This window comes from Streptomyces sp. NPDC050625, assembly GCF_040654755.1.
Classification (GTDB): Bacteria; Actinomycetota; Actinomycetes; order Streptomycetales; family Streptomycetaceae; genus Streptomyces.
In genome coordinates this window covers 1-101,241 of the sequence record NZ_JBFAIQ010000028.1, presented here as the reverse complement: position 1 = coordinate 101,241, position 101,241 = coordinate 1, and the positions used below count along the sequence as shown (strand labels likewise).

Sequence of the window (101,241 nt, the reverse complement as noted above, 5' to 3'; positions counted from 1 at the left end):
AAGCCGTCATCCGCCTCGAACACGGACAGCCCATCCGCTTCGGCCCCGACAACACCCGCGCAGTCGTACGCAACACCACCACAGGCGACCTGGAGGTCGTCACCGTCACCCCCGACAACGAGGACCGGATCCTCGTCCACGACGCCCACACGGCATCCCCCACGACGGCCTTCGCCCTCTCCCGCCTCGCCGACCCGGACACCCTCCGTCACACGCCGATCGGGGTCTTCCGGTCGGTGGAGCGGCCGGTCTACGACATCGAGATGGCCGACCAGCTCGAAGCGGCCGTCGACCGGCACGGCAAGGGAGACCTCACGGCGCTGCTGGCAGGCGGCGACACCTGGACGGTCCGCTGACCGGCCCGGCCTGTAACGTCTGCGACGACAGGCAGAGCGAGGGAAGCAGGGCGGCGCGATGGTCGGTATCGGGGACACGCTCGACGTGGCCGCCGCCGAGCACTTCACGCGCCCTGTCCCCAAGTCGGCGCAGGCCCAGATACGTTTCCTGGTACGGCAGCTGAAGGGCACCCGGCAGGTGGCCGAGCTGCTGGGCGTCACGCAGCGCACGGTGGAGCGTTACGTCAAGGGCCAGCTGAAGCGCCCCCGCCATGACCTGGCCGAGAAGCTCGCGGCCGAGACCCGTAAGCGCTGGCAGCCGCGCGTGCGGGAACGGGCCCGTCGGCAGGCGGCCGCCACGGGCGGGATCTTCGTGTCGACACGCGCCCGCTTCGGCTTCACGGCGGCCCCCGGCACCAGCGACGACCCCCGGGTCCGCTACATCAACCAGGCCCTGCCCCCCGAGTACGCCTCCCGCCTCTTCGCCGCCCAGGACGCCGGTGCCCCCGAACGGCAATTGCAGGCCATCCTGGCCGAGGGCCTGGGCGAGATGTACTTCCGCGACCGCAACCGCCGCGCGGAGGGACTGTCGGTGGAGTTCACCGACATCCAGGAACTCGAACTGGGCTACTAGCGCTTTCGGGTCGAGACGCCGTTGCGGCTTGTGCGCCCACCACCTGCCCTGATCCCGCCCGCCCTCGCGTATGCCTGGGAAGCGGAGAGGGCAGGCCGGTCGTAGATGCTGCTGTCAGGGCTTGGGCGGGATGATGAATCCCCGCACAGGCTTCGGCTCCGGGGCACGCGAGTTCGGCTGCTGCGCGTTCTTCCACGCCGCCACCAGGTCCGCGTAGCGCGGGTCGATCCACTCGGACATGAGTCACCTCCGTCGTCAGCCTACGACGGGGGGCTCCGGCTTTGGCATGGGACGGATGGTGCACTCCGGGGCGTGCTGGCACTTGGCCGCCACCGAGACGAGTGTTTCTTCGGACGGCGGTCCCCACAGCTCCGGGTCTGCCGTCCAGCCCAACTCCGTGATCTTTTTGCGGGTCCGGTCCAGGATCGGCGGGTCGTAGTTCGTCGGGTTGTACCCGGGGTAATGGTGAACGAACTCGCCGCCGAGGTGTTCGCACAGCTCCTTGTACATGGCGGTGTGCAGGAGCAGGGCATGCCAGCCCTCGTCGACGATCCGCGATGGCGCTAACCCGACGCCGGGGTTGCGCGAGCAGGCCGCGACGAACTTCAGGGCCTCGTCGACGATCCGACCGGCCAACTCCTCCGTCATGTCCGGGTTGGCGTCCAGAACCGTGCCGCGGCAGCTGGCGAACCGCTCGTCGCTGATGAGCATGCGCGGCAGCGCCGGCACGGTGCCGGGGATCGGGTCCGTGTCGGGGCCGGGGTTCGGAGGTACGCTCACGGGATCTCCTTCGCTGGTTGTGGATGGGGGATGCGCGCCCAGGCCGGGTTCTTCGCGGGATGCCGGTCTGGGCGTTCCTGCTACCGGTGCGCTTCGTGGCGCAGGCCGGCGGCAGGAGTCGGGGAGGGAGCCGCGTGGTCGCCGGCGTCCGGCTCGGCCGTCTGGGCGAGCAGCTGGTGGCCGGCAGCGATCAGGCGGGCGACGAGGAGAGGGGCGCACAGCATCGCGGGCGAGTCCATGGGGACGGACCAGTACGACTCAAGGTCCATGCGTTCTCGGTCGGCGTCCAGCCGCGGCACGCCGAGGTGGGTGGCTTTGCCGAACACGGCAACGTCTGCCGCTCGCCAGTCCTCGACGGCCTGCTGCCACCTCCTGGGCAGGCTCGCCGGGACAAGGATGTAGTACCGGGACCGGTACCTGTCGCAGATGACGGGGGCGCCCTGCAGGGCTTCGCCGAGGACGGCGTCGATGTCCGCCGGTGTTGTGCTCGCGGCAGCGGCCTGGACAAGCGGGCCGGGGAGGCGGACGGCGGCGAACAGGGTGCCGAGCGGCAGGAGGGTGACGCCGTGCTCTTGCCACTCCATGCGGGCGCGTTCGCGCCGGAAGGCGGGGAGAGTGGACAGCAGCCAATGCTGCGTAGCCAGGCGGCGGTCCGCACCGGTGTGGTTGAGCGCGCCCGCCTCCGGCGCAGCGGGGCGCATGCCCTGCTGGCCAGTGTTGCGGCTCACCGGACGGCCTCCAGGCCTGAAGTCGGTTCGTTCTCCGCGAGGGCGGTCATGGCGACATCACTCCTACTACGCTGAGTTGCCAGGTCATCACCCATGAAGGTATGTAGGGGTGCCCGCAGCTTGTAGTGACCGTGAGTACGGGTGGGAGCTCGGCAGACGCGGACAAGGGGGCGCCATGAACCAGCAGTCGAAAGGAACCCTGACTGGTGGTCAGGGATCACCCGGGAAGAGCCGCGCGGGCATCATCGCCGGGTATGTCTTCAGGGTCATACGCGAACAGTTGGGCCATACCCAAGACGGCCTCGCCGAGGCGTTCCACGTATCGGCCGACAACGTGGCCGGGTGGGAGTCGGGTCGTCGACCACTGACCGCCGTACCGGTCGGCCAGATGCTCGTGCACCGCCATCGCCTCATGCAGATGGGCACGGCTCCGGCTCTGCTGGCGGCCCTTGAGCGGGCGATGGAAGCAGACGTGCTGCTGGCGAGTGCCCTTGCGGACGAGGGACCCATCGAGGCCAGCCCCCTCGGCGCCTGGGTCATGCAGCGTGACCTCGTTGAGGTCCTGACATGGCCGCTGAACGGCGTGACCCCGGGACCGCTGCGCAAGTTGCCCGCGCCGCCTCGGCCGCGCCGTGGGCCCGTGCCCACTGCGCCCGAGTTACCCGCGGTCGACCGTGCCCGCTTCTTTGCCCGGATGCGGGAGACCGCCGAACAGGCGCGGGGCGACCGTGACTTCCTGTTGCGGCGCCAGGTCCTGTACCTGGCCGGATTCGACTCGGACGCGGACACGTCCGAGTGGCTGTCTCACCAGCAACGGACCGAGCGGCCCGACGACTGGCTGACGCGGTGGCTCAACTCCCGTTCCGTGGCCGCCGTTGCCGCCCGCCAAGGCGACCGTGACCGCATGGCGCACTTCATCACCCGGACCCTTGGCGACAACGACAAGGCCGAGGAGGCGAAGCTGAATTACTGGGCCTACTGGATCGGTGAGTCACCGCATATCCAGCTGTCCGACGACTTCATTGCCGACTCCACCCCCGCGCCCTGGCACGGCGATCGCCTGCTGGGCCACCTCATCCGAGGCCTGACTCCGCACCATGGCTTCTTCGACCTGAACGTCCACACCATGTGGGCGTTGCTCGCCGCACGCCCCAACCTGCTGCGCGCGCCGTCCGCTACAGGGCGGGCCCTACGCGAACGTCTGCCGGTGATGTTGGATGATGCCCAACTGTCGCCGCAGGCCCGGCGAGAGTTGGAAGGCATCCGGTACGGAATCCGCCTCGCCGAGGCGTGAGAGGTAGGGGACATCGTGGGTGACCAGGACCTGACGGACGTGGCCCACTTCCTGTGGGAGGCCGGCACGCTGAAAAACGCCCGCCGAACAGGGTGGTGGATGGCGGGCGTTCGGGACCCTGAGAGTGTCGCCGAGCATGCGTGGCGTACGTCGGTCATCGCCTCGGTCATCGCAACCCTTGAGGGCGCTGATGCCGCGCGCGCCGCTCACCTGGCGGTGTGGCACGACTCGCAGGAGACACGCACGGGCGACGTGAACCACCTGGGGAAGAAGTACGCGGCCGCGGCCGATCCCGAGGCCGTGACCGAGGACCAGACGGCGGGGATGCCCGAGGTACTGCGCAGCGCTGTGCGTGCCGTCGTCGCCGAGTACGAGGCGAAGGAGACACCCGAGGCAATCTGCGCGCGCGACGCGGACAAGCTGGAGTGCATGTTGCAGGGCCTTGAGTACAAGGCGCAGGGATACAGTTCGGCGCAGCGGTGGATCGACAACAGCCGGGCCCGGATCGTCACGGAGTCCGGACAGAGGCTGGCTGATGAGCTGCTCGCCCAAGAACCCTTGGGCTGGCTGCGCGCGGTCATGCATGAGAAGAGCTGACCCGGACACGGCGAAAGCGGCTTCGCTGTCCTGTGAGAACAGCGGGCCGCGACCGGGTCTCAAGCGCCGCGGTCGGTCCTGCCTCCGGAGCCGTATGGGGCACAAGGGATCCAGGAGGAGTCCATTGCTCTGCTAGGCCGGGTTGTCACGATCTCCGGCAGTCCGTCGCACATCCGCGGCGGGACCCCACTGCCTGCTGGAGGCTGACATGGGCATTCGTGACACGAAGAACGCCATCGAGGGCAACTCCGAGAACCCGGAGGAGCTGGCGCAGACCCAGATCGCCGGCGAGGAGGAGGACGCCTTCGACTCGCCGAAGACGATCATGAACCAGATCTCCAACGCCTGACAGTCCAGACGGCTCCGCCGGCCGGGGAGCACTCCCGGAGAACCTCACCGCGCCCTCCGGCCGGCGCCCGGACACGGAAGCCAACGGAGCCCTGGGGGTCGGGTTGAACACATCACTCGTAGAGACTCTGCGCGGCGAGGGCATCTTCGCCGACGCCTGGAACAAGGAATTCCGGATCCTCCGCGGCGCGGTCGATCCCGCCGGCTGCATCTCCTCCGCCTTCGTCGAGGACAGGCTGGAGGCCAGCCTGCTGCGCTGGCCGTACTTCTCCGTCCTGCGGCAGGGCGCCGTACCGCACGAGCGTGCCTACACCACGTCCCGCGATGTGATCGGGCACGAACGGCCCGGCTTCCCCGACCGCGCCGCGATCCACCGGCTCATGTCGGCGGGCGGCACCCTCAAGCTCAACCAGCTGTCCGACTGGCACCGGCCCACCCGCGCCCTCGTCGAGGAGTTCGAGGCGGCGGCCCCGGTCGCGGTGGCGTCGTACGTCTTCTGGACCCCGCCGGAGAGCCGGGGCATGCTGCCGCACCGCGATGCCTCGCACGTCGTGGCCGTCCAGCTGGAGGGCCGCAAGGAGTGGCAGCTGTACGCGCAGGAGGGCCAGGTGCGCGGCGATGCGGGCCTCGACGTGGACGCGCAGGAGCCGACCCACACGTTCGTGCTCGAACCGGGTGACGTGCTCTACCTGCCGCACGGCTGGCCGCACGACGCGATCGCCCGCGACGGTGACTCCTTCCACCTGACCTTCACCCTCACCGAGCCGACCCCCGACGATCTGCTCGAAGCACTCGCCACCCATCTCCTGTCCAACGACTGGGAGTTGGCCCACCGCTTCCACGCGACCACCCTGGAGGAGCGGACCGAGAACGTGCGCTCCGCGCTGCTCGGCTCCGCCCGCTCACTCGACGACGACACCTGGGCGGACGCCGCCCTCACGGCCATGCGGGAGGTGACGGGATGACCATCACGCTGGAGGACCTGGTCGGCGACACCGAGGTCTTCTTCCGGGACCACTGGGCGGCTCAGCCCGCGGTGTTCCGCTCCCGGGCCGACCTCACCGGGCTCATCACCGAGGAGGAGATGTGGGAGGAGGCGGACTGCGGGCTGCTGATCCGCCCTTACTTCACCTCGTTCGACGAGGGCGTGCGCACCGCGATCTCGGAGATGACCAAGCCGCGTACGATCGTCGGTCACAGCGTGCCCGGCTACATCAACCCCGAGCAGATCAAACGGGACTTCGCGGCCGGCGGCACCTTCAAGTTCAGCCAGCCCGAGCACTGGCACCCCCGGCTGCGGGCCCTGGTCCGCTCCCTGGAGCCTGAGTTCCGGGCCGAGTTGGAGTCGTTCGTCTTCCTCTCCCCGCCCGGCAAGACCGCGATCGCGGCCCACATGGACGGCTCCCACGTGCTCGTCCTACAGGTCGCGGGCGTCAAGGACTGGGTGGTGGGCCGGCTCGACGAGACGTCGACCAGCGACTCCGACCGTTACGCCGGCGGGGTGATCCCCTACGATCGCCGCATGGAGGTCACCCTGAGGCCCGGCGACGTGCTGTACATGCCGCACGGCACCCCGCACTCCGCCACCGCCCGGATCGGCAACTCCATCCACATCGCCGTCACCATCGAGGAGCCCAGCACCAAGGACCTCGCCAATGTGTTCCTCGCCGAACTGCTCGGGCACCCCGAGTACGAGGCGCTCACCGCGGAGCACCACAAGCTGTCCCTGGCCGAACGGCTGGCCCGGCTGCGCACGCTCGTGGCCGACACCCTGGCGGCGGCGGACGCGGACCAGGTGCTCAAGCAGGCCGTACGACTGAAGGCCGAGCACCGCGGATGAGTGTGGCGCTGCGCCCGGTGACCGCGGCCGACCTGGACCGGTTCGACGCGGAGTTCGCCGGACCGGAAGGGCCGGGTGCCTACCAGTGGTTCGGCCACACGCCGACCGTACGGCTGCGGCGGCTGCTCGACGAGCGGGGACTGCTCGGCGGCGACGAGAACATGCTGTCCGTCACCGTCGACGACGTCCTCGCGGGGCGCGTCGAGTGGTTCCGCAGGGCGTGGGGCCGGGCGGACACCTCGTCCTGCTGGGAGATCGCCATCGGCCTCTTCGCGGCCCACCGCGGTCAGGGCGTCGGTACCCGGGCGCAGCGCCTCCTCGTCGACTACCTCTTCGAGCACACCCGCGTCGAACGCGTCCAGGTGTGCACCGACGCCGACAACATCGCCGAGCAGCGCGCGGCGGAGAAGGCCGGCTTCGAGCTTGAGGGCCGTATCCGCCGTGCCCAGTGGCGCGCCGGGGCCTGGCACGACCAGCTCATCTACTCGGTCCTGCGCACCTCCTGAGAGGCCCGCGGCCTCGCCGAGGTGCCGCCACGTCTTTCCGACATCCTTCCGACCTCTCTCCGACGTCTCTCCGAGCGGAGACACATCATGCGATCGCCCCTGCGTTCCCCGTTGCGTTCCCCCTTGCGTTCCCTGAACGCTCCCGCACGGCGGCTGGCCGTCCTGCACGGCATCGACGGGATCGGAGTCGGCCTCTATGTGGCAGGCTCCGCCGTCTATCTCACCCGGGTCACCGGCCTGACCGCGGCCCAGATCGGTCTCGCGCTCTCCGCCGCGGGGCTGACCGGCCTGCTCGCGTCGGTGCTCTTCGGCGTCGTCGCCGACCGGATCGGCGCCCGCCCCCTGCTCAGCCGCCTACTGCTGCTGCTCGGCGTCGCGTACCTCCTCCTCCCCGCGGTCCACGCGGCCTGGGAGTTCGTCGCCCTTTCCGTGGTCATCGGCGCCCTGCAGTTCGGTACGGGCCCCTCCTTCATGTCCCTGGTCGCCGAACTGGTGCCGGAGAAGGACCGGGTGACGGCCCGCGCCGCGATCAGGTCGGTCGGCAACGCCAGCATGGGCCTGGGCACGCTGGCCGCCGCCGCGGTGATCGCGGTGGGCACGGACGGCGCCCTGCAGATCATCCCGCTCGCCAACGGAGTCACCTTCGCCGTGGCCGCCGTACTGGTGCACCGCCTGCCCGCCGTCGCCGCCCACCCCGCCCCACCGGCCGCGGGCCGCTTCACCGCCCTGCGTGACGTGCCGTTCCTGCGGGTCGTCGGGGTGAATGCCGTACTGGCCCTGCACGACTCGGTGCTGGCGGTCGGCATCCCCCTGTGGATCGTGGTGGGCACGGGCCTGCCCACGACCCTGACCCCGCTCCTCATCGGCCTCAACACCCTGCTGTGCGTACTGCTCCAGGTCCGCGCGGCCAAGGGCACCGACGACCTGCCCGGCGCCGCCCGCGTCGCCCGCCGCGCGGGCCTGGCCGGAGCCCTGGCCTGCCTCATCCTCGTGCCGAGCGGCGACCTGGCCCCCTGGGCCGCCGGAACCCTGGTGACCGCGGCCTTCCTGGTGATGACGGCCGCGGAACTGTGGCACGCCGGCGCGTCCTACGGCCTCGCCTTCGCCCTGGCCCCCGACGAACGCCGCGGTGAGTACCTCGGCGCGTTCCAACTGCACCACGGGGTCCAGTCGATCGTGGGCCCGGCGGTCCTGACGTCGTTCATCGGCAGCGGCTCGGGCGCGGGCTGGACGGCGGTGGCGGCCCTCTTCGCAACGGCAGCCGTCCTGGCACCTCCGGCGGCCCACAGGGCGATCCCGCACCCGCCGCTTCCCAGGCCCGCCGACCCCGAACCCGCCCAGCACCTGCCTCCCGCGGCCGCCGACGGCGAATCCGCCCCACAGGGGCCACCCGCACCCGACAACGAAAGCAGCACGGGCGGTGCGGGTGGAAACCCCAACCCGGCCGAAGGCCGGGTGCCCACCCACTGACCCGCACGGCACAACACCGCACCACGCCACACCGCACCCACCCGGAGGCCCCGCATGCTGCACCCCGCCGCCGGCCCACAAACCCCCGGCCCCTACAGCCGAGCCGACCTGACAGCAGGCCTCCGTTCCCTGGGAATCGCCGAAGGCGACACCGTACTGGTGCACACCGCGATCAGCGCCCTCGGCTGGACCGCCGGCGGCGGAGTCGCGCTCGTACGGTCGCTGCGCGACGCCGTGGGTACGGCCGGCACCCTGGCCGTACCCACCTTCACCACCTATCTGACCGACCCAGCCACCTGGGTCCAGCGCCCGGTGCCCCGCACCTGGTGGCCCCGGGTCCGCGCGTCCCTACCGGAGTTCGACCCGGCCGTGCACCCGGCCCAGCCCCGCCTCGGCCGCTTCCCCGAGGTCGTACGGTCCCTGCCCGGCGCCCGCCGCTCCGGCCACCCGCTCTACTCCTTCGCCGCGGAGGGCCCGGCCGCGCGGGAGATCCTGGGCGCCCATCCACTCCCGTACGGCCTGGGCGCGAACAGCCCCCTGGCGGGCCTGTGCCGGGCCGGCGCCAAGGTCCTCCTGCTCGGCGTCGGCTGGGACAAGGCGACGGTCCTCCATCTGGCCGAGCACCTCACGCCGTACCCCGGCCGCCGCAGCCACCGTATGGACGTACCACGCGAGACGGCGGACGGAGCCGTCCGCTGGGAGCCCAGCGACCAACTGGTCATGTTCGAGGGCGACTACGAGCACATCGGCGCGGCCGCGGCCCGCGCGGGCCTGGTCACCGAGGGCCAGGTCGGCGCGGCCCGCGCCCTGCTCTGCCCCGCCGCCCAACTCGTGGACCTGGCCTGCGCCTGGCTCGCCCGCCACCGCGACCTGAGCGGCTGGCGCGTGGCCCCGAACATGACGGGAGTGACGCAGGCCCCGCCCACGGCCCTGTGAGTCAGGGAGGAGCGACGAAGTCAGGACATGAATCGCCGGCAGGCTTATCGGAACGCCCCGGAGTTGCGCGCCGCCCACGCCCCGAACGGAGCCGCCGCCCGCCCCAGCACCCGCTCCACGTCCCCGCTGATCCGCTGCTCCTCGGCGGTGGGCTCCCCGAGGATCGCCAGCGTGCCCTCCACGACGGGTGCCGGCAGGAACCGCGCCATTTGGGCGTGCGCCTCCTCGCGGCTCTGCTCGACGAAGGTCACCGGCTCCCCGATCGCCTCCGCGACGGCCGCGGCCCGCTGCCGGGGCGTGGTCGCCTCGGGCCCGGTCAGCACATAGGTGGCCCCGTCGTGCCCGTCCTCCCGCAGTACGGCGGCGGCCACCGCGGCCACGTCGTCCGGGTCGACGAAGGGCAGCCCCACCCCGGCGAACGGAGCGGCGGCGGTACGGTGCAGCCGTACCGGCTCTGCCCAGGCGAGGGTGTTGGAGGCCAGCCCGCCGGAGCGGAGCACCGTGTGTGCCAGCCCCGACGCGGCCACCGCGGCCTCGAACCCGGCGGCGTGCGCATACACCCCCGGCCGTGTGCCGACGCCCTGCGAGGACAGCAGCACCACCTTGGTGACCCCGGCCGCGGCCGCCCGCTCCAGAATCCCGACCGGATCCTCCTCGGCGACGAGCAGGAACAGCGCCTTGGCCCCCTTCAACGTCGGCACCAGACTCTCCGGTTCACCGAGATCGGCGGCGACGGTCCGCACTCCGTCCGGCACATCGGTCTGAGCGATCCGCCGGGCCACGGCGGTCACGGCCTCCCCGGACCCGGCCAGTATTCGGACCAGCGCCCGTCCTACGTTCCCGGTGGCACCCGTTACAACGATCACGGCCCCTCCATGTACTGAATGGTATTGAGATGCGATGCGTGTGAGTTAGTTGACTAACTAAGTCCACACGCTAGCCGCCCCCGCCCCCGCTGTCTATCCTCAGTCAGGTGACTGACTCAAAGCCGACGAAGCGTGAGCGCCTGGTGGCCGCCGCCGTCCAGGTGTTCCATGAGCAGGGCGTGGAGAAGACCACCCTCGGGGACATCGCCGGAGCCGCCGACGTCCCCCTCGGCAACGTCTACTACTACTTCAAGACCAAGAACCAGCTGGTCGAGGCCGCGGTGGACGCCCACTGCGCCCAACTGCACGCGCTCACCGGACAGTTGGACGCCCTTCCCGACCCCGCCGCCCGTCTCAAGTCGCTCGTAGCCGGCTGGGTCGAACAGCGCGACGTCGCGGCCCGCTTCGGCTGTCCCTTCGGCACCCTGGCCACCGAGCTCGACAAGCGCGACGACGGCCTGGACCAGGCCGCCGCCAAGGTGATGCGGGCCCTGATCGACTGGGCCGAGTCCCAGTTCACCCTGCTCGGCCGCCCCGACGCGCACGACCTCGCGATCGAGCTCGTCGCCGCCTACCAGGGCATGTCGGTCCTCACCAACACCCTGCGGGACCCGGACCTGATGGCCACCCAGGGCCGCCGCCTGCAGACGTGGATCGACACCCTCACCTGATCCCGAACGCCGGTACGGGTGCCGTACGTGCGTGGCCGAATTGCTTGTCAGCACGCGCCTGTTGGTGCGCAAAGCAGCGCCACCGGGCAGCACCGAGTGGGAGTATCGAGAGGCACTTGCGGCAGTCCTGTCACACCCGGCTGCCGTGGGGCAGGGCTGGGCGCATGAACGCCGAGGGGGAGCCCGCCTCACCTCCGCTCACTGACGACGGTCCTTCCTGTCCGCGTACGCATGGGGCCGTCGATGAGCTGGTATCAAGAGACATGGTGCACTGACTACGTGTTACCTGCCGTGGCCTGCGCCGTCATCGGCTGGCTGGGCATGCTGCGTCACTTCCACGGCAAGGGCAGGCTCCTCGGCACGGCGAGATCCGCCGGCCTGTCCTTCGCCGTCCTGGCCCTGATGTGCGTGGCCGCCATCGGTACGGCCCACCTCCTGCCGCACCTCGCCTCGCTACCGCCGGTGACCGCGGGCGTGGCCACCGGAGCCGCCGCCGCGCCCCGCAAGAAGCAGGACGAGAACACCCAGCCCTACGTCAAGTTCCTGACGCTGGGCGTCGCCTGGCTGATGGAGCGGCTCGAATACCGGCTGCACAGTGATGGCCAGAGCTGGAGCGAGGCATTTTTGGCCGACTTCACGGAATCGGCGCCGCTGCGCATCTTCAACCACGACCTGATGCAGTACCTGCTGGACCGGCACCGCCAGCCGGCGCTCAGCAAGCAGATCACCGCCTGCTACGAGGACGCGAAGAAGGCGATCGACAGGGCCCTGGACGTCCAGACGAGCACCGACATGGCGTGCCACGGCGACGGAACCTGGCTGTCACAACGGGAACCGACCGAGCAGGAGCGTTACGACTGCCGTTCGTCCTTCGGCGAGGCCCGGGCCCAGAGCGGGCACCTCCTGCTCATGGCCTATCTGCACGGCCGCCGCTCCGAGGCTCCCCAGTTGGAGGAACTGCGCGAGAAGGCCCTGCCGCAGGACGCCTACCACAGCGCCGCGCTGCCCGTGCAACGCCGCCGCTTCGGCGGACTGCGCGGCGTCCTGCGCCGCAACCGCCGCTGAACCGTGAGGCACAGGCAGGGACTACGTGAGGCACAGGCAGGGACTGCGGGTGCGGTGCGCCCCCGGCCTACAGTCGCGACGTGATGCCGCTGTCGCGCACCGGCGAAGTGCTGAGGCTGCTGTCGGCGGCCTTCGGGCGCGGGGAGAATCTGATCTCGACGTCGGCGCCGAGCGCTTCCGCGGCGGCAGCGAGTGTACGGACCGTCAGATTGGCGTCTCCGGACATGATCTGACTCACGCGTCCCGGACTCACGCCCATGGCCTTGGCCAGATCGGAGCGTGATTTGCCCAGGCCCGCCAGCAGGCCCGCCAGAGAAGCGGTCGCCTGACGCGCGAGCTGCGCACCGGCCAAGTCCGTTCGGTTCTCGCCTCCGGCGAAGAAGCCCATGGTGTCACCCCCCAAGTCCCCGGACGGCAAGGTCTGTTGAGCCCGCCCGTGGTTCCAGGATGCCACCTTTAGCTCTAGCTAAAAACGCGGTTCAAGGAAAAAAGTCCCGCAACCACCCTCCTGGGCGCACTTTCAGACACCCTCTGACCTGCCCCGACCCCACCCACCGAACATTTCAGGCCGACCTCGGACATCACCCTGACGGCGGCTCGGGGCACGCGAAGAACCCCGGCCCTGAAGGATCAGGACCGGGGTTCTCGGTCGGAGCGCCGGGCAGGCCTTGCACCTGCATTTCCCCGCAGGAAGCGGGGCGTCTTTCCTTGGACCACCAACGCATCGCGCGCTTACCGGTTCGTCCGGGCGGCGAGCTCAAGATCGACTATACAGCACGTACGGCCATCCGATCTACAAGTCGTACTGGCCCATCGGTGGTAACAGCTGTTACCATCCGGGTATGGCGAAGCCACAGCTCGGCGTACGCGTCGACCCCGAGGTCAAGCAGCTCGCCCAGGTCCGCGCCAAGGACCTCGGGCTGGATCTGGGCGACTACATCGCCCGTCTCGTCCGCGAGGACACCGAGGGCATCCGTACCCGTGCCCTGGAGGCCGCCCGCCGCTTCCTGGACGAGCACCAGTCGGTCTTCGACGAGGCCGAGGATGCCGAGAAGGCCGGCGAGCCGGGCGCACCGGGGGCGCACGCCGCGTAATGGACCTGCACATCGACGTCCCCTGGGTCCTTCAGGTAGCCGAGCTTGCCGGCGCGGGCGACCCCGCCCCCGACGACTACGGCGTACCGGTCGCCGCCGTGGCCGCCCACAAGGCCGAACTCCTCCAACAGCCGGTCTACGACGGCCCGTACGCCAGGGCCGCCGCCCTGATCCACATCCTGGGCCGCTGCCGCTGGCTGGAGCGCTCCAACATGGCCGTGGCCGCGGCGACGGGAGTGATGTACCTGGAGGCGTCCGGCATCCCGGTCAAGCCCACGCGAGAGGACGCGACGGCCCTGCGCGACCTCCTCCGCGACCCCACCTGCACCACCCGCGGAATCGCCACCCTGCTCCGCTCCTGGCCCGTGGTGACCAGGTGACTGTTACTCACTTTCGGGTGAGGGCCCGGATGACGGAGGGTGGCCGGCGCCCGCGCGATACCGGTCGAGTCCGGCGCCGACAAGGGGCAACGGCTGGCCAAAGCCTTAAACCAGACTATCGGCCACATAAATGAACATTACAGACAAGCGTCACGAAACTGTGCGCGCTCTGTAACAGCCCTCGGGTCACCCGCCGACCGTGCCGCGCGGACCGGAAGGTGTGGATGTGCGGCCGCCCGGCCGCCACCCGCACCACGCACCCTGCAAAGGGGGACCCTGTGTCCGCTTCTGTTCTCGTGACCACGCGCCGTCTGACGGCGGCCGCTGCCGTGGCGGCCGCGGCCGTAGGCGCGGTGGCGCTGCCGGCGGCGGCAGCCGACCACTTGCCGAGGGGCTCGGCCGACCGAGTGGTCATCAGCCGTGTGCAGTACGACTCCGCGGGTCGTGGCGACCGCTCGAACCGTTCCCTGAACCGGGAATGGGTGGAGATCAGCAACAACAGCCGGTACGGCGTCGACCTCACCGGGTGGACGCTGTCGGACGAGGCCGGCCGCACCTACAAGTTCCGTGGCTTCCGTTTGAACGGCCAGGCGACGGTGCGCGTCCACACCGGGTTCGGGCAGGACACCCAGAGAGACCTGTACCAGGGCCGGCGCTACGAGGTGTGGGACGACGACACCGACACCGCGACCCTGCGCAACGACCGCGGCCGCTTCATCAGCGCCGCTGCCTGGGGCGACCACCGCCGCCACATTGTCGACCACCGGCGTTACGACGACGACAGCCGCGACCACCGCCACTTCGAGGACCGCCGTATCGAGGACCGACGTATCGACGACCGTCGCCACGAGGGAGGCCGCGGCTGACGGTTCTTCCTCCTCATCGCCGGCGGCGCGCCACTCCCCTTGAGTGGCGCGCCGCCGGCGTTACTGCCTGACGGGTGATCAGGCGGTGACCTCCGTGCGCGCTGTCCGCCGCGACCGGCTGAACCGGCGTACCAGCGGTGCCTCGACCAGCCGGTAGAGCAGCCAGGACAGCACCACCGTGCCGACGGCCGCGCCGACCAGCATCGCGATGCCCTGCGTGGTGGAGTACATCTCCGTGCCGAGCTGCTTGCGCAGCCAGGACAGCGCTATGTAGTGCAGCAGGTAGAAGGCGAAGGAGATCTCGCCCAGCCAGACCATCGTGCGGTTCCGGAACAGACTGAAGCGGCCCTCGATGTCCGCGGTCGCCGCGGCCGCGATCAGCAGCGCGATCGGGATGATCATCGCGGCGCGCTGTCCGTAGAGGTAGGGCACGTGGTAGGTGAGCCAGTACCCGCCGGCCAGCAGCACGAACGACGGGATCATGCCGATGTTGCGCCAGCGCCCGTGCTTGACCGCGAGCGCGACCAGGATGCCGAGGGCGAAGTCGACCATGCGGACCGGGGGCAGCACATAGCTGAACCAGTACGCGGAGACGGACAGGTCCTGGCCGCTGGGCACCAGCGGGGTCTTCGGGAACGCCGCGTACGCCACCGCCGGGGTGGCCCACACCGCGGCGATCGCCCCGATGATCCAGTACTTCAGGTGCCGGGGGTCGATGCGCTGGAAGACGGCCAGCAGCAGCGGGAAGCTCAGATAGAAGACCGCCTCCACACCCAGCGACCAACTCGGCGAGTCCACACTAAAGTTGGTGAAGTACTTGGGCACCCACACCTGAACCATGAACAGGTTGGCGACGGCGATCCGGGTGGAGGTGTAGTCACTGGCGAACAGCACCATGGCGAGCACCCAGGCGACCACGTAGTTCGGGTAGATCTTGACGAACCTGCGGCGCCAGAACCCCGTCGTGGTGTCGTTGTCGCGCGCCGACCAGGTCAGTACGAACCCGCTGAGCACGAAGAAGAACGACACACCGAGCCCGCCGGCCTGGTCGAACCAGCGGAACAGCCGGAACTCGGTACGGTCGTCGGCCAGCAGGCGCAGCGGCGGTATCGGCAGGAAGGCGTGGTGGGCGAACACGGCCAGCGCGGCGAGGAACCGCAGGCCGGTCAGGGACGGCAGCCGGGAGATCTGGGCACGCTTCGGTTCGGCGGCTTCGGCGGCCTGGGCACCCACACCGCTCTCTCCGGCCGGCGCGGAGCCGGTCAGTACTTGGTCTGTGGCCATGGGACTTCCGTTCTCGGGTGAGGTCCTGCAGCGATGTGGTCCTGCGTGGGGGGCGCGAACGGTATGACTCGGCGGGATTGCATCGCTGTTTGTACAGACGCGCGCTCGTGGCTCACTCAAGGGTTGTTGAAGAGGGGACCTCGTCCGGCCTGTGCTCGGCTCGACCGAATGGGGTTGACGGGAGGCGAAAAATGCGTACTCTACTGTCCCGCAAGCCTCCGAAGAAAAGCGTCGGAGACCCGTCCCAATCCTTGTCACGACGGCCTCGCCAAGAGGTTCGTCGCGTTGCTGTTTTGGCGCGGAAATGATATGATGGGACCACGAACAACGAAGAAACAAAGCGCCATGTGCGCATAGTCCTGGCAACCTGTGCCCGGGTGAGCGGAAGGCTCCGACCCGGGTTTATTTATGCCCAGAACAGGAATCTAATTGGAAGGTGATGAAGTGAAGAAGAAGCGCTGTGACCTGCAGAGACGAGCCGGTGGGGCCGCTGAGCGTGTGGCGCGGATGAACTCGGTGACGGCATGGGTGGGGTTGATTGGAACACTGCTTGCCATTCTTGTTGGGCTCTTTTCGTCCGCTGGTCCGGTCACTGTGAATGTGCGAGTCGACTCGCCTGTGGTAATCATTGATAATCAATTTACTCTGAAGGAGCAAAGTGTAATTCTGGATGTATCGCAGAAGAAGGGTAGATAGAGGATAGAGAATTTCCTCTGAAATATCCTCCCTCGTTATGTCGCCGAGTTCCGCTCGGCGTTTTATTTTTGCCATTTTTCAGGCTGGGGCGACCGCTGGGGCAGCGCGAGCCCCTTGCTTGTCAGATGCCGCCCGGCACACCCCGGTTGTTCGAAGTTACCGGTGAGTTGTTTCACAGGCGGGTGACAGCTCGTCAGCGCAACCGCAGGTGGGGTGCCCGACGTGGACTACTCACGTCGAAGACCACCGGCACTGCGCCGGACTGACCCAGAGGACAACCACTCATGCGTCTGCGTACCGCCACCCTCGCCACGGCCGCCGTATTCGTCGCGGGCCTCAGCCTCACGGCCTGCAACTCGGGCGATGACGACGCCAAGGCCAAGGACAGCTCCAGCCCGAGCGCCACGGCGTCGTCGACGTCGACGGCGGGCTCGACGGGTTCCGCCACCGGGGGCACGTCCACGGGCAAGGCGGGCGGCGCCAAGGCGTCGGCGACCGCGGCCGGCAAGGGGACCGGCTCCGGCGGCGGTGCCGTCGGCGCGTGCACGACCAAGACGACCACCGTCCAGTTCATCGCCTCGGCCTCGCACGCCAGCGAGTCGGAGCCGGCGGCCGCCACCGTCAAGGTCACCAACACCTCGGGCAGCACCTGCACCCTCGTGGGCGCGAGCACGCTGACCGCCAAGGACGACCAGGGCAAGGCCGCCCCCATCGAGACCGACAACTCGGCCGCCGGCACCGACGCCGTCGACATCGCGGCCGGTGCCTCCGCCTCCGCCGAAGTCCTCTACACGGACCTCAACTTCGAGGGCAGCCAGTCCGCCCGCGAGGTCTGCGCCGTACAGGCCTCCAAGGTGGAGATCGCCCTCCCGAAGGACGTCGCCCGCACCGTCAAGGTGACCAAGACGAACGGCTCGGCCGGCATCTTCAACGTCTGCACCAAGGACGTGAAGTTCGGGTCCTTCCACTCCTAGTACCCACCATGGAACGCCGACGACTCCTCGCCACGATGGCCGCTCTGCCCACCGTGTTCGCCCTGCCCGCATGCTCGTCCGGCAACAGTGACACGGCCCGTCCACCGGCTTCCGGCCGGTCCTCGTCCGACGGCGCACGCGAGGCCGTCGAGGCGTATGTCGACGCGCTCAACAAGCGCAGCGCCGACGCACTGATCGCGATCGGTGGCGTACCGGACAGACAGTGGTCGCGGCACGAAGCAGCGCAGATCCTCGCCGACAAGGGCGGCCGCCGGTGGACCGTCAAGAACGTCCGGATCGAGTACGACATCAGCCCGGACGTCGGCTCCGCCCGCATCGAGGCCACGGACAAGAGCGGGAAGACCATGCGGGACACGCTCACCGTGATGCGGGAGAAAGGCGACTGGCACCTGGTCGTCTTCGAGCAAGCCCGCACCGCAACGGACAAGCCGACCTCATCCACAAAGAAACCGGCCTGACGGACCCTCGCTGACCGCGCCGGCCGGGGCCCGGTACCGTACGACGCGTACATGATCATGAATGTGCCGGTGTCGGAGAGTGGGGAGCGGTGTCGTGGTCGGCGAGGTGCGGGGGACGTTCGCGGAGCGGATGGCGGAGGCCCGGCGGCTGAGGCCCGGCGCCTTCGCGCACCTCTTCGACGGCCGGCCGCAGGTGGTGATCAAGACGACGCAGCTGCTGCCGGACCAGGCGATCCAGCTGGCCACCGCCTATGGGTACCGCCATCTGGAGACGCGGGGCAGCAAGGCCGTACGGCGCCGGGTGTTCGTGCCGGATCCGGAGGCGGCGGCGCGCCAGGAAGCCCTGGCACCGGGCACGCCCTTCGAAGTGGCCGCGCGGCACCCCGCCTTCCACCGGGCCAGCGCCCGCGCCGCCCGCAACCACGCCGAGTTGGTCAGGAACGAGATGAACCTGCTCAAACTCGTTCCGGCCGCGGTGGTCATCTTCCTCGGGGCGATCGGCATGGCGGCACAGCTGATCAGCACCGGGAAGGGCGCCCTGATCGTGCCGCTGTGCTTCGCCGTGCTCCTGGACACGGGCGTCGTATGGCTCACGTGGTCGCGGATGCGCAAGAGGCGCGGGCTGCTGGCCCAGGCGGACCGGCTGACGCGGCAGTACCCGCCGTACGGCTTCAGGGCCTGGACGCCCTGAGCGGCTGGAAGTTGGACTGCCAAGGGCGTTGAGAGGGGGGAACGGGGCATGCACGCACCCGCACAAGCACGGGCGGTCGGGCTCACTGTCGTGGCCGCCGTACTCGGCCTGCTCACCGTGTCCTGCGGGAGCGGGAGCAGTGGCAGCAGCACCCGGCCGGAGTCGTCCGCGTCCCGTGCCACCGCCGAGCACGGCTACGAAGCGGCCTACGACGCCGGATGGCGTGAAGGCAGACGGATCTTCAAGGACGGCGGCAAGGGCTCCGCGGTCCGTGAGGCGGTGTGGGGAGGCTGCGTCCGCCGGTCGCTCACGGCCGAGCCGCAGATCGTCGTGGAGAAGGACCGCGGGGCCTGGGTGCTGGGCTGTAAGCAGGGCGTGGGAACGCGCAAGGACCGTCATCCGCCTGCCAGGCCGGTGACACGTCGTGAAGCCGATCCGGACCTCCTGGCCCGGTTCCGGTCCTGGGCCGATACGAACGGATTCAAGCAGCCCGCCCGGGACGTCGGGCAGGTGGTCCTCGTCCACCTCGGTGACGGGGACTACGACGTCGAAGTCTCCACCGCCTACACCGACAAGAACACCGAGGCCGAGGTGAGGCGACTGGCCAACGCGTTCGTGACCTGGTGGGACGGCGACGACGGTGACAAGGCCACCGCATGGAACCTCATCGTCGCTGCTCAGGACGGCAAGCGCCTCGTCACCGTCAAGCTCTGACAAGGAATGAAGCAACCTCGGGCCCGACGTCCTACGCCGGCGTCGCTCGCCCCGCTGCTCGCGGAGCCGACCCGCTCCGTCGCGCGCTACGGCGTCGGCTGTGCCGACTGGTCCTCGCGGACGTCCGGTGCGGGCAGCCACAGGGCACGGGAGACGCCACGGCGTTCGTAGCGGGCGCGTTCCTTCTTCAGCTCGTCCCGGAAGCGCCGCCCATGGAAGCCCGAGGCACGGGCGACCAGGTGCTCGGCGTACCGGGTCCGGCCGGTCGCCTCGAACGCGCTGGCCAGAGCCGCCTGGTCGGCGGGGGAGCGCACGTCCACTTGGCAGCGCCGCCACGGCCGGTGGCGTGCCGGTGCGGGCCGCGCGGCGGCCATGACACCGGGCTGCTATTACGCCGTAATAGTGGCGGCGTGGATGCACGGACCCTGCCCACGTGCCCACTTGACAGCCGGTCACCTGTCACCGCAGGCGCGAGAGTTCCTGGGCCAAGGCCTGCGCGGCCATTCGGTGGGCGTTCCGAGTGTCCGGGCCCATCCGTTCACCGTCATGCACTGACTTCTCCTAGGGTTGCAGCACTCTCCGCCACCGAGAATGTCAGGTGAGTTACCTCATGCAATCCGATGTCCATGCCGACAGGTACCTGTCAGGGCGTGAGCTATGGGGAGACGACTTTACCGCCGCCCAGATCAGCCAGTGGTTCGAGGACGAGCGCGAAGGATATTCAGAGCTCTGCGGACCGGATGCGAGCGCCGAGAACTACGGGTACCACGGCATCAACCGCTTCTACGGTTTCAGGAAGTTGCCACCTCGTCGTTTCTCGCACGCCCTGGGGATTGGGAGTTCGTTCGGAGGCGAGTTCCTGCCCCTGCTGGACTCCATCGACAGGATTACCATCCTTGAGCCATCGGCACGACTGCGTTCGACCGTGCTGCGTGACGTTCCAGTGGAGTACGTCGACCCCACCCCGTCCGGGGCTGCACCCTTCGACACGGGAACCTTCGATCTGGTGCTCTGCCTGGGTGTGCTCCATCACATCCCCAACGTGACGTACGTGCTGAGTGAGATCGGCAGGGTCATGGCTCCGGGCGGTTGGGCACTGATCCGGGAGCCGGTCGTTTCCATGGGCGACTGGCGCCGTCCCCGGAAGCCGGGAATCACCAAACGAGAACGGGGAATTCCCCGCCGGATCCTGGAGTCGGCTGTCACCGGGTCAGGAATGTCGATCCGATCAAGCCTGTTCTGCATCTCACCGTTGACGAGCAGGATCGGCAAGGCAATCCGTGTGAATCCGTGTGCAAGCCAACTCGGGGCAGCCCTCGACCGCACCCTCGCATTGGCGACGGCTTGGAACTATCGCTACCACGCGGAACACGCCTGGCAGAAGGTCTGTCCTTCGAGCGTGTACATCACCGCTCAGCGCAACGCGAAATGACTTCGGTGGCAGCACGGTGAGTGGAAGCAGACCAGGTCCAGGCCGTGGGGCCGCCCTTGATCGCCCTGGCGCCTGCGCCAGGGCGCAACCATCCCTCGCACCCGGACGATTCTGCTCAATGGAGTCACCAGGCCAGTGAGTCAGCCGCCGCTCGAGAACCAGTCCACATAGGCGCGGGCCACATCGTGGAGCTGGAAATGTGCCGAGACGCGATCCCGAGCCGCTTCCACAAGACGCGTCCGGCGCGCTGGGTCGCGAGCCAGGCGCGACATGGCCGCGGCCAGCTTCGCCGGATTGTCGACATCGGTGAGAACGCCGGTCAGGCCGCCGTCCAGTACCCACGGGACACCTCCGCTGCGCGCGCCGGCGACCAACGGAATACCCACAGCCATGGTCTCCACGAGGATCATGGGGAAGCACTCCACGCGTGACGGGTGGACCAGCACGTCCACCTCGTCACGGAAGCGCCGCAGCATCACCGAACGCTCGGTCGCTCCCACGAAGTCCACCCCTGCGCTGAGCCTCTCCCCGGCTGCCCAGCGGGCCGCGGGACCGCCCGGGCCGAAACCGTCACCGAACATCAGGAGCCTGGCCCCGGGAAGCTGTTCCCGCGTCAGCCGGAAGGCTCGGAGCAGGCCTTTCCCATTCTTCAGGGGGCCCCATCCGTTGAGGGCGGAAGCGAATACGGGGGTGTGTGCCTCACGCGGCTTGCCGGCGCAGGGCAAGTCGTCCAGCCGGACTCCGTTGGGGATCACCTCGATATGCCGACGGACGCCCAGGCATCGCTGCAGATGCTGGGCGGCATACGGGCTCACCGCGCTCAGGGCCGTGGCCCGGTGGACCGCCGGCAGCGCAAGAGAGTGCCGCAGCCACCGGTACACGCTGCGCATCTCCCATGCAGCGCGAAGCGGTGTGTCGTGGGCCGTGACGAACGCGGGCAGTCCGCTGGCCTCAGCCGCCAGAGCGAATTCGTAGGTCCAGTGCGCGCTGACGACCTCGGCCGGGTGGTCCAGCATTGCCGACGTCAGGCCGAGTCTTTCGGCGCGGAAGAAGTCCCGGAGGCGGTGCCGGGCCCGTGGCCGCTGAGGTACCACGACGATCCGCAGCGGGTCACCCGCACCGTGGACCTGCCGCTCCCGCACTGTGGAGCTCAATGCATAGAGGGTGACTCTGTGCCCCGCTTCCAGCCAACTGCGGGCCAGCAAGCCGATGAAGCCGAACGAGTACACCTCGGGCAGGGGCCCGGGCACGTAGTCGGCGAGCGGGGCAAGGTCCGCAGGGCCCGCCAGTCCGATGTGCATGGTCAGCGTCCTTCCGCGTGCTCGGGGATGGCGACGTGATCGAGTGGGTCCGTCCTGCGTCGGGCCCCCGGGAACAGACTCGGACCCATGGCGACGACAGTCGCGTACACGGGGATTCTCCTGCGCATGAGCACGCACACCAGCACCACCGGCGCCATGGACGCGAGGCCGCACGCCAGACCTGTCGCGGGTGGCCGACCTGCGGCTCCCCACGTGGCGGCCGCACCCAGTGCCACGCCGACGAGCCCATGCACGGCGTGGGTACGAACGACGAAGGCAGCGTGCACCAACCTGTCGCGGTGCCAGCCGAGCACTTGGACGATGTGACCCGCCGCCTGCCCCATCGCCGCGGCGGCGGCGAGCAGGAACAGGCTGTGCCTTGCGACGGCGGCGCAGACCGCGGCGGCAGTGGACGCTGTCACAGCAAATTGGGTACTCAGCAGCGCGCCTATGGCGTGGCGAACCTGGTCGACGATCATCCCCGAGCGGAACAGCAGTGTCGCCGCTGATCCCAAGGCCAGCACGGGAATCAGATCGGATGCCCGGCCCCAGCCCGTACCGAGCAACAGCCCGAGCGCGGACGGTCCGAGGCCGGCCAGCGCTCCGAATCCGATGAGCGCGGCGGCAGAGGCCGAACAGACGGTGCGCGACACGGCCGACGACCCTTCAAGCCCCTTCTTGCGCCGCTCGGCGAGTGCGGGAGTGACAGCCGAGTTCAGTCCCTGGAAGAGGAATTGGGACGTGAGCCCGGTGAGGACGCCCGCACGGGAATAGGCCCCAGTGATGCCTGCTCCGAACAGCCGGCCCACGGCCCACATCGGCGCGCTGCTGGTGAAGAACTCCAGAAGGCTGTAGCCGGCCAGGAATCCGGACGACATGACCAACTCACGGGCCCGCACGGGGGGGCCTTTGGGGATCGACGCGCGCAAGGCGATCACGAATGCGCCCAGGATCCGGGTGAGTGCCGCGGCCACGGGCTGCGTCGCAGCCAGGCCCAGCGGGTTCCAGCCGCAGGCCATCAGGGTCATACCAACCGCGATGCCCCCGGCCTGGGCCGTCAGTTCGCATGCCACGGTCGGGCGGACCAGCCCGATGCGGCGCAGGGCGGTGACGGTCACCGCGGACCCGGGCTGCACGAGCAACAGGCAGCCGAGCACCCTGAGCATGGGGTTCAGGACGGGCATGTGCCACATGTCGGCGCACCACGGAGCCACCAACTGCAGCACGATGAAGGCGGCGACACCCGAAGCCGTACCGGCGCGTAGGGCCGCTCGTACGACGGAGCCGGTCAGTTGGTCGATGCGCAGGACGTAGGTGGCCAGTCCCGCGTTGGAGAAGTAACCGAAGAGCTGGGTCACGGTGAGGGCGATCGCGTACGCGCCGAACGCCTCGGCGGAGATGACGCGCCCCGTCCAGGCCGCATACCCGAGCTGTAGGAGCATGGCGGCGATGGCACCCGCGTAGTTCCAGCAGAGACTGATCAGGACCGAGGAGGCCCCATGTCCCAGCCCTTGGCGGGACTTCATCACCCTGCTGGCAATACCGGCTGCCTGCGGACGCATTTCACGCTGTCGCTCTGCACACCAGGACCTGCCCGGCGGCGAAAGCCGGGCGCAGCCGGGCGGCGGCGTGGCAGATCGCCCTGAGGACACGAGCGCGCACGCTGGCCCCGGAGTTGACGTGGTAAAAGAACCAACTGTGTGGTGCAAGGCCGCAGTCCGACACCAGGCGGGCCAGGGACGCCGGGGTGAAGACGTACACATGATCCGGGTGGATCATCTCCACGCCCTTCAATGTGTTGAGCAGTGTCTTGGCGCCCAGACCGTTCGGCGTCGAGAGGATCAGGTCCACGCCCTCACCCAGCTCACGCATCAGAGCGGAGATGCCGCGGAGGAACGAAGCGGCGTCACGCACGTGTTCGATGACGTCGCCTGCCAGGATGACGTCCGGCTTGAACTGCGCGACTGCGGCTGAACCATTGCCGTCGGCGAAATCCTGCACCAGGTATTGTCCGCCCAGGTGGGTGCGCAACAGCTCGATTCCTTCGTGGTCGACGTCCACTCCGAGCACCTCGGCGGCATTCTTCATCAGTTGCGCGTGGAGAATCGACCCGTCGCGTAGCCGGTCCACTGTCAGCGGGTGGTCGGCGCAGCCGACGTGAAGAACCCTCCGGCCCTTGCAGAGGCGCAGGAGTACTTCGTCCCGCTCGTCCACGACGGGGCCGGTGACGAGGGGGTGAACGAAGAAATCAGGATTAGGCAACTCTGCCTCCGTTGCTCCTATTGTGACTGCTGAAACCATTACGCCGTGATCTTGCCTTCCGTAGCCGACACGCCGCTGATGCGACTAAACAGATCGCTCTCCCCACGCCTTCGCGGTGCGGTCGGTCGCGTGTACGTTGAAACCCGGACACCTATTTCCCGACCGTATGGACGGCCAGTAAGCGGAGTCCACCAGCCGGCTGCCTCGCGCGTCGGTCAAATCCCGCCAGTCAATACCGCAATTGGCGTCAAAGGCCGCCACAATTTACGGGTGACCCTTCTACACCAGGCCCGCAGGGCTGCGCAGCGACTCGGGATCGATGTGGACCGGTTCCCGGAGTGCTCCTTCGAATATCGGGTCGTCCAATTGCTGCTCCGCAGTGGCATCGACGTGGTTCTCGATGTGGGAGCGAACCGGGGCCAGTACGGTGCAATGCTGCGACGCTTTGGCTACCAGGGCCGGATCGTCTCCTTTGAACCGGTGCACGGCCCGCTGGCGGACCTCACGCGACGCGCTTCCCTGGATCCGCTGTGGACGGTGTTGCCGCACGCGTTGGGTGACGAGCGGGGCGCGGTCACCATCAACGTGGCCGGCAACGGCGCCGCGAGCAGCTCCGTCCTGGCCATGCTGCCCCGGCATGCCGATGCCTGCCCGGAGTCACGCTACGTGGAACGGCAGGAGGCCGAGCAGCACCGCCTCGACGCACTGTGGCGACAGGTGGCCTCGCCGGACGACAGGGTCTTCCTCAAACTTGATGTCCAGGGCTACGAAGAGGCGGTGCTGCGAGGGGCCGGCGATCGGCTGCATGATTGTGCCGGTCTGCGGATGGAAGTGTCCTGTGTTCCCCTGTACAAAGATGGTCTGTTGCTCGGAAGGGCCTTGGACCTCGTACAACGCCGATACGACTTGACCTTGATGGCCTTGATTCCGGGGTTCACCGATCCCCGGACCGGCCAGATGCTCCAGTGCGATGTGATCTTCCTCAGGGACGAACTGCTCCGCGCCGCGTAGTGCGTGATCAGCCTTGAACTCCGGTCAAGGTCCCCGAGCGGTAGTCAATGTCGGATTTTCTGCTGGTGGCCAGGCTTACACACGGGGTCTCGTCAGCCGCGCAGACCCGTGTCTGCCACAGGCAGAACCCCAGCAGCACTGCCTGCTCGGGAGAGGGCCAGTAGGACACGAAGAACACCAACTGGCCAAGCAGCACGATACGAATGCCCAGGGCCGCGGGGCCTACACGGGCAAGCCGTCTCCAGGCCTGGAAGTAGACGAATAGCAGCGCCAGCAACCCTACTAGTCCGAGACGCAGCATGATGTGCACGTAGTAGTCGTGCGGAGAGACCGTGACGAGCGTTCCTGAGATGAATCGCTCGTAGCCGGAGCCGAACGGCGTCCCGATCAGCCACTGGACATAGGAGCGAGGGACATCCAGCAGATCCTGCCAGCTCAGTACCCGCCAGGTGAAAGTACTTTGCGTCCTTTGCGTCTCCTCGAAGGAGGCGGTGAGACGATCACCGATGATGCCGAAAGTACCGACACAGTAGAGCAGCGCCGTCAGGGAGAGCGCGAGCGTTCCTGCTCCCGCGGACACGAAGCGCCGTCCGTCGCGAGCGGGACGCAGCACCCACCAGGCCAACGCCATCATCAGGGTGGCAACCCAGACGGTACGGTGCTGGAGCAAGATCACAGCGACGAGAAACACGACGGCCAAAAGGCGCCTGCCACTCACTCGCCAAGCGCTCGTCGCACCACCGAGGTCCGATGAGCCACCAGTCGGTGGGTCGACCGTCGAGGGAGCGGGTGGACGGGGGGACAGCAGCAGCATCGCGGCCTGGGCGAGCACGAGCGCCGCTCCGCAGGGAACCGGCCGGCCGTTCACCATCACCCCGTCGACCCACTTGTAGTCGTTGGCCGCGAGCAATCCGCGGTTCGCCCAACCCTCCACACTGAGAAGCGTGTACGCGACTGCGGCGGCCAGCCATGCCCGGGTGACAACCCGATTCAGTGAAGCGCTCAGTGGTGCGGTGGCCAGGTACACGGTGACGGCGAGGAAATGCCAGAAGGAGATCCGGGCGTCGTTTCCGGCGGCCTGAAGACCGAAGGTGGCTGTCCCTTGGAGGGTGGACCAGACGGTCAGGACGACCATGGCCAGAAGAGCTTGCAACCCCGCTGGGGCCGTCCGGCCCCACCACGGCACGCGCATGATGGCGACACAGAGCGCGCACACGGTGAGGATGTCGATCGGGTAGATGTGAATGCCGATGAAGCTGAGGCCGAAGTCGAGAGCGGTCGGTTGCGTGCCGAGGGTGACGCTCCAGAACTGTGCGCCCAGTAGCAGCGCGATCGCGATCCCGCAGTGTCGGGCGAAGATCCACAACAGCAGGCAGACGAGCGAGAGCGTCGTAAATGCCATCAGCAGGGTTTGCGGGTCGGCGGGAAGGTCTTGCACCATGGTCCGTTCTCGGGTGTTGGAATGTGCTTGGAGGGAGCGGATGTTCTCGCAACCGCCCCCGCAAACAGGCACCCATCCGGCTGCGCGCCAGCTCGCTCATGGATCCGTTCGGAGGGACGTGCACTGCAGGACGGTCTTCACGTACGGGGAGCAGAAGACCAGCGGCGCCCAGAGGCCGAGATGACGGCGGCAGTACCGCCACCACGGGGCCGGCGGCATCTCCCGTACGGAAACCAGACGCCGCAGCGCGGTACGCACGCCGATTCCAGGCTCGGCCGAAGTGCCCCGGACCGCAGCAGAGTTGTCGTCGCACGTACCCAGGTGGCCCGGTGCGAGCAGCAGCGGAATACCGGCCCGGAGGGCACGGAGCCCGTAGTCGTTGTCCCCCATACGATGCGGGAAAGCGGGGTCGAGGTCGCCCAGCACCCGCCTGGCAGGGGCCGTGACCAGGACCGCGTTGCCGTTACAACTGTCGCACCGCTTCGCGTGCTTGGAGTCTGGCTCGATCCGTTCCAGGGTCGGAGGGCGCAGGCGGTCCCGGACAAGGCGGTAGCCGCTGTAGGTGGTGCGGGTTCCGTCACTGGAGCGCATGGCGCCGACAACAACGGCCGGGCGCTCCAGAGGACCAGCGGTGCGAAGCAGTGCGGCGAGCGCTCCCGGCTCGAGAATCACGTCGTCGTTGAGCCAGAGCACATGGGCCTCGGGATCCGCCCGGGCCGCAGCGATCCTGGTTCCGGCGCCCCAGTAGACATCCGCACCGACCGTCACCACATCGGTGTCCGGAAAGGCGGCGCGCACCGCGTCGGCCGTGCCGTCGGCGCTGCCGGCGTCGACGAGGTGGACGGTGCAGCGAGTGCCGGCCGGCAAACCTGTCTGAGCGTGCATCGACGAGATGGCCGCAAGAGTTCTGCCACGACGGTTGTGACAGGTCATCAGGACCGCGATGTCACGCGCAACGCCACCGCGCGGGATGCGATCGGCGAGCACCGACTCACCACGCGGCCGGTGCGGGGACATGGCAGTCACGCGCACTCCTTGGCTGGATGGGTTTCACCTTGCGACGGATGCGGGTGGGCGTCCCGCGCCCCACCAGTTTAGGGGTTAATCGGCAATTTTCTGAGCAAAGTAGCGGTATGTTGCTTTAAGTCTCTTTTGCGAACTCGGCCAGCATCTTCAGGAGTCCGTCGCTGAAGCGCGCCGCCATGTTCTCGATCGAGTACATGGACGCGTCTTTGGCGCAGGCGTCGGTCAGCGCTGCGAGACGTCCGCGGTCACGCAGCAGCGCAACCGCCGCTGCCGCGTAGGCAGCAGGATCGTCGGGGGCCACGACGGCATTGCGTCCGTCGGTCAGATAATCGAATTCGGGGCCGTGCAAGGGCCAGACCGTGGTGACGATCGGTGTACGCAGTGCGAAGGAGTCGACGGCGCACAGTCCGACCGCGCCGGGCATGAGCATGATGTCGCTGACGGCACCCAGCAACGCCGCACGCCGCCCCACGGCACGACCGACTGCAATCACCGCGCTTCCCGGTCGTGCGGCCGCGTCCTCCACCAGGGACCGCGCCGGCCCCTCTCCGGCAACCAGCAAACGGAAGCCCGGCAGATCCTGAGCGATTCGTCGAGCGGCATCCAGGAGGAACGGAATCCGCTTGGGAACGTCCAGCCCACCCAGGAACAGCGCCGTACGACCAGCCATCAGATTGTGTTGGTACCGAAGGCGTGCCGCGTCGGCGTACTCGGTCGTCCCTGGCCTCCGGGCCCGGTCGCAGGTCTCCGACAACCCCACGGTGTCGACCGAGTTGTGAACGACGGTGATGCGCTCCCGGGGGAAACCTCGCGACGCTACGTGAGCGGCTCCTTTGTCGGTGTAGGAGAAGAACCACGCGCCCCGTCGGGTCAGGATGTCCTTGGCCCACGCCTCAACCCGGCTCTGAGGCTTGCTGAAGCTCCGGCCGTGTCCCCAGAACGCGACCGGTCGGACACGTCGTCCAAGGTGACCGACGTACTGCCGGAACAAGAGCGGGTACGCCTCCAGGTTGTGCAGGGCCTGCTCCAGGACGACCACGTGAGCGTCGTCCGCGAGGCGTGCCAGCCTGTGCCAGCTCAGGTGCCGCCCGCCCGGCGCGGTCCACCTCATGGTGGGAACCTGCGTCGTACAGCCACAGGTGGCGGCATCCCCCCTGGCCTTCTGTTCCTGTGCCGGCGATCCGTGAGCCACTTCGAGGGCCACCCCGGCCGGCGCGAGGAGGGCTTCCAATTGCTCGAAGAAGATCGTCCGGTAGGCAGGAACATACGGCTGCACGACGAGCACGCGTTTGCTCGGCAGTTCCTTCGCGCTCAGCATGCCGCTGCCTCACGGTGGTTCGCAGCCTGCCGGTACACCGTACTCATCGCGGCGTTCCAGGATCGGGCGGTGTAGCGCTCGGCATAGACGCTGCGGCAATGATTCCGAATGCGGGGAAAGACCGTTCGTGCGTCTAGAAGAGCGCGAGGCAGTTCGTTGTCCGTGTGGTACAGCGCGCCCGTTTCCTCCCGGAGCACGCTGTCCCCGGCCGCTGATCCTGCCCGTGCGAGAACGGGTACACCGGAGGCCAGGGCCTCCTGATAGACGAGCGGGTTGCCCTCGAACCAAAGGCTCGGAAAGATCAGTCCGGTGTATCCGGGCAGCGTGTCCAGGATCTGCTCTCGCGGGAGGCTGCCCAGCAACCGCACGTGCTCCGGCGCCAGTTGCCGGCATGTCGGTTCGAGCGGGCCGGAGCCGATGACATCGAGGTGCTCACCCCGCGGCCAGTTCTGAAGCAGTGGAACAATTCCCTTCTCCTCGGTGAGCCGGCCCACGAAGAGCCAACGCGGGGTTACGCCCGGTGGGGCGATCTCCGGGTCTTCGATGCGTGAGCGGTCCGGAACCTCGACGAAGTTGGGCACCAGGGCGAGCTTCTCCGCCGGCAGTCCGAAGCGCAGATAGAGGTCCCGGCTCCGCTCGGAGAGCAGCACGATCCTGTCGGCACGGCGCAGTACCGGATGTTCTGCCGCACCACCCCGAATCGCCCAGGCGAGGGGCGCCGTAGCGGCTCGCGACGCCCGGTAACAGCCGTTCCGCATGCCCGCCCAGCGGTCGCCGTCGGGACATCGCGTGCAGACCTCACCGTTGCGGAAGAGCGTGCCTGCGGCGCAGAGGGGACGGTAGTTGTGCACCGTGGCGACGAGCGGTCCCGTCCAGTGGTCGAGCCATTCGGTGCCGAAGTTCGGAAACAGGTTGTGCACGTGCACGACGTCAGGGGCAAGTTGCTCCAGGGCCGCCAGTGGGGAACGACCTCGGCCGGTGGCAACACGCACCGCAGCGCGCAACGTGTATCCGCGTCGCTGCTCCAGGGAGTCGGTGTCGGCAGCGACCACGGTGACATCGTGCCCTGCCGCCCGCAACGCATCCGCTTGATCCCGTACAGCGGCGTTTTCCCCGCTCGGCTGCCGTGACGAGTAGAAGCTGTGTACGAGGGCCACGCGATGGGGTGCCCTCATCATTTGGTTCGGTACGCCCCCGCCATGAGGCATGCTGCTCATCCCGTTCCTCGACCCGAGGCTGCGCGCTGCCGAATGTGCTGTGTGGTGACCCCACGGACGAACCTCGCGTTGCCGAACAGATAACGGCGCCAAAGCCGACGAGGTTCGAGACAGAGTCGGAACAGCCATTCCATTCCGCATTGCTGCATCCAGCGGGGTGCTCGCTGCTTGTGCCCTGCGACAAAGTCGAAGGCGGCTCCGACGGCCACGCACACCGAGGGAACGACCGCAGCCAGCTGCGCGGTGCGCAGGTCCTGCTGCGGCGTTCCCAGGCCGACCCACACGATGTCCGCTCCGCTCTCGCGGATGGCTTGTTCCTCCTCGTACAACTCACCGGCTGTCAGTGGACGGAAGGGCGGTGAGCACGTGCCCACGATCAATGCGTCGGGGAAGCGGCGATGCAGCTGCCGCTGCAGTGCCGCCAACACTTCCGGGGTGGATCCCAGTAAGTAGTGACGCAGTCCTGCCGGCTGGCCCAGTGCGAACACGTCCAGAAGGAGTTCGGTCCCGCATACACGTTCAGACGGCAGACCAGAGGTCCGGTGGAGCAGTCGATTCGCCCAGACAACGGCCTGCCCGTCAGGAAGGTTGAGGGAGGCCGACCGAAGCACGGCATGGAGCCCGGCATCCGCGTCCGCGGCGGCAAGCGAATACGCATTGCACAGATGTACCGCTCTGCCGCTCCGTCCTTCTGCGGCGGGCGGCGTGGGGTCGTCGTGCTTCTGCGCACGGTCGGCACTGCGGGTCAGCTCCGCGAGTCGCAAGACCTCGCGGGCCGCGCTTCGGCGGTCGTGCGCAGCAATGGGGATTCCGAGGCAAGTGATGATCGGCGCGGCTTCAGGCTGCCACTCGTTGGTCGTTGCACTTGAGGGAGCGGACGGCAGGGTCACAGAAGCCTCCCGGTCTTCAGCGTGCGGGGCATGGGATCCCTCGCATCAAGGGGGACGGACACGACTGCGCCAGCCCGATTCCACCTCCGGGGTACCAGTGACCCTGGGGTTGCTCCTGGAAGTACGAGAATCGTCGTCCCGTTGCCTCGGCCCAGTGCGGCAGAGCGTCGGTGGCGTGCGCATTGTCACTGAGAACGATCGCCCCGGCGGTGAGCAGCGGTGCCATGGCCTCGTACTCGGCCAGCTCATGCTCACGGGTGTGGAGGCTGTCATGGAGAAACAAGTCGACCGGGGTCGACAGTTGTGCGATGTTCTGCAGAGAGTCTCCGATGGTCAGCGTGGTGACCGAGGCGTACTCACCGTGGATGAGATATCCCGCGCGGGGATTCACATCCATCGTGGTGAGCCGGCCCGTGCCGTTGCGCAGCAGGGCGGCGGCGAGCACCACGGTGCCGAGCCCTTTGTCCGTGCCGGTCTCCACGACATGATTCGGCCGCAATGCACGGACGAGGGCGTACCAGCCGAACCGTTTGTGAAGGCGCACCTCCATGTCGGCGAGACCCCGACAGCTGCTCGCCAGAGTTGCCGCTTGGACGTGTTTCTTCAGACGCGTGTCGTTTGCGGCTTCCGCGATGTATTCGCGGATGTCATCGACACCGACTCCGGCGGCGTCAGCGACCCACCAGGCAAGATGCTCAAGGTTCAGCGGCGTCAGGTCAAAGGTGTAATTGGTGTGTTCGCGAGATTTGATGAGCCAGCGGGCCGACTGGGTCAGGACCCGAGCGTCATGTCGGGCAACTCTGGCGGCCCGCATCGGTAGTGCCGCGGCGCGAGCAAATGGCGAGTTCGACAAATATCGCGCAAGAAGGCTCATGTCCGCACCTTAGCCAATTCTCTTCCCTGAGTAGGTGATTCGCGAGCTGATGCGGTGAATTCTTTTGTCCGGGTCGCCCAATGAGCCAGACAGCCGTTCGGTTGGACTGACAATATGCCAGGCTGTTTTTTAGGGGCGCTCGTCAGTGCGGAGCCATGTGGCGTCTAGAGCCCCTGGATGTTGGACGCGCGCCCCCGAAGCGTTCCCCGCGTGTCCAGTACGAGAGGCACACGACGGATCAGTGCCTCAAGGTCCAGGCAGGAGTGGTCGGTGTGAACGACGGCCAGGTCCACATCGCCGAGGGTTTCCGCAGCCAACGTCTTGACCGCGGGAACGGGCGTACCGTCGACGACGAACTCGGGAACGAGAGGATCATGCCACGAAACGACTGCCCCGGACCGCATCAGTTGTCTGGCGAGCGGGAAAGCCGAAGACTCGCGGACGTCCGAGACATCGGGTTTGTACGATACGCCGATCAGCAGGACCGAGGAGCCGTTGAGTGACTTGCACACGGAGTTGAGCATCTCCGCGACACGCAGGGACACATAGTTGGGCATCCGATCGTTGATCTCTGTGGCCAACTCGACGAAGCGGAAAGAGGATCCGAGCTGGCGGACCCTCCACGAGATATACGCCGGGTCGATCGGAATACAGTGACCACCCACGCCGGGGCCGGGGTAGAAGGGCATGAACCCGAATGGCTTGGTGGCGGCAGCGCGAATCGCCTCGTACAGGTCGATGCCGAGTTCCCGGCAGAAGACGACCAGTTCGTTGACCAGCGCAATATTGACGTTCCGGAACGTGTTCTCCAGCAGCTTGGCCATCTCGGCCTCTTTCGGCGACGACACCGGAACGACGCGCTTTGTCAGCGCCCGGTAGAACGCCGCTCCGGCCGCCGTGCACTGGTCGGTGACACCGCCGACGATCTTGGGCGTGTTCTCCAACCGGTACTCATGATTCCCCGGGTCGATCCGCTCGGGGGAGAACACGAGACTGTAGTCGCGACCCGGCACCAGCGACGAGATGGCTTCAATGCGTTGGGCGACGAGATCCTCGGTGGTGCCGGGATAGGTCGTCGACTCCAGGCTCACCAGGTCGCCGGGGCGCAGCACTCGGGCGACGTTGTCGACGGCTTCGCTCACCATGGAAAGGTCCGGCAACTTGTCCCGTAGTGGTGTGGGTACGCAGATGACGTACGTCCTGGCAGCGGCCAGGCTGCCGGGATCACTGGTGAACGAGACACGTCCCGTTGCCAGTGCCTTGTCCAACGACGTGTCGCTCAGCGTGTCGACGGGGCTGTGACCGACCTCCAGCGCCGCCACCCTGCCGGTGTCGATGTCGAATCCGATGACCTCCAGCCCGCTTTCCACAGCCGCGAGTACCACGGGCAACCCGACGTAGCCGAGACCGAGTACGGCCACCGGGCCTCGAGCCGGCTTCACCCTCAAGCTCGGTGACGGCTGTCCGTCGGCGAGCGCGGTACCACCACTCCTGACGTTGCTTCCCATGAATCTCAGTACCCTCTCTGCACGAATCGGACCAGATGCTCGTGTGCATATCGCCGTTCCGACGCCACTCACGAACGGCGCGACTCGGATCCCGGGGCAACCCTACGGAGTGCTGGAGTTAATCACCTGTATTTGAGGGACGCATTCGAAGCCGTTTCACACATCGCCCCGACCAGCTCTTGCGGACCGAATTCCTTCTGCGGCAGGCCTGGAAGAGGACGGCTACCTGCCGCACCGGGCTCGTTCCGTGTCCGGCGTCGTCCGTGTGGCTCGGCCTATTGGCGAGGTAGTCGAGCGCCGCCCGGGCCGGTTGACTCGTACCAGGCGTACGTCTCTGCGATTCCGTCAGGGAGTTTGATCAGCGGAGTCCAGCCCAGAGCAGCGATCTTCGAGATGTCCAGGACCTTGCGAGGCGTGCCGTCCGGCTGGGTCGGATCCCATTCGATGGCGCCCTCGTAGCCCACTGCGGATGCCACCATGTCCGACAGCTCTCTGATGGTGAGGTCTTCGCCCGTGCCCACGTTGATGGGTGAGTCGGAGTCGTACCGTTCGAGCAGCACGAGGCACGCCCGGGCCAGGTCGTCGGTGTGCAGGAATTCCCGGCGGGGCGTTCCCGAGCCCCAATTGACCACCCTGGGTGCCTGTTCGATCCGGGCCTGGTGGAACCTCCTCATCAAAGATGGCAGTACGTGCGAGTGCTCGGGGTGGAAATTGTCCCCCGGCCCGTACAGATTGGTCGGCATGGCGCAGATCCACGGCAGTCCATGTTGCCGACGGACGGATCTGACCTGAGTGATTCCGGCGATTTTGGCGATCGCGTATGCCTCATTGGTTCGCTCCAACGGACCGGTCAGCAGCGCCTCCTCACGGATCGGTTGGTCGGCGTGCTTCGGGTAGATGCAGCTGGATCCGAGGAAGAGCAGCCGTTCTACGCCGTGTCGCAGGGCCGCATCCAGCACGTTCACCTGGATCAGAAGATTGTCGGAGATGAACTCGGTGGGGCGGGTGTCATTGGCCTTGATGCCGCCGACGCGGGCCGCCGCGAGGATCACGGCGTGCGGCTGGTGCTTCGCGAACCACTCGAAGACGGCGCTTCGATTCCGCAGGTCCAGGTCGGTCGAGCCGGGACCGAGCAGTGAGGTGAAGCCCTCGGCCTTGAGGAGCCTCCACAACGCCGAACCCACGAGCCCGCTTCGCCCCGCGACGAAGACGGGAGCGGATCTGTCCAGGGGACGATACGAGTCAGTGTGTACCGCATGCGAAATGCTCATCGGGGGCTCCTGTCGGATGGGTTGAAGTCGCGTGCGTCGGTTCGCCAGGCTGTTTTTCGTCGCTGGGAGGTTGTCCCGCCGCGCGGCCGTCGCGCGGAACCTCACTCTATTAGTGAGTCCGATAAAGTAGACACATAGCCATAATGCGCGGAAAGGGATGATGAGGTCTCTACTCTGACGTTGTACCAGGAACCATCGGGAGTGCCGGCCGAGGTGTTCCATATGACGACGTCCAGAAAATGGAGACAATGTGACCGCGAAGACCGCGCTCATCACCGGAATTACCGGACAGGACGGCTCCTACCTCGCCGAGCTTCTATTGGACAAGGGGTATTTCGTACACGGTGTCGTGCGCCGCGCCTCCACCTTCAACACCCAGCGGATCGAACACCTTTATGAAGATCCACACCATCCGCAAGCCCGGCTCTTCCTGCATTACGGCGACCTGACGGATGGAACCCGGTTGGCCGGTCTCCTGGAGAAAGTGCAGCCGGACGAGGTGTACCACCTCGCCGCACAATCCCACGTACGAGTCTCCTTCGACGAGCCCGAGTTCACCGGGAACAGCACAGGCCTCGGCACCACGCGTCTGCTGGAGGCGATCCGGTCCGTGGGCCTGTCGTGCCGCTTCTACCAAGCCTCCAGCTCGGAGATGTTCGGTGCCGCACCACCGCCTCAGTGCGAGACCACCCCATTCCACCCACGCTCCCCGTACGGGGTCGCAAAGGTCTACGCGTACTGGGCGACCCGTAACTACCGCGAGGCCTACGGGATGTATGCCGTCAACGGCATCCTGTTCAACCACGAATCTCCTCGCCGCGGCCCGACCTTCGTCACCCGCAAGGTGGCCGCGGCAGCCGCAAGCATCAAGGCCGGCTTGCAGGACGTGATCTACCTCGGAAACCTCGACGCCCGGCGCGACTGGGGCTATGCGCCCGAGTATGTCGAGGCCATGTGGCTCATGCTGCAACAGGACGATCCGAACGACTATGTGGTGGCCACCGGGACCAGCCACAGCGTGCGCGACTTCGTGGAGTACTGCTTCGCACACGTCGGTCTGGACTGGCACGACCACGTGCGCTTCGACGCGCGCTACCTGCGGCCCTCCGAGGTCGATCACCTGGTCGGCGATGCCTCCCTGGCCGAACGGGTCCTTGGATGGCGACCAACGGTACGCACCCCCGAACTGGCACGACTGATGGTCGATGCCGAACTCGGTGCGCTCATGAACACCGGCGACAAGCTGGCCCGACCTGCCCGGGCCGTCGATTCTGACCTGGGGCGCTTGGTGACCGCGCGATAGCGGTGTGAGTCCCGCGGCCTCCGCCTCCGTGGCAGTCCGCCATGACTTCCACCGCGCGGTATGCGGGAACGTCAAGAACCGGGCCGGACCTCGGGCCCGGTTGGCGTTGTTGTTCCCGTGCTACCGGCGCGGGTTGCGTCGGGCCAGGGCCTCGCCGATGACCAGCAGGACGAACGCGGTGTTGCCCACGAGATAGCGGGCGGACAACCGCCGGGGCTCCTGCCTGAGACGGAAGGCCCACTCCAGGCCCGCGCCGCGCATCCACCGGGGCGCACGCGCCCTGAGCCCGGCCACCACGTCGAAGGACCCGCCGACGTCCACCGCCAGTCCGCAGTTCAGGTCGGCCAGATGCCTGGCGAGGAAGTACTCCTTGCGCGGCGTCGGCACCGCGAGGAAGAGGAGGTCGGGGCGGGCTTCGCGGACGGCGGCGACCACCTCCGGCTCCTGGTCCCACGACCAGTGGCCGTCGCGGTGTCCGACCACGTCCACGCCCCGGCGCGTGGCGATGGCCGCCACCTGGCGCACCACCGCGGGCTCGGCGCCGAGCAGGAAGACCCGGTAGCGTTCACGTGCCGCGCGGTCCCACAGCGCCAGCATGAGATCCATGCCGGTGACCCGTTCGGGAAGTGGGTGCCCGAGCACCCGGCCCGCCCACACAACGGCCTGCCCATCGGCGTTGACGAGCGAGCAGGAACGGATGATGTGCGCCAATCGGCGATCCCACCGGGCCCTGACGACTTTCGCGGCATTCACCGAGACATGTTGGTGAGGTCGTGCATCGGCGATCATCCTCTCCGCCGCGGCAACACTTTCCGCCAGGGTGAGAGCGTGCACCGGCACCCCGCAGAGGGGAACCGGCGCTGTTTCGCTCAAACGGCTCGGCCGGTCCATCGGCGCAAGAACATTGTCTGGCCCCATAGCCTCCGCCTGACAGTGGACGTGTCCTCACGCTAAGTGCCGACAGAGCCCGGACGACCGCTATATGCACAACTCGCCGACATCGCAACTCGAATGGGCCACCCGCTGGTCCCTCAACTACCTCGTCTCCGTCGGGCTGTTGCGGCGGATGGTCCTCCTGGCGGCCCACCCCGCGGCTGCGACCCATGGGTGCGGCGCTGGACTCTCCCACCGTGGGACGGTCCAGCATGATGACGTGCAAGACGAACTCCTCACCATCGGGCGCTTCGCCCGCCTGTGCCGGCTCAGCGTCAAGCAGCTACGGCACTACGACGAGATGGGGCTGCTGGCTCCGGCCCGCGTGGACGCCGGCTCCGGCTACCGCTACTACGCGCCGGAACAGGCCCGCGACGCGCTGACCATCTCCCTGCTCCGCGAGATGGACCTTCCCCTGGCGGTGATCGCCCAGGCGCTTGCCGCCGAGCCCGCGCACCGGGCACAGATCCTGCGCGCCGAGCGGGACCGGCTGGCCGAGCGGATCAGCAGGGACCAGGCACGAATGGAGCTGCTGGAGCGGCTGGCCGAGGGCGGTCTGCCCGGCTACGAGGTGACCCTGAGCAGGGAGCCGGAGCGACGGCTGGCAGTGGTGCGGGCGGACTGCACCCCCGCGGAGATCGGGGCGAAGGTCGAGGAATGCGTGGGAAGGCTGCTGCCCGCGCTCGCCAAGGCGGGCATCGCGTGGGAGCCGCCGCTGTGGGGGCTGTACCCGCTGGACCTGGACGAGCGGATGCGGATCGCCGTCGGAACGCAGATGCCGCCGGGGGAGGGAACACCGGACCTGGAGTTGGAGACGCTGCCCGGCGGACTCGTCGCCGAGACCGTGCACATCGGGCCCTACAGCCAACTGCGCCTGGCCTACAACGCTCTCTTCGCCGCCGTACACGAGCGCGGACTGCGCCCGCAGGCGCCCGTACGCGAGGCCTATCTCGTCGGACCGGCAGAGGCACCGCAGGAAGAACTGATGACCCGGCTGATCATCCCCGTCCAGGAGAACCAGGCATGACCACGGTGACAGACATCGACACCCGCGGTACGCAGCACTGCGAGACGACGGCTCTGGGGGTGCTGCTGCGGCACCAAGGACTCGATCTGTCCGAGCCCATGCTCTTCGGCCTCGGCTCGGGTCTGTCCTTCATCTACTGGGACAGCAGGAACCTGGGCTTTCCCTTCCTCGGCGGACGGGTCAAGCCGTTCGACCTCACGAGGAACCTGGCCCGCGGGCTCGACCTGGAGCTCCTGGTCCGGGAGACCACTTCGCCCCGCAGAGCATGGGAGAACGTGGTGGCCCCCATCGACGCGGGCCACCCCGTCGGACTGCAGCTCGACAGCTACTACCTGGACTACTTCACGTCGAAGGTGCACTTCGGCGGTCATGTCGTCGCCATGTACGGCTACGACGACCGTGACGCCCACCTGGTGGACACCGAGCAGCAGGGCGGAGCGGTGTCCACCAGCCTGGCCGGCCTCGCCAGGGCCAGGGCCGCGCGCGGCCCGATGAGTGCCAGGAACCGGTCCTTCACCCTCACCGCTCCGGCGGAACTCCCCTCCCTGCACGACCGGATCATTCCCGCCGTCACCGCCTGCGCCGACGCCTTCCTGAATCCGCCGATCGCCAACCTGGGCCACCGCGGCATCGAGAAGGCGGGGAAGCGAATACGCACCTGGCTCCAGCGCACCGACAACCCGCAACGGGACCTGCCGCAGGCCGCCCTCATGATGGAGAAGGCCGGCACCGGCGGCGCCCTGTTCCGCAACCTCTACCGCGACTTCCTCGCCGAATGCGGCCGGCTGCTCGACAGCGGCCACCTGCGCACCGGGCACAGGCTGTATGCCGAGGCAGCGATCCTCTGGACGGAAGCCGCGGCACTGATCACACAGGCCGGCGAGGCAGGAGACGCGCAGTGCCTCGAACGGGCAGGTACCGTCCTGTGCGACCTCTCCCGCATCGAGCACGACGCCATGCAGGCGCTGAGCCGACTGAGCACTACGCGAAGTCGTACACGGCCCAGTCGGTGACAAGGACGTACCCGATGCGCTGGTAGAGGGCGTTGCTGGTGGCGTTGGCCGCGTTGGTGAACAGCACGACCTCCTGGGCACCCTCGGCCAGCGCGGCCCGGCTCACCTCGACCGTCACGGCGCCCGCGTAGCCGCGACCGCGCAGGCGGGCCGGGGTGTAGACCGGGTCCACCTGGATCATGCCGGCGACCATCGGGTTCAGGCCTGCCATGGAGACGGGCGTGCCGTCCGGGGTCTCCCAGAACGTGTAGCGCTTGTCGGCGAAGCGTGTGCTTGCCCAGGAGGCGGAGTCGATCGAGACGGCTTCCCCGACGTCCGCGGCGAACTCACCGCACCAGCACATGAGTTGCTCATGGTCCCGCTCGCCCACGAGCCGGCCACGGCCCGCCGGGAACGGATCCGGTGGGGTGAGCGTGCCGAGGCGGTACAGGCAGAGCCGAACGCGCGGTGTCGGTAGGGCGCCCGTGTGCCGCTGCCAGGCCTCGGCGAAAGCGGTAGCGGTGCTGTGGTCCGCGCTGACGTAGGGCAGAGCGTGCCCGAGGGCGGCCAGGCGGGCAGCGAGGGTGTCGGCCTGCTCGGGGGTGAGGGGGGTGAGGCCCAGGCCACGGGCCGGGAGGCGGTAGAGGGTGGCGTGGACCTCGCCCGCTCGCTCCAGCCGCCCGAAGAGCGGGGCTTGGGCGCCGTACGCATGCGCTCCGCGCGCTCGCAGTCTCGCGGTCACCGTCAGCGTCATGATGTGCACGGCGGGGCGCGAGCGCAGGAATTCCCCGGCTCGGCCGAGAAAGGCGTCGACGTCTTCGGTGAGGTGCCAGTCGTCCGGGCGCATGCGTCATGATCCCTGATGGACTCGGCCGCGGGGAAGACCGCATGACCGGCCGGCACACCTGCTGTCCTCCCTACACCTGCTGTTCTCCTTGCACACGAACGGGGCGGCGTACGCCGACGGGGTGTCGGGGTACGCCGCCCTCGGGTGTGTCATGACGGCTATTTCGGGTCGTCGTTGAACTTCGAGGTCGACCAGAAGTAGCCGAGCACCGCGAGGCCCAGGCACCAGGCGACCGCGAGCCAACCGTTGTTGCCGATCCCGGTGCCGAGCAGCAGACCGCGCAGGGTCTCGATGGCGGGCGTGAACGGCTGGTACTCGGCGATCGGCTGGAACCAGCCCGGCATCGAGTGCAGGGGGACGAAGGCGCTGGACAGGAGCGGCAACAGGATCAGGGGCATGGCGTTGTTGCTCGCGGCCTCGGCGTTCGGGCTGACCAGGCCCATGCCGACCGCGATCCAGGTGAGCGCCGTGGCGAACAGCACGAGCAGTCCGAAGGCCGCGAGCCACTCCAGGACGGTGGCATCGGTGGAGCGGAAGCCGATGGCCACGGCGACGGCGCCCACGAGGACCACGCTCATGACCGACTGCAGCACACTGCCGACGACGTGCCCGACGAGCACCGAACCGCGGTGGATCGCCATCGTGCGGAAGCGGGCGATGATCCCCTCGGTCATGTCGTTGGAGACGGAGACCGCGGTCCCGATCGTGGTACTGCCGATGGTCATCAGCAGGAGCCCCGGGACGATGTAGGCGATGTACTCGGAGCGGTCCGGACCACCGCCGCCGATGCCCGCGCTCATGGTGTCGCCGAAGATGTAGACGAAGAGCAGCAACAGCATGATCGGGGTGAGCAGCAGGTTCAGTGTGAGGGACGGATAGCGCCGGGCGTGCAGGAGGTTGCGGCGCAGCATCGTGGCCGAGTCGCGTACGGCGAGGGAGATCCGGGTCGGGCGGGCGGGAGCCAGGGGGGAGCTCATCGGACAGCCTCCTTGGGCTGGTTGGGGATGCCGCCGCCGGTCAGGGCGAAGAAGACGTCGTCGAGGTCGGGGGTGTGCACGGCCAGCTCGTCGGCCTCGACGCCGGCCGCGTCCAGCCGGTCGAGTACGGTGCGCAGCTCGCGCTGGCTGCCGTCGCTCGGGATCCGCAGCGTGAGGGACTCGTCGTCCCTCAAGGCCGCGCGCAGTGCTCCGGCGGCGCTCTGGTAGGCGGCCGGGTCGGTGAAGCGGAGCCGGACGTGTCCGCCGGGCACGATCCGCTTCAGCTCCTCGGCGGTGCCTTCGGCGGCGATCCTGCCGTCGTTGAGCACGGCGATGCGGTCGGCGAGTTCGTCGGCCTCCTCCAGGTACTGGGTGGTGAGGAAGACGGTGACGCCGCCCGTGACGAGCTCGCGGATGATCTGCCACATGTTGTGCCGGGAGCGCGGGTCGAGGCCGGTGGTCGGCTCGTCGAGGAAGATGATCCGCGGGGTGCCGACCAGGGTCATGGCGATGTCGAGACGGCGCTTCATACCGCCGGAGTAGGTGGCGGCGGGCTTCTTCGCGGCCTCGGTGAGGTCGAAGCGCTCCAGCAGCTCGGCGGTGACCCGCCGCCCCTCGCGCTTGGACAGATGGTGCAGGTCCGCCATGAGGAGCATGTTCTCCTCGCCGGTGATCAGCCCGTCGACGGCGGAGAACTGCCCGGTGACACCGATCGCGGCCCGCACGGCCTGCGGGTCGGCGGCGAGGTCGTGGCCGCCGACGCGGATCTGTCCGCCGGCGGGGTCGGGGGAGATGAGGGTGGAGAGGATCTTTACGGCGGTGGTCTTGCCGGCGCCGTTCGGACCGAGCAGCGAGAAGACCGTTCCTTCCGGGACGGCCAGGTCGACGCCGTCGAGCACGACCTTGTCGCCGTAGGACTTGCGCAACCCGTTCGCCGCGATGGCCAGGTCGGTCATGAGTGGTGCCCCCTCTTACTGACTAAGGATTCAGAGACTGCGGGCGGTGATGTCGCCGTGGGAGGTGGTGGCGCGGATGTCGAGTTCGGCGCTGCCGTCGTTCTTGAGGGCGTTGCTGATGCGGCCGTGGCCGGTGCCGGCGTCCAGGGCGGCCGAGACGCCGGCGGCGGCGCCGACCGAGATGCTGCCGGACTGGGTGCGGAGCACGACCGTGCCGCGCACGGCCTCGGCGATCCGGATGTCGCCCCGTGCGGTGCTGATCTCCGCGGGTCCGCCCAGCCGCCCGACCTCGACGTCGCCGTCGATCGCGGTGAGGCGGAGGCTCGCGGCCTCGTCGAACTTGACCTGGCGGTACGCGCCTTCGAAGACGACGTCGCCCAGGCGGCCGACGCCGCGCAGCTCGGCGCAGGCGGCCTTGCCCTCGATGCGGGAGCCGGCGGGCAGCTGAATGGTCACCTCGACGGATCCGGAGTTGCCGAGGACCCGGTTCTTCGCGGTCGGCGCCTCGACCCGCAGGACGCCGTCGCCGTATACGACCTCGATCTGCTCGGCCGCCTTCACGTCGCGGCTCTTGGAGGCGTCCACGGGCAGGACCTCGACCGTGGTGTCGGCCCGGTCGGCGGCGATGAACCGGATGCGTCCCGCGGGGATGCCGAGGACGGCGGAGACCGGGGCGGGGGTGTCGTACTTCTGCATCGTGCGCTCCTTCGGCTCTTCGTTTCTGATGATGGAAACGCTACGTTGCATTCAATAATCCGGCAACAGAGTCGTTGCACGTATCTGCAATATATGCAGGTGAGTGCCGAGAAAGTGTTGCAATGGCATTGAATCTAATGCAACAAGCCGCACCGCGATCATTGCAATGAATGAGAAGTGAACGCTATAGTTGGAGACACCACGGACGACCGAAGGAGGCCGCGATGCCGGGAGGCAGACTCACCCAGCAGGAGCGCCAGCAGATCGCGCTGGGACTGGCCGACGGCCTCGCCTACGCGGAGATCGCCAGACGCCTCGACCGCCCGACCTCGACCGTCACGCGCGAGGTCATGCGCAATGGAGGCCCCACCGCCTACCGCGCCGACCTCGCCCACCGCGCCACCGAACGCCGCGCCCACCGCCGCAGGCAGACCACGCCCCGGGACTCGAACACCCCCGCGCAGGCCCATGGACGCGACGCCGACGCCGTACGCGAGTATGAGGAGGCGTTCACCACCCTCCTCATACAGCAGGGCCTGCCCAAAATGATGTCCCGGGTGCTGACCTGCCTCTACACCACCGACGACGGCAGCCTCACCGCGTCCGAACTCGTCCAACGCCTCCAGGTCAGCCCGGCGTCCATCTCCAAAGCGATCACGTTCCTCGAAAGCCAGGGCCTCATCCGCCGGGAACGCGACGAACGCCGCCGCGAGCGCTACCTCGTCGACAACGACGTCTTCTACCAGTCGATGATCGCCGCCGCCCGCTCCAACGCCCAACTCGCCGAGACCGCACGGCAGGGCGTCGGCGTCCTCGGCCCCGGCACCCCGGCCGCCGTCCGCCTCGAAAACATCGCCCGCTTCGTCGACTTCGTCTCCGAGAGCCTCGCCCGCGCCGCGGAACAGGCCCGTGACGTCCTCTACACGAAACCCGAAACGACCTCGGACAGCACTGCCTGAGCCACATCCGGATCGCGCTGACCCTCGTTGCTGACAACGGCCGTCAACTCGACCAACCGCAGGCCGACTTGGGATGATGAGGGCATGACCCGCAGTTCGGCCCGCCGTCCGGGAAGGATGACACTGCAACCTGACGGCCAGGAACGTTCGATGGTCGTGGAGCGGGTCGATCGCGTCATGACCGCCGGCTGCCTGACCATGTTGATCCTGCTGGTCGTCGTCCTCGCAACCGGCCTTTCCTGGCTGTGGTACTTCGAGTGGCACACCGGGAAGGTCGACAGCGAACGCAGGCACAGGGCTGTGTCATCCATCCTCCAGCAGGCCCGCAACGCGGCGGACGACACGGCCCGCTCCCTCGACGCGAGCCGCACCGGCGACCTCGACGAGCTGACCGGTGTGATCTGGAAGCACACCGGATCCCCACTGATCACCTACGACGCATCCCGCCGTGCGTTCACGGCCCAGCTGTCCAAGCAAGTCATGTACGACACGTCGGGAGACCTTCTGGGGGGAGGGAGTGACGCCGTGAGCCGGTGCCTCGACTTCACCTACAGCCACCCGCACGGCCACCCGTGGACGTCGAAGGTGGCCGTGCGGAAGGACGACGTGTGCAGACCCGCCACGGACATCGGCCTTCTGGTGCGGTTGGCGGGGACACGGATCGAGGGGATGGACCCGAAGGACGTCACCCGTACCGGAGTACAGAAGGCCCTCGACCCCACCGGAACGCTCCGTACCTTCACCGTCAGGGGCGTGACGCGAGGAGACGGCAGCGTGACGGTCACCGTCCTGCTCTCCAGCGACGACGGAACGGTCCGCCAGTGCTACCGCATCACCCGGCCCGCCACCGTCTCCGGCACAGGCCAGCCGCCTGTCACCTCAACTCCCTCACCCTCCTGCTGAGTTACCGACGGCACGTCAGTGATCGTGGGGCTCCTCGAAGGCTTGGAAGTCCGCACGCCTGAAGTGGCCGGTGTCCGGCCCGGATCCCTAGCGTGACGCAGAGCGCCATACACGTCGCTGCCCGGAGTCGGAGCCAGAGGAGTATCCCCATGGACCACGCGCACGCAGGCCACAGCATGGGAGGGATGGGCGGCATGGGTAGCACCGTTTCCTCCCTGGACACCTTGGGCGCTGTCCTCTTCATCGGATGGGCCGTCGCGATGTGGGCAGCCGTCGTCGTGCTCGCCCTCGGCAACCGGGGACAGGTCCGGCCGTGGCTGTACAAGACCGCGGTCGCACTCATCGGGCTCGGTGTCATCGGGCAGGTCGGTCACTTCCAGGAGCACGTGGCCCAGGTCGGCTACTGGGTGGCGCACCCGTACTCGCCGGCCTGGATGACTCCCTGGGCGAACGGACTGTCACGTGGCATGGGGCAGGTCGACGAGAGCAAGCCCATGCTCGGCATGGAGATCCTCCATCTCACGGGCAACTTCATCTTCCTGGCGGGACTCGTAGGCATCGCACAGATCACCCGCCGGGCCGCCGGAGAGCTCAAGTCCCGCAAGTGGGCCAAGATGGGCGTGTGGATGCAGACCATCCACGGCCTGGAGCACGTGGTGCTCACCCTGTCCGTCGCCCTTGGCGCCAGCCGGGCCATCGGGCTGTCCACCTGGTTCGGACTGATCGAACCGGGCCCTGCGCTCGTGACGTACCGGGTGTGGTGGCACTTCGTCGCCAATCTCATCGGCACGGTCATCCTCGCCATCGCGGTCTACCACCTGTGGAAGGAACGGCGCGCCGTCAGGGCCGGATACGAGGCTCCTGCGGCCGAGGCGGCCGACGTGTCCGACGTCGTCGAGGTGGGTGACGTGGCTGTGGTGGCCGCGGTCGCCGACACGGGCAAGCCCGCGGCCGCTGTCGGGGCACGTCCCCTGTGGTGGTGCATCTGATCGTTCGCCGGTGCCGGTGTTCGTCGCGGCAGTCGGTGCGCCACCGGGTCTCGCGTCCGACGCGATGCGGCACCGCCAGCACAGACCGTGCGGGGAGGGACGGCCGCAGGTGCCGTTACTCCCCGAGCAGCGGCCGTCGCCGACTCGGGCGGCGGGAACGGGAACTGGGCCGGGGCGGCAGCCACGGCAGAGACCGGAGTGCCCCGGGCGGTGAGGGCGCTCACAGCTCGGGCAACAGGTGACGGTGCGGGGCGCGGGGGGCGAGGCAGGGGCCTCGGCGCGGGGGACGCTCGGTCTGTCGGTTCCCTCGGCCGCTTCCCCGCCGGGCAGCGGTGCACCACCGCGACGGGCTGCCGCACGTCGCGCGACCACCTCCCGGCAGACGGGGCAGCGTGCGCCGGTGGAGCAGAGCACGCCCGTTTCGCAGTCCGGATTCGCACAGCCCCAACGGGGCAGTGCCACCCCCAGCAGCCAACGGCCCACGTCCCGGATGTCGGCGAGGACGGTTTGCGCGAGGCGTTGTCCGAGCCTGTCCCGCAGACGCGCGACGGTCATGCCGTCGCCGAGCTGCCGGGCGATCTCCTGGCCGATTCTGCGCTGCACGTAGGTGTTCACGTCGTCGAGCAGGAACCGGACCGGTTCCAGCACGGCATGGAGCCTGCCGCTGAACGTCAGTTGGGGACCGCGGTAGGGCGGCTCCCTGCGGACGGGAGCGGCGGGGGGCGGGGCGGGGGCCTGGGCGGGTTTCTTCTCATCCGCGCGCAGCGCGAGCACATCCGGTGTCCCGGCCGGGCCCGGCTCTTCACGCGGCGCTTCAACGCGCTTGTCCACCGGTACCTCGCCTACGGCGGATGAGACAGGCGCAGCGTCGTTCTCAGGTCGGTCAATCCTCAGGTCTTCCTTATACGCGAGCGAACACGCATCAACGTCGGAACCCGATGAGTCATCAAGTACGGGACTCACACAGGATGGTTGGGCGTTGACGACGAACTCGTGGCGCCCCTGGAAACCGGCTCGTCGCAGCACGCCGATCCAGCCCGAGGCGGCGAGTTCATCGATGATGCGGCTTGCCGCCTCGGTGCTGATCGCCTCACCGGCCCGAGGGCCGGAATGGTGACGCAGGAAGTCGGCGAGGTCGCTCTCGCTCAAGGGAATCTTCTGCACGACGGAGTAGGCGATGGCCGCGTACGCGCGCAGCAGACGGGGCCGCAGATGTTCACTCGCGGCGACGGGCAGCCAGATGAACGGCTCGGCCGGCGGCATCGGGCGGACCCGGCGGCATACGGTGTCCCCCGAGCCGCCCGGCTTGGACCTGCGCGTGTTGCAGGCGAGTTCGACGACACCGTCGGGGTCCGGATCACGGAGCTGCGCCAGGCCTCGTTGCACGGTCGATGGCGAGAAGCCGAGGTATCGGGCGAGAGTTGCGACGGCGGCGGTGCAGCCCTCCGGCCGCCGAGCGAGAGCCTTCACCTTGATGTAGACGCTGAGTGCCGCATCCGAGTAGTAGGGCGACTCGACGAGTCGCATCGGCACCTTCACCCGGTCACGCGGCACACGAACGGTGTCGCAGAACTCGGTCCCAGTCGAAGATTGGCTGGATTCCGTAGGTGAGGAGTGGGTACTTAAGGGGCTTCCCGCCTCATAAATCTGGTGGGGGGACTGGAGAATCGCGGAGTTCTGGTTCATTATGGAGACGTCTCTTTGTAGGAGCACCACTGCACGGTCCTGTCAGGCCGTGCAATGCACGTTTCTTGGGCTGGAGCCTGGAACGGGCGCGCGCGCCCGTCGAGTTGTTACCTCGGCGGGTGAGAAGACCGTGTGCCCCAGTGTTGGCGCACTGGGGCCGGTCGATGGCTGACCCGTGGCACGGCACGGAGCCGCTCAGGCAGCAGGTTCTACATTTTCCTTCCCCCGTATGAGGTCACCGTATCCCGCGGGGGAGTGATGGCCCTCCGTAGCCAAGAACGTCATTCCTCAGAGTGAAGCGGCGTCAGCCAACTCCGCAGTCGCGTTGAATGCGAAGGAACCTTTCTGTCGGGCGTTGACCCGAATGGTGCGCCGTGCGCCGGACGATGGGGACATCGTGGGTATGGACTCCGCCTCGATCCAGCACGGTTCGTCGAACTCGACGTAGCGGTTGAACGAGACGTCCAGCGACACGGGCAGTGCCGCCCCGGCCTGCGCGGGATCCATGGCGTGGCCCGCCTGGCGGACGGCTTCGAGCAGGAGCATGCCCGGCACATGGTCGACGGGGTGGTCGAACAGCACGGGATGGCTTGTGTCGACGCGCAGTTGCCAGCGTCCGCTCTCCTCCGTCGGCGACAGGACGATGTCCTGCCGGCGCAGACGGCCGACGGCTGCCCGCGACACCGGCTCGATCGGCTCCGGAACGGCCGCGAAGATCTCCTCGACGTTGCGGCCCATCCGCAGACGCCGGTAGACCGCGGGGGAGTGGTTGCTGAACCGGATGCTGGCCATGGCCAGCAGGGAGCCGGCGCGAATGGCCTCCAGGTGCATGACCATGGTGCGCGGTACGGTGCCGTGGTACTTGATGTCCGAGCAGGTCACGTGGAGTTCGATGTCGGCGGGCCTGGTCTCGATGCGCAACGCCTGCGGGTTGATCGCGTACTGAAGCCGCGACCAGCTGATCTGGTGCCCGAACGGCATGTCGTAGCCGACGTGGGTGAGCAGCAGACCGCACTGCCGGACCGTCTCGCTCAGCAGGAGCGGGTCGTACAGGCCGTGCTCGGAGATGTAGAAGCTGTGGCTGCGCGGCCACTGAGCGGTGATGGTGAACCTGTCGGCGCACTCCTTGCGCCAGCCGGTCAGGAACACCTCCGACAGGGCCGCGCGATGCACGTACTCCCTCGCAACGGTCGTGGTCAGAGCAGGCTGGCTTGCCGCGTTGGGCCGTTCCGTGGTTGTGAGCATGCCTATCCCCCTGGCGTGCGTATGTGGAGGCCCCTTCTCTGGTCGACTGAGGGGGCCGACCTGTAAAATAAGGGTGTTCGTTTTTTTTGTCGAGGGAGTCGCGAGCAATGGCCGAGCCAAAGCAAGAGAGGGCAGTACGGACGCGGGACACGATCCTGACTGCGGCCGCCGAGATCTTCGACGAGTACGGCTACAGCGGGGCGAGCATCAACAAGATCATGACCCGGGCCAACGTCACGCAGGGTGGGATGTACTTCCACTTCAAGTCCAAGCGTGAGCTGGCCCAGGCCGTTCTGACGCACCAGCAGGAGTTCGTGGACCCTCCGGCCGAAGGGTTCGGCCTGCAGGGACTCGTCGATCTCACGTTCTTCACCGCGCACCAGTTGACCAGCAACGTGCTGTTCCGGGCGAGCGTTCGACTCGCCGTCGAACAGGGCGAGTTCGGGCAGCGAGACGACACGGCATACCAGGAGTGGGTCGAGCAGTTGTACGTCCACCTGTGCGCCGCGCGGGAGCAGGGCGAGCTGCTTCCCGAGGTCGATGAACGAGAGCTCGCCAACGTGCTGGTGGGCGCCTACACCGGGACGCAGATCTTCTCCAACGTCGCCAGCGGTCACGCGGACCTTCCGGAACGCCTGGTCTCGATGTGGCGGTACTTCCTGCCGGCCATCGCCACCCCGCACGGCCTGGCCCGGGTGGAGCTGCCCGCCCATGTCGCGAGACTCGCCGCATGAGACGGACGCGCGTCGTGCTGACCGGGGCCACGGGGTTCATCGGAGCAGCGGTGCTGCGACGACTGGCCCGGTTACGGGACGAGGCCGGCACGGCCGCGCCTCTTTCCGTCCATGCGGTGGGCAGACGACTGCCCACGAGCACCGCGGCGCTGGTGGACGAGTGGACGCCCGCCGATCTCGGCGAGCCCGGCAGCCTGCGGGGCGTCTGCGAGGGGGCGGACGTGCTGCTGCACCTCGCGGCCTCGCAGAGCTCCGACGAACAGCACGGCACGGCGGTCAACGTCCAGGGGACCGCCGCGCTGATGCGTGAGGCCTTACGGTCCGGGGTCGGGCGGATCATGCATCTGTCGACGGCGGCGGTCTACGGGCAGGGTCCGCACCGCGGGATAGGCGTGGACGAAGTTGTCCCCGCCCCCCTGTCCGTCCCCAGCCGCACCCGGCTGGCCGGTGAGAAGCACGCCCTGGCGGCCGGGGCGTGCGTCCTGCGGCCCGGCCTCGTGCTGGGACGGGGGGACCGGTGGGTCGTACCCGCTCTCGCTGAACTCGTCACCGCCGTACCGGCGTTGTGGGACGGAGGGCGCGCACGTGTCTCCATGGTCGCCGTGGAGGACCTCTCGCGTCTCATCGTGCACCTCGCGACGGAGTTCCCCCTGGCCGGGCCACGGGTCTGGCACGCCAGCCATCCCGTCCCGGTGACCACCCGCGATCTGCTGGCGGCGCTGACCCGCCACCTCGGCCTGCCGGCGGTCTCCGCCGAACTGGCCTGGGACGAGTGCCGGGCTCGGCTGCGGGCGTCGGCCTGCGAACTGAGTGAGCGTCAGTTCGCCCTGGTGGCCCGCGACCACTGGTACGACAGCGAGGAGATCTGGCGCGGCACGAACTGCGACCCCGGCCCCGGTCCGCTGACCGGGGTGGCGGAGGCCGTTCCGTGGTACCGCTCCCTACTGGCGCTCGGCCCCGGGGACCGCGGCTGACGGGTCGAGGACGACCCGCTCGACGGTGATGGCGGGCAAGGGGGTGCCGGGTGCGTTCGCCCCCGTGTCGACCGCGACTCCCGCGATGGCCACGTGCCAGAGCCGTTTGAGCTGCGCCACCGCGCTCTCGAACGCCATGTCCGAGCCCATACGGCTGCGCAGATAGGCCTCCGCGCCGCTGGTCAGGTACTCGACCAGCGTCGTCACGTCCGCGGGCAGGGCGGCCGCGTGAAGTTGACCTGTTTCGTGTGCCTCGTCCAGGAGGTCGCGCACCGTCGGCAGCCAGACCTCCGACCACGGGACGGCTTCCGGAAGCTCGCGGCTGAGGCGGATGGCGGCACGGACGGAAGGCTCCCGCTCCATCAACTGGGCGAGTATCAGCGTCAGGTCGACCACCACGCGCAGCGCCGACCGGTTCTCGGCGAGGACGCCCTCCACCGCCTCGCGGGTCACCGACCGCCCCACCTGCTGGACCGCGTCGGCCAGTTCGTTCTTGGTCGAGAAGTGGAAGGTGACGGCGCCTATGGACATGCCGACGGACTTGCTGATGCGCGACAGTGACGTGCCTTCGTAGCCGGCACGGTCGAACTCCGCCGCCGCCGCTTTGACCAGGGCCTCGCGCGTACGCATGGCCCTCTCCTGCTTCACCATGCTGTCTCCTGAAGAGGGCTGCCGGCCGCCGGTGTACGCCAGGGCGGACTCCCCGGGCATCGCACCGCCGTGCTGTCCGTAGCCAAGTCGAAGATCGCCTCAGACCACCACCTTTGCGTCATCTTCCTGCCACCGGCAACCCGGAGTTGCACAAGATGCGCTAGCCGGCGGCCGTGCCCGTGGCGAGGACTGCTTCGCAGGTGAGAGCCGCCGACCGTGGTGCGGGCAGGTTGCTGCCACGGTGTTCGCGCGACGACCGTGCGACTGGGCCCGGCGAGGGCCGACTTGGCGAAGTACATCCGGCAACTCTCCTTAGTCGCGAAAAAAAGAGGGCGTTCGCTATTATTTTAGCGTGGCCAGCAGTCGCCGGCCGATTACGGGGAGGAACTTGCCATGGTCACGCACGCTTTGATGGACTCTCAGGCCTCGCTACCGGTGTTCGCGGAGAGTGTCTTCGAGTGCCTGCCGCGCAGCGACCAGCGTCGCTGGGCGCAGGCCTATGTGCAGGGGCTGCTCGTCACCCCGGGCAAGAAGTCGGTCCGCCGGCTGGCCGCGGCCGTCTCCGGATCGCCCGCCGCCTCGCAGTCACTGCACCAGTTCGTCAGCGCCAGCCCCTGGGACTGGATGCCGGTCCGGGCCGAGCTCACCCGGTGGGTGGAGCCGCGCCTCGCTCCGCCGCGCGCCTGCGTGGTCAGCCCGGCGATGCTGCGCAAGCGCGGCGAGCACTCCTGCGGAGTGCACCGCCGCTTCCTGGCCTCCACCGGCCGCTCGGTGACCTGCCAGGTGGGCATAGGCATGTTCCTGTCCTCCTACGACCGGGCCGTGCCGGTCGACTGGCGCCTGCTGCTTCCCGGTTCCTGGGTGAAGGACCACGAGCGCCGCGTCCGGACCCGGATCCCGGCCGAGGTGGGCCCCCGCTCCGTCGAGCAGCACGCCCTCGACCTCGTCGACACGCTCGCCGGCAACAGCCGCACCGCGCCCCTGCCGGTCGTCGTCGACCTGGAGGCCGCCGGCGGGACCCACGCGACCTCCCTGATCAACGGACTCGCCCTGCGTGGGAGGGACTTCGTGGTCGCCGTCCCGGACCGGCTCCAGGTCGCCGTGGGCCGGCGCCTGCGGATGCAGAGCCCGAACGGCGAGGACGGGCAGGGCCTGGTGCTCGCGGCCCGCAGTCTGTTCGAGTTCGACGCGGGCACCCTCACCCGGATGGAGAGCGTGGCCCCGTGGGACGGACGCGGCCGGCACACCACCGTCATGTCCGCCTTCGTACGGCTGCCCAGGAGGGGACAGGGCGGCGAGCGCATCGACCGCACGTACCGGCTCTTCGCCGTCCGTCCGGAGGGAGGACGGCGCCCCCTGCAGCTGTGGCTGACCAGCCTGACCCACGCCCGTATGGAGTCGGTGCTGGCTCTGACGCGGACGCTCGCACAGGCCGAACGGTCCGTGCGCGCGATGACGGACGGCTTCGGGCTGCTCGACTTCGAGGGGCGCTCCTACCCCGGCTGGCACCATCACATGACGCTGGTGTCCGCCGCGTACGCCTACAGCCGCTTCGACCAGCGTCCCACCGGTGGCGGAGAGCGCATGCTCGTCGCGGCCTGAGCGCCCCGGCAAACCCGTGACGGCTTCGCCAAGTCGGGTACCTTCACACAACTCACCCCTGCCTAGAGTGATCGCATGCTGAGACACACGTACGAGGGACAGGACTGCAGCCTCGCCCGTTCCCTGGAGGTGATCGGCGAGCGCTGGACCCTGCTGATCATCCGCTCGGCCCTCCTCGGCACCACGCGCTTCGACGGGTTCCTGTCCCATCTGGACATCGCACGCAACGTGCTCTCCTCGCGGCTGAACAGGCTGGTCGAGCACGGCATCATGGAACGCGTGCCCTACCAGGACAAACCGGTGCGCCACGAGTACCGGCTCACCCCGTCGGGACGGGACCTCACCCGGGCGGTCGTGGCCCTGATGCAGTGGGGGGACCGCAACCTGCCGCAGGAACTGGGCCCGCCGCGCCGCGCCGACCACCTCGGCTGCGAGGGCAGCGTCCAGGTCGAACTGCACTGCTCGCACTGCGGGCGTGCCGTGCACGACGAGGAGGTGGACGTCCGCCGCATCCGCTGACCGCGGCGCGTAGCGCACGGACGAAGATGCCGCCCCACCGCCGGGTCGACCACCATGACAGCCCCGCCGCCGGTAAGGGAGCGGCGCTTACGAGGAGGCGTCCGTGCCGGCACTGGGAGCGCTGCGCAGGCTCATCATGGCTCCGTCCCTGGACGAAGTGGGCTTCGCGCGACGAGGATTCCGCGTCGAACCCACCGAACTCACACGCCAGTTGGAAGCCGTACCACAGGCGGTGGTGACCGGCTTCGAATGGGGCATCGAGGACCGGGACACCACCACCACCGAGCGCCGGCTGGCGCTCGTCGACCCGCTCAACCGGGGCTTCGCCTACGAGGGCGCCACCATGGCCTGCGCGATCCGCGACGCGATGGGCCCGAAGGGCCACCGCACCGCCGATCTGCTGCGAGGCGGCGGCAGACCGCACATCTTCCTCAACTACATCGGCATCGGCTTCGCCATGGCCAAGCTGCCCAGGCCGCTGTGGAAGAAGCTCGTCCCGGACCTGGACGAGCCCGACCTGTACCCGGCGATGAGCTGGCTGTGCGTGGACGGCTACGGCTTCGACCGCGCCTACTTCGACACCGACACCTGGGTGGGCGGACAGCGCCTCGACGCCCCCTACACCTGGGACGGCGACCCCTCCTACTGGCAGCGCGCCTTCGACCAGGGCGTCGGCCGCGCGCTGTGGTTCATCCACGGCGGGCACGTGGGCAACGTGACCGCGGCCGTAGGGGCGTTCGCCGCCGACCGGCGGGCGGATCTGTGGAGCGGCGTCGGTCTCGCCGCCACCTTCGCGGGCGGCAGCACGGCGGCCTCTCTGAGCGCGCTGCACACGGAAGCGGGCGACTTCGCCGACCACCTCGCGCAGGGCGCGGTGTTCGCCGCCAAGGCCCGCCACCACGCCGGGTACGTCCCGGAGCACAGCGCCGCCGCCGTGCACGCGTTCACCGGACGCACCGTCGAGGCCGTCGCGCGCCTCGCCGACGACTGCGCCGCCCCCGCACCCCAGGACGGGGTCGGACCGGCCTACGAGGTCTGGCGCCGCAATGTGCGCCGGCAATTGAGCGCCATCGTTGTTTGAGCACATCTGAAGTAGACGCCCCTCCGAGGCCCCTGACTACATTCGATTCGCTGGGGATTCAAGGGATTCGAGAGGGGCGGTTCACTGCTGTGTCCAGTTCATTTGGCGCGTTCAGGCGCCGATTGCTCACACCTCCGGTTTCCGAGACGACCATGGAGGTGCGCGGTTTTCATGTGAAGAACGCGGAAGCAAAGGAACGCCTTGAGTACATCGGTGAGGTGTTCCTCAGGGGGTACGCCTACGCGGTGGAGGCAGGCTCGCCCGCCGAGGCCGAGGAACTGCTGGAGACCGTCCCGCGGGACATGCGCGGCTTCGCGTACGAGGGCGCCGGCATGGGCGCGGCGGTGTACGACTCGCTGCCCGGACACGGCGGCCGACTGCGGGGACTGCTGGCCGGGCGGGGCCGTGACCACGACTACATGATCTACGTCGGCATCGGCTGGGCGATGGCCCGCCTGCCCAAGCCCCTGTGGCCCGACATCCGGTCCACCGACCCGCTGCTGCGCTGGCTGGCGCTGGACGGATACGGATTCCACCAGGCGTACTTCAAGACCGACGCGTATGTGCGCAACCCGCACGTCCAGCACCCCTTCCGCTGGCGCGGCGGTCACAACCACTACACGGCCAACGCCATCGACCAGGGCATCGGCCGCGCCCTGTGGTTCGTCGGCGGCACCGACCCCGACGTCGTCACCGACCTGATCCGCGCCTATCCCGAGCGCCGCCACTCCGACCTGTACGCGGGCGCCGGACTCGCCTGCGCCTATGCCGGCGGGGTCGGCGAGGACGAACTCGCCCACTTCGTCGAGGGCGCAGGCGAGCACCGCTGGGCGCTCGCCCAGGGGTCCGCCTTCGCAACCGAGGCGCGCGTCAAGGCCGGCACGGTCATCGAGCACACCCACCTCGCGGCCCGCGTGGTGTGCGGCACGACCGCCGAAGGGGCCTCGCAGGTGTGCCGTGACGCCAGGCCCCAGGCGCCCGAGACCGCCGGCCCGTTCCCGGCCTATGAGGCATGGCGCCACGACATCGCCGCGCAACTCGCTTCCTCGTCGCTCGTTTCGAAAGGTACTGACCAGTGACGGTCGCAAAGAACTGGATTCGCAGAAATTCACCGGGAATAGTCGCCCTGGCCCTGATGGTGGGCACGTTCTACGCTGTTCGGCTGCCTGAGTCGTCGGCCGCCGAGATCGACAGCCTGGCAAAGAATTACTCGTTCGAGCCGATGTCCATCGCCGAGCCCGCCGGATTCAAGAAGCAGGAGGTCCGGCAGGTCAACAAGGCGTACAAGCACATCGAGGCCTGGATTTCGTCGGTCGGTGCGGGCATTGCCGCGAACGACATGGACGGGGACGGCCTGCCCAACGACCTGTGCGTCGTCGACCCGCGCATCGACCAGGCCTTCGTCACCCCGGCACCGACGCGCGGGGAGGCCTACGCGCCGTTCGCGTTGAACCCGGCGCCGCTGGGCACCAGCAGGACGATGGCGCCGATGGGCTGTGTGCCCGGCGACTACAACGAGGACGGCAAGATCGACCTCCTCGTCTACTACTGGGGCCGCACACCGGTCATCTTCCTGAACCAGGGCCACAAGGGGCAGCCGCTGACGGCCCGCTCCTTCCGGCCGACCGAGCTGCTGCCCGGCAAGTCCGGCGCGACGTACACGGGCCCGCTGTGGAACTCCAACGCCGCCGCCGTCGCCGACTTCGACGGTGACGGACACGACGACATCTTCATCGGCAACTACTTCCCCGACAGCCCCGTCCTGGACCCGACCAAGGACGGCGACGTCACCATGAACGCCTCGCTGTCGCACGCCACCAACGGCGGCGGAGGCCACTTCTTCCGCTGGACGAAGAACGGCTACCAGAAGGTCGACGACGCCATCCCGCAGGGCCTCAACCACGGCTGGACGCTCGGCGCCTCCGCCGCCGACCTGGACGGCGACCACCTGCCGGAGATGTTCCTCGCCCATGACTTCGGCACCTCCGCGCTGCTCTACAACAAGTCCAAGCCGGGCACGATCAAGTTCGCCGAGGTCAAGGCCGTGCACAACGGCACCGTGCCCAAGTCCAAGCAATTGGGCCGCAGTTCGTTCAAGGGCATGGGCGTCGACTTCGGCGACCTGAACCACGACGGCCTGTACGACATGTTCGTCAGCAACATCACGACGTCGTTCGGTATCCAGGAGTCGAACTTCGCGTTCTTCGACCAGGCCAAGAGCAAGGCCGATCTGCGCAGGAGCTTCCAGAACGGCGAAGCGCCGTTCAAGGACAGGTCCTCCGGTCTCAACCTCGCCTGGTCCGGCTGGGGCTGGGACGTGAAGATGGGCGACTTCGACAACAACGGCGACCTGGAGATCACCCAGGCCAACGGCTTCGTCAAGGGCAAGACCAACCGCTGGCCGCAGCTTCAGGAACTCGCCACCGCCAACGACGCGCTCGTCCCCAACCCGCAGTGGTGGCCCAACGTCCGCCACGGCGACGACCTGGCCGGCAACCAGCGCATGCGCTTCTACGCCAAGGACCCGTCGACCGGCAAGTACGTCAACCTGTCCGAGGCCCTCGGCATCGGCGAGCCGATGCCCACCCGGGGCATCGCCACCGCCGACGTCGACGGCGACGGCCGCCTGGACCTGGCGGTGGCCCGCCAGTGGGGTGAGCCGGTCTTCTACCACAACATCAGCCGGCACACCGGTGCGTACCTGGGTCTGCAGCTGACCCACCCCGACGGCGCGCCCGTCGTGGGCGCGGAGGTCTGCGTCCAGCTGCCCGACGGCACCAAGCGGATCGACCGCATCGACGGCGGCGGCGGCCACTCCGGCAAGCGCAGCACCGACATCCACATCGGCCTCGGCAAGGGGATCGAGGGCCCGCTGCCCACCCAGATCACCTGGCGCGACCGCAACGGTGACGTCCACGAGCAGGAACTGACGCTGAAACCGGGCCGGCACAGCATCGAACTCGGCGACCGGGCCAAGGAGAAGTGACCATGTCCGCCCAGACCAACGCACCACGCCACAACCCCAAGGTCGTCACGGCCCTGCGCCGGTTCGCGATCTCCATCTCCGTACTGAACGTCTTCGGCTACACGGTGCTGGGCTTCGAGCAGCCCTGGACCTGGCCACTGATAGCCCTGGCCACCGCCTACTCGCTCGAAATCGTCCTGGAGATCATCGGCGCCCGCGCCGAGGGCCGCACGGCACGCTTCCGCGGCAACGGCCCGCGCGGCGTGATGGAGTTCCTCTACCCCGCCCACATCACCGGTCTCGCGGTGAACATGCTGTCGTACGTCAACGACATCGTGTGGGTCATGATGTTCGGCGTCATCGTCGCCGTCGGCACCAAGTGGGTGCTGCGCGCCCCGGTCAAGGGCCGTATGCGGCACTTCATGAACCCCTCGAACTTCGGCATCGCCGTCATCCTGGTGCTCTTCCCGTGGGCGTCGATCGCGCCGCCGTACCAGTTCACCGAGTACCTCGACGGCGGCTTCGACTGGCTCGTGCCGGCCATCATCATCTCGCTCGGCACGATGCTGAACGCCAAGCTCACCGAGCGGATGTGGCTGATCCTCGCCTGGCTCGGCGGCTTCGCCCTCCAGGCGATCGTCCGCGGCCTGCTGTACGGCACCTCCATCCCCGCGGCCTTGGCGATGATGACAGGCGTGGCGTTCGTGCTCTTCACCAACTACATGATCACGGACCCGGGTACGACGCCGTCCTCGAAGTGGGGCCAGATCGCCTTCGGCGGCGGTGTCGCCACCCTGTACGGCGTGGTGACCGCGCTGGGCATCGCCTACGGCCTGTTCTTCGCCACCGCGCTCGCCTGCGCCATCCGCGGCACCTTCCTGTGGACCGCCGACATCGTCGCGAGGAAGCGGACCGAGGAGGCCCTCGCACTCGCCGCCGTCACCCGGTCCGTCGCCGCCCCGGCGCCCGCCGAGGCCCCGGCGTGCGCCTGCCCGGACGGCGCCTGCTCCTGCCCCGCCCCGGCCGCCGCCGAGGCCGAGACCCTGAAGACACCGGTGGTCGCATGACCAGAATCGCCATCGTCGGCATGGCCTGCCGCTATCCCGACGCAACCGACCCGAAGCAACTGTGGGACAACGCCGTCGCCGGGCGGCGTGCGTTCCGCCGCCTGCCCGACGTCCGGATGAACCTGGACGACTACTGGGACGCGGACCCGACCACCCCCGACACCTTCTACGCCCGCACCGCCGCGGTCATCGAGGGCTACGAGTTCGACCGGATCGCCCACCGCATCGCGGGCAGCACCTTCCGCTCGACCGACCTGACCCACTGGCTCGCCCTGGACACCGCGGGACGCGCGCTCGCCGACGCCGGATTCCCGGCCGGCGAGGGCCTGCCCCGCGAACGCACCGGCGTCATCGTCGGCAACACCCTCACCGGCGAGTTCTCCCGCGCCAACGTCATGCGGCTGCGCTGGCCGTACGTACGGCGGGTGATGGCCGCGGCCCTCAAGGGCGAACAGGACTGGGACGAGGACCGCATCGCGCAGTTCCTCGACGACGTCGAGACCGCCTACAAGGAGCCGTTCCCCGCCATCGACGAGGACACCCTCGCCGGGGGACTCGCCAACACCATCGCCGGCCGGATCTGCAACCACTTCGACCTCAACGGCGGCGGATACACCGTCGACGGCGCCTGCTCCTCCTCGCTGCTGTCGGTCACCACCGCCGGCACCGCGCTGGTCAACGGCGACATCGACGTCGCCGTGGCCGGCGGGGTGGACCTGTCGATCGACCCCTTCGAGATCATCGGCTTCGCCAAGACCGGCGCGCTGGCCAAGGGCGAGATGCGGCTCTACGACCGCGGCTCCAACGGCTTCTGGCCGGGTGAGGGCTGCGGCATGATCGTCCTGATGCGGGAGGAGGACGCCCTCGCCGCGGGCCACCGCATCTACGCGACCATCGCGGGCTGGGGCGTGTCCTCCGACGGCCAGGGCGGCATCACCCGCCCCGAGGTGAGCGGATACCAGCTGGCCCTCGAGCGGGCCTACGAGCGTGCCGGGTTCGGCATCGAGACGGTCCGGCTCTTCGAGGGCCACGGCACCGGCACCGCCGTCGGCGACGCCACCGAGCTGACCGCTCTCATGGGAGCGCGCAGCCAGGCCGACCCCGACGCACCGCCCGCGGCCATCACGTCCATCAAGGGCATGATCGGCCACACCAAGGCCGCCGCCGGCGTCGCCGGTCTGATCAAGGCGGCCATGGCCGTCGACCACCAGACCCTCCCGCCGGCCATCGGCACCGTCGACCCGCACGAACTGCTCGCCGACGACAAGGCCAACCTCAAGGCCCTGCGCAAGGCCGAGGCATGGCCCGAGGAAGCGCCGCGCCGGGCCGGCGTCACCGCCATGGGCTTCGGCGGCATCAACACCCACATCGTCCTCGACGAGCCCGCCGGCCGACGGCGCACGGCCCGCAGCCGGCGCTCCGGCACCCTCGCGCACGCGCCGCAGGACTGCGAACTCCTCGTCCTGGACGGCGAGTCCCCGAAGGCGCTGCGCGCCCGGCTCACCGAGGTCGCCGCCTTCGCAGGACAGGTCTCCTACGCCCAGGTCGCCGACCTCGCCGCCACGCTCCAGCGCGAACTGCGCGGCCTGCCGCACCGCGCGGCCGTCGTCGTCTCCTCCCCGGAGGACGCCGAACGCCGCCTGACCCACCTGGCCGGCCTGCTGGAGGCCGGGGACACGTCGTACACCGCCGCAGACGGCCGAGGCTTCCTCGGCCGGGCCACCGGGCGCGCCCGGATCGGCTTCCTCTTCCCGGGCCAGGGGTCCGGTCACGGCGCCGACGGAGGGGCGCTGTGCCGCCGCTTCCCCGAGGCCGCCGAGGTCTTCGCCCGGGCCGCGCTGCCCACCACCGGCGACATGGTTGCCACCGACGTGGCACAGCCGCGCATCGCCACCGGTTCCGCGGCGGGCCTGCGCGTCCTCGACGCGCTGCGCCTGGAGGCGTCGGTCGCCGTCGGACACAGCCTCGGCGAGCTGTCCGCCCTGCACTGGGCGCAGGCCCTCGACGAGGAGACCCTCCTGGAGGCGGCGCGGGTGCGGGGCCGGGCCATGGCCCGGCACGGCGCCTCGGGCACGATGGCCTCGCTCGGCGCGACCCCCGAGCGGGCCGCGGAACTCCTCGTGGGCCTCGACGCCGTCATCTCCGGGTACAACGGCCCGGAGCAGACGGTGATCGCCGGTTCGCCGGCGGACATCGAGGAAGTGCAGCGCCGCGCCGAACGCGCCGAGGTCGCCTGCACCCGCCTCAACGTCTCGCACGCCTTCCACTCGCCGCTCGTCGCCGACTCCGCCGCGGCCTTCGGCGCCTGGCTGGCCACCACCGCGCTGGGCGTCCCGGCCGACGGGATCGTCTCCACCGTCACCGGTGCGGCGCTGACACGTGATACGGATCTGGCCGCGCTGCTTACCGAGCAGATCACCGGCCCGGTCCGCTTCACCCAGGCGGTGAGCGAGGCCGCCCGCAACGTCGACCTGTTCATCGAGGTCGGTCCCGGACGGGTGCTCACCGGACTCGCCCGGGCCACCACCGGTGTCCCCGCCGTCGCCCTCAACACCGACGACGAGTCACTGCGCAGTCTGCTGGGTGTCACCGGTGCCGCGTTCGTGGCCGGAGCGCCCGTCGCCCTGGAGCGGCTCTTCGAGGACCGGCTCATCCGGCCGCTCCGGATCGGGCAGGAGTTCTCCTTCCTCGCCAGCCCCTGCGAGCAGGCCCCCCGCGAGGACGTACCGGCCGGGCGCCGCCCGCGGGCCGCCGCCGCCCCCGCGGCACAGGCCCCGCGGCAGGAGCAGACGGCACCGGCACCGGAACCGGCTCCCACGGCCGCCGCACCGGTGCCCGCCGCCGAGGAGACGACCGAGGACGGCGTCGACGCCCTGGAGGTGCTGCGCGCCCTCGTGGCGGAACGCGCCGAACTGCCCGCCGAGTTGATCGACCCCGACAGCCGGCTGCTGGACGACCTCCACATGAGCTCGATCACCGTGGGCCAGATCGTCAACCAGGCCGCGTCCCGCCTCGGGATCGCCGCCGCGCAGGTGCCGACCAACTTCGCCACCGCCACCCTGGCCGAACTGGCCGAGGCGCTGGAGACCGTGGTCAGCACCGGCGGCGCCGTGGACTCCGGCAGCCCCGTCGTTGCGGGCGCCGCCCCCTGGGCCCGCCCCTTCGCCGTGGACCTGGACGAGATCGCCCGGCCGCACGCCGCCGCCGACGGCGCCGACGGCGACTGGGAACTGTTCACCACCGACGGCCACCCGTACGCCGAACAACTGCGCAAGAAACTGGCGGGGTCCGGCGTCGGCTCCGGCGTCCTCGCCGTGCTGGCCAAGGGCTGCGCACGGCAGGAGGTGGAGCGGGTACTGGCCGCCGCGCACAGCGCGCTCGCCGGTGACCGCGCACGGCGCTTCGTCCTCGTCCAGGACGGGCGCGGCGCCGCCGGCCTGGCCAAGACCCTTTACCTGGAGGCTCCGCACCTGCGCACCACCGTCGTCCACACCCCGGCGTCGCCGGACGTCGTGGAACGGGTCGTGGGCGAGGTCGCGGCGACCACCCGGTTCGCCGAGGTCCACTACGACGACGCCGGTGTGCGCCGCGTGCCGACCCTACGGGCCCTGCCCGTAGCCCCGCAGCGCACCACGTCCCCGCTGGACGCCTCGGACGTACTGCTGGTGACGGGCGGCGGCAAGGGCATCTCCGCCGAGTGCGCGCTCGCCGTGGCCCAGCGGACCGGCGCCAAGCTGGCCGTCCTCGGCCGGTCCGACCCCGCCGAGGACCGCGAACTCGCCGACAACCTGGAGCGGATGCGCGCCGACGGAGTCCGTGTGCACTACGCGCGCGCCGACGTCACCGTCCCCGAGCAGGTCACCGCGGCCGTCACCGAACTGACGGAGGAACTGGGCGCGATCACCGGCCTGCTGCACGGCGCCGGCCGCAACGAGCCGAACCCGCTGGCGCGGCTCGCCCCGCAGGACTTCGAGCGGACCTTCGCCCCGAAGGTCGACGGACTGCGCACCGTCCTGGACGCGGTGGGCGCCGCCGGCCTCAAGCTGCTGGTCACCTTCGGCAGCATCATCGGCCGGGCCGGTCTGCGCGGAGAGGGCCACTACGCCACCGCCAACGAGTGGCTGGCCGACCTCACCGAGGAGGTCGCCCGCACCCACCCTGACCTGCGCGCCCGCTGCATGGAATGGTCGGTGTGGTCCGGCGTCGGCATGGGCGAGAAGCTCTCCGTCGTCGAGACCCTCTCCCGCGAGGGCATCACCCCGGTCTCCCCGGACCAGGGCGTGGAGATCCTGCTGCGCCTGATCGAGGACCCGGACGCCCCCGTCGTCACGGTCATCAGCGGCCGTACCGAGGGCATCGACACCGTCCGCCGCGACCTGCCCGCACTGCCGATGCTGCGCTTCACCGGCAACCCGCTGGTGCGCTACCACGGCGTCGAGCTGGTCACCGAGGTCGAGCTGAACTCCGGCACCGACCCCTACCTGTCCGACCACCTGCTCGACGGCAACCTGCTGCTGCCCGCCGTCATCGGCATGGAGGCCATGACCCAGGTCGCCTCCGCGGTGACCGGGCACAGCGGCACCCCGGTCATCGAGGGCGCGAGGTTCCTGCGGCCCATCGTCGTACCGCCGAACGGCAGCACCCGGATCCGGATCGCGGCGACCGTCACCGGCACCGACACCGTCGACGTCGCGATCCACGCCGAGGACACCGGATTCGTCGCCGAGCACTTCCGTGCCCGGCTGGTCTTCACCGGGACCGCCGTGCCGGACGGCCCGCCGCTGCAGGTGCCGGACGACACCCCGGTCGTGCCCCTGGATCCGGCGGCCGACCTGTACGGCAGCATCCTGTTCCAGGGCGCCCGCTTCCAGCGGCTGCGCCGCTTCCACCGGGCCGCCGCCCGGCACGTGGACGCCGAAGTCGCCGTGCAGCAGCGGCCCGAGGGCTGGTTCGCCGGCTTCCTGCCCGGTGAGTTGCTGCTCGCCGACCCTGGCATGCGCGACGCGCTCATGCACGGCAACCAGGTGTGCATCCCCGACGCCACCCTGCTGCCGTCCGGTGTGGAGCGGATCCACGCGCTCGGCTCCGGCGACCATGTGCCCGACCGGCTGCGGTACACCGCCGTCGAGCGCAGCCGCGACGGAGACACCTATGTGTACGACATCGCGGTGCGCGACGAGAACGGCACCGTCGTCGAACGCTGGGACGGCCTGACCCTGCACGCCGTACGCAAGACCGACGGCTCCGGCCCATGGGTCGCCCCGCTGCTCGGCCCGTACCTGGAGCGCTCGCTGGAGGACGTCGTCGGCAGCCGGATCGCCGTCGCCGTCGAGCCGCACGGTCAGACACCGGCCGGCTCCGTCGCCCAGCGCCGCAGCTTCACCGCGGACGCGGCGGCCCGCGCCCTGGGCAGCCCGGTCGCGGTCCGGCACCGCCCGGACGGGCGACCGGAACTGGAGCCCGAACGGCACATGTCGATGTCGGCGGCACACGGGCTGGGAGTCACCCTCAGCGCCGTCTGCGAGACCGAGGTGGCCTGTGACATCGAGGCGGTCAGCATGCGCTCGGCCGACGAGTGGCGCGGGCTGCTCGGGGAGCACGCGGCCGTCGCCGAACTGGTCGCCAGGGAGACGGGCGAGGCGCCGGACACCGCGGCCACCCGGGTCTGGGGCGCCGTGGAGTGCCTGCGCAAGGCCGGCATCATGGCCGGCGCTCCGCTGACGGTGCTGCCGCGCCGCAAGGACGCCTGGGTGGTCTTCGCCGCCGGCGACCTCAGGATCGCGACCTTCGTCACCGCGCTGCGCGACGCCCTGGAACCGGCCGTCTTCGCGTTCCTCACGCACGAGACGCAACTCACCGAAGGGAGGCTCTGAGACATGACGGACGACTACTTCGAGTACCGGCACACGGTCGGATTCGAGGAGACCAACCTCGTCGGCAACGTGTACTACGTGAACTACCTGCGCTGGCAGGGCCGGTGCCGGGAACTGTTCCTGCAGCAGAAGGCGCCGGCGGTACTGGCCGAGGTGCAGGACGACCTGAAGCTGTTCACGCTGAAGGTCGACTGCGAGTTCTTCGCGGAGATCACCGCCTTCGACGAGCTGTCCATCCGGATGCGGCTGTCCGAACTGGGGCAGACGCAGCTGGAGTTCACCTTCGACTACGTCAAGGTGACCGGCGGCGTCGAGGTGCTGATCGCACGCGGGCGCCAGCGGATCGCGTGCATGCGCGGCCCCAACACCAACACGGTGCCCTCGCTCATCCCCGAGGCCCTGGCCCACGCCCTCGAGCCGTACGCCACCCACGGCCGGGCGCTGACGGGGCGGGCGGCATGAGCACCCTGGCCGCCGCGCCGCCGCGGGACGCCGTCACCGGCGATGCCGCGCGGCTGCGGCGGGCCTTCGGGTCCTTCACCACCGGGGTGACGGTCGTGACCGTCGGCGGGGCGAGCCTGCACGGCATGACCGCCAACTCCTTCACCTCGGTGTCGCTGGATCCCGCCCTGGTACTGCTGTGCGTCGGCAACGACGCCGTCATGAACCGGGTCCTCACCGAGGCCGGCACCTTCGCGGTGTCCGTCCTCGGCGCCGGGCAGGAGGACGTGGCCCGGCACTTCGCCGACCGCTCCCGGCCCCTGGGCGCCGCCCAGTTCGACGCCGTGGACTGGCTGCCCGGCAAGGCAGGCGGCGCCCCGCTGATCGCGGGGGCGGCCGCCCACTTCGAGTGCGCCCGGTGGCGGGCGTACGACGGCGGCGACCACACCGTCCACCTCGGCCGGGTGCTGGCCCTGGACGAACTGCCCGGCCGGGAGCCGCTCATCTTCCACAAAGGCCGCTTCCGGCGGCTCGCCGAGCCCGCGGAAGGAGACCGCACATGAGCGTCCATCCGCCCGGCCCGCCCGTGTGGGCACTGCCCGGACTGCTGCGCAAACTGGCCGTCGACCGGCTCGGCATGATGCGGGACGCGGCCGAGCTCTCCGACGCCGTCCGCGTCTCCATGGGGCCCAAGAAGCTCTACATCTTCAACCGGCCGGACTACGCCAAGCACGTGCTGGCCGACAACGCCGCCAACTACCACAAGGGCATCGGTCTGGTGGAGTCCCGCAAGGTGCTCGGCGACGGCCTGCTCACCAGCGAGGGCGAGCTGTGGCGCGCCCAGCGCCGCAACGTGCAGCCCGCGTTCCGGCCCGGGCGGATCGCCGCCCAGGCCGGGGCCGTGGCCGAGGAGTCCGCCCGCCTGGTGGAGCTGCTGCGCCGGCGCGCCGGGGACTCGCCAGTCGACATCCTGAGCGAGGTCACCGGGCTCACTCTCGGCGTGCTCGGGCGCACCCTCATGGACACCTCCCTGGACGCGCACGGCGGCATCGCGCACGCCTTCGAGGCGGTCCAGGACCAGGCCATGTTCGACATGGTCACCCAGGGCCTGGTGCCGACCTGGGTGCCGCTCGGCACCCAGCGGCGGTTTCGCCGCGCGCGTCGCGAACTCACCCGGATCGTCGACGAGTTGGTCGCCGACCGCAGCGCCCGCCTCGCGGACGGGGAGGGCGCCGACGACGCGTTCGCCCGGATGATCCTCGCCGCCCGCGAACGCGAGGACGCGGCACGGGGACGCCGGCTGCTCCAGGAGGAGCTGGTCACGCTGCTGCTGGCCGGCCACGAGACGACGGCGAGCACACTCGGCTGGACCCTGCTGCTGCTCGCCCGCCATCCGCGGGTGCGCGACCTGGTGCGCGAGGAGGCGCGTGCCGTGCTGGCCGGCGGCCGCCTGCCGGACGCCGAGGACCTCCACAAGCTGACGTACACCATGCAGGTCGTGCAGGAGGCCATGCGGCTGTATCCGCCGGTGTGGATCCTGCCGCGCATCGCCCAGGGACCCGACCAGGTCGGTGGGTTCGACGTGCCGGCCAAGGCCGATGTGCTGGTGTGCCCGTACACCCTGCACCGCCATCCGGACCTGTGGAAGGACCCCGAGCGGTTCGACCCGGGCCGCTTCGACCCGGCGCGCGTCGCGCACCGGCACCGCTACGCGTACATCCCGTTCGGCGCGGGGCCGCGGTTCTGCGTGGGCAGCAACCTCGGGATGATGGAGGCGGTCTTCGTCACCGCGCTCGTCAGCCGCGACCTGGACCTGGCCGTGGTGCCCGGGCACCAGGGCGTCCCCGAGCCGATGATGTCGCTGCGGATGCGCGGCGGGCTGCCGATGACGGTCCGTGCGGTGGACTGAGGAACCGCACGCGGGAACGCGTGAAGGGGCGGGCACGGTCGAATTCCGTGCCCGCCCCTTCGTCGTCGGTCCGGGCGGTCAGCCGGCGATGCGGTCCAGGGCGTCGGTGCGCAGGTCGAGCAGCGCCATCAGTACCGGTGGGTCCAGGGCGTCCAGCGGGCGCAGGACGATCTCGGCCGGCATCAGCAGGGTGTCCTCGTGCGCGGTCACCGGTCCGTAGCTGCCGACGGAGACGACGTCGTGGCCGCCGGTGCCGGAGGGTATGTGCTCGCAGCCGTACGGGACGGAGTGCACCAGCACGTGCCAGGTGCCGTCCGGGACGTCACGCAGCTCGAAGGACCCGGGACCGTCCAGGACGGCGCAGCGCACCGGCTGTCCCTGCGGGACGGGCGTGGGGAAGAGGCCCACGAAGCAGTGGCCGGGCGCGCGGTCCTCGGGCAGGTGCACCCGGCCGCGCAGCGTCCCGCGAGAGTGGTCGGCCACCGTTTCCGTCCGTTCACCCGGACCGATTTCCGCGGTGAATCCGTCCAGTTCCCGGAACATGCTCGGTGAGACGCCGACACAGGACTTGAAACGGGAACTGAAGGTGCCGACGCTGCTGTATCCGACCTGACTGCTGATGTCGGCGACGCTGAAATCCGTTTGGAGCAGCAGCCGTTTTGCCTCCTGCAGACGCAGGGCGGAGAGAAAGCGTCCGGGAGACGTGCCGGTCACATCCCGGAAAACCCGCGTGAAATGGAACTTGCTGAACATGGCGGTACGGGCCATGTCGTCGATCGTGAGTTCCTGACCGAGATTCGCGTGCATTTCGTCGATGACTCGAAGGACAGCGGCTTCGATGGCGGTGGTGGTCACCGTTTCTCCCTGTCTTTGCATCATGCTCCCTGCCGAGCTTCGGAGGCCGCGTGCCGTACTGGAGCGGGGGTCGTTTGGGTCAGCCGCCGACGGTCGAGGTCCTCGGCGAACCGCTGCCAGGCGCCCGCGCACTGGAGGGCCAGGTCCGCGACGGTGCCCGCGCAGTGCATGGGCACCGCGTCGGCCTGCTGCCGCCAGGCCTCGTCGAGAACGAAGTGGACGTGCAGCCAGCGCAGGAACTGGCGCCCGGACTCGGAGTGCCGCAGGGACGGATCGCCGGCGAGCCGCCGCAGCGTCTCCAGCGAACCGCGGGTGCGACTGGAGCCCGCGGGCACGTGGGCGTCGGACGGGCCGGCGGTCTCGGCGGTACGGGGCGCGGCCGGCGGGCCGGGACGGTCCACCGCGGCCGTCGGCCCCCGCGGGGCGGACGGCCGGCGGCCGGTGGGCACCGGGGCCTCGCCGCGCAGCAGCCGCTGGCGCACGTCGTGGGCCGTGCCCAGCGACAGGCCGGTCTCCTTGACGATCGCCCGCAGCGGCAGGTCGGGCCGGCGCGTCATGATCTCGGCGGCCCGGATCCGCTCGGCCGTGCGGTCGAGCGGATGGGCCCGGCCGTCGGCTCCGATCCGGATGTTCGACCGAGGAGAATCCGCGGTCGAACGCGGACGGATCGACGCGACCGTCTTCGCGTCGAGGCCGGTGCAGTCGGCGACGGCCCGGTCGGACAGGTCGCAGCGGGCGCGCAGGATGCGCTCGGCAGCCGCCTTGCGATCCGCCACGGAGAGCGGAAGTCCATGCGCGATGTTGGCCGTCACCGACCGGAGAAACGCTTCCTCGTCGGCGCCGTCGAAATAGTGCACCTCCACGGAGGTGAGCCCTTTGGCGACGGCCGCGGCGACGCGGTGCATCCCGTCGACCACCCGCATGGTCCTGCGGTGCACGAGTATCGGGGGCAGCGTGGCGTAGATGTCGGCGAGACGACGTACGTGATTCTCGTCGACGCCGTTCAGGCGAGGCGAATCGGCCGGAAGGAGCGTCTCGATCCGCACCCGGTGAGTGAAGCCGGCGGGCAGCGTCAGAGAACTGTCGTTGCTGTTCACCTCTCCTCATCCCCCTCGGCGAGATCCAGGCGTTCCCGGAATTCCCCTCAAAACGCGTGAGACGGGCCCGGGCGCCACGGAGAACAACGCATCCGGAGAGAGCATATAGAACGACCTCTTTTTTTCTGGGGCCCGCGTCCGGGGACAGTGCGACTTTGGCTGGTCGGGTGTGCGCACCCGTGTTCGGGCGAACGCCCGTTGGTCGGTTGTTTGAAAAGACCCAGCACTTCTAGCTTTCTCTCACACCACCAGGAACCTCAAAGACCTGACCGGAGGCCCCAGTTGCCTGCAGTGAGAAGAATTCCTGAGCGCAGGGTCGACATCGGGCCCGACGCCACCCTGACGCTAGAGGCCTACGCGGACACGATCGTCCCGGGCGAGAAGCGCTGGCCCGGTGACCGGGCGATCGCCGGAGTCAGCACCGGCGGCGGTGCGGTCGTCTGCGGAGCCGTCGACCTGCTCCGCTGGGACGCCACCGGAATCCACGACGGCCTCGAGGACCTGGCCGAGCGGGTCAACGGCCACGCCCGGGCCCATGCCGAGAAGGCCGGCCTCACCCTCGACGCGACCGTGCCGCCGTTCGTCTCCCTCGACTACGACGAACGGGTCCGCCTCATCCAGGAACTCACCACGCCGGGCCACCCCGAGAAGGACTTCTGGGTACTGCTCTCCCTCTTCTGCAACATGGCCTTCGACTCGGCGGCCCACCTGCACACCGCCGAGGCCCTGGCGGACGGCCACCCGGGTCTGACGGCCATGGGCATCACCCGGCCCGACGCCGACAGACTGTGGCGCTTCGCGAGCTCCGGCTACGGCCGGCAGCTGGCCGACATCCACCCCGACACCACCCCCACCGGGAGCCCCGCATGAGCAACGCGATCGAGAAGACCGACGTACTGGTCGTCGGCAGCGGCTTCGGCGGGGCGATCGCCGCCTACCACCTGGCCGCAGGCGGCGCCAAGGTCACCGTCCTGGAGCGCGGGCCCTGGCTGAAGAACGACGAGTTCGAGCACGACTACAAGCTCGGCTCCTCCTACACGCGCATCTTCGACTTCGTCGTCGGCGACGGCATGAGCGTGCTGGGCGGCAACTGCGTCGGCGGCGGCAGCGTCGTCTACTTCGCGGCCATGCCGCGGGCCCCGCGGTTCGTCTTCGACCGGCACGGCAGCATCGGCCGCAGGATGTGGCCCGAGTCCGTCAGCCGCCACACCCTCGACCCCTGGTACGACCGGATCGAGGAGTCCCTGTCGGTCAGCAAGCCGGACTGGAGCGAGGCCTCCTACGCGGGCGGCCTGTGGGCCGCGGCCTGCGACCACGCCGGGCGCACCGCCAACCCGCTCGCGGCGGCCGTCGACAACTCCAAGTGCGTCAACTGCAACTTCATGATGGCCGGCTGCCGGTTCGAGGCGAAGCAGTCACTCACCGTCAACTACCTGCCCGCCGCCCTCGCCCACGGCGCGGAGATCCGCCCCCTGCACGAGGTGCAGCACCTGGAGCGGACCGCCGACGGCGGCTACCGCGTCCACTACAACATCGTCGACGACGAGGACTACCGGCTGCAGAGCGGCTCCGGCGTCATCGAGGCCAAGATCGTCGTGCTGGCGGCCGGCGCCGGCGCCACCCCGGTCATCCTGCAGCGCAGCGAGGGCCATCTGGGCACGATGCCGCACGCGGTCGGCCGCTACTTCTCCGGCAACGGCGAGCGCCTCAACACGGCCATCCTCGACGAGGACAAGGTCGCCGAGGTTCTCGGCCTGAGCCGCGGCGACGGCAACCTGCCCTACGGCGCCAACGCGATCGGCAAGGGCCCGACCGTGGCCAGCTGGGACAAGCTCGACGGCTCCCTGCCGGAGTACTCCCGCTACTCGCTGGAGCAGCTCTACTTCCCGCCGGGCCTCGGCACCATCCTCGCGCAGGTGCCCGACGCCACCGGGCCGAGCTGGTTCGGCAAGGAGAAGAAGGAGATCCTGAAGAACTGGAAGTCCTGGCTGACGATCTTCTGCATGACCGAGGACGACAACGAAGGGGTCTTCGGGCCGCCGCCGGCCACCGGCAACTCCCACCGCATCTCCCAGCAGATGCTCGGCCGCGGCAATCTGTCGTACAAGCCGACGAAGAACACCTGGCACGGCTGGAACCAGGCCGACGCCGACGTGAAGGAGATCCTGGAGAAGGACGGCCTCGCCAAGGTGATGCCCTGGACCAACGACCTGGTCGGCGCCTACACCGTCCACCCGCTGGCCTCCTGCCGCATGGGCGACGACCCGGCCACCTCGGCCCTCGACGACACCAACGAACTGCGCGGCCACTCCGGCATCTTCGTCACCGACGGCTCCGCCGTCCCCGGCGCCCTGACCGTCAACCCGGCCATGACCATCGCCGCCCTCGCCGAACGGGCCGTACCGCACATCGTGGCCGCCGCCCGGGCCAGGGGAGTGGAGGTCACCTACGGCGCACCGGCCCCCACCGGCTACAAGAGCGGCCGCGCGGGCGTGCTGCCGCTGCTGAAGCGGAAGCCGCTGACCACGGTGTGAGCCCCGAACGGCTTCTCGTGGCCAGTGGGTTGCTTCACAAAACCATCCATCCGTCCAGTGGGTTGCTTCACACGACCCAGACCGAACCGGGAATCAGGAGGCGGCGGTGCGACCGCTCGTAAGAATCCTGCTGAAGGGCTCCCTGCAGCAGATCCGGCACATCACGGCCGTCCGGCACGACGCGGCCCGCGGCCCGGTGGCCGAGGTCTACGCCCAGGCCCGGCGGGAGTTCGGCGTCGTAGCTCCGCCCCTCGCCCTGCACTCGCCGGCACCCGAGACCCTCGCCGCCGCGTGGCTGCTGCTGCGCGAGACCCTCCTCGCCGAGGGCCGGGTCGGCCGGGCCGCCAAGGAGGCGGTGGCCACCGCCGTGTCCCAGGCCAACGACTGCCCCTACTGCGTCGAGGTCCACGAGGCCACGCTCGCCACCCTGGGCGGCACCGGCGGCCACGGACCGCTCGCCGACTGGGCGCACGGCGTGAGCACGAGCCCCGCCGGGGAGCAAACACCGCCGCCCTTCGACGCGCAGGACGCCCCCGAGATCCTGGGCACCGCCGTCACCTTCCACTACCTCAACCGAATGGTCCGGCTCTTCCTGCCCGACTCGCCCGTCCCCGCCAACGCGCCGGCCGTGGGCCGCGGGCCGGTGATGCGGATGGTCGCCCGTGCCCTGCGCCCCGACCGGGGCCGAACCGTGGTGCCCGGCGCCTCGCTCGGCCTGCTCCCCGCCGCCCCGCTGCCGGCCGGGCTCGACTGGGCGAAGACCAACCCGGCCGTCGCCGGTGCTCTCTCCCGGGCCGTCGCGTCCGTCGACGCCGCCGCGGAGCGCTGGATCCCCGACGCCGTACGCGACCTGCTGCACGCCGAACTCGCCGTGCGCGACGGCGCGGTGCCCGGTCCGAGCCGCGCCTGGCTGACCGAGACCACCGCCGGCCTGCCCAAGGGGCAGCTGCCCACCGCCCGGCTGGCCCTCCTCATCGCCCTCAACCCCCACCAGATCACCGACGCGGACATCGACGCGTTCCGCACGGTCCACCCGGGCGACCGGGAACTGGTGGAGCTCGCGTCCTGGGCGGCGCTCAGCGCCGCCGTCCGAACCGGCGCCCGCCTCGGCGGGGCCGTCCGTCCCACGTCGTCCGCCGCCCGCTGACCGGCGGCAACCACCCGTCCCCCAGACCCGCTTCGCCACCAAGGAGACACATCATGAGCACGCTGAACGACGTCGTGAAGGCCCTCGCCACCGACATCGAGGAGACCGCCCGTCTCGTCGAGGGCCTCGACGAGCAGACCTGGCACACGGCGACCCCCGCCCCGGGCTGGACCATCGCCGACCAGATCGCCCACCTGACCTTCATCTTCCACCTGGCCGGCACCGCGGCGTCCGACCCCGAGGCCTTCGCCGAGCTCGCCGCCGGCGCCGCCGGTGACTTCGACGCCGCGGTCGACGCCGCCCTGCGGCAGTTCAACGCCTTCCCGTCCGCCCAACTGCTGGCCCGATTCCGCGCCCTCGGCCGCAAGTCCGTCGACGCCCTCGCCGCCGTCCCCGAGGACCAGTTCGTGCCGTGGCTGGTCAACCCGCTGCCGCCGACCGTCCTCGCCTCCGCCGGAATCATGGAGATCTTCGGCCACGGCCAGGACATCGCCGATGCGCTCGGCGTGCGCCGCGAGCCCACCGAGCGGCTGCGCCACCTGGTCTTCTTCGCCTTCCTCACCCGGGACTTCGGCTACCTCTCCCGGGGCCTGACCCCGCCGGCCGAGCCCTTCCGCATCGAGGTGACCGCCCCGAACGGCGAGGTCTGGGCCTACGGCCCCGAGGACGCCGAGAACAAGATCACCGGACCCGCCGAGGACTTCTGCCTCCTGGTCACCCGCCGCCGCCACCGCGACGACCTCGCCCTCGTCGCCACCGGCGGCGAGGCCGACCGCTGGCTCGACATCGCGCAGGCCTACCGCGGTCCCGCGGGCGAGGGACGCAAGCCGGGGCAGTTCGCGCACCCCGGCTGCGACCACTGATCGGCCGCCCCCCCACGCACCCGCGGCCCACCGGCCGCCTCCGCAGCCCACCGGCCCGGCCGCCCCGCCGCAAGGAGCCCCCCCCATGACCACCACCCTGCGCACCGCCGTCGTCATCGGCTGCGGCACCACCGGCGCCTCCGTCGCCCTCGCCCTCACCCTCGCTGGCGTCCAGGTCGCCCTCGTCGACGAGGACCCGCGGGCACTGCACGAGGCCGTCGCCCTCGGCGCCGGGACCGCCTGGACCCCCGGACTGCCGCCCGCCGATCTCGTCGTCGTCGCCACCGCCCCCTCGGCCGTCGCCGACGTCCTGCACGGTGCGCAGAGCCGGGGACTCGGGCACGTCTACACCGACACGGCCGGCACGAAGGACATCGTCTGCGCCGAGGCGGAGCTGCGCGGCTGCGACCTCAAGGGATACGTGCCCGGACATCCGCTGGCCGGCCCCGACGGGACCGGCCAGGAGGCCGCAGCGGCGGACCGCTTCACCGGCCGGCCCTGGGCGGTGTGCCCGTACGAGACCACGCCCGCGTGGGCGCTGGAGACGGTGGACGCACTGATCGAGGCGTGCGGGGCGTACCGGATCGACCTCGCCTCCCATGTGCACGACCGGATCGTCGCCGAACTGTCCCACGGCCCGCACCTGATCGCGGCCGCCCTCGCCACCCGGTTCGCCGACAGCTCCGAGGCGTTCCTCGGGCTCGCCGAGGACCGGCTGCTCGACGCGGTCCGCACGGCGGGCGGCGACCCGTGGCTGTGGAGCGACGTCCTGGCGCACAACGCGGGCCCGGTGGCCGACGTCCTCGACCGGGTCGCCGACCAGCTCGCCCGGGCCGCCGCCATCCTGCGCGAGGGCGACTCCTGCGCACCCGTGGAACTCGCGCCGACCCTGGAGGAGGGCCGGCGCGGACAGGCCGCGCTGCGGCAGGCCGTACAGCGGCGCACGGTGCGAGATGCGCCGGCCGAGGACCGGGTGTGACGGTCGGCCCGTGACCACTTCCCCGACTCCGTTCCCGCACCCCGCCGGGGGCCGGCGGCCCGCCGCCCTGCATCTGGCCCGGCGGCTGCTGCGCTCCGCCTACTGGTCCCTGTCCGAATTCGGCTGGACCTGGATCTGTGCCGTACCGGTCGCGCCGCCCGGCTCCGACGTGGTGCACGAGCCCGCGCCCGGCCACCCGGAGCGGCTCACCGGTCTGCCGCTGACCGAGCTGGAGCGCGCCCTGGAGCGGGAACTGACGGGCTGACGGCCCCCGCACACCGGCCCGCACACCAGCGTCGGGCCCGATCGGCGCGGCGGCACAGCAACGTCAGAGATGCCCCCTTCCGTCACCCGCTTGAAGCATGGAGCGAAGGGTGACAGACCCGTGGACCCTCCCAAGGACGAGGTGCTGAGCAGTGACTGTTGACATCGCACAGGGCAACGCGCACGGCATTGCCTCCATCTACAACTCCGCCGTGGCGGCCTGGGCGATCGCCGCCGCCTGGGAGGTCGGTGCGCTGGACGAACTGCACCGGGCAAGGACGCTGGACACCGCGGACTTCGCCGCGCGCGCCGGACTCGACCCGCAGTCGACCACCGGCCTGTTCCGCGCCCTCGCGGCGGTCGGACTGGTACGGCGCGACGGTGCCGTCGTCTACACCCTCGACGGCTTCGACGACATGTACCGCAACAAGTCGTTCTTCCACTGGCTGACCCGGGGCAGTGCCGAACTGTTCCGGCAGATGCCCGCCGTGCTGCGCACCGAGAACCGCATCGGCGACTACTACCACCGCGACGCCGCCGCCATCGCCTACGCCTGCCGGGAGATCGACCAGGTCACCTACGCGCCCACCTTCTGGGCAGCCATGGACCGGGTGGACTTCCCCTTCACCCGCGTCGCCGATCTCGGCTGCGGCAGCGGCGCCCGCCTCATGCAGATCCTCGACCGCCACCCGGGCGCGACGGGAGTCGGCGTCGACATCGCCCGGCCCTCCCTCGACGTGGCGAGGAAGGAGGCGGCCGAGGCCGGGTTCGCGGACCGCGCCGACTTCGTGCAGGGCGACGTGCTGCGCCTGGAACCCCGTCCCGAGTACGCCGACATCGAACTGCTCACCTGCTTCATGATGGGCCACGACTTCTGGCCCCGGGAGAACTGCGTGGCCACCCTGCGCCGGCTGCGCGAGGTCTTCCCCGCGGCCCGGCGCCTGCTGATCGGCGACGCCACCCGCACCGCGCTGCCCGACACCGAACTGCCCGTCTTCACGCTCGGGTTTGAGCTCGGCCACGACCTGATGGGCACCTTCCTGCCGACCGTCGAGAACTGGGAGTCGGTCTTCGAGGAGGGCGGCTGGGAGCTGGTGCGCACCAACCGCATCGACATCACCGTCGGCGAGGTCATCTTCGAACTCGCCTGATCCGCACGGCACACCGGACCCCGGACCCCGGACCCCGGACCCCGGGCCACGGCGTCACCGCCGGCCGCCCGGGGACGCGCCGTCCGGTGCGGCCCGCTCCGCACGATCGGTAAGTCGTTTGACGCAACCCATGGAGTCACGCATGACCACACTCGCGCAGGCCGTCGGGCAGACCCTCGCCGGCAGCGGCATCCGGCACGCGTTCGGGGTGGTGGGCGGCGGGAACATCCTGGCCACCGCCGCGCTGACCGCGGCGGGCGTGCGGTACACGGCGGCCCGGCACGAGGGCGGGGCCATGGCGATGGCCGACGCCTACTTCCGGGCGACCGGCGACGTCGCGATCTGCACCACCACCCACGGGCCCGGCATCGCCAACACCGTCACCGCGCTGGCGGACGCGGCCAAGAACCGCAGCGGGGTCGTCCTGCTGTGCGGCGACGCCCCGCTTGGCGGCCCGCGGCCGCACGACATCGACCAGAGCGCGCTCATGGCCGCCCTCGGGGTCCGTGTCGTCCGGCTCACCGAGCCACGCACGGCCCGCGCGGACACCGCCGACGCCGTACGCATCGCCCGCGAACAACGCTGCCCCGTCGCCGTGTTCCTGCCGGGCGACCTGCTCGGCCTTCCGCTCCCCGACGAGCGCGACGCCGTGGCGCCGGGCGCGGCGAGCCTGCCGCCCGCCGTGGACGGCCGTGCCCTGGAGCCGGTCCTCGACGCCCTGGCCGGGGCGCGCCGCCCGCTGCTCCTCGCCGGACTCGGTGCCTGGCACTCCGGCGCGGGCAAGATCCTGAGCGAGCTGGGCGACCGCCTCGGCGCACTGTTCGCGACCACCGTCATGGCGAGCGGACTGTTCCACGACAGCCCCTGGTCCCTGGGGGTCTGCGGCGGCTTCGCGGCACCGGACGCGGCCGCGCTGATGGCCGAGGCCGATGTGGTCGTCGCCTTCGGCGCGAGCCTGGACACCTTCACCCTGCACGGCGGCCGGATCCTCGACCCGGCGGCCACCGTCGTCCAGGTCGACATCGCCGAGTGCAGGCGGGCGAAGCGGACCGACCTCCTGGTGACCGGTGACGCCCACGCCGTCGCGGTACGGCTGCTCGACGCGGTCGAGCAGCGGGCGCTGCCCGTGCCGGACTGGCGTCACCGGCGCGCCGCGCGGGTCACCCGGGCGCGCGCCGGATGGGCGGCCCTCGCCCACGAGGACGCCTCCACCGCCGACCGGATCGACCCGCACACCCTGACCCGGTCCCTGGCCGCGCTGCTGCCCGAGGAACGCACGGTGGTGCTGGACGGCGGGCACTTCATCGCCTGGCCCGGGATGTACTGGCCCGTCCCCGACCCGGCGGGCTTCGTCTTCACCGGCGCCGCCTTCCAGAGCATCGGCCTGGGCCTGGCCGGCGCGGTCGGCGCGGCGGTGGGCCGCCCCGACCGGCTGACCGTGGCGGCGGTGGGCGACGGCGGCGCGCTGATGGGCCTGCCCGAGCTGGACACACTGGTGCGCTCGGGCCGGCCGGCGCTCGTGGTCGTCTACGACGACGCGGCCTACGGCTTCGAGGAGCACATGTACGCGCCGCAGGGCGCCGACCCGGCCACGCTGTCCTTCGCCGACACCGACTTCGCCGCGGTGGCCCGCGGGCTGGGCGCCACCGCGGTCACGGTACGGCGCCCGGACGACCTCGACGCCGTACGGCGCTGGCGTACGGCGGGCTGCCCGGGCACCCTGGTCCTGGACTGCAAGGTGGTGTCCGGCGTCATCGCCCCGTTCCTGGCCGACCTGCTGGAACGGACCTGAGGGCTCAGCCGCCGAGCAGGCCCCCGCGGGCCTCGCGCAGCCCCTCGAACGAGTCGAGGTCGGGAACCGTCCAGCCGTCCAGGTCGTACTCGGACAGGCACTGGTCGACGAACGCCTTGTAGTCGTCGAGCTGTCCGCTCGCCGTCTGCGCGAACAGCAGCTCGGTACGGACGTTCTCGTGGTTGCCCGAGTAGTTGCGCTCGTACAGCTCGTGCCGCCCGCCGAACTCGGTGCCCACCGCGTCCCACAGCAGCTTCAGGACCTTGACGCGCTGGACGGCGTCGATGCCGTCCGAACCGCGCACGTACTTGTCGAGGTAGGGCCGGATCTGCGGGTTCTTGAAGTCCTCGGCGCTGGAGTTCAGATAGATCAGGCCGCTGGCCACGTCCTGCTGGATGATCTCCTTGATCCGCGGATAGCCGATCTGCATGAACCACCGGTAGGCCATGCCGTACTGCGGATTGGGCAGCACCGCCCCGTTGCGCCACTTCACCGGATTGCGCGCGGCCGCGTCCGACAGCCCCCAGAACAGGTTCCGCCAGGCGAGCACCTCGCCCAGGCGCGTCTGCACGCCCCGGAAGTCCTGCGTCCCCGTGATCTCCAGCGCCTTGGCCAGCGCCCCGGCGAGGAACTCCAGCTTCACGGCGAGGCGGACGCAGCCGTGGAAGGTGAACCGCTCCAGGAAGCCCGACTGCCCCGAGAACATCTGGATCTTGGCCATGTCGCCGTAGACGAAGACGTCCTCCCACGGGATCAGGACCTTGTCCAGGACGAGGATCGTGTCGTTCTCGTCCAGCCGTGACGACAGCGGATAGTCGAAGGGGCTGCCCATGACGGCGGACATCGCGGTGTAGGACGGGCGGCAGATCAGCTTCACCCCCGGCGCGCCCGTGGGCACCGTGGCGACCAGCGCGAACTCCTTCTTCCGCACCGGCAGGCCGTAGTGCGCGATGAAGTTGTGGTGGGTGAGCGCCGAGCCGGTGGCGACCACCTTGGCGCCGCTGACGACCAGGCCCGCGTCGGTCTCCTTCTCCACGTGGACGAAGACGTCCGAGACCTCGTCCGCCGGGCGGCTGCGGTCGACAGGCGGATGCACGATCGCGTGGTTCCAGTACAGGACCTTCTCCTGCGACTCGCGGTACCAGCGGCGCGCGTTGTCCGAGAAGGGGGCGTAGAAGTCGGCGTTGGCGCCGAGCGTGCCGAGGAAGGCGGCCTTGTAGTCGGGGCTGCGCCCCATCCAGCCGTAGCTCATCCGCGACCAGGCGGCGATCGCCCGCTGGTCGGCCACCAGGTCCTCGGCGCTGTGCGGGGTGGTGAAGAACCGGTGGGTGTAGCCGCCGCTGCCGGTGTCGGTCGCGGTGGTCAGCACCTCGCGGTGGGCCGGGTCGTGCAGCGCGTCGTACAGGCGGGCCGTCATCCGCACCGGGTTGCGGAAGGCCGGGTGCGCGGTGACGTCCTTGACGCGCTCCCCGTACAGATACACCTCGCGGTCGTCCCGCAGGCTCTCGACGTATTCCTCGCCCGTCAACGGACGGGCGGTGGAAGCCTTTTCGCGGCCTGCTCCGGCGTGCTGCTGATCGGTCATGCGCCTCATCGTGACAGCCGCCGGCCGGCGGAGGCTTCTTGCTGCGTGCGGGAGCCGGCCCAGCCCCGCGCCGACGTGCCGAAGTCGCGCCGAGCACCGCAACAGCGCACGGACGGAGGTGCCTCGAGGGCCCCCGCGGTGTGAGCGTCGGGTGCGCGAAACGGTCCCGCTTCGACGACCGACACCTCTGTACCTTTCGGGAGGACCCACGATGCTCACCGCCGACATCCCCACGCGAGCACACCTGGTGCAGCGTGCCGGCGAACTCGCACCGCTGCTGAAGAAGAACGCCGCGCAGGCGGAGGAGGACCGGCGGCTGCAGGACGAGACGATCGAGGCACTGGCCGAGGCGGGACTGTTCAAGCTTCGCGTGCCCAAGCGCTACGGCGGCTACGAGGTCGACACCCGCACCCTGGTCGAGGTCGCCGCAGAGCTCGGCCGCGCCGACGGGGCGGCCTCCTGGACGACATCGGTCTACTGGATCCCCACCTTCATGGCGTGCCTGTTCCCCGACAGCGTCCAGGACGAGGTGTTCGCCACCCCCGACGTGCGCATCTGCGGCACGCTCAGCCCGTCGGCGCTGGCCGCCCCGGCCGAGGGCGGCATCGTCGTCAACGGCAAGTGGGGCTTCGTCAGCGGCGCCCGGCACGCCCACTGGCAGGAGATCATCGCCGTCCAGCCGACGCCCGACGGCCGGCACCTGCCGGTCATGGCCCTAGTCCCGATGTCGGACCTGAAGATCATCGACGACTGGGACACCTCCGGCCTGCGCGGCACCGGCAGCGTCAGCACCGTCGCCCAGGACGTCTTCGTACCGCAGGAGCGGGTGATCCCGCTCCCGGCGATCCTGCAGGGCCAGTACGCCTCCGAGCTGAACGCCGCGAGCCCGGTCTACCGCGTCCCGCTGCTGCCGGTCGCCGCCGCATCCTCGGTCGGCACCGTCCTCGGCCTCGCCCGCGCCGCCCGCGACGTCTTCTTCGAGCGGCTGCCCGGCCGCACCCTCACCTACACCGCGTACGAGACCCAGGCCGAGGCGCCGCTGACCCACCACCAGGTCGCCACGGCCACCCTGAAGATCGACCAGGCCGAGTTCCACGCCCACCGCCTCGCCGACCTCGTCGACGCCAAGGGCCTGACCGGCGAGGAGTTCACCGTGGAGGAGCGGGCGCGCGCCCGCGCCGACATGGGCGCCGTGGTCCGCCTCGCCAAGGAGGCCGTCGACATCCTCGCCGCGGCCTCCGGCGGCTCCTCGATCTACCGCGACGTCCCGATCCAGCGGATCAGCCGCGACATCCAGGCCGTCAGCCTCCACGCGCTGATGAACCCGGACACCAACAACGAGCTGTACGGCCGGGTCCTGTGCGGCCTGGAGCCCAACACCCTCTACATCTGAGCCCCTTCACCGACCCGACGCCCCAGGAGCAGCACATGACCGCGCAGAGTACCGAGACCGCCATCACCGTGACCGACGAGGACAAGGCCGCCATCGCCGCGCTGCCCCAGCGCATCGTCGAGGCATGGGCCGCGCACGACGCCGACGCCTTCGCCGGCGTCTTCACCCCCGACGGCACGATGATCATCCCCGGCGTCTTCCAGAAGGGCAGGGACGCCATCCGCGCCTTCATGGCCCAGGCGTTCGCGGGCCCGTTCAAGGGCACCCGCGTCACCGGCACCCCCGTCGACCTGCGTTTCGCCGACAGCGAGTCCGGCATCCTGATCACCCGGGGCGGCGTCATCGCCCCCGGCGAGAGCGAGCCGAGCACCGAGCGCGCCGTCCACGCCTCCTGGGTCGTCGTCAAGCGCGAGGGGCAGTGGTTCCTCGCCGCGTACCAGAACACTCCGCGCCACGCCGCCTGACGGCGCCCGCATCCCCAGAGAGGTGAAGTCCATGACCGACAGGGTGGGCGAGCGCGCGGTGGTGCTCGGCGGCAGCATGGCGGGGCTCCTGGCCGCGCGGGTGCTCGCCGACTCCTACGACGAGGTGCTCGTCGTGGAGCGCGACACGATCAGCGGGGCGACCACGGCCCGCAAGGGCGTGGGGCAGGGACGCCACGTCCACGGGCTGCTCGCACGCGGGCAGCAGATCCTCGACGAGCTGTTCCCCGGGTTCACCCGCGACGCCGTCGAGGCCGGTGTCCCGACCGGCGACCTGGGCGAGCTGCGCTGGTTCTTCAACGGCCGCCGACTCAGCCCCGGTACGACCGGTCTGATCTGCGTCTCGGCCACGCGCCCGGTGCTGGAGAGCCGGGTGCGCGAGCGGGTCGCGGCGCTGCCCGGCGTGACCCTGCTGGAGCGGCACGACATCGTCGGGCTGGTGGCCGACGACGCCAGCGACACCGTCACTGGTGTCCGCGTGCAGTCCCAGGAGCCGGGGGCGGGGGAGCGGACGATCGGGGCGGACCTCGTCGTCGACGCGACCGGACGCGGCTCGCGCACCCCGCTGTGGCTGGAGGAGTTCGGCTACGAGCGGCCCGAGGAGGCGCGCATCCGCATCGACCTCAGCTACACCACGCGCAAGTTCCGGCTGCGCGACGAGGCGGTACTCGCCGGGGACCTGTCGATCAACCCCGTCTCCTCGCCGAGCCACCGGCGCGGTGCGTTCCTGTCCCGGATCGAGGACGGCCTCGTCGTCGTCTCCCTCACCGGCGTGCTCGGCGACAGCGCCCCCGCCGACCTGCCCGGCTTCCTGGAGTGGACGCGCACCCTGCCGGTGCCCGACATCCACGACGTCATCCACGACGCCGAGCCGGTCGACGACGGTGCGGTCTTCCGCTACCCGGCCAGCCAGCGGCGCCACTACGAGCGGCTGTCCCGCTTCCCGGGCCGCTTCCTGGTCCTGGGCGACGCCGCGTGCAGCTTCAACCCGGTGTACGGGCAGGGCATGACCGTCGCCGCGCTGGAGGCGCTGGTGCTGCGCGACCACCTCAGCCGGGGCGAGGTCGACCCCAAGGCGTTCCTGGCGGACATCGCGCAGGTCATCGAGGTGCCCTGGCAGTTCTCCGCCGGCGCCGACCTCGGCTACCCCGAGGTCGAGGGCGAGCGCACCCCCGAGTGGGAGGCGTCCGGCGCCTTCATGGCCGCGCTGCACGCCGCGGCCGTCGTCGACGGCGAGGTCACGGCCACGTTCATGCGCGTCGCGGGCCTGGTCGCCACACCGGACGCGCTGATGAGCCCCGACATGCTGCGACGGGTCGAGGAAGGCGCACGCGAGTCCGCGGCGGCCCTCGCCGCGTAACACCCGCGACCACCCGTGCCGGCTCCCCGCAGGGAGCCGTGAGCCATGAGCCCGTCCCGCGCCAGGCGCGGGACGGGCTCATGCATGTACGGCCGCAGCCGCACTCCTCCGGTCACCCGGGCCCGCGCCCGTAGCCGGGCAAACCGAAGGGCCGTCCGGGATCTCAGGTCTCGGACGGCCCTTCGCGCGCGGGGCTCAGTGGGCGGCGGTCGCGCCCGCCGGTACCTTCGCGTTCAGCCGTACCGGCAGGCCGCGGTGGCCGTTCATGATGAACGTCGGCAGCGGCTGGAGCTCGTCGCGGTCGACGGCCAGCTCCAGGTCCGGGAAGCGCTCGAACAGCCGGGACAGACCGGTCGTGGCCACCAGGCGGGCGATGCCCGCGCCCAGGCAGTAGTGCGGCCCGAACCCGAACGACAGGTGGGACTTGTCGGTCCGCGTGAGGTCGAACGTCTCGGGCGCGGCGGCGTGCAGCTCGGGATCGCGGCCCACCGCGGCGTAGTTGACCAGGATCGGGTCGCCCTTCGGGATGGTCACCCCGTCCAGCTCGATGTCCTCCGCCGCGTAGCGCAGCGGCAGATGAGCCAGCGGCGACTCCACGCGCAGCGTCTCGTCGATCACGTCGTCCCAGGTGGCGCGCCCGGAACGGACCAGCTCCAGCTGCGAACGGTCGCTCAGCAGCGCGGTGATGGCGTTGTCGAAGAAGTTGATCGTGGTCTCCGAGCCGGCCCCGAGGATCGCGAAGATCGTGTCGGTCAGCTCGTCCTCGGACAGCCGCGAGCCGTCCTCGTCGCGAGCGGCGACCAGGTCGCTGGTGATGTCCTCGCCCGGCTCGCGCCGCTTGTCGGCGATCAGCTCGGCCATCGCGCCGCGCCAGCCCGCCAGCACGCCCTGGGCCTGCTCCGGGGTGATGGTGGTGTCCACCATCGCGTCGATGACCTTGGCGGTCTTGGCGCGGGCCTCCTCCGGCATGCCGATCAGGTCGGCCACCAGCCGGGCCGGCAGCGGGTAGGCGAACCGCTCGCGCAGGTCCACCGTCTCACCGGGCCCGGCCTGCTCCAGCGCGTCGAGCAGCTGGTCGGTCAGCTCCTCCACGCGGGGACGGAACGCCTCGGCGCGGCGCGGGGTGAACGCCTTGCCGACCAGCTTGCGCAGCCGCACGTGGTTCTTGCCGTAGGCCGTCACCATGTTGTCCATCGCGACCCAGCTGATCAACTCCCAGTCCGGCGGCACCTCGCCGTTGACAAAGGCCGGCCAGTGGTTGCGGGCGCTCTTGGTCACACGCGGGTCGGCGAGCACCTGCTTGATCACCGCGTGTCCGTTCAGCGACCAGGCGAGCACACCGCCCGGCAGCTCCACCTGGGTCGCCGGGCCCTTGGCCCGCAGGGCCGCGGCCTCGGCGTGGATGCCGCGGCCGGTGGTGTCGAGGGCGAAGGGGCAGCCTTGTTCCATGGGTTCGTCCCGATCTGTCAGAAGTGAGGTCGTGGGCGGAGCCGGAGGTGGCGTCCAGGGGCGCAGCGCGGCGGCACTCACCGGCCCGCCGCAGCGAAGTGCGCCTGGGCCAGCTCGCGGTTGGCGAGCGAGGAGAGGAAGACGCCGTTGCCGGCGTGGCTGTGCAGCGTGGACAGGTCGCGCCAGACCCGCTCGATGCGCTCGCCGGCCCGCACCGAGCTGGACCCCGCGGTCGGGAACAGCTGCCCCTCGACCGCCCGCCAGGCCAGCCGCACGGCCTCCCGGCTGATGGTGGCCAGCCGGAGTTCCTCCTCGCGGGTGAACGCCGCCGCCTCCTTGCGGCACAGCTCCTGCCACTGCTGCGTGGCGTGCAGCACCGCCGCCTCGGCCGCGGCGATCATGCCGGTGGCCTCGCCGTAGCGGAACTGGAAGTCGGGGTCCTCGGTGCGCGGGACGATCGGGAAGAACGTCGTCGTACGGCTGCGCATCAGCTGCTCGTACGCGTCCAGGGCGCCCTTGGCCATGCCGACGGCGAGGACGCCCAGCTCCAGCAGCATGAAGCTGAGCGGACCGCCGCCGTACTCGGGGCCGTGCAGGCTGCGTCCCGGGATCTGTTCGGTGACCGGCATCTGGCTCAGGTGCCCGCCGAGCGTGTAATGCCCGGGCACGCGGCCGCCCTCGATGCGGATGCTGTGCGAACCGCTGCCCTTGAGGCCGAGCTGGGCACCCCAGTCGTCCAGCCGCTCGAACTGCTCGCGCGGGGCGACGAACAGCATCGGCGCGGGAGGCTCGCCCTCACCCTGGGCCACCAGGGTGTGGCCGATGAAGTGGGTGGCGTAGGGGGCGCCGGAGCAGTAGCCCCAGGTGCCGTCGAGCACCCAGCCGCCCTCGCCGTCGGGCCGCGCCGAGCCTGCCGGGGCGACCGTCGCGGGACAGATGAAGTCGCCGCCGGCGAACAGCTCCGCCTGCGTGGCCTCGTCGAACAGGGTGCCCACGACCAGCGCGTGCGCGGCGCCGAAGAGGTACATCCAGCCGGTCGAGGGGCAGCCGCGGGCCAGCGCCATGGAGACCTTCATGAAGGTCTCGGGGCCGAACTCGTAGCCGCCGTAACGACGCGGTACGAGGATGCGGTAGAAGCCGGCGCGGGCGAAGGCCTCGTGGGTGTCCTCGGCGTAGAAGCCGCGCCGCTCGGTCTCGGCCTGCCGCTCGACCAGGGTCGCGGCCAGGGCCTCGGCCCGGGCGACGATCTCCTCGGGAGTCAGGCCGGGCTCCGGGGGAGTCACGGGGGCGAAGGGGGCCAGGGTTGTCATCGTCGATGGATCCTCTTGGCGTCGAAGGGGGCTCGGCTCCCGCGGGTCAGTCCAGCGGGGTGTGGGGCGCGTCGGCCAGCGTGCTCAGCAGTTCGCGGAAGCGGGCCACCAGTTCGGCCGCGGTGGACTCGTCGAAGCGGTTGTGGTCGAACTTCAGGCTTCCGGCGAGCTGCCCGTTCGGCAGCACGTCCATCGCCCACAGACCGCCGTCCGGGATCGCCGAACTGACCCGCTGCGACAGGGTCCTGTGCCGGATCTCCGCGAACCGCAGGCCGCCGGCCGGGGTTCCCTCCATCGGGAACGCGGTCTGCAGCACCTCGAACGCGACGACGGCGAGGGAGCCGTTGGCGAACGGGGCGAGCAGCGCGGGGCTGTCCTCGGCGATCCGGGCGAAGGGGATCTCGTGCTGGTAGGCGCCGACACAGGCGGCGCGCGCCCGCTCCCGCACCTCGGCCAGGGTCTCGCAGCCAGTGGTGTCGATCCGTACGGGCATGAAGTTGAAGAACGGGCCGACCGCGTCCATGAACCGCTCCTCGTAGCGGCCGGAGGAGAAGGTCGGGAAGACCACGTCGGTGGTGCCGGTGCGCTCGCGCAGCAGCACGCTGTAGGCGGCGGCCATCACCATGAACGGCGTGCAGCGCGTGTCCCGGGCGGACCTCAGGACGGCCGAGGACAGCTGCGCGTCGAAGACGAACCGGTGCACGCCGTACGCGCTCGCCAGGTTCTCGTCCCGCGGCCGGTCCGAGGCGATCCCGGTGATCTGCGCCCCCGCCAGCCGCTCGCGCCAGTAGCCGCGCGCACGGTCCACGCGTCCGCTCGCGGCGGTGTCCTGCTGTCGGCGGGCGAACTCCTGGTACTGCGCGGGTACGGCCTGGTCGGCCGGGTGGTGCGTCACGCGCGCCGCATAGGCGGCGGCCAGGTCGCGCATGATCACCTGAAGCGACCAGGCGTCGGTGGAGGTGTGGTGGGTGGCCAGCACCAGGACCGCGTCCGTGGCGTCGAAGCGGCCCACGGCGGCGCGCAGGTGCGGCAGTTCGCGCACCGCGAACGGGCGGGCGTCCAGCTCGTTCAGGAACTCCTCGGCACGCACGTCACGCGCCGTCGCCGCGTCGGCGCCCAGCTCGCTGACCTCCAGCGGGACCGGCGACGGCGGCTCGACCACCTGGTGGCCGCCCTGCTCGTCGCCGCGCAGGGAGGTGCGCAGCACCTCGTGGCGGACCACGACGTCGTCGAGGGCCAGTTGGAGGGCGGCGAGGTCCATCTCGCCGGTGACCCGCCAGCCGCACACCAGGGTGTGGCGGTGACCGAAGGCACCGTCCGTCTCGCCCTTGTCGAACGCGCGCAGGAACTCCTGGTTGTACGACAGCGGGATGCGCTGGGCCATACCCTCCGCCTTCGGCGGCACGGCGGTGATGCTCACGTGATCCAGTCCTCTCCGGGTGGTGGGGCGGTGCGCCCGCGGGCGCGGCCGCCGGGGTTCAGGCGGCGGCCGCCTCGGCCGCCTCGTGGCGGTGGTCCGAGGCCCGGGCGATGAAGTCGAGGCACTGCGCGCGGTCGGCCGGGCCGTGGGCGACCGGCCAGCCGGCCGGGGTCTCCAGCTCGGCGGGCCACAGCGAGTGCCGGCCCAGGGTGTTGACGAGGACGACGCACTCGCGCCCGGCGGTGCCCTCGGCGGCGGGCCGGCCGGTCATCGCGCGGCCCCCGCGAGTCCGGCCTCCTCGGTGAGTTCCTCCAGGCGGCGGTCCAGTTCGGCGACCGTCGGATGGTTCAGCACATCGCCGACGGAGATCTCGAAGCCCAGCTCGGCCTCGATGCGGGAGGCCAGGCGCACGGCCTGCAGCGACTCACCGCCGAGCGCGAAGAAGCTGTCGTCCACGCCCACTTCGGGCACACCGAGCACGCGGGAGAACAGCGCGCACAGAACGTCCTGCCGTTCGCCGGCCGCCCGGGCGGAGCCGGTGCCGTGCCGCGGTGCGGGCGCGGGCAGCGCCGCGCGGTCCAGCTTCCCGTTGGCCGTCAGGGGCAGCTCGGCGAGCTCGACGAACGCCGCGGGCACCATGTAGTCGGGCAGCACCTCGGCGACGGCGGTGCGCAGCGCCGCCAGGTCCAGACCCGGTGCCTTGGGCACGAGGTAGGCGACCAGGCGCCGCTCGCCGCCCTCCTGCTCCAGGGCGACCACGGCGGCGTGGGCCACACCCTCGCGCCCCGCCAGCACGTGCTCCACCTCGGCCGGCTCCACGCGGAAACCCCGGATCTTGACCTGGTCGCCGACGCGGCCGGCGAACTCCAGTCCGTGCGGGCCGCGTCGCATGAGGTCGCCGGTGCGGTACATCCGGGTCCCCGGAGCATCGGGGTCCTCGACGAAGCGTTCGGCCGTCAGGTCCGGGCGCCGGTAGTAGCCGAGGGCGAGCCGCTCGCCCGCGATGTACAGCTCCCCGGTCCCGCCGTCGGCCACCGGGCGCAGCCGCTCGTCCAGCAGCCGTGCGTCGACCGTGTCCAGCGGCCGGCCGACGGGTATCACGGCGGTCGGCTCGTAGGGCGCGGTCAGCGTCGCGGAGGCGGCGAAGGAGGACACCTCGGTGGCGCCGTACATGGCGCGCACGACCAGGTCGGGGCAGGCGTCGAGGACGCGCCCGACGGCAGCCGGGGAGATGACGTCCCCTCCGGTCAGGACCTCGCGCACGGTGGCGAAGCTGTCCGGGGCCTCGTCGGCGAAGAGCCGGAACAGACCGGCGGTGACGTGCAGCGCGGTGACGCCGTGCGCCGTGATGAGCCGGCGCACCGCGCGTACGTCCAGGTCGCCGGGCGGCGGCAGCACGATCTCGCCGCCGCGCAGCAGCGGGACCCACAGCTCGTAGGTGGAGACACCGAAGGCGTACGGGGCGAGCGCCAGGATCCGCCGGTGTGCGTCACCGTCCCAGCAGGAGTCGTCGACCAGGCCGAGCACACCGCGGTGGGGGACCGTGACGCCCTTCGGCTCACCGGTGGAGCCCGAGGTGTGGATGACGTACGCCGGCGCCTCGGGCCCCGCCGGGACACCCGGGTCGGTGGCGGGGGCAGCGGCCGTGGCCTCGTCGCCGGCGGGCAGGACGACCTGGCGGGTGCGGGGCAGCCCGCGTGCCCGGCTCGCCCGGTCCGTGAGCAGCACCGGGGAGCCGGCCCGGTCCATGATCTGCTGCATCCGCGGCAGCGGGTGCGCGCTGTGCAGCGGCAGGTAGAAGGCACCGGCCTTGAGGGTGGCGAGGATCGCGACCACCAGGTCGGCGGAGCGCTCCATCAGCACCGCGACCGGATCCCGCGGCTCGACGCCCGTCCCGAGCAGCCGGTGGGCGAGGCGGTTGGCCCGCTCGTCCAGCTGACGGTAGGTCAATGTCTCGTCGCCCGCCGACACCGCCACCGCGTCCGGCGTCCGGCGTGCCTGCGCGGCGAAACGTTCGTGAATCGAGGTGGAGACCATCGCTTACGTCCAATCGCTCGTCCCTGCCGAGGGCAGCCCGCACGCAGGCGGCCTGACGGGTCAGCCGGAACGGTCACACAGGGCCGCCGGGCGCTGCATCTCCTGGATTGCCGTGCGTCATACGGCAGTTGGCGGCCGTCCGCCGGGTCGCGGCGGCCCGCGGCAACACCGCACGGCAGAAGATGGCGCCGCAATCACGCCATGCCCATGCTGAACAAGCCATCGAGACACAGAGGAGCTCTGACGCAGTGAATGCCAATCGGGCCGCGGCACCGGCCCCACAGACCAAGCGCGTCGGGGGCCTCGACGGTGTCCGCGCGCTGTGTGCCCTCGGAGTGGCGGCCGTCCACACGTCCTTCGCCGCCGGAGTCATGGGTGCCTACACGGCACGGCCCGGCAACCAGGCCCTCGCCGACCTGCTGGCCGGAATGCGCCCGCTGGCGCTGGGCCCCTTCTTCGTCCTGTCCGGCATGCTGTTGTACCGGCCCTTCGCCCGTTGGACCCTCGGCGGCGCCGAGCGCCCCAAGGTCGGCCCGTTCCTCGCCAAGCGCCTGGCCCGGCTGTGGCCCGCCTACATACTCCTGTCGCTGGTCTGCGTGTTCCTGCTCAACTTCGACGCGGTCGACGGAGTCTGGTACGTGCTGCGGCCGATCCTGATGCTCCAGGTCTACGACTACACGTGGATCGCCGGCATGGACCCGGCCTGGACCGTCCCGGCCGAGATGCAGTACTACCTCGCCCTCCCGCTGCTGGCCGTACTGATGCACTGGCTGGCCCGGGGCACGGACGACCCGGTGCGCAAGGTGCGCCGCATGATGGTGCCGCTGGCGCTCATCACCGTCGGATCAGCGGTGTGGACGTACTACATCCACCGCCCGCAGATGGGCATCTACCCCACCAAGTACTGGTGGCCGCTCGGGGTCGGCGGTGCCTTCGCCCTCGGTATGGCGATGGCCCTGCTGCACGTCCTCGCCGAGCTGCGGCCCGACCGCAAGCCCGCCCTGTACCGGATCGCCGCCGACCACCCGCTGCTGTTCTGGATCGGCGCCCTGGCCGTCTACGCCTTCAACTGCACCCAGCCCTTCGGCCGCCCCGGCTACGGCGACTACGAGGGCGTCGGCCTCGCCCTGACCCAGTACTTCCTGCTGCTGGTCTTTTCCTACCTGATGGTGATGCCGCTCTCGATCCCCGGCACCAAGTCCCGGGTCGTCGACGCGATCGTCGCCAACCCCGTCTCGCGCTACCTGGGACGCATCTCCTACGGCATCTACCTGTGGCACTTCGCCATCATGTACTTCTGGTTCCAGACCGGCAGCGTCTTCGGCACCCAGCCGGGCCTGATGAACCAGCTGCGCGGCACGATCGGCTTCCCGGAGCTGATGACCGCGGTGCTCGTCGGCAGCATCCTGGCCGCCAGCGCGAGCCACTACCTCGTCGAACGCCCCATCGTGAAGGCCGTCGGACGCTGGGCCGCCCGCAAGGACGGCGCCGGCCGGGCCGCCACCCCCGCGCAGGAGGCGTACACCGTCGCCGGACCCCGCTGACCCGCGCACGAGCACGCACCACCCGCCCCGAAGGCCTCCCGGCCCTCGGGGCTTCGTGCGCCCGGTGCGCGGACGCAGCAATTCCGAAGATGCGCCGCGCCCCTCACCGTCAGCACGCTGGACCAGGACACCACCCGACATCCACTTGCGCAGCCCGGCGCTTGACGTCTCAGGAGAACAATGAACACAGTTCAGTCCGCCGACGGCACCACGATCGCCTACGACCGCTCGGGCGAGGGCGAACCGCTGATCCTCGTGGGCGGTTCCTTCAGCGAGCGGGCGCATCCGACCATGACGCAACTGGCCGAGGAACTGGCCCCCCACTTCACTGTCTTCAACTACGACCGCCGCGGCCGCGGGGACAGCGGCGACGCCGCCGAGTACGCCGTGGAGCGCGAGATCGAGGACCTCGCGGCACTGATCGCCGAGGCCGGCGGCTCGGCCAGGATGTTCGGCCTGTCGGCCGGCGGCGCCCTGGCGTTCAAGGCCGCGGCCGCCGGTGTGGACATCACGCAGATCGCCGTCTACGACCCGCCGTACGTCGTCGACGAGTCCGGCCCGCGGCCCCCGGCCGACTTCACCGCCCGCCTCGCGGAGCTGAGCGCGTCCGGCAAGCGGGCCGAGGCCGTCGAGTTCTTCATGACCGAGGGCATGGGGGCGCCGGCCGAGGCCGTCGCCGGAATGAAGTTCGCGCCGTTCTGGGCGGGCCTCGAAGCCCTGGCGCACACGCTGCCGTACGACACGACCATCGTCGGCGACGACTTCGCCCTGCCGACCGAAGAACTGGCATCCGTCACCGCCCCGGTGTTCGTGGTGCACGGCGGTGAGGCGGACGCGTGGCTGAAGGCCTCCGCGCAGGCGGTCACCGACGCCCTGCCCAACGCACGCCGGCACGCCCTGGCCGGCCAGGGCATCGCGGTCGACCCGGCCGTCCTCGCGCCCGAGTTGAAGAACTTCTTCGCCAACTGAGGCCACCGGCAACGGGCTTCGGCCCGACCAGCCGGGCGGCACCGCGCAGCGCCCGTGGAGCGTGGCTCCACGGGCGCTGCCGCATGCGCGCATTCAGCAATACGGAAGATGCGGCCCCGATTGAACGCCCGGGACGATGAAACGTCCCCGCCGCGCGGCCGCAGCGCGCCCGGCCGCGGAACGTCCCCCTTGAAGGAGAGAACTCCATGCGAGCATGGTTCGAACGAGCCGCCGGCGTGCCCGGCAGCCGTCGCGGAAAATGGCTCGTCCTCGTGACCTGGCTGATCGCGGTGATGGCGCTCGGCGCGCTCGCCGGGAAGCTCGGCGAGGTCCAGGACACCAGCGCCAACGCCTTCCTGCCGCGCGGCGCCGAGTCGGCCAAGGTGAACACGGAGCTGGAGAAGTTCCGCACCGACGACCTGACCTCGGCCGTCGTGGTCTACAGCGGTGCGGGCGCGCTGAGCGACGAGGCCCGCGCCAAGGTCCGGGCCGACCACGCCGCCTTCGCGAAGGTCGCCGCCGAGGGACGGCAGGTGCCGCCGGTCGTCGAGTCCAAGGACGGCAAGGCCCTCATGGTGGTCGTGCCGCTGCCCGGCAAGGAGCAGTCGGTCGTCGCCGACAAGATCGCCGAGCTGCGCCGCATCGCGGACGCCCATGCCCCGCCCGGGCTCGACGCCCGCGTCGGCGGCCCCGCCGGCTCGCTCGCCGACGCCTTCACCGTCTTCGACAGCCTCGACGGCACGCTGATGATGGCCACCGGCCTCATCGTCGTCGTCCTGCTGCTGCTCACCTACCGCAGCCCCGTCCTGTGGCTCTTCCCCGCGCTCGCCGTCGCCTTCGCCTCCGTGCTGACCCAGGCCGGCACCTATCTCCTCGCCAAGGGAGCGGGCCTCCAGGTCGACCCGCAGAGCTCGGGCGTGCTGATGGTCCTCGTCTTCGGCATCGGAACGGACTACGCGCTGTTGCTCATCGCCCGCTACCGCGAGGAACTGCACCGCCACGCGGACCGGCACACGGCCATGCAGGCCGCCCTGCGCCGCAGCGGACCCGCCGTGCTCGCCTCCGCGGGCACCGTCGCGATCGGCCTGGCCTGCCTCGCCTTCGCCGAGATCAACTCCTCCCGCTCCATGGGCCTGGTCGGCGTCATCGGCGTCCTGTGCGGCTTCCTCGCGATGGTCACGATCCTGCCGGCCCTGCTCGTCATCGCCGGCCGCTGGGTGTTCTGGCCGCTCGTGCCGCGCGAGGGCGCGCCCGCGCGCGCCGCCCGCCCGCTGTGGGAGCGCGTCGGCCAGGCCGTCGCGGCCCGGCCCCGCGCCTCGTGGATCACCTCGCTCGCCGTCACCGGCGCCCTCGCGCTGGGCGCCCTGGGCCTGAACATGGGGCTGAGCCAGACCGACTGGTTCCAGAACAAGCCGGAGTCGGTCGTCGCCCAGGAGAAGCTCTCCGAGCACTTCCCGTCCGGCTCCGCCGACCCGGCGACGATCGTCGTCAGGACGCCGGACGCGGCCGAGGCCGCCCGCGCCGCCCGCGGCACGAAGGGCGTCGTCGAGGTCAGCACCGTCGGCCGCACCCCGGACGGCACCCTCACCCAGCTGGCCGCCGTGCTGCCCGGCACACCCGACAGCGACGCGGCCAAGCACACCGTCGAGGCCCTGCGGGACCGGGTCGACGGACTCGTCGGCGGCACCGCAGCCCAGGCCCTGGACAAGGAGAACGCCGCCGCACGCGACCTGGACGTCGTGGTGCCGCTGGTCCTGCTCGTCGTCCTGCTCGTACTGGTGTGGCTGCTGCGCGCGCTGGTCGCGCCGCTCGTCCTGCTGGCGACGGTCGTCGTGTCCTACTTCGCCGCCCTCGGCGCCTCGAACCTCCTGTTCGACCACGTCATGGGCTACCCCGGCGTCGACTGGACGGTGCCGCTGCTGGGCTTCGTCTTCCTCGTCGCGCTCGGCATCGACTACAACATCTTCCTGATGCACCGGGTGAAGCAGGAGACCGCCCTGCACGGTCACACCAAGGGCGTCCTGATCGGACTGAGCAGCACCGGCGGCGTCATCAGCTCGGCCGGCCTCGTGCTCGCCGCGACGTTCGCCGTGTTCGCCGGGCTGCCGCTGGTGGCGATGGCCCAGATGGGCTTCGTCGTCTGCATCGGCGTCCTGATCGACACCTTCCTCGTCCGTACGGTCCTGGTGCCGGCGCTCGCCCTGGACCTTGGTCCGCGCTTCTGGGCACCGGGCCGGCTGTCCGCGGACCGTGCGGCACCCGCGGCGGCGGCGTCCGAGCCGGAGCGCCGTCAGACGCTCGAAAGCGTCTGACGACAAGCGCCGCTCCGTCCGTCTGCGACCCCCAAGTCAGCAGCGCAACAAGGGAGATGGCCCCCGACCGCCCGTGCGCCACGATGAAGGCCACGGCTCCGGGAGGGGGCCGCCGACCAAGGGAGGACATGCCGTGTTGGGTGACGGGGACGGATCGGCCGCCAAGCTGTGGGCGATGGCGAGCCTGGGCACGCCGATGGCCGTGCGCGTGGCGGCGACGCTGCGGATCGCCGACCACATCGCCGCGGGGCGCCGCACCGCGGCCGAACTCGCCGAGGCCGCGGGCGCGCACACCGAGGCGCTCGACCGCCTGCTGCGCTACCTCGCGGTCCGGGGCGTCCTGGAGCGCGACGAGACCGGGCGCTACGCCCTGACGCCCCTGGGCGAACCACTGCGCGAGGACCACCCGGCCGGCATCCGGGCCTGGTTCGACATCGACGGCGCGGGCCGCGGCGAGCTGTCGTTCGTCGAGCTGCTGCACAGCGTCCGCACCGGCGAGGCCGCCTTCCCGGTCCGCTACGGACGCGAGTACTGGGAGGACCTGACCGCCGATCCCGACCGCGTCGCCTCCTTCAACAAGCTGCTCGGGGCCGACGTCGCCGAGCGCGCCCCGGGCGTCGTCGCCGGGTTCGACTGGGCGTCCCTGGGCCATGTCGTCGACGTCGGCGGCGGCGACGGCTCGCTGCTGGCCGAACTGCTGCACGCCAACCCGGCCCTGCGGGGCACGGTCGTCGACCTGCCCGACGCCACCCGCACCGCCAAGGAGCGGTTCGCCGCCGCCGGGCTGGGGGACCGCGCCGACACCGTCGCCGGAAGCTTCTTCGACCCGCTGCCCCCGGGCGCGGGCGGCTATGTGCTCTCGCTGGTCCTGCACGACTGGCACGACGAGCCCGCCACCGCCATCCTGCGGCGCTGCGCCGAGGCGGCCGGCGAGAACGGCTCGGTCTTCGTCATCGAGACGGTCGGCTCCGCCGGACACACCCCGCACACCGGCATGGACCTGCGCATGCTGTGCGTGTACGGCGCCAAGGAGCGGGGCGTCGCCGAGTTCTCCGCGCTGGGCGCCGCCGCCGGACTCGACGTCGTGGCGGTCCACCCCGCGGGCCCGTCGGTCATCATCCAGCTGGCCGCGGCCCGATGAGGGCCCGGCCGCACGCCGGGACGACAACGGCCGAGGAGGCCTGGGCGGCGCTGACGACGGTCAGCGGCCGCCAGGACCCCTACCCCTGGTACGAGGCGGTCCGGGCCCATGGCGAGGCCGCCTGGCTCGGGCCCGGCAAACTGGTCGTCGTCGGGTACGAGGAGTGCGACCGCGCGCTGCGGGACACCCGCCTGCACGTCCAGGACGCCGCGCGGTACGACGCGTCGGCACCGGGCTGGCGGGACCACTCCTCGCTGCGCGCATTCACCAGCTCGATGCTGTACAGCAATCCGCCCGACCACACCCGGCTGCGCACGGTGGCCGGCTTCGCCTTCACCCCGCCGAAGATCCGCCGGCTGCGCTCGGTGATCGAGGAGATGACCGAGCGGCTGCTGGACCGCATGGCCGGTCTCGGTGCCGCCGGGCCGGCCGTCGATCTCATCGCCGAGTTCGCCTCCCGGCTGCCCGTCGCCGTCATCAGCGCCATGCTCGGCTTCCCCGAGCAGGACCAGGTGTGGTTCCGCGACATGGCCTCGACCATCGCCGTCTCCACGGACGGCTTCCGCGACGCCGCGGCCCTGGAGCGCGCCGACCGCGCGATGGACGAGATGACCGCCTACTTCGCCGACCTCGCCGGCCGGCGCCGCCGCGAGCCCCGCGACGACCTCGTCACCCACCTGGTGAACACCCACGACGAGGACCCGCACCGGCTCGGCCACGACGAGCTGATGGGCACCTTGATGGTGCTGCTCACGGCCGGGTTCGAGACGACGAGCTTCCTCATCGGCCATGGCGCCCTGCTCGCCCTGGAACAGCCCGCCTTCGCCGAACGGCTGTGCGCGGAACCGGACTTCGTCACGGGATACATCGAGGAGATCCTGCGCTTCGAGCCCCCCGTTCACGTCACCAGCCGCTGGGCGGCCGCCGACACCGAGCTGCCCGGCACCGCCGTGCCCGCCGGGACCCGGCTGACGCTGATCCTGGCCGCCGCCAACCGCGACGCGCGGCGCTTCGCGGACCCGGCCCGCTTCGATCCGGACCGGCGCGACAACCGGCCCCTGAGCTTCGGGGCCGGCGGGCACTTCTGCCTGGGCGCCCCGCTCGCCCGCCTGGAGGCGCAGATCGCGCTGCCCCGGCTGTTCGCCCGCTTCCCCCGCCTGAGGGCGACAGAGCCGCCCGTCTACCGCGACCGCTGGGTCGTACGCGGCCTGGACACCTTCCCCGTCGCCGTGACCGCCTGAGCACCACCCGCGCGACGCGGCTCCGCCACCGCCGACGGCCCCGAACCACTACCAGGTTCGGGGCCGTCGGTCCATCCAGCATTTACGAAGATGCCCGGATCGGTGCGGAGACATGACGATTTCAGGGAGTCAACGGGCCGACAACGGCAGGGAATGCGCTCGCCGGGCACCGGCGCCGTCCGGATCCTCCGAAGGAGACACCTCGTGACAACACGTCTGAAGATCCTCGCCATCAACGGATCGGAGCGGGACGGCAACACCGCCGACGTCCTCCGGCACGCGGCCGCGATCGCCGAGCAGCGTGGTGTCGAGTTCGAGACCGTCGACCTGCGCGACATCCGGATGGAACGGTGCGGCCCCTGCGGCGACTGCAACGACCGTCCCGTCCCCTGCGCACTGGCCGACGGCGTGCCCGGCGTCGTACAGAAGATGATCGACGCGGACGGCATCGTCTTCGCCGCGCCGGTGCACGGATTCGGCACCGCGAACCTGATGCAGACCTTCATCGAGCGGGCCGGCGTCGGCTATCTGCGCTTCGACCGGCCGCTGAGCAACAAGGTCGCCGGCATCATCTCCGTCGCCCGCCGCTACAGCGCCGGCGAGGTGTGGGCCCAGCTCACCGTCAACGCCCTGCTCAACCGCATGATCCTGGTGGGCAGCGGGTTCCCGGCCACGGTGCACGCGCTGCACCGGGGCGACGCGTTCAAGGACGACGAGGGGCTGAAGAACGTGCAGCGCATGGTCGACCGCATGGTCGACATGATCCAGCTGCTCGACGAGCACCGCCGGCTGACCGGCCGTGACGACCTGCTCGTCTCCGGCGACATCAACGAGCGCGTCGGCCTCGCCCTGAACGAGACGAAGGTGCCGGCGTGACCACCGCGCTGCAGACCCTGCGGGCCCCCGCGCGCGGCCAGGACCTCGACGACTTCCTCGCCGCCTACCGCGACGTCAGCCGGGCCTTCTACGACACCACCCTCACCGACGCCCAACTGGCCGACTGGCGCCAGGACCAGCTGACCACCGTGCTGCACCACGTCACCGAACGCTCCCCGTTCTACCGCTGCCACCTGGCGGGCGTGGACATCGACGCCGTCACCCCCGAGAACCTGTCGGCGCTGCCCTTCACCACCAAGGACGACCTGCGCCGCGAGATGTACGACGTGCTGTCCGGACGGGTCGGCGAGGCGAGCATCTACTACGAGACCAACGGCACCACCGGCGCCGCCACCCCGTGCCCGCGCGGCCCCAGGGACATCGCCACCTCCAACGCGGCCGTCGAGGAGTCCTGGCGGCGGCTGTTCCGCTCCCGCTTCGGCGACCGCATGCCGGTCGTCGGCCTCATGGGCCCCTCGGAGCTGTACGCGTTCGGCGACGTGTTCAGCGCCGTCACCGCCTCGCTCGGCGCCTGCCACGTCAAGATCTGGCCCGAGTCCCCCCGGGTCGGCTTCAAGAAGGCGCTGCGCCTGATCGAGGAACTGGGCGTCGAGGTCGTGGTCTGCGCGCCCGCCCTGTGCCTGAGCCTCGCCAAGGCCGCGCTGCACTACGGCTACGACCTCGCCGAACTGCCGGTGAAGCTGTTCCTGGTGCTCGGCGAGATCTGCACACCGCAGTTCGCCGCCAACGTGTCGACCGTGTGGCCCCAGGCCGTCGTACGCCCCGCGCTGTACGGCTCCCAGGAGGCACTGTGCATCGCCACGGGCGCCGACGACGGGCGGCTGCACCTGTCGGCGCCCAACTACCTGACCGAGCTGATCGACCCGGACAGCGGGGCCGTGCTCGACGACACCGCAGAGGGCGAGCTGGTGCTGACCATGCTCGTCGACGGCATCAAGCCACTGATCCGCTACCGCACCGCGGACCTGGTCCGCATCACCCCCGCACCGGCCGGCGCACCGCTGCCCGGCCCCGTCGTCGAGGTCGTCGGCCGCGCCGCCGACCGCATCGCGCTCGGCCGGGTCCGGCTCCACCCCGGACAGCTGGAGACGGCGGTCCTCGACGGGGTGCGCGGCTGCCTGGGCTACCAGGTCGTCATCGACCGGACCGGCGACGGCGAGGACGAGATCACCGTCCACATGGACCTGCTGCCCCGGGCCGCGGACCCGGACGCCGTCGCCGACGCCGTGGCCGGGCGGCTGCGCGCGCTGACCGGCGCCCGGGCCAGGGTCGTCATCGAGACCGACCTCGACCCGGTGACCCACACCGGCTCCTTCGTGAGCTGGAAGGCGGCCCGGGTGCTCGATCTGCGCTCCGCCCCCGACAGCGCGGCCGTCACCGCCCGGCAGGTCGCGCACCGCTACGCGATCACCACGTGAACCGAAGGAACCCGCGATGACCGAGCCATGCCCGGCACCGGCCGCGGTCCGGGTCACCACCCGGACCCGCCGGCTGCCCCAGCTGCCGATGCTGCCCGCCTACCGCGCCCTGGCCGCGCGCTTCGGCGCCGACAGCGTCTATCTGCTCGAATCGGCGGGGGGCCCGATCCGCGAGTGCCGCTTCCAGTTCGTCGGCTTCGGCGCACTGCTGTCCGTGGCGGTCCGCGGCGGAACCGTCCGCGTCGAGGGCATCCCCGCGCTGCGCGAGCCGCTGCTGGAGCGCATCCGGCCGCTGGTGGCCGAGGGCGCCGACGGCACCCTGCGGCTGCGGACCCTGGCCGGACTGTGGCCGCTGCTGCGCACCGCCCAGGCGCTGTTCGACGCCCCCGGCTCGGCGACCCGCTTCCGGTTCGGCTTCCTCGGCTACTTCGGCTACGACACCGTGCGCTACGTCGAGGACCTGCCCCACCTCATCGAGCAGGGGCCCGACCTGCCGGACGTGGAACTCGTCGTGCACCAGGGCCTGGTGGTGCGGGACGTGGGCGAGGACCGGACCGAGCTGCTGCTGCACGAGTCCGACGCCTGGCCGGCGTTCGACCCGCGGGAGATCACCGCGCTGCTGGAGGACGCCGAGAGCGCCTGGCCCGAACCCGCCGCGGACGACGTCCCCGAGGCGCTCGTCAGCGACGACACCGACCCCGAGGCATTCGGCCGCGACGTGGAACGCTGCCTGGAACACATCGCGGTCGGCGACATCTACCAGGTGCAGATCGGTCATGAACTGACCATCCGCTCCGGCGCCGACCCCGTCGACGTCTACCAGCGGCTGCGCCGCCGCAACGCCTCCCCGTACATGTATCTGGCGAGCGTCGGCGGCCAGTGCGTCATCGGCGCGAGCCCGGAGCTGTTCGTACGGATCGAGCAGGGCGCCGTCACCATGCGGCCGATCGCCGGGACGCTGCCGCGCACCGGCGACGACGAGGCGGGCGCCCGGCGGCTGCGCTCGGACCCCAAGGAGATCGCCGAGCACACCATGCTGGTGGACCTGTGCCGCAACGACATCGGACGGATCGCCGAGGCCGACTCCCTGGACGTCCCCGACGAGTTCGCCGTCGAACGGTACTCCCACGTCCTGCACCTGGTCTCGACCGTGTCCGGACAGGCGGAGGCGGACAAGGACGTCTACGACGCGATCGCCGCCCTGTTCCCCGCCGGCACCATGACCGGCACGCCCAAGATCCGGGCCATGGAGATCATCGAGTCCCTCGAACGCAGCCGCCGCGGCCTGTACGCCGGTGCGCTCGGCGTGATCGACATCGGCGGATACACCAACCTCGCGCTATGCATCCGCACCCTCTTCCACCAAGGCGGCGTCTACCGCACACGGGCCTCGGCGGGGATCGTCGCCGACTCCGAACCGGCGAACGAGTGGCGCGAGACGCTGGCCAAGATGAGTGCCGCCCACTGGGCGGTCACCGGAAAGGAGCTGCTGTGACGACACCCTCGCCCGCCGCCACGGCCGGGCATGCAGGCCCACGACCGCGCATCCTGGTGGTCGACGCCTTCGACAGCTTCGTCGACATCCTGCGCCAGTACCTGATGTCCGCTGGGGCCGAGCCGCTGATGGTGCGCTCCAACGCCCTGCGGCTGACGGAGGTCGAACGGCGCCGCCCCGACGCGATCCTGCTCGGCCCGGGCCCCGGACACCCCGACGACTCCGGGCACGTCGAGATCGTGCAGTCCTTCGCCGGCCGGCTGCCGCTGTTCGGCGTCTGCCTCGGCCACCAGGCCATCGGCCGCGCCTACGGTGCCCAGGTGGTACCGGCGCGGCGGCTGATGCACGGCAAGGCGAGCCATGTCGAGCACGACGGACGCGGGCTGTTCGCGGGGGTGCCGGACCGCTTCTCGGCCACCCGCTACCACTCGCTGATCGTGCCCGAGACGACCGTGCCGGCGACCCTGGAGGTCACCGCCCGCTCCGCCGAGGACGGCTATGTGATGGGACTGCGCCATCGCACGCTGCCCATCGAGTCCGTCCAGTTCCACCCGGAGAGCTTCCGCACCGAACACGGCATGCGCATGATCTCCAACTTCCTGCGCGGCGTACGGGAGTTCGCCGCCGAGCGGGGCCACGTCCTGGCGGCGTGAGGCCACGGCCGCCAAGAAGGCACGGATCGAGATGCGCCGCCGGCCGCGCACATGATGGGCTCGCCGAGTCGGAGTCACGCACCCCGGAGGCGACGTGGAGTACTGGAACGGCACGGCGGAGACCATGCCCCGCGAGGAACTTCAGCAGTGGCAGTGGCGCCGCCTGCGGCGCGCCCTGGACCACGCCCGGCACAACTCCCCCTTCTGGGCCGAGCGGATCCCCGACGGCATCACCTCGATGGCCGCATACACCGAGCGCATGCCCCTGCTGTACAAGGCGGACCTCCTCGCCTCCCAGCAGGCCGCGCCGCCGTACGGCACCTGGCCCTCGCTCGACCCGGTGCACGGGGTGCGCCACCACCAGACCAGCGGCACCAGCGGCAACCCCCCGGTGCGCACGTTCGACACCGAACGCGACTGGAAGTGGATCAGCGACACGTTCTGCACCGCCCTGTACAGCAACGGTGTGCGCGCCCATCACAAGGCCCTGGTGTCCTTCGGATACGGCCTGTTCGCCGGCTTCTGGGGCATGCACTACGCCCTGGAGCGCATGGGCTGCACCGTCGTACCGGCCGGCGGCCTGGACTCGAGGACGGTGGTCCGGCTGCTGGTCGACTACCGGATCGAGGTCCTCGGCCTCACCCCCAGCTACGCCATGCGGCTGATCGAGACCGCGGGCGAGATGGGCGTCGACCTCGCCCGGGACGCCAACGTGCAGGTGATGCTGGCGGGCGCGGAGCCGCGCTCCGACTTCACGACCCGCACCATCGAGCAGGCCTTCGGCGCCCGTGTCTTCAACGCCGCCGGGACGACCGAGTTCGGCGGGGTGTTCATGTTCGAGTGCCCCTCGCGCCGCGGCGCCTGCCACATCAACGAGCCGACCGTCATCGAGGAGGTGCTGCACCCCGAGACACGGCAGCCGGTGGGCTACGGCGAGGAAGGCGTCCGCGTCACCACCGGCCTGTACCGCGAGGGCATGCAGCTCTTCCGCCACTGGACCGAGGACATCGTGGTCAAGCGGCCCTACAGCGAGTGCGGTTGCGGCCGGACGTGGGACTTCCTCGACGGCGGCATCCTGCGGCGCGTCGACGACATGCGCAAGATCCGGGGCGTCTCGATCACCCCGGTGATGATCGAGGACGTGCTGCGTTCCTTCACCGAGGTCAACGAGTTCCGCTCGTCCATCCGCACGGTGCGCGGACTCGACACCATCCATGTCCGGGCCGAGGCGGGCGAGATCACCGGCGAGGCGGCGGCGGACCTGTGCGCGCGCATCGCCGCGGAGTTCAAGCGCGAGATCGGCATCCGGCCCCAGGTGGAGCTCGCCCCGCAGGGCAGCCTGCCCCGAACCAAGTGGAAGGCGGCACGACTTCATGACGAACGACACCTCGCTCACGCCTGAGCAGCGGGACCGTCTGCTGGAGAGCTACCGCGCCCTGACGGACCTCGCCGGCACCTGCCGGGTGCCGGCCGTCCAAGCCGCCCTGCGCGGCGCCCTCGCCGAACTCCGCGTCGCCCTCGACGGCCAGGCCGTGGACCTGGACGACTACTACCGCCCCGCCCCGCCCGAGCGGCACTGGTCAGCGCCCAGTGCCGCGGGTCTCGCGGCCTGAGCCGCCGGCACACGAGGAGGGGGGGGGGGCCGCCGGGCGGGCCCCCGCCCCCCGGGCGCGGGGTAGCGCACGAGCTGACTGCACGACCAAACATCGAGCTGGAGGGTCGGAA

At 70.2% G+C, this 101,241-nt stretch carries 94 protein-coding genes and 1 pseudogene; 62 read left to right on the top strand and 33 right to left on the bottom strand.

Annotated elements, in window-relative coordinates; genetic code table 11:
- Positions 1–356, top strand: a pseudogene (locus AB0I54_RS38635) (2-oxoacid:ferredoxin oxidoreductase subunit beta); the annotation flags it as partial.
- A gap of 58 nt (positions 357–414) precedes the next feature.
- A complete protein-coding gene (locus tag AB0I54_RS38630; RefSeq protein ID WP_363300976.1) occupies positions 415–969 on the top strand; it encodes a helix-turn-helix transcriptional regulator in 555 nt (184 codons plus the stop codon).
- Between the two features lie 114 nt (positions 970–1,083).
- Here the strand turns inward: AB0I54_RS38630 and AB0I54_RS38625 are convergent, their stop codons facing one another.
- The 3 genes from AB0I54_RS38625 to AB0I54_RS38615 form a co-directional block, all read right to left on the bottom strand.
- On the bottom strand, positions 1,084–1,209 hold the full coding sequence (locus AB0I54_RS38625; protein ID WP_363300975.1) for a hypothetical protein: 126 nt from the start codon (positions 1,207–1,209) through the stop codon (positions 1,084–1,086).
- A gap of 15 nt (positions 1,210–1,224) precedes the next feature.
- On the bottom strand, positions 1,225–1,680 hold the full coding sequence (locus AB0I54_RS38620; protein ID WP_363300982.1) for a hypothetical protein: 456 nt from the start codon (positions 1,678–1,680) through the stop codon (positions 1,225–1,227).
- 149 nt (positions 1,681–1,829) lie between these two features.
- Complete coding sequence (locus AB0I54_RS38615) at positions 1,830–2,477, bottom strand: hypothetical protein (protein ID WP_363300973.1); 648 nt, start codon at positions 2,475–2,477, stop codon at positions 1,830–1,832.
- Positions 2,478–2,652: 175 nt separating this feature from the next.
- Here AB0I54_RS38615 and AB0I54_RS38610 point away from each other — a divergent pair, with 175 nt between their 5' ends.
- From AB0I54_RS38610 to AB0I54_RS38575, 8 genes are all read left to right on the top strand, one after another.
- The gene (locus AB0I54_RS38610) at positions 2,653–3,771 is read left to right on the top strand and encodes a transcriptional regulator (RefSeq protein WP_363300972.1); all 1,119 of its coding nucleotides are present in this window, start codon (positions 2,653–2,655) and stop codon (positions 3,769–3,771) included.
- Between the two features lie 15 nt (positions 3,772–3,786).
- On the top strand, positions 3,787–4,368 hold the full coding sequence (locus tag AB0I54_RS38605) for an HD domain-containing protein (RefSeq protein WP_363300971.1): 582 nt from the start codon (positions 3,787–3,789) through the stop codon (positions 4,366–4,368).
- Positions 4,369–4,576: 208 nt separating this feature from the next.
- Positions 4,577–4,717, top strand: a complete 141-nt coding sequence (locus AB0I54_RS38600) for a hypothetical protein (RefSeq protein WP_263217154.1) — start codon at positions 4,577–4,579, stop codon at positions 4,715–4,717.
- Between the two features lie 103 nt (positions 4,718–4,820).
- Complete coding sequence (locus tag AB0I54_RS38595; RefSeq protein ID WP_363300970.1) at positions 4,821–5,681, top strand: cupin domain-containing protein; 861 nt, start codon at positions 4,821–4,823, stop codon at positions 5,679–5,681.
- A complete protein-coding gene (locus tag AB0I54_RS38590) occupies positions 5,678–6,556 on the top strand; it encodes a cupin domain-containing protein (protein WP_363300969.1) in 879 nt (292 codons plus the stop codon). Before AB0I54_RS38595 ends, AB0I54_RS38590 begins: the two co-directional genes overlap by 4 nt.
- Entirely contained in the window at positions 6,553–7,062 is a 510-nt protein-coding gene (locus AB0I54_RS38585) for a GNAT family protein (protein ID WP_363300967.1), read from the top strand. The genes AB0I54_RS38590 and AB0I54_RS38585 overlap by 4 nt, the downstream gene beginning before the upstream one ends.
- A 123-nt stretch (positions 7,063–7,185) precedes the next feature.
- Entirely contained in the window at positions 7,186–8,532 is a 1,347-nt protein-coding gene (locus AB0I54_RS38580) for an MFS transporter (protein WP_363300966.1), read from the top strand.
- 54 nt (positions 8,533–8,586) lie between these two features.
- Positions 8,587–9,468, top strand: coding sequence for an AAC(3) family N-acetyltransferase (locus tag AB0I54_RS38575; RefSeq protein WP_363300965.1), 882 nt, complete (start codon positions 8,587–8,589; stop codon positions 9,466–9,468).
- A gap of 44 nt (positions 9,469–9,512) precedes the next feature.
- Here the strand turns inward: AB0I54_RS38575 and AB0I54_RS38570 are convergent, their stop codons facing one another.
- On the bottom strand, positions 9,513–10,334 hold the full coding sequence (locus AB0I54_RS38570; protein ID WP_363300964.1) for an NAD(P)H-binding protein: 822 nt from the start codon (positions 10,332–10,334) through the stop codon (positions 9,513–9,515).
- A gap of 107 nt (positions 10,335–10,441) precedes the next feature.
- Here AB0I54_RS38570 and AB0I54_RS38565 point away from each other — a divergent pair, with 107 nt between their 5' ends.
- Complete coding sequence (locus AB0I54_RS38565; RefSeq protein ID WP_363300963.1) at positions 10,442–11,005, top strand: TetR/AcrR family transcriptional regulator; 564 nt, start codon at positions 10,442–10,444, stop codon at positions 11,003–11,005.
- Positions 11,006–11,248: 243 nt separating this feature from the next.
- The gene (locus tag AB0I54_RS38560; RefSeq protein ID WP_363300962.1) at positions 11,249–12,070 is read left to right on the top strand and encodes a hypothetical protein; all 822 of its coding nucleotides are present in this window, start codon (positions 11,249–11,251) and stop codon (positions 12,068–12,070) included.
- Between the two features lie 67 nt (positions 12,071–12,137).
- Here the strand turns inward: AB0I54_RS38560 and AB0I54_RS38555 are convergent, their stop codons facing one another.
- Positions 12,138–12,458, bottom strand: a complete 321-nt coding sequence (locus AB0I54_RS38555) for a helix-turn-helix transcriptional regulator (RefSeq protein WP_363300961.1) — start codon at positions 12,456–12,458, stop codon at positions 12,138–12,140.
- A gap of 454 nt (positions 12,459–12,912) precedes the next feature.
- Here AB0I54_RS38555 and AB0I54_RS38550 point away from each other — a divergent pair, with 454 nt between their 5' ends.
- The 3 genes from AB0I54_RS38550 (at position 12,913) to AB0I54_RS38540 (ending at position 14,410) form a co-directional block, all read left to right on the top strand.
- Positions 12,913–13,164: a hypothetical protein gene (locus AB0I54_RS38550; RefSeq protein WP_363300960.1), complete on the top strand. Its 252-nt coding sequence runs from the start codon at positions 12,913–12,915 to the stop codon at positions 13,162–13,164.
- Positions 13,164–13,544 (top strand): fic family toxin-antitoxin system, toxin component, encoded by a 381-nt coding sequence (locus AB0I54_RS38545; protein ID WP_363300959.1) that lies wholly within the window; start codon positions 13,164–13,166, stop codon positions 13,542–13,544. The genes AB0I54_RS38550 and AB0I54_RS38545 overlap by 1 nt, the downstream gene beginning before the upstream one ends.
- A 278-nt stretch (positions 13,545–13,822) precedes the next feature.
- Entirely contained in the window at positions 13,823–14,410 is a 588-nt protein-coding gene (locus tag AB0I54_RS38540; RefSeq protein WP_363300958.1) for a lamin tail domain-containing protein, read from the top strand.
- Positions 14,411–14,488: 78 nt separating this feature from the next.
- Here AB0I54_RS38540 and AB0I54_RS38535 read toward each other — a convergent pair whose 3' ends face one another.
- Complete coding sequence (locus AB0I54_RS38535; protein WP_363300957.1) at positions 14,489–15,694, bottom strand: acyltransferase; 1,206 nt, start codon at positions 15,692–15,694, stop codon at positions 14,489–14,491.
- Between the two features lie 444 nt (positions 15,695–16,138).
- Between AB0I54_RS38535 and AB0I54_RS38530 the strand changes: the two genes are divergently transcribed.
- The 5 genes from AB0I54_RS38530 to AB0I54_RS38510 all read left to right on the top strand — a co-directional run bounded on the left by AB0I54_RS38530 (position 16,139) and on the right by AB0I54_RS38510 (position 19,248).
- Positions 16,139–16,390, top strand: a complete 252-nt coding sequence (locus AB0I54_RS38530; protein WP_363300956.1) for a hypothetical protein — start codon at positions 16,139–16,141, stop codon at positions 16,388–16,390.
- Positions 16,391–16,674: 284 nt separating this feature from the next.
- Positions 16,675–17,364 carry a DUF4232 domain-containing protein gene (locus AB0I54_RS38525; RefSeq protein WP_363300955.1) on the top strand — a complete coding sequence of 230 codons (690 nt, stop codon included), beginning with the start codon at positions 16,675–16,677 and terminating at the stop codon, positions 17,362–17,364.
- An 8-nt stretch (positions 17,365–17,372) separates the two neighbouring features.
- Complete coding sequence (locus AB0I54_RS38520) at positions 17,373–17,843, top strand: hypothetical protein (RefSeq protein WP_363300954.1); 471 nt, start codon at positions 17,373–17,375, stop codon at positions 17,841–17,843.
- A 94-nt stretch (positions 17,844–17,937) separates the two neighbouring features.
- Positions 17,938–18,534 carry a hypothetical protein gene (locus AB0I54_RS38515; protein WP_363300953.1) on the top strand — a complete coding sequence of 199 codons (597 nt, stop codon included), beginning with the start codon at positions 17,938–17,940 and terminating at the stop codon, positions 18,532–18,534.
- Between the two features lie 48 nt (positions 18,535–18,582).
- Positions 18,583–19,248 (top strand): hypothetical protein, encoded by a 666-nt coding sequence (locus AB0I54_RS38510; RefSeq protein ID WP_363300952.1) that lies wholly within the window; start codon positions 18,583–18,585, stop codon positions 19,246–19,248.
- Positions 19,249–19,334: 86 nt separating this feature from the next.
- On the opposite strand, the gene AB0I54_RS38505 is transcribed toward AB0I54_RS38510, so the two are convergent.
- On the bottom strand, positions 19,335–19,622 hold the full coding sequence (locus tag AB0I54_RS38505; protein WP_363300951.1) for a hypothetical protein: 288 nt from the start codon (positions 19,620–19,622) through the stop codon (positions 19,335–19,337).
- 236 nt (positions 19,623–19,858) lie between these two features.
- Between AB0I54_RS38505 and AB0I54_RS38500 the strand changes: the two genes are divergently transcribed.
- On the top strand, positions 19,859–20,680 hold the full coding sequence (locus AB0I54_RS38500) for a class I SAM-dependent methyltransferase (RefSeq protein ID WP_363300950.1): 822 nt from the start codon (positions 19,859–19,861) through the stop codon (positions 20,678–20,680).
- Positions 20,681–20,820: 140 nt separating this feature from the next.
- On the opposite strand, the gene AB0I54_RS38495 is transcribed toward AB0I54_RS38500, so the two are convergent.
- The 3 genes from AB0I54_RS38495 to AB0I54_RS38485 form a co-directional block, all read right to left on the bottom strand.
- Entirely contained in the window at positions 20,821–21,909 is a 1,089-nt protein-coding gene (locus AB0I54_RS38495) for a glycosyltransferase family 4 protein (RefSeq protein WP_363300949.1), read from the bottom strand.
- Between the two features lie 74 nt (positions 21,910–21,983).
- On the bottom strand, positions 21,984–23,507 hold the full coding sequence (locus AB0I54_RS38490; RefSeq protein WP_363300948.1) for an oligosaccharide flippase family protein: 1,524 nt from the start codon (positions 23,505–23,507) through the stop codon (positions 21,984–21,986).
- Positions 23,508–23,544: 37 nt separating this feature from the next.
- Positions 23,545–24,195: a class I SAM-dependent methyltransferase gene (locus AB0I54_RS38485; protein ID WP_363300947.1), complete on the bottom strand. Its 651-nt coding sequence runs from the start codon at positions 24,193–24,195 to the stop codon at positions 23,545–23,547.
- A 318-nt stretch (positions 24,196–24,513) separates the two neighbouring features.
- Between AB0I54_RS38485 and AB0I54_RS38480 the strand changes: the two genes are divergently transcribed.
- Positions 24,514–25,254, top strand: coding sequence for an FkbM family methyltransferase (locus AB0I54_RS38480; protein ID WP_363300946.1), 741 nt, complete (start codon positions 24,514–24,516; stop codon positions 25,252–25,254).
- 7 nt (positions 25,255–25,261) lie between these two features.
- On the opposite strand, the gene AB0I54_RS38475 is transcribed toward AB0I54_RS38480, so the two are convergent.
- From AB0I54_RS38475 to AB0I54_RS38440, 8 genes are all read right to left on the bottom strand, one after another.
- On the bottom strand, positions 25,262–26,695 hold the full coding sequence (locus tag AB0I54_RS38475) for an O-antigen ligase family protein (RefSeq protein ID WP_363300945.1): 1,434 nt from the start codon (positions 26,693–26,695) through the stop codon (positions 25,262–25,264).
- Between the two features lie 96 nt (positions 26,696–26,791).
- Positions 26,792–27,712: a glycosyltransferase family 2 protein gene (locus AB0I54_RS38470; RefSeq protein WP_363300981.1), complete on the bottom strand. Its 921-nt coding sequence runs from the start codon at positions 27,710–27,712 to the stop codon at positions 26,792–26,794.
- Between the two features lie 124 nt (positions 27,713–27,836).
- On the bottom strand, positions 27,837–29,039 hold the full coding sequence (locus AB0I54_RS38465; RefSeq protein WP_363300944.1) for a glycosyltransferase: 1,203 nt from the start codon (positions 29,037–29,039) through the stop codon (positions 27,837–27,839).
- On the bottom strand, positions 29,033–30,214 hold the full coding sequence (locus AB0I54_RS38460) for a glycosyltransferase family 4 protein (RefSeq protein WP_363300980.1): 1,182 nt from the start codon (positions 30,212–30,214) through the stop codon (positions 29,033–29,035). Before AB0I54_RS38460 ends, AB0I54_RS38465 begins: the two co-directional genes overlap by 7 nt.
- Positions 30,215–30,252: 38 nt before the next feature.
- Positions 30,253–31,146, bottom strand: a complete 894-nt coding sequence (locus AB0I54_RS38455) for a WecB/TagA/CpsF family glycosyltransferase (protein ID WP_363300943.1) — start codon at positions 31,144–31,146, stop codon at positions 30,253–30,255.
- Positions 31,147–31,162: 16 nt separating this feature from the next.
- Complete coding sequence (locus tag AB0I54_RS38450) at positions 31,163–32,020, bottom strand: class I SAM-dependent methyltransferase (RefSeq protein ID WP_363300942.1); 858 nt, start codon at positions 32,018–32,020, stop codon at positions 31,163–31,165.
- 164 nt (positions 32,021–32,184) lie between these two features.
- Positions 32,185–33,528, bottom strand: coding sequence for a nucleotide sugar dehydrogenase (locus AB0I54_RS38445; protein WP_363300941.1), 1,344 nt, complete (start codon positions 33,526–33,528; stop codon positions 32,185–32,187).
- Between the two features lie 275 nt (positions 33,529–33,803).
- Positions 33,804–34,799 (bottom strand): GDP-L-fucose synthase, encoded by a 996-nt coding sequence (locus AB0I54_RS38440; RefSeq protein WP_363300979.1) that lies wholly within the window; start codon positions 34,797–34,799, stop codon positions 33,804–33,806.
- A 250-nt stretch (positions 34,800–35,049) separates the two neighbouring features.
- Here AB0I54_RS38440 and gmd point away from each other — a divergent pair, with 250 nt between their 5' ends.
- A complete protein-coding gene (gmd, locus tag AB0I54_RS38435; RefSeq protein WP_363300940.1) occupies positions 35,050–36,102 on the top strand; it encodes a GDP-mannose 4,6-dehydratase in 1,053 nt (350 codons plus the stop codon).
- A gap of 120 nt (positions 36,103–36,222) precedes the next feature.
- Here the strand turns inward: gmd and AB0I54_RS38430 are convergent, their stop codons facing one another.
- Positions 36,223–36,813, bottom strand: a complete 591-nt coding sequence (locus tag AB0I54_RS38430) for a WecB/TagA/CpsF family glycosyltransferase (protein WP_363300939.1) — start codon at positions 36,811–36,813, stop codon at positions 36,223–36,225.
- A 442-nt stretch (positions 36,814–37,255) separates the two neighbouring features.
- Between AB0I54_RS38430 and AB0I54_RS38425 the strand changes: the two genes are divergently transcribed.
- Both AB0I54_RS38425 and AB0I54_RS38420 read left to right on the top strand, forming a co-directional pair.
- Positions 37,256–38,062, top strand: a complete 807-nt coding sequence (locus AB0I54_RS38425; protein WP_363300938.1) for a MerR family transcriptional regulator — start codon at positions 37,256–37,258, stop codon at positions 38,060–38,062.
- Positions 38,059–39,075, top strand: coding sequence for a BtrH N-terminal domain-containing protein (locus tag AB0I54_RS38420; RefSeq protein ID WP_363300937.1), 1,017 nt, complete (start codon positions 38,059–38,061; stop codon positions 39,073–39,075). Before AB0I54_RS38425 ends, AB0I54_RS38420 begins: the two co-directional genes overlap by 4 nt.
- On the opposite strand, the gene AB0I54_RS38415 is transcribed toward AB0I54_RS38420, so the two are convergent.
- The 4 genes from AB0I54_RS38415 to AB0I54_RS38400 form a co-directional block, all read right to left on the bottom strand.
- A complete protein-coding gene (locus AB0I54_RS38415; RefSeq protein ID WP_363300936.1) occupies positions 39,044–39,901 on the bottom strand; it encodes a GNAT family N-acetyltransferase in 858 nt (285 codons plus the stop codon). The two genes, AB0I54_RS38420 and AB0I54_RS38415, sit on opposite strands and share 32 nt — an antisense overlap.
- A gap of 158 nt (positions 39,902–40,059) precedes the next feature.
- On the bottom strand, positions 40,060–40,878 hold the full coding sequence (locus tag AB0I54_RS38410) for an ABC transporter permease (RefSeq protein ID WP_363300935.1): 819 nt from the start codon (positions 40,876–40,878) through the stop codon (positions 40,060–40,062).
- A complete protein-coding gene (locus AB0I54_RS38405; RefSeq protein ID WP_363300934.1) occupies positions 40,875–41,834 on the bottom strand; it encodes an ATP-binding cassette domain-containing protein in 960 nt (319 codons plus the stop codon). Before AB0I54_RS38405 ends, AB0I54_RS38410 begins: the two co-directional genes overlap by 4 nt.
- Positions 41,835–41,864: 30 nt before the next feature.
- Positions 41,865–42,530 (bottom strand): DUF4097 family beta strand repeat-containing protein, encoded by a 666-nt coding sequence (locus AB0I54_RS38400; protein WP_363300933.1) that lies wholly within the window; start codon positions 42,528–42,530, stop codon positions 41,865–41,867.
- 224 nt (positions 42,531–42,754) lie between these two features.
- Here AB0I54_RS38400 and AB0I54_RS38395 point away from each other — a divergent pair, with 224 nt between their 5' ends.
- The 3 genes from AB0I54_RS38395 (at position 42,755) to AB0I54_RS38385 (ending at position 45,381) form a co-directional block, all read left to right on the top strand.
- Positions 42,755–43,489, top strand: coding sequence for a helix-turn-helix domain-containing protein (locus tag AB0I54_RS38395; protein ID WP_363300932.1), 735 nt, complete (start codon positions 42,755–42,757; stop codon positions 43,487–43,489).
- A gap of 84 nt (positions 43,490–43,573) precedes the next feature.
- A complete protein-coding gene (locus tag AB0I54_RS38390; RefSeq protein WP_363300931.1) occupies positions 43,574–44,392 on the top strand; it encodes a hypothetical protein in 819 nt (272 codons plus the stop codon).
- A gap of 194 nt (positions 44,393–44,586) precedes the next feature.
- On the top strand, positions 44,587–45,381 hold the full coding sequence (locus tag AB0I54_RS38385; RefSeq protein ID WP_363300930.1) for a DUF6008 family protein: 795 nt from the start codon (positions 44,587–44,589) through the stop codon (positions 45,379–45,381).
- A gap of 1,974 nt (positions 45,382–47,355) precedes the next feature.
- Here the strand turns inward: AB0I54_RS38385 and AB0I54_RS38380 are convergent.
- Complete coding sequence (locus AB0I54_RS38380) at positions 47,356–48,312, bottom strand: ScbA/BarX family gamma-butyrolactone biosynthesis protein (protein ID WP_363300929.1); 957 nt, start codon at positions 48,310–48,312, stop codon at positions 47,356–47,358.
- A 107-nt stretch (positions 48,313–48,419) separates the two neighbouring features.
- Here AB0I54_RS38380 and AB0I54_RS38375 point away from each other — a divergent pair, with 107 nt between their 5' ends.
- Complete coding sequence (locus AB0I54_RS38375) at positions 48,420–49,046, top strand: ScbR family autoregulator-binding transcription factor (RefSeq protein ID WP_363300928.1); 627 nt, start codon at positions 48,420–48,422, stop codon at positions 49,044–49,046.
- Positions 49,043–50,020, top strand: a complete 978-nt coding sequence (locus AB0I54_RS38370; RefSeq protein WP_363300927.1) for an NAD(P)-dependent oxidoreductase — start codon at positions 49,043–49,045, stop codon at positions 50,018–50,020. Before AB0I54_RS38375 ends, AB0I54_RS38370 begins: the two co-directional genes overlap by 4 nt.
- Here the strand turns inward: AB0I54_RS38370 and AB0I54_RS38365 are convergent.
- On the bottom strand, positions 49,988–50,671 hold the full coding sequence (locus AB0I54_RS38365; RefSeq protein WP_363300925.1) for a TetR/AcrR family transcriptional regulator: 684 nt from the start codon (positions 50,669–50,671) through the stop codon (positions 49,988–49,990). The two genes, AB0I54_RS38370 and AB0I54_RS38365, sit on opposite strands and share 33 nt — an antisense overlap.
- Before the next feature lie 393 nt (positions 50,672–51,064).
- On the opposite strand from AB0I54_RS38365, the gene AB0I54_RS38360 reads away from it, so the two are divergent.
- From AB0I54_RS38360 to AB0I54_RS38315, 10 genes are all read left to right on the top strand, one after another.
- Positions 51,065–52,273 (top strand): transposase, encoded by a 1,209-nt coding sequence (locus AB0I54_RS38360; protein WP_363300924.1) that lies wholly within the window; start codon positions 51,065–51,067, stop codon positions 52,271–52,273.
- Between the two features lie 75 nt (positions 52,274–52,348).
- The gene (locus AB0I54_RS38355; RefSeq protein WP_363300923.1) at positions 52,349–52,792 is read left to right on the top strand and encodes a helix-turn-helix domain-containing protein; all 444 of its coding nucleotides are present in this window, start codon (positions 52,349–52,351) and stop codon (positions 52,790–52,792) included.
- A 103-nt stretch (positions 52,793–52,895) separates the two neighbouring features.
- Complete coding sequence (locus tag AB0I54_RS38350) at positions 52,896–53,873, top strand: DUF1702 family protein (protein WP_363300922.1); 978 nt, start codon at positions 52,896–52,898, stop codon at positions 53,871–53,873.
- An 89-nt stretch (positions 53,874–53,962) separates the two neighbouring features.
- Positions 53,963–54,952, top strand: a complete 990-nt coding sequence (locus tag AB0I54_RS38345; protein WP_363300921.1) for a DUF1702 family protein — start codon at positions 53,963–53,965, stop codon at positions 54,950–54,952.
- Positions 54,953–55,008: 56 nt separating this feature from the next.
- The gene (locus AB0I54_RS38340; RefSeq protein ID WP_363300978.1) at positions 55,009–56,859 is read left to right on the top strand and encodes a CRTAC1 family protein; all 1,851 of its coding nucleotides are present in this window, start codon (positions 55,009–55,011) and stop codon (positions 56,857–56,859) included.
- A gap of 2 nt (positions 56,860–56,861) precedes the next feature.
- Entirely contained in the window at positions 56,862–57,905 is a 1,044-nt protein-coding gene (locus tag AB0I54_RS38335) for an enediyne biosynthesis protein (protein ID WP_363300920.1), read from the top strand.
- Positions 57,902–63,778 carry a type I polyketide synthase gene (locus AB0I54_RS38330; protein ID WP_363300919.1) on the top strand — a complete coding sequence of 1,959 codons (5,877 nt, stop codon included), beginning with the start codon at positions 57,902–57,904 and terminating at the stop codon, positions 63,776–63,778. The genes AB0I54_RS38335 and AB0I54_RS38330 overlap by 4 nt, the downstream gene beginning before the upstream one ends.
- Before the next feature lie 3 nt (positions 63,779–63,781).
- Positions 63,782–64,240, top strand: a complete 459-nt coding sequence (locus AB0I54_RS38325; RefSeq protein ID WP_363300918.1) for an acyl-CoA thioesterase — start codon at positions 63,782–63,784, stop codon at positions 64,238–64,240.
- A complete protein-coding gene (locus tag AB0I54_RS38320) occupies positions 64,237–64,782 on the top strand; it encodes a flavin reductase family protein (RefSeq protein WP_363300917.1) in 546 nt (181 codons plus the stop codon). Before AB0I54_RS38325 ends, AB0I54_RS38320 begins: the two co-directional genes overlap by 4 nt.
- Positions 64,779–66,128 carry a cytochrome P450 gene (locus AB0I54_RS38315; RefSeq protein ID WP_363300916.1) on the top strand — a complete coding sequence of 450 codons (1,350 nt, stop codon included), beginning with the start codon at positions 64,779–64,781 and terminating at the stop codon, positions 66,126–66,128. Before AB0I54_RS38320 ends, AB0I54_RS38315 begins: the two co-directional genes overlap by 4 nt.
- A 78-nt stretch (positions 66,129–66,206) precedes the next feature.
- On the opposite strand, the gene AB0I54_RS38310 is transcribed toward AB0I54_RS38315, so the two are convergent.
- Positions 66,207–66,983, bottom strand: coding sequence for an AraC family transcriptional regulator (locus AB0I54_RS38310; protein ID WP_363300915.1), 777 nt, complete (start codon positions 66,981–66,983; stop codon positions 66,207–66,209).
- Between the two features lie 20 nt (positions 66,984–67,003).
- Positions 67,004–68,080, bottom strand: coding sequence for a transcriptional regulator (locus AB0I54_RS38305; RefSeq protein WP_363300914.1), 1,077 nt, complete (start codon positions 68,078–68,080; stop codon positions 67,004–67,006).
- A gap of 291 nt (positions 68,081–68,371) precedes the next feature.
- On the opposite strand from AB0I54_RS38305, the gene AB0I54_RS38300 reads away from it, so the two are divergent.
- From AB0I54_RS38300 to AB0I54_RS38265, 8 genes are all read left to right on the top strand, one after another.
- Positions 68,372–68,950, top strand: coding sequence for a DUF5987 family protein (locus AB0I54_RS38300; RefSeq protein ID WP_363300913.1), 579 nt, complete (start codon positions 68,372–68,374; stop codon positions 68,948–68,950).
- Complete coding sequence (locus AB0I54_RS38295) at positions 68,947–70,614, top strand: GMC family oxidoreductase (protein WP_363300912.1); 1,668 nt, start codon at positions 68,947–68,949, stop codon at positions 70,612–70,614. The genes AB0I54_RS38300 and AB0I54_RS38295 overlap by 4 nt, the downstream gene beginning before the upstream one ends.
- 106 nt (positions 70,615–70,720) lie before the next feature.
- Positions 70,721–71,761 (top strand): carboxymuconolactone decarboxylase family protein, encoded by a 1,041-nt coding sequence (locus tag AB0I54_RS38290; protein ID WP_363300911.1) that lies wholly within the window; start codon positions 70,721–70,723, stop codon positions 71,759–71,761.
- A 53-nt stretch (positions 71,762–71,814) separates the two neighbouring features.
- Positions 71,815–72,624, top strand: coding sequence for a TIGR03084 family metal-binding protein (locus AB0I54_RS38285; RefSeq protein ID WP_363300910.1), 810 nt, complete (start codon positions 71,815–71,817; stop codon positions 72,622–72,624).
- Between the two features lie 85 nt (positions 72,625–72,709).
- Positions 72,710–73,603 (top strand): prephenate dehydrogenase/arogenate dehydrogenase family protein, encoded by an 894-nt coding sequence (locus AB0I54_RS38280; protein WP_363300909.1) that lies wholly within the window; start codon positions 72,710–72,712, stop codon positions 73,601–73,603.
- A 10-nt stretch (positions 73,604–73,613) separates the two neighbouring features.
- Positions 73,614–73,868 (top strand): DUF6059 family protein, encoded by a 255-nt coding sequence (locus tag AB0I54_RS38275; protein WP_363300908.1) that lies wholly within the window; start codon positions 73,614–73,616, stop codon positions 73,866–73,868.
- A 151-nt stretch (positions 73,869–74,019) separates the two neighbouring features.
- The gene (locus tag AB0I54_RS38270) at positions 74,020–75,018 is read left to right on the top strand and encodes a class I SAM-dependent methyltransferase (protein ID WP_363300907.1); all 999 of its coding nucleotides are present in this window, start codon (positions 74,020–74,022) and stop codon (positions 75,016–75,018) included.
- Positions 75,019–75,160: 142 nt separating this feature from the next.
- The gene (locus AB0I54_RS38265) at positions 75,161–76,810 is read left to right on the top strand and encodes a thiamine pyrophosphate-binding protein (RefSeq protein ID WP_363300906.1); all 1,650 of its coding nucleotides are present in this window, start codon (positions 75,161–75,163) and stop codon (positions 76,808–76,810) included.
- Between the two features lie 4 nt (positions 76,811–76,814).
- Here the strand turns inward: AB0I54_RS38265 and AB0I54_RS38260 are convergent, their stop codons facing one another.
- The gene (locus tag AB0I54_RS38260; RefSeq protein ID WP_363300905.1) at positions 76,815–78,395 is read right to left on the bottom strand and encodes a 4-hydroxyphenylacetate 3-hydroxylase N-terminal domain-containing protein; all 1,581 of its coding nucleotides are present in this window, start codon (positions 78,393–78,395) and stop codon (positions 76,815–76,817) included.
- A 211-nt stretch (positions 78,396–78,606) separates the two neighbouring features.
- Here AB0I54_RS38260 and AB0I54_RS38255 point away from each other — a divergent pair, with 211 nt between their 5' ends.
- From AB0I54_RS38255 to AB0I54_RS38245, 3 genes are read left to right on the top strand one after another with little or no spacing between them, the layout of a single operon-like run.
- A complete protein-coding gene (locus AB0I54_RS38255) occupies positions 78,607–79,788 on the top strand; it encodes an acyl-CoA dehydrogenase family protein (RefSeq protein WP_363300904.1) in 1,182 nt (393 codons plus the stop codon).
- 35 nt (positions 79,789–79,823) lie between these two features.
- A complete protein-coding gene (locus AB0I54_RS38250) occupies positions 79,824–80,252 on the top strand; it encodes an SgcJ/EcaC family oxidoreductase (RefSeq protein ID WP_363300903.1) in 429 nt (142 codons plus the stop codon).
- Positions 80,253–80,283: 31 nt separating this feature from the next.
- Entirely contained in the window at positions 80,284–81,630 is a 1,347-nt protein-coding gene (locus AB0I54_RS38245; protein ID WP_363300902.1) for an FAD-dependent oxidoreductase, read from the top strand.
- A 195-nt stretch (positions 81,631–81,825) separates the two neighbouring features.
- On the opposite strand, the gene AB0I54_RS38240 is transcribed toward AB0I54_RS38245, so the two are convergent.
- From AB0I54_RS38240 to AB0I54_RS38220, 5 genes are all read right to left on the bottom strand, one after another.
- Entirely contained in the window at positions 81,826–83,079 is a 1,254-nt protein-coding gene (locus tag AB0I54_RS38240) for a cytochrome P450 (RefSeq protein ID WP_363300900.1), read from the bottom strand.
- A 77-nt stretch (positions 83,080–83,156) separates the two neighbouring features.
- A complete protein-coding gene (locus AB0I54_RS38235; protein ID WP_363300899.1) occupies positions 83,157–84,389 on the bottom strand; it encodes an acyl-CoA dehydrogenase family protein in 1,233 nt (410 codons plus the stop codon).
- A 46-nt stretch (positions 84,390–84,435) separates the two neighbouring features.
- On the bottom strand, positions 84,436–85,809 hold the full coding sequence (locus AB0I54_RS38230) for a condensation domain-containing protein (protein WP_363300898.1): 1,374 nt from the start codon (positions 85,807–85,809) through the stop codon (positions 84,436–84,438).
- Positions 85,810–85,867: 58 nt separating this feature from the next.
- Positions 85,868–86,080, bottom strand: a complete 213-nt coding sequence (locus tag AB0I54_RS38225; protein WP_363300897.1) for an MbtH family NRPS accessory protein — start codon at positions 86,078–86,080, stop codon at positions 85,868–85,870.
- Complete coding sequence (locus AB0I54_RS38220; RefSeq protein ID WP_363300896.1) at positions 86,077–87,846, bottom strand: non-ribosomal peptide synthetase; 1,770 nt, start codon at positions 87,844–87,846, stop codon at positions 86,077–86,079. The genes AB0I54_RS38225 and AB0I54_RS38220 overlap by 4 nt, the downstream gene beginning before the upstream one ends.
- A 248-nt stretch (positions 87,847–88,094) precedes the next feature.
- On the opposite strand from AB0I54_RS38220, the gene AB0I54_RS38215 reads away from it, so the two are divergent.
- The 11 genes from AB0I54_RS38215 to AB0I54_RS38165 all read left to right on the top strand — a co-directional run bounded on the left by AB0I54_RS38215 (position 88,095) and on the right by AB0I54_RS38165 (position 101,129).
- Positions 88,095–89,390 (top strand): acyltransferase, encoded by a 1,296-nt coding sequence (locus AB0I54_RS38215; RefSeq protein WP_363300895.1) that lies wholly within the window; start codon positions 88,095–88,097, stop codon positions 89,388–89,390.
- Positions 89,391–89,570: 180 nt separating this feature from the next.
- Positions 89,571–90,359: an alpha/beta hydrolase gene (locus AB0I54_RS38210; RefSeq protein ID WP_363300894.1), complete on the top strand. Its 789-nt coding sequence runs from the start codon at positions 89,571–89,573 to the stop codon at positions 90,357–90,359.
- A 206-nt stretch (positions 90,360–90,565) separates the two neighbouring features.
- The gene (locus AB0I54_RS38205; protein WP_363300893.1) at positions 90,566–92,671 is read left to right on the top strand and encodes an MMPL family transporter; all 2,106 of its coding nucleotides are present in this window, start codon (positions 90,566–90,568) and stop codon (positions 92,669–92,671) included.
- Positions 92,672–92,807: 136 nt separating this feature from the next.
- Positions 92,808–93,812 (top strand): methyltransferase, encoded by a 1,005-nt coding sequence (locus AB0I54_RS38200; protein WP_363300977.1) that lies wholly within the window; start codon positions 92,808–92,810, stop codon positions 93,810–93,812.
- Complete coding sequence (locus tag AB0I54_RS38195) at positions 93,809–95,053, top strand: cytochrome P450 (protein WP_363300892.1); 1,245 nt, start codon at positions 93,809–93,811, stop codon at positions 95,051–95,053. Before AB0I54_RS38200 ends, AB0I54_RS38195 begins: the two co-directional genes overlap by 4 nt.
- Positions 95,054–95,257: 204 nt before the next feature.
- Entirely contained in the window at positions 95,258–95,929 is a 672-nt protein-coding gene (locus tag AB0I54_RS38190; protein WP_363300891.1) for a flavodoxin family protein, read from the top strand.
- Entirely contained in the window at positions 95,926–97,368 is a 1,443-nt protein-coding gene (locus AB0I54_RS38185) for an AMP-binding protein (RefSeq protein ID WP_363300890.1), read from the top strand. The genes AB0I54_RS38190 and AB0I54_RS38185 overlap by 4 nt, the downstream gene beginning before the upstream one ends.
- Positions 97,369–97,384: 16 nt before the next feature.
- A complete protein-coding gene (locus tag AB0I54_RS38180; RefSeq protein ID WP_363300889.1) occupies positions 97,385–98,863 on the top strand; it encodes an anthranilate synthase component I family protein in 1,479 nt (492 codons plus the stop codon).
- A complete protein-coding gene (locus tag AB0I54_RS38175) occupies positions 98,860–99,516 on the top strand; it encodes an aminodeoxychorismate/anthranilate synthase component II (RefSeq protein WP_363300887.1) in 657 nt (218 codons plus the stop codon). The genes AB0I54_RS38180 and AB0I54_RS38175 overlap by 4 nt, the downstream gene beginning before the upstream one ends.
- A gap of 94 nt (positions 99,517–99,610) precedes the next feature.
- The gene (locus AB0I54_RS38170) at positions 99,611–100,918 is read left to right on the top strand and encodes an AMP-binding protein (RefSeq protein WP_363300886.1); all 1,308 of its coding nucleotides are present in this window, start codon (positions 99,611–99,613) and stop codon (positions 100,916–100,918) included.
- Positions 100,890–101,129: a DUF6052 family protein gene (locus tag AB0I54_RS38165; RefSeq protein ID WP_363300885.1), complete on the top strand. Its 240-nt coding sequence runs from the start codon at positions 100,890–100,892 to the stop codon at positions 101,127–101,129. The genes AB0I54_RS38170 and AB0I54_RS38165 overlap by 29 nt, the downstream gene beginning before the upstream one ends.
- The last annotated feature ends 112 nt before the right edge of the window (positions 101,130–101,241 follow it).

Excerpts from the sequence above, each read along its gene's own strand:
- AB0I54_RS38320 (WP_363300917.1), top strand. The coding sequence starts at position 64,237 with ATGAGCACCCTGGCCGCCGCGCCGCCGCGGGACGCCGTCACCGGCGAT.
- AB0I54_RS38630 (WP_363300976.1), top strand. The coding sequence starts at position 415 with ATGGTCGGTATCGGGGACACGCTCGACGTGGCCGCCGCCGAGCACTTC.
- AB0I54_RS38475 (WP_363300945.1), bottom strand. The coding sequence starts at position 26,695 with ATGGTGCAAGACCTTCCCGCCGACCCGCAAACCCTGCTGATGGCATTT.
- AB0I54_RS38415 (WP_363300936.1), bottom strand. The coding sequence starts at position 39,901 with ATGCGCCCGGACGACTGGCACCTCACCGAAGACGTCGACGCCTTTCTC.
- AB0I54_RS38265 (WP_363300906.1), top strand. The coding sequence starts at position 75,161 with ATGACCACACTCGCGCAGGCCGTCGGGCAGACCCTCGCCGGCAGCGGC.
- AB0I54_RS38445 (WP_363300941.1), bottom strand. The coding sequence starts at position 33,528 with ATGGGAAGCAACGTCAGGAGTGGTGGTACCGCGCTCGCCGACGGACAG.
- AB0I54_RS38575 (WP_363300965.1), top strand. The coding sequence starts at position 8,587 with ATGCTGCACCCCGCCGCCGGCCCACAAACCCCCGGCCCCTACAGCCGA.
- AB0I54_RS38325 (WP_363300918.1), top strand. The coding sequence starts at position 63,782 with ATGACGGACGACTACTTCGAGTACCGGCACACGGTCGGATTCGAGGAG.
- AB0I54_RS38410 (WP_363300935.1), bottom strand. The coding sequence starts at position 40,878 with ATGAGCTCCCCCCTGGCTCCCGCCCGCCCGACCCGGATCTCCCTCGCC.
- AB0I54_RS38555 (WP_363300961.1), bottom strand. The coding sequence starts at position 12,458 with ATGGGCTTCTTCGCCGGAGGCGAGAACCGAACGGACTTGGCCGGTGCG.
- AB0I54_RS38560 (WP_363300962.1), top strand. The coding sequence starts at position 11,249 with ATGAGCTGGTATCAAGAGACATGGTGCACTGACTACGTGTTACCTGCC.
- AB0I54_RS38390 (WP_363300931.1), top strand. The coding sequence starts at position 43,574 with ATGACCCGCAGTTCGGCCCGCCGTCCGGGAAGGATGACACTGCAACCT.
- AB0I54_RS38355 (WP_363300923.1), top strand. The coding sequence starts at position 52,349 with ATGCTGAGACACACGTACGAGGGACAGGACTGCAGCCTCGCCCGTTCC.
- AB0I54_RS38525 (WP_363300955.1), top strand. The coding sequence starts at position 16,675 with ATGCGTCTGCGTACCGCCACCCTCGCCACGGCCGCCGTATTCGTCGCG.
- AB0I54_RS38400 (WP_363300933.1), bottom strand. The coding sequence starts at position 42,530 with ATGCAGAAGTACGACACCCCCGCCCCGGTCTCCGCCGTCCTCGGCATC.
- AB0I54_RS38545 (WP_363300959.1), top strand. The coding sequence starts at position 13,164 with ATGGACCTGCACATCGACGTCCCCTGGGTCCTTCAGGTAGCCGAGCTT.
- AB0I54_RS38240 (WP_363300900.1), bottom strand. The coding sequence starts at position 83,079 with ATGGAACAAGGCTGCCCCTTCGCCCTCGACACCACCGGCCGCGGCATC.
- AB0I54_RS38360 (WP_363300924.1), top strand. The coding sequence starts at position 51,065 with ATGGTCACGCACGCTTTGATGGACTCTCAGGCCTCGCTACCGGTGTTC.
- AB0I54_RS38460 (WP_363300980.1), bottom strand. The coding sequence starts at position 30,214 with ATGAGGGCACCCCATCGCGTGGCCCTCGTACACAGCTTCTACTCGTCA.
- AB0I54_RS38365 (WP_363300925.1), bottom strand. The coding sequence starts at position 50,671 with ATGGTGAAGCAGGAGAGGGCCATGCGTACGCGCGAGGCCCTGGTCAAA.
- AB0I54_RS38610 (WP_363300972.1), top strand. The coding sequence starts at position 2,653 with ATGAACCAGCAGTCGAAAGGAACCCTGACTGGTGGTCAGGGATCACCC.
- AB0I54_RS38370 (WP_363300927.1), top strand. The coding sequence starts at position 49,043 with ATGAGACGGACGCGCGTCGTGCTGACCGGGGCCACGGGGTTCATCGGA.
- AB0I54_RS38470 (WP_363300981.1), bottom strand. The coding sequence starts at position 27,712 with ATGTCCCCGCACCGGCCGCGTGGTGAGTCGGTGCTCGCCGATCGCATC.
- AB0I54_RS38330 (WP_363300919.1), top strand. The coding sequence starts at position 57,902 with ATGACCAGAATCGCCATCGTCGGCATGGCCTGCCGCTATCCCGACGCA.
- AB0I54_RS38500 (WP_363300950.1), top strand. The coding sequence starts at position 19,859 with ATGCAATCCGATGTCCATGCCGACAGGTACCTGTCAGGGCGTGAGCTA.
- AB0I54_RS38375 (WP_363300928.1), top strand. The coding sequence starts at position 48,420 with ATGGCCGAGCCAAAGCAAGAGAGGGCAGTACGGACGCGGGACACGATC.
- AB0I54_RS38550 (WP_363300960.1), top strand. The coding sequence starts at position 12,913 with ATGGCGAAGCCACAGCTCGGCGTACGCGTCGACCCCGAGGTCAAGCAG.
- AB0I54_RS38600 (WP_263217154.1), top strand. The coding sequence starts at position 4,577 with ATGGGCATTCGTGACACGAAGAACGCCATCGAGGGCAACTCCGAGAAC.
- AB0I54_RS38235 (WP_363300899.1), bottom strand. The coding sequence starts at position 84,389 with ATGACAACCCTGGCCCCCTTCGCCCCCGTGACTCCCCCGGAGCCCGGC.
- AB0I54_RS38520 (WP_363300954.1), top strand. The coding sequence starts at position 17,373 with ATGGAACGCCGACGACTCCTCGCCACGATGGCCGCTCTGCCCACCGTG.
- AB0I54_RS38590 (WP_363300969.1), top strand. The coding sequence starts at position 5,678 with ATGACCATCACGCTGGAGGACCTGGTCGGCGACACCGAGGTCTTCTTC.
- AB0I54_RS38380 (WP_363300929.1), bottom strand. The coding sequence starts at position 48,312 with ATGCTCACAACCACGGAACGGCCCAACGCGGCAAGCCAGCCTGCTCTG.
- AB0I54_RS38510 (WP_363300952.1), top strand. The coding sequence starts at position 18,583 with ATGCACGCACCCGCACAAGCACGGGCGGTCGGGCTCACTGTCGTGGCC.
- AB0I54_RS38255 (WP_363300904.1), top strand. The coding sequence starts at position 78,607 with ATGCTCACCGCCGACATCCCCACGCGAGCACACCTGGTGCAGCGTGCC.
- AB0I54_RS38205 (WP_363300893.1), top strand. The coding sequence starts at position 90,566 with ATGCGAGCATGGTTCGAACGAGCCGCCGGCGTGCCCGGCAGCCGTCGC.
- AB0I54_RS38335 (WP_363300920.1), top strand. The coding sequence starts at position 56,862 with ATGTCCGCCCAGACCAACGCACCACGCCACAACCCCAAGGTCGTCACG.
- AB0I54_RS38505 (WP_363300951.1), bottom strand. The coding sequence starts at position 19,622 with ATGGCCGCCGCGCGGCCCGCACCGGCACGCCACCGGCCGTGGCGGCGC.
- AB0I54_RS38405 (WP_363300934.1), bottom strand. The coding sequence starts at position 41,834 with ATGACCGACCTGGCCATCGCGGCGAACGGGTTGCGCAAGTCCTACGGC.
- AB0I54_RS38245 (WP_363300902.1), top strand. The coding sequence starts at position 80,284 with ATGACCGACAGGGTGGGCGAGCGCGCGGTGGTGCTCGGCGGCAGCATG.
- AB0I54_RS38285 (WP_363300910.1), top strand. The coding sequence starts at position 71,815 with ATGAGCACGCTGAACGACGTCGTGAAGGCCCTCGCCACCGACATCGAG.
- AB0I54_RS38180 (WP_363300889.1), top strand. The coding sequence starts at position 97,385 with ATGACCGAGCCATGCCCGGCACCGGCCGCGGTCCGGGTCACCACCCGG.
- AB0I54_RS38585 (WP_363300967.1), top strand. The coding sequence starts at position 6,553 with ATGAGTGTGGCGCTGCGCCCGGTGACCGCGGCCGACCTGGACCGGTTC.
- AB0I54_RS38625 (WP_363300975.1), bottom strand. The coding sequence starts at position 1,209 with ATGTCCGAGTGGATCGACCCGCGCTACGCGGACCTGGTGGCGGCGTGG.
- AB0I54_RS38210 (WP_363300894.1), top strand. The coding sequence starts at position 89,571 with ATGAACACAGTTCAGTCCGCCGACGGCACCACGATCGCCTACGACCGC.
- AB0I54_RS38450 (WP_363300942.1), bottom strand. The coding sequence starts at position 32,020 with ATGAGCCTTCTTGCGCGATATTTGTCGAACTCGCCATTTGCTCGCGCC.
- AB0I54_RS38620 (WP_363300982.1), bottom strand. The coding sequence starts at position 1,680 with ATGCTCATCAGCGACGAGCGGTTCGCCAGCTGCCGCGGCACGGTTCTG.
- AB0I54_RS38260 (WP_363300905.1), bottom strand. The coding sequence starts at position 78,395 with ATGACCGATCAGCAGCACGCCGGAGCAGGCCGCGAAAAGGCTTCCACC.
- AB0I54_RS38225 (WP_363300897.1), bottom strand. The coding sequence starts at position 86,080 with ATGACCGGCCGGCCCGCCGCCGAGGGCACCGCCGGGCGCGAGTGCGTC.
- AB0I54_RS38465 (WP_363300944.1), bottom strand. The coding sequence starts at position 29,039 with ATGCTGAGCGCGAAGGAACTGCCGAGCAAACGCGTGCTCGTCGTGCAG.
- AB0I54_RS38195 (WP_363300892.1), top strand. The coding sequence starts at position 93,809 with ATGAGGGCCCGGCCGCACGCCGGGACGACAACGGCCGAGGAGGCCTGG.
- AB0I54_RS38340 (WP_363300978.1), top strand. The coding sequence starts at position 55,009 with ATGGTGGGCACGTTCTACGCTGTTCGGCTGCCTGAGTCGTCGGCCGCC.
- AB0I54_RS38535 (WP_363300957.1), bottom strand. The coding sequence starts at position 15,694 with ATGGCCACAGACCAAGTACTGACCGGCTCCGCGCCGGCCGGAGAGAGC.
- AB0I54_RS38385 (WP_363300930.1), top strand. The coding sequence starts at position 44,587 with ATGGGTAGCACCGTTTCCTCCCTGGACACCTTGGGCGCTGTCCTCTTC.
- AB0I54_RS38280 (WP_363300909.1), top strand. The coding sequence starts at position 72,710 with ATGACCACCACCCTGCGCACCGCCGTCGTCATCGGCTGCGGCACCACC.
- AB0I54_RS38295 (WP_363300912.1), top strand. The coding sequence starts at position 68,947 with ATGAGCAACGCGATCGAGAAGACCGACGTACTGGTCGTCGGCAGCGGC.
- AB0I54_RS38250 (WP_363300903.1), top strand. The coding sequence starts at position 79,824 with ATGACCGCGCAGAGTACCGAGACCGCCATCACCGTGACCGACGAGGAC.
- AB0I54_RS38420 (WP_363300937.1), top strand. The coding sequence starts at position 38,059 with ATGACCACGGTGACAGACATCGACACCCGCGGTACGCAGCACTGCGAG.
- AB0I54_RS38490 (WP_363300948.1), bottom strand. The coding sequence starts at position 23,507 with ATGAAGTCCCGCCAAGGGCTGGGACATGGGGCCTCCTCGGTCCTGATC.
- AB0I54_RS38220 (WP_363300896.1), bottom strand. The coding sequence starts at position 87,846 with ATGGTCTCCACCTCGATTCACGAACGTTTCGCCGCGCAGGCACGCCGG.
- AB0I54_RS38395 (WP_363300932.1), top strand. The coding sequence starts at position 42,755 with ATGCCGGGAGGCAGACTCACCCAGCAGGAGCGCCAGCAGATCGCGCTG.
- AB0I54_RS38165 (WP_363300885.1), top strand. The coding sequence starts at position 100,890 with ATGACGAACGACACCTCGCTCACGCCTGAGCAGCGGGACCGTCTGCTG.
- AB0I54_RS38440 (WP_363300979.1), bottom strand. The coding sequence starts at position 34,799 with ATGAGCATTTCGCATGCGGTACACACTGACTCGTATCGTCCCCTGGAC.
- AB0I54_RS38315 (WP_363300916.1), top strand. The coding sequence starts at position 64,779 with ATGAGCGTCCATCCGCCCGGCCCGCCCGTGTGGGCACTGCCCGGACTG.